Raw genomic sequence first — 115,343 nt, 5'->3', positions numbered from 1 at the left:
TATTCCGGTTATGATTATGATTATTTTAAGGTTATTGCATTTAGATATATTATCATCAAACGTTTGTATTTTGCTATCTGCTATGCCAGCTGCTAGTACAACGGCGATGTTAGCACAAAAGTATAATCAAAATGCTGAATTTGCATCTAGAATGGTTTTTATTTCAACTCTTTTCTCATTAATTACATTACCAATAATGACATTATTATTTCAATGGGGCTAATAAATAAAAAAACTAGTGAATCTTAATGATTTGTTAAGAAGTAATTATTGAAGTACGTTATAATTATTAAGTGGAGGTTGTTTATGAAAGATGATGATAAAATGATATTAGATGATATTATTGAGCTACAAAGTATAGCGCAAGCAGGACTATATTATGGAAAAGATGAATTTGATAAAGAACGATATCAAAAAGTAAGAGATATTTCAGCACATTTATTATCTATATATACTGAATTTCCAATTCAACAGATTCAAAAAGTTTTTTGCCATGACATTGGCTATCAAACTCCAAAATTAGATACACGTGCTGCTATTTTTAATAAAAAAGGGGAGATTCTTCTGGTTCAAGAGAAAGGTGGTTTATGGTCTTTGCCAGGTGGGTGGGTAGATATTAATACATCTATTAAAGAGAATACTGAAAAAGAGGTTAAAGAAGAAGCAGGATTAGATGTATTGGCTACAAAAATCATTGCTGTTATGGATCGTGATAAGCATAATTTTCCTCGATATATTTATAAGGTTATTAAAGTATTTGTTATGTGTGAAGTCATTGGAGGACATTTTGAAAAAAATATTGAGACAATAGATAGTTGTTATTTCCCATATCATCATTTGCCAGAACTTGAAACTGCTAAAAATAATCATGAACAGATTAAGCTATGTTTTCAAGCATCTCAAAGTCATTGTTGGCAAACGTATTTTGATTAAAAGTCAAAGAAATAAAAAGCATTATATAAAGTTATGAGTGAAAATTCATGACTTTTTTCTATGTATAAATAATCTTTGGTTTTACATGTGTTGACTGTTAAATAAACTCTTTTCCTATTTCCAAATGTAAGATATATAATATCAGTAAGTAAAATTTTCTTGATCATATTCACAAAAATTCTTTAGGAAAACAAACATTTTGTTGTTTTCTCAATGTACTGATTTTTACTAAGTTCTTTCATTTCTTCGTCTGTAAAATAATTTCTTGTTAAATATATTCTTTTTTAAGTATACAAAAATACCCTATAGATAATATCTCTTTTTATTTGATATCCATTCTATAGGGTATAGTTTAAAAATATGTTTTTGTATAAATAACTTTACCGATAATACGAATTGGTAATTGCTGGATTTCTTGTTGTGAAAAATATCTGTTTTCAGTAAGCGGATTAGTTGCTTCTAAAACAAGCATATCTGGTTTTTTAATAACCTTTTTTACAGTCACTTCATCATCTCCAATCATAACAACAGCGATTTCACCAGAAGAAACAGTTGAGCATTGTTTGATTAGAGCCAAATCACCATCCATGATACCAGAACCAATCATAGAATCACCTTGAATTTGTAAAAAATAGTCGCCTTTATAAAAATCTTCTTCAGTGACCTCTTCATCACCCATATAATTTTCCTGTGCATACATGTCATATCCAGCCTTTGCATAACCTAGAATAGGTCTTTTAAGATGGACAGATTTTCCTTTAATAATTGGATCAATATTATAACCAAGAAGAGCATTTAAACGGGATAAAGTTTCTTCTTGAATTCGCTTGACATCTCCAGATATCCAACGGCTTACTGTTGATTTTGTAACACCTAATTGAGCAGCGATTTCATCATTTGTCAATTGATGACGATACTTGTAATCTTTGATAATATCTTTTAATTCCATGCAATCCCTCCTTGTGCATATTATATAATAATTTCGGTATAAAATAAAGTGTATTCTCGATTAAAACTTAAATAGTTGCATAAATATATTGAATTATGCAACAAAGTTGATTATAATATAGGGGAGGAGTGATAAGAATGTGGGAAAGAGTCATTATACATAGTGATATTAATCACTGTTATGCACAAATTGAGGAAATGATGTTTCCAGAATTACGAAAAGTGCCTATGGTTGTAGGCGGAAATGAGAAATCTCGACATGGGATTGTCTTAGCTAAAAATGATCTTGCAAAAAAATATCATATTAAAACTGGTGAATCATTACATGATGCTTATCAAAAATGTCCAGATTTATTAGTGATTTCACCACATTATGATGATTATTTATATTATACTGAAGAAGTTAAAAACATTTATCGAGAGTATACTGATCAAGTGGAAAGTTTTGGATTAGATGAAGCATGGATTGATTTGACATCTTCACAAATGTTATTTGGTGGAGATCCTATAGTGATTGCAAGAGAAATACAAGAAAGAATATATCGTGAAATAGGAATTACTGTTTCTATGGGTGTCAGCTTTAATAAGGTGTTTGCAAAGCTTGGTAGTGATTTGAATAAAGAAAAAGGATTGACAGTCATTTCTAAAAAGAATTTTAGAGATGTTGTTTTTCCTTTGCAAGTTAGAGATTTGTTTTATGTTGGGAAAGCAACAACTGCTAAATTAAATGAAAAAGGTATTTATACTATTGGTGATATTGCACATCAACGTAAGGATTATTTAAAATCATTTTTAGGTAAGAATGGTGAAATGATTTGGTATTTTGCAAAAGGTATGGATATTAGTGAAGTTGCTTTATCCTCTTATGAACGTGAACCAAAATCAGTTGGAAATGGAATCACTACAATTCATGATATTTCTACTTATGAAGAGGCAAAAGGTGTTTTTAGAACTTTAGTAGAATCAGTTTCATCTCGTTTAAAGGATCAAAATTTAAAGGGATCTATTATTTCTATTCATATGCGTGATAGTCATTTGCAAAGTTTTACAAGACAAAAAAAGATTGATCTCGCCACAAATATTTCTAGTGAGATTATGACAACTGTTGAGATTCTTCTAAATGAAAATTGTTTGAGTTATTCTGGACATTTGGATAAACCGTATCGAAGTGTCAGTGTTTGTGTAAGTCAATTGCGCCATGATTATGATGAAGTGCAATTAAATTTTTTTGTTGATGAAAATGAAAGACAAAAAGAAAAGCGTATAGATATTGTTTTTGATGAAATTAGAAGAAAATTCGGTTTTGGAAAGATTAAAAAGTGTTGTATGGAATTGAATAAGGAATTAACAAATTTTAATCCTAAGGAAGAACATATAATCCATCCTGAGGGCTGGTTTAAATAATGCGTTTATACAAAAGGTATGTTGAAGTTATTGTTTTAACAAGTAAAGAGGGGAAGTTAAAACCGCTTTATTTAATATGGGATGGAGAGGAAGGGAAAGAAAGTTTTAGAATTGATAAAATTTATAATATTAGAAAGGCAGCTTCACAAGTTGGTGGGTGTGGACTTCTTTATGAATGTCGGATTGATGGTAAAGATAGATTTCTTTTTTATGAAAGGGATCGTTGGTTTATTGAAAGTTACAAACCCTAGATGTTTTCTTGTAGAAAATAACTGACAATGTTGTTGGATCATATGAGGAGGAAAGCTTATGTTTCAAGGAGAAAATATAATTAGAGAAATTTATACATCTGATGTTATTTTGATAGATGAAGAAATAGAAATGATGAGAAATGTAGATGATAGTTATTTTGATTTGATGGAAGAGTTCATTTCACGAATTTATGAACATCAATTGATATTGACTGAGGAAGAATTTAAGAATTTGGAAAATTGTTTTAATGATTTTTATTTTGAATATGCCTTTATTCAATTTCAGAGAGGTTTAGAATTAGGATTGGCTTTTCGTCATACTCATTAAAAAAATAGAGATTCATATATTTGTGAATCTCTATTTTTTTGGTATAATAAGAATAGGTGATAGAAATGGAAAGTACTGTTGATGTTTTGATGGTGACTCAATTAAATCAAATATTAAAGGATAATCATATTGAGTATTCATTACATACTGTAGGTGGATGTTCTTGTTGTGGATTAAAACTTTGCTGTCATGGACAGACTTATGATCAAAAGGCTTTATTAGATATTATTAATAAATATCTGGCAACAAAGTGGCTTATTGCTTCATATCAAATAAACGATCCAACTATATTATATATTGATTCAAAGTTTAATAGAAAAGAAAAATGATAAGACCTGCTATTTTAGGACTTATCATTTTTTAAGATGAACATAGAGCATGAAGCAAACATTGACATTGTTACAATATTTATTTCATCCCTTGAATTCCTTCTTCTAAGATTCTGAGTTGTAAAAGTGTTTCTTCATCTTTGACAAGTTTTTCTTTACCATTAATAAGTGTCTCATACAATGCATCATAATAACGTCCATAATCACCATTAACAGAAACAACTTTTTCTTCATGATACTGATTGTTATCATCATAATAAGTCAGTGTGCCATACTCATGAGGAAGATCAACACCAAAATCTTCATGGTCAGGCATATAAAACATTTTTAAATGTTCTTCTTGTTTGTCTTTTTTTTCTTTAACGAACATTCCTTTTTTGCCATATATAATAAAACTTGGACGTTCTTTTGCTCTAAAATAACTAGATTTGACAGAGACTTTTAAAGTTCCATAGTATAAGTCTAAATCAAAATAATCATTCATTCTTCCTACTCCTAATAATTGTCTCACATCATAATGGATAGAATCTGGCTTTCCAAAATATGAAATGACCTGGTCAAGAGTATGACAACCATGACCATATAAGTAAGAATTGATTTGACTGAATTCGTGAACAGACTCAGGGATATAAGGACGGTAATAATCAAAATGCATTTCTAACTCTAGAAGATCACCAAGTTTTCCTGATTCAATGACTTTTTGAACTGTTAAAAAGTCACTATCAAATCTTCTGTTTTGATAGCATTGAATCATAACCCCTTTTTGTTTAGCTAAGGTATAAAGTTCTTTAGCTTCCTCAAGAGTTTCTGTAAATGGTTTTTCTACCACACAGTTTTTACCTGCATTTAAAACAGTTTTTGCCAGTTCATAATGGCTTTGTGAGGGTGTAGATATAATGATCACCTGTACCTCCTGATCATTTAAAAGTTCTTGTAAGTCTTCTGTATAAATGACACCAGGGATTTCATCCCAAACATCTCGAGAATGCTTTCTAGTATAAATCATTTTAATCTTTATTTTATCTGATCTTTGCAATATGAATGGAATATGATAGCGATTTGCACTCTTTCCATTTCCAATAAATCCTACTGTTAACATAATGTCCTCCTTTAATTAAGATAATTCCATTATAGAATATTTCCATAAAGAAAAGAGAATATTTTCAATATTTGATAATTTATTTTCTAAATTTGATGAATTTGAGATATATAATATAAAGTCATATATACTTAATAAAAAAGGAGGAATAAAAATGTTAGCTGATTATCACATGCATACAAATTATAGTAATGATTCTCAATATGATATGGAGAAGGCAATATTGAAAGCAATAGATATGGGATTGGATGAGATATGTTTTACAGAACATAGTGATTATGGAACAATGGGAAACTATGTTGTTGATTATGAAGATTATTATCAAGGTTATTTAAAATGGAAAGAAAAATATAAAAATCAAATTGTAATAAAATTTGGTTGTGAATTTGGTGTGCAAATGCATACAATTTCTTCTTTTCAAAAAGATTTTCAAGAGTATCCATTTGATTTTATAATTCTTTCTAATCATCAAATTGATGATATAGAATTTTGGACATATAAATATCAAGAAGGAAAAACTCAGCGGGAATACAATAGAGGTTATTATCAAGCTATTTATGATGTGATCCAAAAGTTTGATGATTATAGTGTTTTAGGTCATTTGGATATGATTAAGCGTTATGATAAACATGGTAATTATCCAGATGAAGATGTGAAAGATATTCTTATTAAAATTTTAAAACACATTATCAAGAAGGGGAAAGGGATTGAAGTCAATACATCTTGTTTTAGATATCAATTGAATGATTTGACACCATCTCATTATATTTTGGAATTATATCATCAATTAGGTGGGACAATTATCACGGTTGGCTCTGATACACATGAGGAAGAACATGTTGGCTGTCGTATTCAATATGTATATGATGAATTGAAGAAAATAGGATATGATTCTTTTTGTACATTTGAGAAAATGAAACCAATTTTTCATAAATTATAGTGAATTGGAAATACTAAGAATATGTTTCTATTAAGTGAATGTATTCTTTTTATTTTTATAATGTTTTGTGATTCAGTATGGCTGAAATATTTGAGTATTTTTCTATGTTTTTTATATACTTTATATAGAAAGGAAGGTATTGTTGTTTTATGGGTTGTTTTATTAGCAGATTATTGTTTGTTAATAAATGATTATTATGAAATGGGGATTTTTCTATTCATTGTTGTTCAATGTTTATATCATGAAATTCTTGGGAGTCATTATAAATTTTATATCTTTTTATTTCTCTTGCTTTATCCACAAATGCCTATGCTTGTCCTTTGTTATATTTTGATGAGTTTTACAAATTTAATTGTTGCTTATCAGAAAAAACATTCCTTATTCATTACAATAGTATTGTTGGGATTATGTGATATATGTGTAGCTATACAATATATTTTTTCTATTCATGTTCCATTGATATGGCTATTCTATCTTCCATCACAAGTTTATTTTGTCAAAAAAGGCTTCATCAATGAAGATGGAGCCATTGTAATGGGAGACTCACAAAAAGAGCGCTCATCAGTAAAATAAGGCATATTTTAAGGATTGTTGCTGTATTGACTTTATTTTGCAGTAAAACTAAAATTCCAAGCCCAGCATTTGTAATTAAACCTGCTAACAATGAAGCAAAACTTAATGCTTGATTCATATACAGTTGTGTTAAAATGACACTGGCTGCACAATTGGGAATAAAACCAAAAATAGCACTCACAACTGGTTGTAAAAGACTATTATCTAAGAGGATATAAGAGAGTTGATCCGTTCCAATCATTTCTATTGCTGCAGACAAAATAAAGTTAACAACAAAGATAAATGCATATATCTTGATTGTTCTTAAGAAAGCTTCAATAAAAAGAGAATGATTATGGCAATGGTCATGAGTATCTTTTTGAGAAGTAAGATGATTTTCCTTGATAAAGACATCTACCAAGTACCCTATCAAAATGGCCAATATAAATTTAAAAATAATAATTTCTAATAAAGAAGAATAGAGCTCTGGAGATGTTAAGAGAATTGGAATCGCTTCATCACTTGTTGCAATAAAGACGCTAATTAATGTCCCTAGAGTGATTCTTTTTTCTATGAAAAGTAAGCTGGCAAGAACACCAAAACCACATTGAGGAATAATACCAAGTAAAGCACCAAAGATTGGACCATAGCGAATAAGATATTTATCAAAATGTTGGTTAATATTTTTGTGTTCAAAATATTCTAAACAAAGATACATAATAAAAAGAATAGGAAGAATTAAATATGTATCTTTAATAGTATCAATAAGGATATCCAAATTCTCACAACCTTTCTTACAATATTATTATATTTTAACGGAAAATAGAAAAAAATCAAATAAAGTGTTCATATAATGTTAATAAGTCAATAAGATAATAAGAGATATCAAATAAGAAAGTGTAAAATTGAGTTGATAATAAGAGAAAAAAATCGTTTTATATTCTATTATAGCAAATCATTTATACATTATTCTTATAATATATAGTAAAGGTAGAAGGATTATGAATATTCAAATCAAAGAAGTGAATGAGTTTAATCGTCAAGAGATTTTAAAACTAAGAGTTAAAGACACACAGGTTGGATACATAGAAAGTGTAGAGGAATGTTTGCAAGAGAGTGAAGAAGTCAGTTTATGGCGACCAGTAGGTTTGTATCGAGATGAATTGTTGATTGGGTTTGCAATGTATGGACTTTGGCAGGAAAATGGTGAAGAGCGAGTTTGGCTGGATCGTTTTTTAATAGCTGCTGACTATCAAGGGCAGGGTCTTGGTAAACAATCTTTAAATTGTTTACTTAAGCATATCTTTGATGAATATCAATGTCAGTACATTTACTTGAGTTTATATGATGATAATCAGTGTGCTTTTGATCTTTATCGAAAGTTTGGGTTTGTTGTTAATGGAGAAAAAGATATTCATGGTGAAACTGTTATGATCAAAAAAAGGATTAATCAATGAGATTAATCCTTTTGTATACTTTTATAAAGAGGATGAGTGCAATAAGACTTGCAATACTTTCAGATAGGGGGAAGGTTAACCAAACACCACTTAAACCGATATGGCTAATAAATAAGAGTGAGAGGGGAATAATAATGATAAATTGTCTTAATAAAGAGATAATTAAAGAATAATTTCCTTTACCCAATGATTCAAAAACACCAGACATTAAAATTCCAAATGTTGATAAGACAAAAGATATAGAGAGTATTCTTAATCCTGAAATACCAATCTCTAACATTGCCTGATTGGCATTGAAAAGTGATAATATCTGTGTTGGAAATATTGAAAAGAGAAGTGTTCCTAAAGTCAAAATAGTGGCGATAGTCAAGCCAGCGGCTTTTATTGATTGATCCATTCTATCTTTTTGTTTAGCGCCATAATTATAACTCATAATAGGTCGCAATCCTTGAATGACACCATTAGCAGGCATATAAACAAATGTTTGAAGTTTAAAATAAACCCCAAAGAATGCCACAGCGGTTTGTGAAATGGTTGCTAAGACACCATTAAGAATTGAAACAAGAACAGATGGTAGACACATCATTACACCTGATGGTATAGCTATACTATATAAATTTTTAAAGACTTGAAAATCGATTTTAAAGTGCTTGAATGATATATGAATATGTTCATTGTGTCTTGAAAACAGATAAATAGAGAGAATAGCTGCTCCAAATTGTCCAATAATTGTGGCAAGGGCAGCACCAGTAACGCCCATTGCTGGCAAACCGAAATATCCAAAAATAAAAATTGGATCAAGAATAATATTGATAAGGGCTCCAATAATTTGCATAATCATAGGAACTAACATATTTCCACAAGCCTGAAACATCTTTTCAACAGCAATATGAATAAACGAACCAAATGTAAATGTAATAACAATTGTCCCATACTGTAAACCGTATGTTATAACATCTTTATCTTGAGAGAATAAATGAACAAATGGTCCAATAAAAAACAGCCCAATCAACACAAACAAAAGAGAGTGCAAGAGACTCATAACTATACCCTGACTTGCGACATGTGAAGCATCTTTGTCATTATTTGCTCCTAAATGTCTTGCAATCATTGCATTCATTGCAATTCCAATCCCACAAGAAAAAGCTAAAGATAGATTCTGTAAAGGAAAAATTAATGAAACTGCTGTTAATGCTGATTCTCCTAATTGAGCAACAAAAATACTATCTATAATATTGTATAATGATTGAATTAACATTGAAATCATAGGTGGAAAAGCCATTGATATCAACAAAGGGAATATAGGCTTATAGCCCATTGGATTTTTCTTTTCTTCCATAAAAGACTCCTTTCATAAAAATAGCTATAGATGTCTATTTAAAAATCAGAAATAGAGAAATCTATAGCTATATCAAGCAAAGTTATTGAATTGCATGAATATTTTATATGGCAAAATGTCAATTGTCAACATTTTTCTTAAGAATCAATTGAATACTATCATCAGTTTGCATAGGTTTACCAGTATAGTATCCTTGAATATAATCAGGGTTGAAAGTTTCAATGATTTCTAATTCTCCTTTTGTTTCAATTCCTTCAACAACAACTTTTAATTGAATCTGATGACAAAGTTCAATCATTGATTTCATAAATGTTGCGTTGAAAGTATCTTTCTTAATATCTTTGACAAATGAGCGATCAATTTTAATAATATCTAAAGGTTCATCCTTTAACAAGGAAAGTGAAGAATATCCTTTCCCAAAATCATCCATTGCAATTTGAACTCCGAGTGCCCGTAATTCTTTTATTCTTTGAATAACAAGGTAGGCGCTTTGAGCAATGGCTGTTTCTGTTAACTCAATAATCACTTGTTGTGCAGGAATATGATATTTATGAAGTGTTTGTTCAATAAATAAAACAAAGTTATTTTCCATAAGTTGAACATGAGAGACGTTAATACTCATCATAATAGAAGAATTATAAAGAATCCATTCTTTTAATTGTAAAAGAGACTGATTAAATATCCATTTTCCTAAAGGAATAATATCTCCTGAATTCTCTAATATAGGAATAAATGTATCGGGGCCTATATTTTGAAAATAAGGGTTTTTCCATCTGCACAATGCCTCAAATCCTATAAGTTTGTGTGAGTGCGATTTAAATTTTGGTTGAAAGACCAGTGAAAAATTTTCAAAATCATTCAAGATATCTTGTTTTAGAGCATTGATTAATTGGAGTGAATATGTTTTTTCCTCTGAAAGATGAGAATGAAATAAAATTAAATGAGGTTGTGCTTGCAATCTGCTATATTGCAAGGCAATTTCACAATTTTTTCTCAGTTCTAAATATGTATTGCCATCTTTGGGAGACAGTACACATCCAGCATTGAATTGAATAGTAAAATGTTTATCTTCATAACTATGAGCATCTTGGCTATATTTTTCGATCTGTTGATATATATGCTGAATAGAATGAATATCAATATTTTTGAACATAATTCCAAATTCATCACTTTCTAATTTAAAAACGGTTGCATCTTTATGTAGCAATGTCTGTAGATTCTGGCCAATAATTCTTAAGACATTATCTCCAAAATCTCGATTAAAGAGTTGATTTATACTTTTAAAATCATTAATATTTAAGATCATTAAAGCAAAAGGGCCTGCGGTTTCATTAATTCTCTTTTCTAATTCAAATTGATTGAAAAGCCCTGTCAAATTATCACGATAATTTTTCTTGCCTAAATTTGTGATAAAGCCAGCAAATAGACTTGGTTCACCATCTTGATCATATTCAACATGACCATGACATCGTAACCAGACATATTCATTGTTTTTATTTAAAGCACGATATTCAACAATATGACTATCTGTTCTACCATCAGCTATAAGCTGATTGCTGTTTAGAAATTCATATCTATCATCAGGATGAATTTTTGTTCCAAAGACTGCTGCAGCATTTGTAAGGATTTCACTTGGGAAATCAAATTCTTCAACCATTGAAGGTGTGTATTTAAATATATTGTCTTTCATATTACAAATAAAAATATAATCATCAGTACTTTTTACCAAAGCATCGTATAATAAATCTTTATTATAATCAAATTGATTCTGAACTGGAGAATTTTTTTTGAGATCATCTAGAGCTTTTTTAAGGTGATTATGTTTTTTCCATTTATACATCTTTTCATCTGCATGAGTAATCATCTCATTTAATGATAATGAACAATCCGGTGTGATTTTGTACAATCCGTAACAGAATGATAGATAATAAGGAAGATTTTCATCATGCTTTAAGGATTCTAAATCATTCAAAATTTGATTAAGGTGCTCATGAATATTATCAGTAGTGTTATCATAGAATGAGAGTAAAAATTCATCACCACTCAACCTTAAAAAAACATCTTCTGAATTTAAAGTCTTTCTAACATAACTAGCAATGGTGCTGATAACATAATCCCCATCGTGATGCCCGTAACTATCATTGATTTGTTTTAAGTGATCAATGTCAAATAAACATAGAATGATATTTTTATTATCATCTCTGGCTTTAAGTATTTGATTTTGTAATGCTTGCTTACCAAACTTACGATTATAGATACCAGTCAATTCATCAAATGATGCATCTATTGTTAATTGTTTAATAGCAGTAATATCAACTGAATATTGAAAATGAACTAATGAATGATCAAACCATTCAACCATACAATCATAGTTTTGATAGACATGATTATCAAAAGAACTCATTTCTTCCCATGAATAACATTGTTGCGGATTTTCAATCAAGAGTTTGACAGGGCAATTATCACATCTATGGTAGGCATTTTTTTGTAAGACTTTCCAACATTGTAAACCAATAGGATTATCTAAACGATAATTCTTTTTCATATGTTCATTGATATAAAGAATTTCATCTGTATGTGGATTGGTGATGAGAACATTAGCTTTGATATTATCTAGGAATTGACTAAAAATAGTATTATTATTTAATAAGTTGTGTAGATATGTATCTTTATCTATAAATACACTTGTATAAAAATGAGCAATGTCTTTTAATACTTCTTTATCTTTTTGTGTAAAATCGCCTTCATGAATATCTCTTATAAAAAGAAGTTCCCCATAGTAAGTATTTTGATTTATAAGTGGACAAATGAGTAGATAGTGAACTGATGAATGATAAGACGAGATTGTTTTTTCATGATGAGTATGAATGTATTCTAATAACTGACAATCTTCTATTTGATAAACATAAAAAAAGTCTTTATCTTGTTTATTCTTTAAAAAGAAAGCTGCAATATTTTTGATGGGAATTAATGGTTTTAATATATTAAAAAAAGATATTAATGATTGTTGATAATCATTATCTAAAAAGAAATGCTGTAAATCTTTATAATTTTTATAAATATCTAACAGAAACTTGCCATTTTCAAAATCCATAATTTATCAACCCCTTTGATTCATTATAAATCTTTTGAAATAGGAAAACAAATGAAATAAATATCTTTAAAATAAAAAGTATATCAGATGACAATCAAGGAAAAATAAGGTATATTCATAAACAATGGAGTTGATTTTATGAAAAACAAAGGAATTTTAATGATTGTTTTATCAGCACTTTGTTTTGCTGGTATGAATATGTTTGTTAAACTTTCAGGGGATTTGCCTTCTATTCAGAAAAGTTTCTTTAGAAATTTGGTTGCTGTAATCATTGCTTTTTCAATCCTTAAAAAGAGCGGTTATGGTTTTCATGTTGATAAAAAGAATATAAAAACATTATTTTTAAGATCTTTATGTGGAACAGTTGGAATTATTGCTAATTTTTATGCTGTTGATCATTTGCTGTTGGCTGATGCATCCATTATTCAGAAATTAGCACCATTCTTTGTAATTATATTTTCATTTTTTCTATTAAAAGAGAATGTTTCAAAAAAGCAAATTTTCTCAATTATAATTGCTTTTATAGGAACATTGTTTATTGTAAAACCAAGTTTTCATAATACTCAATTATTCCCAAGTTTTGTTGCATTAATAGGGGCAATGGGAGCGGGGATTGCTTATACATTAGTTAGAAAACTATCAAAGAATGGTGTGAAAGGTCCACAAATTGTTTTTTATTTTTCTATTTTTTCTTGTCTCAGTGTTGTTCCATATCTTATATTAAACTTTCATCCTATGACTTTAGAACAATTAATAATTTTATTTCTGGCAGGATTATGTGCAGCAGGAGGACAATTTGCAGTAACAGCAGCTTATTCTTATGCCGCTGGTCGAGATATTTCATTGTTTGATTACTCTCAAGTTGTTTTTGCAGCTATTCTTGGTTTTTTTGTTTTTCAACAAATACCAGATATTTATAGTTGGATAGGATATTTTATTATTTTTGGGATTACATTATATATGTTTATATCTCAACGTCGATTAAAAACAAATTAGTATTTATTATGAGAATAATATCATTTTGATAGTTCTCTTTTTTTACTTCTTTATTTTCAACTTTCATGTAAGATAATAAATTTTAGGAATACTACATAATATGACAAAATATGGGAATAAAAGTCTTTTGAAAGGGCTTTGATATGCTTGCAAACGACATATATTTGTAATATAATAATGACATGAAAGGGAGGATATTGGAATGAATATCAAAAAATTAAAAGAAATGAGAAAAAATAAAAAAGGTTTTACGTTAATTGAAATCATAGTCGTTGTTGTTATTTTGGCTGTATTAATGGCAGTTGCTGTACCTTCTGTATTAAAATATATGGGAGAAGCGGATGATGCTAAATACATGTCACAAGCAAGAGGTGCTTATATTGCTGCACAAGCTGAAATCACTAAGGAATATGTTGCTTCTACTACTAAAGACACTTTGGAAGCTAAAGTTGATGAAATGGTTAGTGGCACACCAAAAGTCTCTCAAGTTGATGTTTATATGGTCAAACCAACATCAGTTGATAAGACTGGAGCAGAAGGTGGAACTAAATTAACTGGAAGTCCTGAAAATGCAGTTATGTATGTTGTTTATTTTGGAGCAGATCCATCTAAACCTGAAGCTGTTGCTACAGTAGAACCAAACTCTTCAGTTCAAATATATAGATAATAAAAAGATTGTCTAACCCTCTCAATGAGAGGGTTTCATTCTATAAGTGATTAAATGTGTGGAAAGGGGAAAGGAATGGAGCCAATCGTATTGTTTTTATATGTTTATATGTTTGTTTTGGGGACATGTATTGCAAGTTTTATCAATGTTGTGATCTATCGATTACCTCTAGGTTTGAATTTTGTAGAAGGAAGAAGTTTTTGTCCAAAATGTCATAAGACATTAAAAGCATATGATATGATACCTGTTTTTAGTTGGTTTTTATTAAGAGGAAAGTGTCGTTTTTGTAAAGAACCAATATCATTAAGATATCCAGCAATTGAGTTTGTTGGTGGAGTTTTGGCAGTCCTATGTTTTTATAGATATGGAATTGACTGGATGACATTGATTTCTTTTGTATTTTCTATGATTTTATTAACCATTTGTATGATAGATTATGATACAATGATAATACCAAATGGTTTAGTAATTTGTTGTTTAATAGTGGCTATTGTAAGTGTGCCATTTTTAGATTTAAGTTTGATGGATCGTATAATTGGATTTTTTATAATAAGCGTACCATTATATATTATGAATTTAATAATACCTGATTGCTTTGGTGGTGGTGATATCAAGTTATTAGCAGTTAGTGGTTTATTAATGGGGTGGATAAACGTACTGATAGGAATGTTTATTGCTGTGTTGATAGCTGGAATTTATGCTGGCTATTTATTGCTGACTCACAGAATAGATAGAAAAGGTCACATTGCTTTTGGACCTTATATTTGTTTTGGAGTATTTGTAGCTTTGTTATATGGACAGGAATTGTTTAAATGGTATTTAAGCTTGTTTGGACTTTAGGGATGAGGAGTACAAGTTATGGCGATATTTAAGTATACTGCAAAAGATATAAATTCTAAGAAATTTCACGGCAAGATGGAGGTCAATTCTCGCGAAGAACTTGTCGCTTTATTGCGTTCTGATAATTTATATCTTTTACAGGCTAAGGAAATTATAAAAGAACAATCGCATAAAAAGATGAAACTAAAAGATTTATCAGAGTTTTGTAGAGAGTTAGGAACAATGTTATCATCAGGTATTTCGTTAATTATGACGATTAATATTATTACTAAGAGAACAACTGATCCTAAGCTTCAAGCAGTTTATAAAGATGTTTATGTGAAATTACAACAAGGATTATCTTTATCATCAGCTTTGGAGGCACAAGGAGAATTGTTTCCATCTTTAATGATTAATATGTTTAGAGCAAGTGAATCAACGGGTATGATGGATAGAACAGCAATGAAATTATCTGTCCAGTTTGATAAAGATAATAAGTTACAAAACAAAGTCAAAAGTGCAATGCTATATCCAATGATTTTAATAGTTGTCACTGTTTGTGTTGTTATAGCTGTTTTTACAATGATTTTACCGAATTTCTTTGATGTTTTTGAAGGGACTCCAATTCCTTTGATTACACAAATTATGTTTGGCATTTCTAAAGCAATGACAGCTTATTGGGAATGGTTTTTGATTGGGATTTTAGTGCTTATATGTTTCATCACAATGTCTATTAAGGTTCCTAAAGTAAAATTTGCTTGGGACCGCTTTAAGATTCATTGTCCAAAAGTAGGCAGATTAACAAGTATTATTTATACTGCACGTTTTGCAAGAAGTATGAGTTCTTTATATACGAGTGGAGTCTCTATGCTGAATTCTCTTGAACTTGCTAAAGCAACAATAAATAATAAGTACATTGAGAATCAATTTGATGAAGTCATTAAACAGGTTAGAGATGGAACAAATCTAAGTCAAGCCATTTCAAGTGTTGATGGGTTTGATCCAAAGTTATCTAGTTCAGTTTATATTGGTGAAGAAAGTGGTAAACTGGATCAAACATTATTGGATGTGGCTGATGATTTTGATTATGAAGCCGAATTAGCTACAGAGAAGATGGTTACTTTATTGCAACCATTAATGATTATTATATTAGGTGTTATCATTGGAACAATTATAGTCTCAGTCATGCTTCCGCTCTATTCTTTATATGGAAGTATTGGTGGGAAATAGGAGGAAAGAGAAATGAAAAGTGGAACAGTTATTTATATTTCAAACGAAAATATTTCTGTGGTGACTGCTGAAGCTAAACGTGATGTTTTAAGAGTTGTCGATTATTTTCAAATTCCTCTTAAAGAGGGGACAATGTTAAATGGAGTGATTATTGATGAAAATGAAATGAAGCGAAGCTTAAAAACAGTTTATGATAGAGGAGTTCATGAGACGTGTTTAATTGTTGATAGTGCAAAAATTTTAGCAAAAGCAGCGAGTGTTCCCAAAATGCGTGAAAGTGAAATTTTGCAATTTGTTAAAGATGAATTGTCTGCTATTGATAGTAATAGCGAAGATATTGTTTATGATTTTGCTTATCTTGGTGATGATGACTCTGCCAAAGGAGCAAGTAAAATATTTTGTGTCGGAGTTGAAAGGCAATTTATTGGTAGTTATCTAACACTTTTTGAAGAAGTGGGCATTAGAGTCATAGCTATTGATTATGCAATTAATGTGCTAATTTCCTTGGTTAATGAGTTAAGTGGATTCTTAGATAAAACATATGCAGTTTGTCAAGTGGATGGTCAGAACTTGATTAGTGTATTATTTATGAATAATGAATACGCTTTAACCAACCGTTCACGTATTTTTGCAAATCGAGGGACAACTGATTTTGAGAATGAAGTTATTAATGCGATATCACAACTTAAACAATTTGCTTCTTCTAGTCATCAAAACTTACCAATGAGTGATATTTATTTCTTTGGTTTAAAACATGGAGAAGAAATTCAATTGTTTGAAAGAGTAAGACTATCATTAAATTTAACTGTAGGAAGATTACCAAATTCAAAAGCTATCTATGCAGTTAAAAATAATACACATCAATTTGATGTGAATGATTATGCATATCCCATTGGCTATTTGAAAAGAAAGTGAGGTCGTCATTATGTTTTCTAAAATTCAAAATAAAGAATTAGATTTACTTGCGGCCTACAATCGTAAAGAAGGTCCTTCAAAGTCATCAAAAGTTGTCAGATTGATTGCAATTCCTTTATCATTAATTGTGTTTTTTGGAGCTATTTATCTTTATTTGTTTATAAGTAATTATCATTTGCAAAAGCAAATTGATGAGGTGAATCTTTCAAATGAGGAATTACAACTTAAAATTGATTCAACAGATAAAGAACCTTATAATGAGTTGACTGTTTTACAAGGAACATATAGTTCATTAGAAGCTATTGATAATTATGTATCTGGATTATCTAAAATAGATAAGCAAAATATTTTGCAATTACAAAAGAAGTTATTGTCTGGAATGACATTAAACTCTATTTCATATAATCAGGATTCTAAAGAGATGACAGTCTCTTATACATCAAGTAATGTTCAAAATATTGAGAAGTATGTTACAATATTACGTAACTCTGAAGATTATGCTCAAATCACATACACAGGTTATCAACAAGGCTCTTCTACTACCTCACAAGGAACAGGAGAAACAAATCCTTTAACAGGACAAGAAATCACTACTGATACAGTCGTATTGTATTATAATTTTAGTTTGGTACTAACATTGAATGGGGGTGCACAGTAATATGAAAGAACTCTATGAACATTTAACCCAGCGAGAAAAGAAATTGTTATATACATTAATTTGCTTTTTCATTGTAGTGGGTGGCTGGTTTCTATTGATTACACCTTCATTGGATAAAAGTAGTGAATTAAATCAAACTTATCAAAATGCCTTGGCTTTAAACACTTCAAAGCAAAGTGATCTTTCAAAATATCTATTAGCACCAGATGAATTAAAAATAAAAAAGAATAGTTTAAAAACGATTATTGATAAATATAATTCTCAATTATCAAATGAAAAGATTGATAAATTATTGACAACAGCATTTTTAACAAATGGTTTAAAACCTGTTTCTCTTGCAATCTCTGATGTGAAACCTGCCTCAGTTAAAACTGCCACAACAGATCAGACTCCTACTGATGAAGAAACATCAGAATATGTTACACAAGCAACAGTTAATGTTTCTGTATCAGGTTCATTAGTACAAATTACGAATACAATAGATACTTTAAATAAGATGAAGGGTATAGAGATTTCGAAATTCACTTATACAACCTCATCTTCTACACAAGGTTCAGGTACAAGTGCAACATTAACAATTGTTGTTTATATGGCCAATTCATAAAAGAGGTGAAAATGATGGAAAGACATGATGAAAGAGGTTCTACAATTATTACAGGGATTGTCATTGTCCTCATCATTTTTATAGTTCTAGGTACTGCTTTGGCTATTGCTGTTAATTATCAAAAGCGTTCAGTCTATGAACATGCACGTAAACAAGCGTATTTAAATGGAATTTCAGTTGTTGATGCTATTGCTGGACAATTATCAGTTGAGTCACAATCATCATTTTATTTACCTCAATCTACATCACAACCACTAGAAATTTCAAAAGTAAATTTGCCTGATGGTCTTGGGGGAGATATTTCAGTTGTTATTAAATATGATCAAGTTAATTCTAACTTATTGTATATTCAAGTGACATCAATCTATAATCATCAAACTGAAGAAGTCCAACTTACAATGCAAAAACATAAAAATATTTGGTATAAAAAAGTGTATTCACAGATTGGAGATGAGTTTCATGAAGAGTCTGAATAGTAAAGGTTTTACACTGATTGAATCGCTTGTCACATTTGCAATAATTGCTGTAGCTGGAACTATGTTTTTAGTAGGTTTTTATAATGTATCTATAATAGCTTCAGAAGGTTCATTGATTAAGACAACAACAAATACCCTATATAATGATCTCATATCAGAAAATGAAAATGTCATTAAAGAGAGTAATGAAAAAAATATGACAATTGTTTTTGCTAATGGTTCTACTCATACTATTGCTATGACAAAAGAATTTGTGAAAGATAGTGTTACAACGAAAAACCCTTTTGATATTCAATTACATAAATTGATTCCTAAAACCCAAGCACAGCTGTTACCTTCTATAATTCAAGAAGAGCCAGTGCAGCCAACAGAATGTTATGATGCGGATTTTTATGTTCTCAATAGTGCTCTTTCTGTTCTACCTAAGTCTTATAAAGAATTGACTCAAATTAATAAAGAATTTTATTTTGATTCAATTGGTTCTGTTGCTGAATCCGTCGATAAAACAATGGACAGTTTTATCTTTGGAAATGCTGTTGGTAAATATCTGGTAAATAGTCCTGATATTTCTCAGTTACAATTAGAAAATATTATATTTGAAAATGATTATTTAGAGTGGTTAAAGGGATCATCATATGAAATAAAATGGTTTTGCATCGATGGTGACTCAATACTAAGTGAAAACAAAGTCAAAGTTTATGGTTTTGTTAAGAAAATTGGAACCAGAAGTTTGATTTTAAATTATAGTACTGATAATAGCAAAGTTGCTTATTTAGATTTTGACAATGATGGCAAGTTAATTGGAATAGAAGCATTAGAGGCTGAGTTAATGAATAAAAAGGTAAAAATTAACAATAAAGAATATTCATTTGATTCAATTCAGCAATTGAACTTTGTTACTGATCAATCAACAGAACTTTATTTTGGTAAAGTTGTATAAAAAAATAAGGAGGCGATAGTAATGAGAAAGAATAGACATGGTTTTACTCTTATAGAAATAATTGTGTCTATTGCTATTGCATCAATTGTTTTATTGATTGCGGGTTCAATGATTCTTTCTTCTACAAAGTTTATGGGCACAACTGTTGAGACAGATTTAAATAAACGTAAAATTGATTCAACTATTGATTTTATAAGAGGGGAAATCATTTATTCTACAGATGTTCGTTTTGTAAAAGAGGATAGTCAGTATGCACCTAATTATCAAAAAGATAATAATTGGCATTATATCTATATCAAAGATGGCTATCTTTATCATGATGGGCAAAAGGTATTTGGTGAGGAGTTTTATAATTCTGATATTTTATCTGTCTATATTAAAGGGGATTATGAAAATAAACAACGTATTGATATGAAATATAGTCTTTTAGATTACCATAAAGAGAATGTTTATAGCAGTAGAGATACGGTCATGTTTATGAACTTGTCAGTCAGTGAAGATATTCAAAAACAAGCATTATATACAGCTGATTATTATGAGTTGTCTTATAATGGGTATTGGTTATTTTACAACAAAAAGTATACTGAACCTGTTATTGAAAATCCAAAAGAGGGAGATGGGACAGTTCATGATCAATTATTATCAATGGCTTTAGGAACGAATAGATGGTTTTATTCGACTTCATACTTTTATCGATTTGGTGATAGAGTTTTTCATAATGGATATTGGTGGATGTACAATGCCACAACAAATAGTGGTTCTGATGTTCCTGGAACATCATCAAGTTTTTGGAAGAGATTAACTTCTGAATGGACAGAACAGAGTCGGTATAGTATTGGAGATGTTATTATTTTTGAGGGGAAGTATTACAGGAGAATAGTTGATGCGAGTTGGAATGCTAAGCCTACTGATCAATGGAATAAGCAATGGGAAGAAATTTCTAAAGAAGTTGCTCAAGAAACAGTTTATAATATACCTGATAATGAGTATGTTGCATATGATAAAAAGACAGTTATATCAAAATTAAATAATATAGATTTGGATAAGATTCCTACTTATATTCCTGAAAATAATAACTCATATCATGTTTTTTATAATGAAACGCCTACCAAGGCGACAGATTTCGTAAAAATTAAGGATCAAGTTGTAACAGGAGATTATTATCATTATTATTATCGTGTTTTTAATAATGATGCCAAACCAGGTGAAAAATCGAATGGTTTTTTTGGATGGCAAGAAATCAAAATTGATTATGATGAAAATAGTGCATATGTTGTAGGTGATAGTGTTTTATCAGTTGCTAATAATGGTGCATTAAAGAGTCATTTTGAAGTGCAGATGGATATTTTAACAGAACAAACAATACAGAATATTAAAAATAAACTAGGCAGTCAATATACTGATGATTTGTTATATAGTAATTATTTGAATCCTGGTGGGGAATTTAACTTTACAAATCAATTTGTTTGGAAGAAACTATATTAGAAAGTGGTGATGTGTATGAAAATGATACCAATTGGTGAGGTTTTAAAAGAGCAGGGATATATTAATGAAGAACAATTGCAACAGGCTCTTGATGCTCAAAAACAAGATCGTAGTAAGAGGTTAGGACAACATCTTATTGATTTAGGATTTGTGAGCGAAGAACAAACTTTGCAGGCTCTCTCTGTAAAGTTAGGAGAGCCGTTTGTCAATTTAAATAATATCAATATTGATACAGAGGCAGTTGGGAAAATACCAGAGCCTTTGGCTATGAAGTATAATATACTTGCTTATGAGATAAATGGGAATATTTTGAATGTAATAACAAGTGATCCGATGAATTTTTATGGCTTTGAAGATATTCGTTTGGTTACTGGTATGGATTTATCAATTGCTTTGACAACTGCACAGTCAATAAATGATGCTATTTCCTATTATTATTCGCAGGTACGTGCAAAAACAGCTGCAGAGGTCGCAAATACACAGACAAATCAGTTTCAAATATCAGATGAAGAAATCTTTGATAGTGAAACAGATGATACACCAGTTGTAAAGTTATTGAATTCTTTGTTGACAAATGGATTCAATACTAATGTTTCTGATATTCATATTGAACCATTTCAAAACGAAACTGTTGTTCGTATGAGAATTGATGGAATGCTCATTGAATCAATGAAACTTCAAAGAAATATTCATAATGCATTGGTAGTAAGAACAAAGATTTTAGCAAACCTTGATATTTCTGAAAAAAGAATTCCTCAAGATGGGCATTTTGTAATTACTATTAACGGTGAGAAAATGAATCTTCGTGTATCTATTGTTCCAACTGTTCATGGTGAAAAGATTGTATTAAGATATCTTAATTCTCATACGCCTATTGATTATGCCAACCATTTTGGGATGAATGAAGAGAATTATCATAAAATGAAGATGATGATGGACAATCCAAATGGAATTATTTATGTAACTGGACCAACCGGTTCTGGAAAAACAACAACTTTGTATATGATTATGGAGAAACTTGCAAAAAAGGATGTAAATATCTTAACAATTGAAGATCCTGTAGAAAAGACTTTAGATCGTATTAATCAAATGCAGGTTAATAATGTTGCTGGGTTAACATTTGAGAGTGGTTTAAGAGCTATTTTGCGACAGGATCCTGATATTATTATGGTAGGGGAAACACGTGATGCTGAGACAGCTTCTATTTCTGTACGAGCTGCTATTACTGGGCATCTGGTTGTATCAACTTTACATACTAATGATGCTATTAGTACAATTGTGAGATTGGAAGATATGGGAATAGAACCTTATATGGTATCTAATAGCGTTGTTGGGATTGTTGCACAACGATTGGTAAAAAAAGTATGTCCTAATTGTGCTAAGAAAGTCGCAACAAGTGAGGATGATTGTCGTATTCTTGGCAAGAAAATTGAGTATGTTTATAAGGGTGATGGGTGTCCTGCTTGTCATCATACAGGTTATAGAGGACGAGTTGCCATTCATGAAATGATTGTTATTGATAAGACAATCCGTAAGATGATTAGTGAAAAAGTAGATATTAGTGATATTTCTGATTATGTTCGTCAACATCAAAATTATCGTTCTTTATTTGATGAGACTTTGAAATTGGTTGAGGATGGTAAAACAACTGTGAGTGAATTATTAAAGATCTCTTATTATGAAAGATAGGTGAAATGAAATGCAATCATTAAATGATATATTACATGTAGCAAGAGAGAATAACTATTCTGATGTTCATTTAGGTGGACAAAACAATATTATGATTAGAAATAATGGAATACTATATCCGTATGAGCATTCATATTCAGTTGATGATGTTGTTGCTATGATTTTATCAATGCTGAGTATTTCTCAGAAAGAAAAATTAGAACAAGGTAAGGATATTGATTTGGTTTATGTTGAGAATATGAATCGTTACAGAGTTAATGTCTACAAAGAAAGAGGGCAGTTATGTGCTGCACTAAGAATTATTTATGAGCGTATCCGTTCCTTGGATGAACTTCACCTTCCACCTGTGCTTAGGCAATTAACTCAAGAAAATAGAGGATTGGTTTTGTTAACTGGGCCAACTGGCTCAGGAAAATCAACAACTCTAGCTGCAATGATTAATGAAATTAATCAAAATAGAAAATGTCATATTTTAACGATAGAAGACCCTATTGAATATGTTTATAATCAAGAACAGGCACTCATCCATCAAAGAGAGGTTGAATTTGATGTTGAATCATTTGACATGGCATTAAAAAGTGCACTGAGAGAAGATCCGGATGTTATTTTAGTTGGTGAAATGCGTGACTATGAAACAATTCAAGCTGTAATGACATTAGCAGAAACCGGACATCTTGTTTTTTCGACTTTGCATACGATTGGAGCGGCAAAGACAATTGACCGTATTGTAGATGTTTTCCCACCTCATAAACAAGAACAAATTCGTACACAGTTATCTGGTGTACTTAATGCAGTTGTAACACAGCAATTAATACCAACAGCAAACGGAAATTCACGAGTTGCAGCTTTGGAAATCATGCTTGCTACACCAGCTGTTCAAAATCTGATTCGTGAAAATAAAGGACATCAAATTAATAGTTTAATACAAACTGGAATGAATTTGGGAATGCAGTCTTTAAACATGTGTCTTGCATCATTAATGAGACAAGGCGTAATTACAAAGGATGCAGCACTTCAATATTCTGATAATGTTTCAGAACTTCAACAAATGATATAAAGGAGGGGAATAGCCATGAAAAACATAAAAGGATTTACATTAATAGAAGTGATTGTGACAATAACACTTTTAGCAGTTTTGATGGCTATTGTTGTACCTATTTCTTTAAGTTATATGGATAATATTCAAGAAAAGAAAATCTTAAATGAAGCCGAGGCTGTTTTGAGTCAAGCAAGGAGTGGTGCACATTCTGATCGTTTGTCATTGGAGGGTAAATATTTATCTCATTCTGGAACATATACAGAAACAGACAGCACATTATTGTCGTTATATGTTTCAAAGGCAAATGGAGTTGGAGTTATTCAAAGTTTACGCTATGAAGATGGAAATGTCACTTATATGAAATATCAATATAATCATTCTACTATAGTTATTTATACAAAGGAAACGAATCAATGTGTAATAGATAATAGTCTCTAGCGGGATAAACAAATATTGATGTTGTTGGTTATGATGAAAAAATCAATAATGTGCTTAAGAACATAGGCTTTGATACTGCATCTTTTTTATGGCAAGTAGTGAAGTTGCAACCTAAAGAAAGTGTCAATAGATCTCAGTTTTTAATTACTGACAAAAAAATCACAGCTGATATGGCAGGATAAACAATTCCAGTTATGAAATATATTTATTTTGAAGGTTACAGCAGACCAATCCTCTCATACTTCTGGTAAAGGTGATTTTAATGTCAAGATAGAATGTATTATTCAATTACATATGATAGGAACTATAGAATATTTGGTTTAAAAAAATGTTATATTTAATAAAAAAAGAAATAATGTACATATATTTAGGAAAAAATGAAAATATGTAACATTTTAATATTGACATCATATTGTAGTTATGGTAAATTATAGACAAGAAAACCGATGAGTGGGAGATAAAACTTAAAAATGTATTTGTAGAGAGCTTAGGGTGGTGGAAACTAGGTAATGGCAGTTAAGTAAATGGACCTGCGAGGGCGAAGGGGAACGGTAACAAGTATCCTGAGACGTTGGCTTACGTTATCAAGCAAAAATGTGTTAGCATTTTACAGAGTGGGTTCAATGAACCAATAAAGGTGGTACCGCAGATATATACATCTGTCCTTTTGAGAGGATAGGTGTTTTTTATTTATATGCTAACAAGAGGGGGAGGAATAAAAAATATGAAAATGAATCGATGGTGTAGCTCCTTATAATTTAAAAAACAAAATAAAAAAGGAGAAGAAGAAAATGAAAACAAAATTAATTAAAGGTTTATTTGCTGCAGGGTTAGCTGCAAATATGTTGGTAGGATGTGGGAGCAATGATGCATCTACAAATGTAAAAGACATAAAGAAAGTGGCTATTATACAATTGGTAGAACATACTTCATTAAATACAATTAAGAGTTCTTTTGATAAACAAATGAAAGAATTAGGATATGAAGAGGGTAAGAATATTGAATATGTCTTCAAGAATGCACAAGGGGATAACAACACAGCGGCCAGTATTATACAGGAATTTAAAGCACAGAATCCAGACGTTGTGATGGCTATTGCAACTCCTGTGGCTCAAGCAGCTGCTAAATTATCAATAGATACACCCATTATCTTTTCAGCAGTTAGTGATCCAGTTGGAGCTAAGTTAACAAATTCGTTAGAAAAACCAGATAAGAATATTACTGGAACAAGTGATGAAATTCAGGTTGAACTGATTTTGGAAAGAGCATTACAAATTAATCCAAATCTTAAAAAGTTAGGAGTTATTTATAATAAAGGTGAAGCGAATTCAGTAACAAATATACAAAAAGCAAAAACATATGCGAAGAGCAAGAATATTGAATTGATAGAAGCTACAGTCACAAATGTTAATGAAGTACAAACAGCTATTGATGTCTTAACAAGTAAGTGTGATGCTGTATTTGCTCCAAATGATAATACTGTTGCAAGTGCAATGAATGTTGTGGGAACAGCTTGTGCAAAAGCAAAGATTCCTTTATATGTTGGTGCTGATTCAATGGTTCAGGATGGTGGATTTTTAAGTGTTGGTATTAATTATGAAGAACTAGGAAAAGAAACAGCTAATATGGTTGACAAAGTTTTAAAAGGAACAAAAATTGAAGATATTCCAGTAAAAGTATTTAAAGATAATTTAAATATTTATGTCAATCAAAGTGTTTTAAATCAATTAGGTATTGAATTACCAGAAAGTATCAAAAATGATAAATCATTATCAATGATAAAATAGGAGTTGAGGATATGAATTTAACGATCATTTTAGGAGCATTAGAACTTGGGGGCATATTTGCGATTATGTCCCTTGGTCTTTATATAAGCTATAAAATATTAAATTTACCAGATTTAACAGTTGATGGAAGTTTCACATTAGGATGTGCAGTAAGTGCAATATTTACAGTTCATGCAATGCCACTAATTGGTATGATTGCTGCATTTTTTGCAGGATGTATTGCTGGACTTGTGACAGGTTTGTTAATTACAAAGTTTAAGATTATGCCATTATTGGCAGGGATTTTAACAATGACAGGTCTTTATTCTCTGAATTTAAGGATTATGGATGACTCACCTAATATTTCTTTATTTGAATATCGTACATTGTTCACTACATTTGAATCATTCGATCCCTATCATAAAGTCATTATCATTTTAATTATTGTATTGCTCATTTGTTTTTGTCTTCATTATTTCTTAAGAACACAATTAGGGTTAGCATTACGAGCTTGTGGTGATAATGAGGACATGGTTCGTGCAAGTTCAATTGATACAAATAAAATGAAAATACTTGGCTTGTCTTTAGCTAATGGATTTGTCTCAATGGCTGGAGCTATCTTTGCTCAACATCAAACTTTTGCTGATATTAATAGCGGGACTGGTATGATGGTCATTGGCTTGGCTAGCATCATTGTTGGGATGACTTTTATCAAGAATGATAAGGTTGTTTTTCAATTGGTAGCAGTGGTTTTTGGTGCTATTTTTTATCGTGCTGTATTAACAGTCGCCTTACAGCTAGGGTTGCCTTCAGGAGACTTAAAACTTTTATCAGCTGTTTTGGTAGTTATTGCTATTGCATCAGCTAATATGAAAAGGAGGCGCTCATAATGTTAGAATTGAAGAATATTTCAGTTGTTTTTAATCAGGGAACAGTTAATGAAAAAATTGCTCTTTCTCATGTGAATCTCGAATTAGAGAAAGGTGATTTTGTAACAATTATTGGTAGTAATGGGGCAGGTAAATCAACTCTTTTTCAAACAATCTCAGGAGCTGTAGAGGCCACAGAGGGACAAGTTATCTTAAATGGTCAAGATTTAAGTCACATGCCAGAATATAAACGTTCACGTTTTATTGGTAGATTGTTTCAAGACCCATTAAAAGGAACTGCACCTTCAATGACAATTGAGGAAAACTTATCTTTAGCATCACAACGCGGTCAGCATTTTCGTTTAACATTGTTTTCTCATAAGCATAAGCAGGAAATGAAACAAGCGCTTGCTGAACTAAATCTTGGTTTAGAAGAAAGACTAGACATGAAAGTGGGTACACTTTCAGGAGGGCAGCGACAAGCATTGACATTGCTCATGGCGACATATGTAAAACCTGAACTTTTATTGCTGGATGAACATACTGCTGCATTAGATCCTAAAACAGCTCAAAAGGTACTGGAAATTTCTTCACGACTTGTTGAAGAACATCAAATTACAACTTTGATGATTACTCATAATATGGAAGATGCTCTTAAATATGGAAACAAAACTATGATTATGAAAGATGGACAAGTTATAGCTGTTATTGAAGGTGATAAAAGAGAAAAGATGAGTGTTGAAGAGTTAATTCATTTGTATTCTTCTTCTACTCATGACTATAATGATCGTATATTCTTAAAACAATAAAAACTTTTATAATTTATATGAAATGTTATTGCTTATTAAAGGCAATAACTTTTGTATTTATAGAGTAAAGACAACGAAACAAAAGGAGCGTTTATCTCAAATAAAATACCCCACATAAAGTGGGGTATCATTTATTTTTCTAAGATAAAGTTTGTTAAATCAACAGGTTCAACAATTTTACCATCTTTGTACACACGCATATTTCCTGATGCAATTTCATCAATTAAGATAACTTCATCATTATTATAACCGAATTCAAATTTAATATCATAAAGTTTTAATCCTTTTGATTTTAAATCATCAGCAACAATTTGAGTGATTTTTAATGTTTGTTCTTTTAAACTATCATATTGAGCAGCGGACATTACATTTAATGCAACCAAAGCATCTTTTGTAATTAATGGATCTCCATTGTCATCATCTTTTAAAGTACATTCAACTAAACCACCAGGTAATTCGGTACCATCTTCAATTAATGAACCATAACGGCGAATAAAACTTCCTGTAGCAACTAAACGGCAGATAACTTCTAATCCTTTTCCAAATACTTTTGCTGGAAGAACTTCCATTGTTGCATTGTCAACATCTGCACTCACATAATGTGTCTTAACACCAGCATCTTTTAAAATTTCAAAGAAGTGAACTGATGTTTCAAGATTTGCTTTTCCAATTCCATCAATTGTTAAACCAACTGCATTTTCACCTGGATCAAAGACACCGTCTTTACCAGTACAGTCATCTTTAAATTTTAACATAACATTTCCGTTGTCTAATTCAAATACATCTTTTGTTTTACCTTCATATGTTTTCTTCATCTTATACCTCCATCTTGAATAACGTAATCATTATATCACTTTTTCAAAAGATTTCTACTTTCTTTGTTAATATTTTTGGAAAAATTTATCATTTGATAAAAAATTTTCATTAATAACAAAAAAAGAAGCTCAGCTTCTTATAAATAATATTGTTGAAAATAATGTAAACGGATTAAATCACAGATAGTCATGATTTGATAATTGAAATTAATACTATCAAATTTGCCAGGAACATAAATCACTTTGCAATTATTTGTTGCTTCTGTTCGTGTATATTTTTTATTTTGTGTAATCAGAATTTGTTGAGCCTTGTCAATATGAACATCTGTTCTCGATTTCTTAAATCCTTCTAGATATCGTCCTGTTGCACTAATCACTATAGCAACATCTTTTTCATCTAGAACAATTGGATCATAACTATGATATTGAATAAATGGCTTTCCAAATGTAATCATGTCTGTTTGCAATTCAATCGCAATTGAAATTGGATACAATGCACCAAAAACAACAATTCTTTTTGCATGATATAATTTTTTACAAATGTCACTAATCGTTTTTTCCATTTCTTCATCAGTACAATCTTTGTCCATATTTCTAATCAAATCACGACTATCAACGCCAACCATTCTGACACGAATTTGATTTAATCGTGTTTGATAATGATTGATCAATGTTTGTCTAAAGTCTTCATAAGTTTCAAATCCTAGCAAAGATATAAAAGAGTAGAGCTGTTCTTTCTTAAAACATCCTTTATGTAAGAATTCTTCTTCGCTCATATCTTCTATTTCTAAATAATGAAAGATGATAAATGTGCAAATTTTATAATGAAAATCATGAAATAAAGTACCATTCAAATATGTAAGTATACGACTTAATAAGATATTCATGTGATGACCTCCCTTATTCTTTATTATATCATGAATAAAAGTGAAAAGATAAATATTTTTCTTTTCAGAAAAAAATGTTATAATGCAGACAATGAGGTGGACTTATGCGGATTATTAAAGTTGATATATCACAAATTAATTATCAATATCGTGATTATGACCAGAATCTATATGATTCTGTTATGAGAATTGGTTTTTCTTTTCCAATACAACTTATTATTAAGGATAATAAGTATCTATGCTTAGATGGCCATAAACGTTTATCTGTTTTACAGGATATTTTGGAAAAAAATCCTCAATATAAAAGAGGAAGTCAAGTTTATGTTCTGATTAAGAATAATGATAATATACGATCAAATGATTGTTGGAGAGGGAGGAATTCACATTAAACCACTATATTCTATTTTAATGAAAAATAATTTGGGGAATATGAATGAGTGTAGAACATTAATCAAACATGGATTTGTTGAGGTCAATAATCAAGTTATAAATGATCATCGCTACGTCGTTCATGATGATGATAAAATTAATGTATTTGGAAAAGCAATTCACTCTCAGCCTTTTGTTTATTATATGATGAACAAGCCTAAAGGTTATATTTGTGCTAATTATGATAAAAATCATTTGTGTGTTGTTGATTTAATTGAAAGAAATGATTGCATCTGTGTTGGTAGATTAGATAAGGATACAACTGGTTTTTTACTTTTAACAAATGATAAATCTATTGTCAAAGCCTTATTATTACCACAAAATCATCAGCCAAAAACATATTTGGTAACGACCCGTTTTCCAATTGATGAGAATTCTATATATAGGTTTGAAATGGGAATAGTGATAGATCAAGATATATGTTGTCTGCCAGCTCAATTAGAACTTATAAATACTCATCAATGTTATTTGACTCTCCACGAAGGAAAATATCATCAGGTAAAAAAGATGTTTTTATCTTGCCAAAATGAGGTTGTTGACCTCAAGAGAATTGCATTTGCCGGTCTTGTATTAGATGCTTCTTTAGGTTATGGAGAATATCGTCAATTGAATCAAGATGAATTTCAAAAATTGAAAGAATTAGTTTGTCAATAAAGTTAGGTATATAATAAAACCATATGAGGAGATGGTTTTATGATGTTTACAAATCAAGATTTAAAAAAATTAATTATTCCACTTGTTATTGAACAGTTATTAGCAGTAACAGTTGGTTTTGCAGATACAATTATGGTGTCCAATGTTGGCGAAGCTGCTGTTTCAGCAGTTTCTTTAGTAGATGGAATTAATATTTTATTAATTAATATTTTTGCTGCTTTGGGAACTGGCGGAGCAGTTGTAGCTGCTCAATTTATAGGACAGGGATCACATGAAAGAGCTCGTTATTCAGCTAAGCAACTCATAATGATTACTGCTATTCTATCAGCAATCATTATGCTTGTTGTGATTGCTGTTAATGGAACACTATTGCATTTGATTTTTGGAGATGTAGATATTGATGTGATGAAAAATGCAGAAATTTATTTTTTATTTTCAGCTATATCATATCCATTTATTGCATTATATAATTCAGGAGCAGCACTTTTTAGAGCGACTGGGAATTCAAAAATTTCAATGGTTAATAGTGCTATTATGAATGTTATTAATATTGTTTTAAATGCGGTTTTTATTTATGGATTTCAATGGGGTGTTTTTGGAGCGGTTTTGGCAACTTTGATTGCACGTGCTATCGCATGTTGTGTCATCTTATATGTATTATCACATTCAGATAACGAACTTCGCATTGAAGATTTTAAACATTGGTCATTTGATAGAATTTATATTCGTAAGATTCTTTCTATAGGAGTACCATCTGGGTTAGAAAATGGTATGTTTCAATTTGGAAAAATTCTTGTCCAAAGTTTGATAGCGACGTTTGGGACCTATTCAATTGCAGCTAATGCAGTTTCAAATAATTTAGCTCAAATGCAGATTATCCCTGGTATGGCAATGGGATTAGCTATGGTGACTGTTGTAGGACAGTGTGCGGGAGCAAATCAATATGATCAAGCAAGATATTATATCAAAAAACTAATGAAAATTACTTATTTATCCATGTTTATCTTGATTGCTATTCTTTTAATGGCGACCCCATTGATTTTACCATTTTATTCTCTATCTAGAGAGACAACCGATTTAGCATACCAGTGTATTTTCTTACATGGACTCATAGCAATAACGATTTGGCCATTATCGTTTACATTCCCCAATGCCTTAAGGGCAGCGAATGATGCCAAATATACAATGATTGTTTCAGCACTTTCTATGTGGATCTTTCGATTCTGTTTGAGTTATGTATTAGGACAATATATGAATATGGGGTTATTGGGTGTTTGGATAGCTATGTTTGTTGATTGGGGTGTACGTTGCATTTTCTTTGTTTGGCGTTATCAAAGCGGAAAGTGGATGAATAGACAACTTGTATAAGAGTTGATATAATAAAGTGTAGGTGATGATATGAATTCAGGAATAATGGAAATTGATGTTCATGGTATGAATCAATTTCAAGCAAAAACAACTATAAATGCTGCCTTAAAAAAAGCGACTAGGGGGACATATATAATCAGAATTATTCATGGTTATCATAATGGAACAGTTTTACGTGATATGATTCGTAGAGAATATCGCAGTCATCCTAAGATTATGAGAGTAGAATTGTCAATGAATTCTGGTATTACTGAATTGATATTGCGGACATTAATATAAGGAGGATAAGAAATGGCTGTTTTAGATACAAGTATTCCAATTTTTAATTATTTTGAAGAAATCGCAAAGATTCCTCATGGTTCTTATAATGAGCAAAGGATTGCTGATTATATAGAATCTGTTGCGAGAGAGCATAATTTGCGCTGTTTTAGAGATGAAATGAATAATGTGATTGTTTATAAAGATGCAAGTCATGGTTATGAAAGTCATGTTCCACTCATGTTACAGGCTCACATAGATATGGTCAATGAGAAGAATAATGACTGCCAGCATGATTTTGAAAATGATCCACTTGATTTGTATATTGAAGATGGATTTTTACATGCCAATGGAACAACTTTAGGTGCTGATGATGGTTATGGGGTTTGTTACATGTTAGCAATTTTAACTGATGATTCTTTAAAGCATCCGCCTCTAGAATGTGTTTTTACAGTGCAAGAAGAGGTAGGATTATTTGGTGCATTTGGAGTAGATGAAACTCAATTATCTGCTAAAAGAATGATTGGTTTAGATAGTGAAACAGAAGGTGAGACATGTACATCATCTTCTGGTGGAAATGATTTGATGATTACGAAACAGATAACGGGTGAAGATAATGATTCTCCAGTATATGTTTTAGAAGTTAGAGGGCTCTTAGGTGGTCATTCTGGAGAGTGTATTGATAAAGGCAGAGGAAATGCTAATAAAATTGCTGCTAGAGTTTTATACCATTTCTTAAAAGAAGGTATGGACATTCGTTTAATCGATATAACTGGTGGATTAAAAAACAATGCAATTCCAAGAGAATGTACTGTGGCTTTTGCAAGTTCTAATCCTTTTAAATCACTTTATGAATTGGTTCAAGCCTATCAGAATGATATCTATAAAGAATTAGAAATGAGTGATCCAGGTGTTTCTATCACTATTCATGAAGAAGAATGTCCAGTGTGTATATGTTCACGAGATAGTGAGGCTATTATTTCAATTATGTATTTAGCACCTAATGGTATGATAGAAAAGTCACAAGTTATTGCTGGTTTAACAACAGTGTCATTAAATATGGGAGTTGTTCGTACTCATGATGATTGTGTGACTATAGATTATTCTATTCGTTCACCATTACAGAGTATTCGCGTAGAGCTGTCTTTACAATTAGAATTAATTGCCTCTTTATATAATGCTTATGTTAAGGTGTCAGGAGATTATCCGGGTTGGGATTACGATCCAAGTTCTCAATTAAGGAGTCAATTTCAAGCTTTTTATCAGCAATATACTGGTCTCAAATTAAAAGAGGTTGCAACTCATGGAGGATTGGAAACAGGTGTTTTGAAAGGGAAAATCCCTGAATTAGATATTGTAACAATGGGGCCAAATATGTCCGATATTCATACTCCAGATGAAAAATTAGAATTAGAATCTTTTCTCAAAACCTACCAATTGCTTGTTTCATTTATTGAAACTTTATAATTCAGACTATACAAATTTATTGAAAAATGTTACAATGTGCCCAGATATGTAAATAGCAAAACTATTGAAAAATAGTGACGCAAAGCTATAGGGTCTAATCTCATATGAGAATGACAGCCAGTTGCCAATCAACATTTGTATTGGAAAGGGTATATGAAATTATATCTGGTTTGCATATTGTTTTCATACATGGATATGTTATTATTCATTTCAAAGACGCTCATCCCTTTCAATCGTCTTGTATGAAAACGAAAGTAAGAGCAGCAATGCTTTTACTTTTTTATTTAAAAAATAAGAAAAAATCTTAGTCAAAGAGAGAAGGAAAATATATGAAATGTCAAATGAGTCAACGATGTGGGAGTTGTCAATATCTAGATATGGATTATTCCCAACAACTCATCAAAAAACAAAAATATTGTCAGAAATTATTTCAAAAATTTCCTGTTCAAGTACATTCTGTTATAGGTATGCAAAATCCATTTGAATATCGTAATAAAGTTATTATTGCTTTTAATCAAAGATATGAATATGGTTTGTATGAAGAAGGTTCGCATCGGATTGTTCCAATTCAACAATGTATGTTACATGATCAGGAAACACATCATATTTTATTAAAAATACAATCTTTGTTAAAAAAATATAGAACTTCAATTTATGATCACCAAAGACATAAGGGGTTTTTAAAACATGTATTAATTAGAAGGGCAGTTCAAACAAATCAAACTTTAGTAGCTTTGGTGGTTACTGAGCCAATGTTTAAAGGCTCTAAGAATTTTTGCAGTGAATTGGTGAAAACTTGTCCAAGTGTTAAAACAGTTGTGTTAAATGTCAACAAACGACAAACGAGTATTGTTTTATCTCAACAAGAAAAAGTTCTATATGGAAAAGGTTTTATTGTTGATGAATTGTGTGGTTTAACTTTTAAGATATCTGCTCAATCTTTTTATCAGATTAATCATGAACAGTGTACAAGACTTTATCAAAAGGTTAGCGATTTGTTAGAGGTGAAAGAAAATCAAACTGTTTTAGATACCTATTGTGGAATTGGAACAATTGGAATGATGATTGCCAGTCGAGTGAGTCAGGTGATTGGTGTGGAACTGAATCAAGAAGCCTATAAGGATGCTGTGAATAATGCAAAAATGAATAAGATTAATAATATTCATTTTTATAATCAGGATGCTACTGAATTTATGAAAGATATGGCAAATCAACGTACTCAAATTGATTGTGTGATTATGGATCCGCCTCGAGCGGGAAGTACAAAAGAATTTGTTCAAGCCATTCATATTCTGCAACCTCAGCAAGTTATTTATGTTTCATGTGATCCAGTTACTCAGGCTAGAGATTTACAATGGTTTTGGGATATTGGATATCAAACTCAAGATATTTATCCGTTTGATATGTTTCCACAAACACAAGCAATTGAAACAGTTATATGCCTAACAAAAGGTATGAATCAAAAATAATGTTATTTAACCTTTTCAATTGAATATATTGTTTTGAAGACCTAAAAATAGGTCTTTTCATATATGTTTATATAAAAGCTGACAGAATAAAACCTAAATAAATAGAGGATATGAAAAGCAGAAAGTGAAAATATAGTTACAATTATGGAAATAATTATTCACTTTCTTGTGAAGAATGTTTATGTTATACTAATAGTAGAGTTTGTATACTCATCATAAAAGAGGTGGTTAGAATGAGGCACTGTAGTGTAATTTCTGGAATAGTTACAGATATTTAATATAATTATAGGAGGATTTTATGGCTATTCCAGAAATGAAAGTATATCCCCGTTCAGGAGATAAAGAAACAATATATTTACAGAATGTTATTACTCATCCTAACATTAGAGTTGGGGATTATACAATATATAATGATTTTGTTAATGATCCTAGATTATTTGAAAAAAATAATGTTTTATATCATTATCCCATTAATCATGATACTCTTGTTATTGGCAAGTTCTGTTCTATCGCATGTGGGGCAAAGTTTTTATTAAATAGTGCCAATCATACAATGTCATCATTATCAACATATCCTTTTCCCTTGTTTTTTGAAGAATGGAATTTAAATATCAAAGATGTTTCAACATCATGGGATCATAAAGGTGATATTGTTATTGGAAATGATGTTTGGATAGGATTTGAAGCTATTATTTTAGCAGGCGTGACTATTGGGGATGGGGCGATAATTGGTTCACGTGCAGTTGTAACAAAAGATGTTCCGCCTTACTGTATTGTAGGTGGAGTTCCTGCTAAAGTCATTAAAAAACGTTTTCCAGAGAAAATCATTTCTTCATTGCTTAAAATGAAGTGGTGGGATTGGTCGATAGATGAAATCAGAAAACATATAAATGATATTCAATCTGGTTCTATTGATAAATTAAAATAATATCTAAGCATGATTCTTTATGAACCATGCTTTTTTAGATGCTTGTGGATGAATTATATTGTACATGATAGAAATATATAGTAGAATAATTCGGTGCAATCAAAAAGATAAGATATTGGAAGGAAAACAAAAATGAAAAATTATTTACAAGAAACACCAATGTTAAATTATTCAAATAAATCAATTCAAGAACTTATAGAAAGAAAAGGGTGGAAGCATTTAGATGAATTTCATCGAATTCTTGAAATCTATAATTTTGTTCGTGATGATATTTTGTTTGGATACAATATAAATGATAATGTGACAGCATCTCGTGTCTTGTCCGATGGGTATGGACAATGCAATACAAAGGGAACACTTTTTATGGCATTATTGCGAGGATGCCAAATACCTTGTCGAATTCATGGCTTTACAATTGATAAAAAGTTGCAAAAAGGTGCAATGACTGGCTTTGTTTATAAAAATGCTCCTTTGAATGTATTTCATAGTTGGGTTGAAATTTATTATGATGGCTCTTGGTATGAATTAGAAGGATTTATTTTGGATAAATTATATTTGAATCAATTACAAAAACTCAATTCATCATGTACAGGCGCTTTTTGTGGCTATGGTGTGGCAGTTACTGATTTTCAAAATCCAATTATTGATTGGAACAAAAATAATACATATATCCAAAGTGAAGGAATTAATCAAGATTTTGGGATTTATGATTGTCCAGATGATCTGTTAAAAGTTCATCATCAGGATTTATCAAAAGTGAAGACAATTTTATATAGATATTTAGGCAGACATCTCATGAATAGAAATGTGAAAAAGATTAGAAATCATAAATAGTAGAGCAGTTATTAAATAATTGAACAATTACAACTGAAGGCATAGTAACATTATTAAAATGAAGACAAGAAATTATGAAAGAAATTGATAATTTCAGAAAGTCTTGGATAGAAAATTATGGTAAAGTCATTTTTCCTATATAATAATACATACAATGGAGGTAAAACGAATGGACAGTGATTATGGAGTTGTAAAAATGAATATTGAAGAGCTTTTAGAGAAAGCAGGGATAAGTAAAAATAAAATTTGTAAAGACTTAGATTTACCTCGACCAAACTTTAATAAATATTGTCGTAATCAATTTCAACGAATAGACGCAAATTTAATTGCAAAACTTTGTTTTTATTTAGACTGTACAGTTGACGAGTTAATTAAATATGAGCATCCTAAGAAGTCTAAAAAGAAATAAAACTTACTATAATAAATCAATTGGACATGTATCTTCAGACATGTCTTTTTCATCATCATTTTTAATTTTATCTAATATGCTTAATTGTTGTATAAAATCATCAAATTCTTTATTAACTACTTGAGTCGAAAGATTTGATTTGTAATGATTAGGTGATTCATAATCATATCGTTACTAAAGAAGAATTATTAAAAGATGAAGTATTATTAAGTTTGTTACCTAAAAATGAATCTAATAATTATTATCTTGGTTATGCGACTTTAGATGATGTTTATACTGTTAAATATTTACCAATTGATCAATTCATTGATTATATTGATAAATTAAATAATGAAGATACTCAATATTATAGAACTAGTCCTCAAAAAAGAGATGCAGCAATATTTGAAGCGATTTGGTTATTTGATGAATTAGCATGTGTAAAAGTAAATCCTTTTTTTGCCGCTGATATAACATTTGGATATTCGGCATTATCTTTGTATTTTAATAACGGATATGAGCAAGAATCCCTTCTTAGCTTATTTGATAACAATCCTGTAAGACGTAATATATTTTTTGCTCAATTCTTTTATTTTGTTAAAAAATATCTAAAAAACAAAATAAATCAAGGGAGTCAAATTATTACTATGCATGATTTTGAAAAGAGAACTTTGAGTATACTTAAGAAGATATTGTATGTCAGAATTTGATCAAAAAGCAACCAGAAGTGCTTTTTACTGAAAATTATGATAAAAAAATTCATGAATTTGACAAATATATAACCTCTTCTTTTTTGGCATAAATAAAGAGGACAAAAATATCATTTTCTTTTATAATCATTTTATATTAAGGAGGAAAAGATATGAACGTACCATTTAGAATTGAACAAAGAGAAAGTTTTAGAGTTATTGGTTATTGTTTACATACAACAAATAAAAGAAAAAAGGGAAGAAAAGAAATTCCTTTGTTATGGAACGAGTTCAAAGAAAAAGATTTTCAAAGCACATTAATGCCTATGATGAATCAAGAACCATTTGGATTGTTTGGGATAAGTGTTTATAATACATATGAAGATGATTCTCATAAATTTGATTATTATATTGCTGTCTCAAGTCATATGACAATTGATAATGAATTAGATAGTTATATAGTACCTGCTATGACATGGGCAGTTTTTCCTTGTACTATTGAAACAATAGGAAAAACAGAGGTTCAGGCCATTACAAAATGGTTACCAAAGTCTCGATACAAACCATTGAATTCAGGATATATAACTGGGCGAATGAAATCAGGAGCACCAGATATTCAGTATTATGGTCAAGATGGGATTGTTGAGATATGGATTGGCGTGACTGAAAAATAAAATAGGCGAGTGATGTTCAAATACATCATTTGCCTGTTTTCATATTTTTATTATAAAGAAATATAAATATATTTATTATTGAAAATGACAGTTTAATGATGAAGATTTTATGACTGTAATAGGAATAAAGAAGAATTTCTAGTGAATTTGTGCAGCTGCTATATACAACTGATTTTTATCATATTCGATAATATATGACTCATTTTCTACATCTAAAACAATCACTTCATCAAATTTCAAGCCCTTTGACATTTGAATTAAAGTCACAGAGATACCATGAATAATGCTTGTACTTTCAGGAGAAATAAGATAGATGGATTTGATGAATTGGTTGGATTTGTTTTACAAAAGTCATAGTTTCATAAGTAGAGTGATAACTTTTAGTGAGTTTACTAATTTTGCATTTTTGTAGATGAACTGTAAATCTTGTAGTGTATGAGAGTAATCAGATTTCTTCCCATTCTATTGTCTGCTTTACTGGTAAAACAAGCATATCATAAAGGTTTAATTATTGATAAAATTCTTTATATAAGGTAAATGTATTTTTAAAATATAACATTCTGGTAAGTGCTGTCAGAATTGTTTTAGGATGAGGGATTTTATCGTATATACTTTTATCTTTATGACTTTTGTTCATTGTTTAATGTCTCCTTTGTTAAATAATACTTGCTATGCTTGTTTATGAATATATGATCTTTCTCTTTCCTTTTTTCTTTTAACAAAATTAAACCTTATTGTTGCTATGATGAAATACACTCTTACTAAATACGTTTCTTCTAAAAAATGGTATACAAAATATGTGTTTTGTTATATAGTAATACAGTATAAAAAAAGCATATGGATAATATGGAGGTTTAGAAATGGAAATTCTTGAAATATTAAAAGCTGTTCTATTTGGAATAGTTGAAGGTATTACTGAATGGTTGCCAATTAGCAGCACTGGTCATATGATTTTACTGGATGAATTTGTGAAATTGGATGTGAGTCCTGAATTCTATAGTATGTTTCAAGTTGTAATTCAATTAGGAGCAATTCTTGCAGTTGTTGTTTTGTTTTGGAATGATTTTTTTCCGTTTGGTAAAAAGGATAATCAACAGCCATTAGCACAAACTGGAGTTTTATCTTATGTAAAATGGGATAAATTTATGTTATGGTTTAAAATTTTAGTTTCTTGTGTACCTGCTGCTGTAGTTGGCTTATTATTTGATGAACAATTAGAAGCAATGTTTTACAACTATCAGACAGTTTCAATAGCACTCATTGTTTTTGGGATTGCTTTTATTGTTATTGAAAATAGAAATGCATCACAGCACTCACGCATTAATTCGCTTGCTGATATAACATTTAATACAGCACTCTTAATTGGGATTTTTCAATTAATTGCTGCTATTTTCCCAGGAACGTCTCGTTCAGGTGCAACAATTGTTGGAGCATTATTATTAGGTGTTTCTAGAACAGTTGCTGCTGAGTTTACTTTTTTCTTAGCTATTCCTGTTATGTTTGGGGCATCATTGTTGAAATTGGTTAAATTTGGATTTTTGTTCACAACTGCTGAATTGATTATTTTGGTTATTGGAATGATTGTTGCCTTTATGGTTTCAGTTGTTGTGATTAAATTTTTAATGGGATATATTAAGAAACATGACTTTAAGGTTTTTGGATGGTATCGTATTGTATTAGGGATTTTAGTACTTGCATATTTTTTAATGAGATAACATGAGAAATCATGTTTTCTTTTTGTCTTAAATAAAGTATCATAGAGGTAGAGTTGAAATTATGAATGGAGGACATAAAAAATGGCAAAGTATACCAAATCATTTCAAGGAAATTATAATCATTTTCTCAAGTATATAGAGAACGAAATTATTCAAGGAAGTATGTCTGCTACTATTGAAGATAGGCATCAAAGTGTTATTAATAATGTTCAGTGTACAATTTTGGTTTTCGAACGATATAGTTATATAGGTGGAAATCGTGTAAGTATGAATGTTACTATTTTAGGTTATCAAGATTATATAGAGTTAATTGCTATTACAGCTGGTGGAAGTCAGGCAACTTTTTTTAAGGTCAATACCTGGGGTGAAGAAGCTTTTTTAGATAAGATTATTGATCCAGTTGAAGAATATATAAAGAAAAATAAAAGGAGGTAGAATATGATAGAGTTTTATCGCATTTATGATGTTGACAATGAATTGTATGAATTCTGTTTAAGACAAAAAGGTTATTATCAATTAGAAAATATAGTGATTACTAAAGAAGTGCTTAGGGAAGATATGAATATTCCTGAAGGTTATGATAAGAAAAAGCATTATTGTCAAAAAGTTTATATTGATCATCAGATGACTGCTTATATCGATTATCAATGTGGTTATCGCTATTCAATGCAGCATGATGATACATACGTATGGATTGGATTATTTTTAGTTGATGAAAATAAGCATAGACAAGGATTCGGAAAAGCAATTATACAAAGTTTTATTAACCAGTTAGATAATCATTATAACCATGTTCAATTAGCTTGTATTGAATATAATGAAAAAGGTATGGCATTTTGGCAATCGCTTGGTTTTTATAAGATTGCTGATTCTCATTTTGGAGAGATTCCTGTTGTTGTTTTTCAATTAGATTTATAGAGTTCTTTTTTAAGATAGGGGAGAAATGAAGCATGATGAGATGGATAGTTGTGGATATGGATGGAACTTTGCTTAACAGTCAAAAAATTATTACTGATCTGACAAAAGAAACTATAATAGATATGCAAAAATCAGGTTATCGTTTTATATTGGCTTCTGGTAGACCAACATCTGGAATGCTGCAATATGCAAAACAATTAGATATGGATAAATATAATGGAGTTGTGATTTCATATAATGGAAGTCTTGCAATGAATGTTCAAAATCAAGAGATACTTTTTCATAAACCTTTAAGTACAATACAATCAAAAAGGATACTTCATCATCTTAAACAATTTGATGTTGATATTATGATTGATAAAGATGAATATATGTTTGTACATGATGTTTATGCTGACAATATCCAACATGAATCTCGTATGGGATGTTATAAACTATGTGAAGTAGATGATTTAGAAGCAGCTTGTCAGTTTCCATTAAATAAAATTTTAATCAGTGCTAAACCATGTTATTTGAAACAGCATTTTCAGGAAATGGCTGAACCATTTTCAAATGAAGTTCACTCTATGTTCACAGCCCCATATTATTATGAGTTTAATGCTCTTGGAGTAGATAAAGCAACTGCTTTAAAGCATGTTATATCATTTTATGGAAGTGACAGAACAGAAGTCATAGTGTTTGGTGATGCACATAATGATATAACAATGATGCAATTTGCTGGAACAGGTGTTGCTATGGGGAATGCTGTTTCTGAAGTAAAAAACATTGCAGACATTGTGACAGATACGAATGATAATGATGGGATTGTTCAAGCATTGAAGGAATTAAAACTATGTTTGTAAGAGAATAAGGAGATATCAAATGACACTACAAAAATTTCAAAAACTTTATAATGAGACACATGACATCTGTCAAGATTTGCATAAGAAATCCAATTATATAGCGATTATGAGATTTGTCTTGGGTATGGGAGTGATTGCTGGTTTATTAGTAGGTTATTTTCAAAACCTACATATTTTATATGGTATTTCTCTATTATGTCTAATCATCTTTTTAGTAACTATACGTTATCATGATAGTATAAAACAAGATTTGTTAGAAAAGCAATCACTTGCGAATGTATATCAAGATCATATAAAACGTATGACGAATCAGTGGACAACATTTTCTGAAACTGGTCAGGCATATTTAAATGATAATCCAAAGGCGATTGATTTAGATATTGTTGGACACCACTCATTATTTCAAATGATAAATCTTGCATTTACTCAAAAGGGTCAAAAAAAACTTGCTGATATTCTTATAGAAGACGGTATTCAGCAGGAAGAGCTTGAGAAACATCAAGAAACAGTGTTAGAGATGAGCCAGCATGAGGCATTTGTTTTGCAACTAGAAGCCTATGGAAAGATGACACAAGCCCATAAAGAAACTGTGATTCAAAATTTTATGACTCATTTCAATATACACTCTTATGAGAAAATATCACCATTTGTATTTATTGTTTCATTTATAACAATTGTATCATTATTTTGCTTGTGTTTTTCAATTGGTCTTCCATATACTTTAGCCTCTTTTGAAATAGGAGCAGTTGCTCAACTTTGTTTTGCATTCTTAAACTTAAAAAAACATCAGGAACTATTTGAACCTGTTGCTTTCTTGAACAAAAGCGTTCAAAGTTATTTGAGAATATTTCAATTAATTGAAGATGAAAGATTTGAAAGTCAACTTTTCAAAGCATTGCAATTAGAAATATGTGTGAAGGGGAAAGCAGTGAAAGGTATTCAAGAGTTGTCAAGATTATCTCAAAGAATTGGATATCGTCAGAATATTATTGCTATTCTTGTGTTGAATGCTTTAGGGTTATATGATTTTTGGCTAAGAAATCAATATATTGGTTGGCTTGAAAAATATCATCAGGATTTAGAAAGATGGTTTGATGGGTTAGGGCAGATTGAAGTTTGGGCAAGTTTAAGTGTTTTGAAAATAGATGATTTTGATGTTGTTATGCCAAAAGTTCAAAAAGAAAAGTTATTATCATTTAAAAATCTTAGACATCCTTTGATTGTCAAAGAGAAAGTTGTGGGTAATAGCTTTGTTATGAAGGATTCTGTCTGCGTAATTACTGGTTCAAATATGTCTGGAAAAACAACATTTATGAGAACAATTGGATTAAATCTTGTGTTGGCATATGCAGGAGGGTTTGTCTTAGCTGATCAAATGACATGTTGCCATATGCATATTATGACATCTATGCGTGTTAAAGACAATGTAGAAGAAGGTGTGTCAACTTTCTATGGAGAATTGTTACGTATTAAAGAAATGATATGTTATGCTAAAGAGGAAAAACCAATGTTATGTTTGATTGATGAGATTTTCAAAGGTACAAATTCTTTGGACCGTATTGCTGGCGCCAAAGCAACTATTCAAAAATTATCTCTACCTTATAGTATGACTTTTTTAACTACGCATGATTTTGAGTTATGTCGAAGTCAAAATGTTGAATGTTTAAATTATCATTTTGATGAATTTTATGAAAACAATCATATTTGTTTTGATTATCTCATTAAAGAAGGTCAATCACAATCAACAAATGGTCAATTCTTATTGAAGCAATTAGGTATCATGGAATAGTAGAATTGTTATAATAAAATTTGGATCATGATAAAAAATCCATTATAATTGTAAATCTAAAGGGGGAATATATATGGAAGAAAAAACAATGCGTGATATGATTCATTTGACTTTTGGAGAAGAAGTTGGAAATGCTATTAGTCATGGAGTCATGGCACTTGCTTGTTTATTTGTTTTGCCATTTGCAGCAGTCTATTCCTATCTTGTGGGTGGCGTTGTGAGGGCAGTTGGTGTCTCTATCTTTATTATTTGCTTATTTCTCATGTTTCTTATATCGACTATATATCATAGTATGGATTATAATACTGAGCAAAAATATGTTTTTAGAAAATTAGATCATATTTGTATTTATTTGGCCATTGCTGGAAGTTATACTCCTATTGCATTATGCGTTGTGCAAGGGTGGCTAGGTGTTCTTATTCTTGTGTTGGAGTGGGGGGCAGTTTTCGCAGGTATACTTTTGAAATCAATTTCAAAGAAAGCCTATCCTGTTCTCTCTACAACAATTTATCTTGTTATGGGATGGACAGCTGTGTTTTTTATTCCTGCCCTTTTGCAGGATGCATCTTTCTTGTTTCTCTCATTTATTGTTATGGGAGGAGTTATGTATTCAGCTGGTGTATACTTTTATTCAAAACATAAAAAGTTTTTTCACTTTGTCTGGCATTTGTTTATTAATGCAGCGAGTATTCTTCATTTTATAGCCATTGTTTTCTTTATGTAAAAATAGCAGAGATTCTTCTGCTATTTTTCATTTTCATCCTGATAGTATGTATCTAGAATTTTTTCTGCAATTGTTTTATACTGATTGCTTAATGCACAAATAAGCAAAAGCAGCATTGTTCGTTGGTCAGGATCATCAAGATCAAAACCTTGTTTTTCAATGAATTCTTGTGTAGATGTTGTAACAAGATGTGCTAATTCTTTTTTTGTTGATAAGAACTTGTTATATATTGGTTCTATTTTTTCAGTTTGTTCATGATAGGGTTGTAGAACTTTTTTTATTTCCTGAATTGAGATTGTATTTTTTAAAGAGTAAATCAGTAACATCTGTAAGATATGATCTTTAGTATATTTTTTCCCTTTAATTGGTTTTAGTAAACCTTCTTTAGAATAATTATTGATCATTGTTTTTGTTAATAACTTATCATCTTCATTTCTTTTGTTATCAGCAAGGTTGACATCAAAAAGTGTCATAATTTGATCCATATAAAGATCTAAAGAGGGGATATCTTCTGATTTTAAATCACTCGTATTTTCTATTTCTATTAATCTTTTGTAAAATTTATCATTGCTCATAGAATCACCTCGTTTATATCATACATGATTTTGAAAAAAATAACAACACATAGTTGACATTCGAAGAAAATGAAATATAATATACGTATAAAGTAGTTATTATAACTATATATAAAGGAGATGATATTGTGATTAAACTGTTTAAAAAGGCTATGGATCCTATTAGTAGTGAAACACATTTTATTGGTGCATGCTTATCACTAATAGGCTTATTTATTATGATATTTGTAGGATTAAAGAGAGAAACTGCGCCTATGATTCTAGGTGCTGCAATGATATTTGGTTTTTCATTAATTGCTTTATATAGTGCAAGTGCAATATATCATTTTTTTAAAGGGAGTCAAAAAATAAAAATTGTTTTAAGAAAATTAGATCATTCAATGATATATGTATTGATTGTTGGAACATATACACCAGTTGTTATGTATTGTATGGAAACTCCTCATTCTTACTATTTTTTAGGAATACTTTGGGCAGTTGCTATCATTGGTATTTTGGTGAAAATTATTTGGTTGAATGCCCCACGTGCAATTACAACTGCTATATATTTAATCCTTGGATGGGCTATTGTTTTTGATTTTCAATCATTTACTGGGATTCCAGTAAACTGTTTAATGATGATTGCAGCAGGTGGTATTGCTTATTCTATTGGTGCATTTATCTATATATTTAAGAAACCTAATTTGACTGAAAATTTTGGATTTCATGAATTGTTTCATATTTTTGTGATGTTAGGCTCATTGTTACATTATTTAGCTATCTTAATGTTTATTCTTTAAAAGCACATTTGTGCTTTTTTTGTTTGTTTTCTTGATTTTGAGGCATATTTTAAATATGGAGAATCAAGAAAAATTAAGATTGTATAAAAGAGCATTAAGAGATTATCAGAGAATTGCTTCTGATTTTAATGAACATAAAAGTTATACTTATAATCAGTTTAAAGATTATTTTCAGCCATATGGTACTGATATGGGAAGTGTTTTTGTTATAGAAAGAGGGGTTGTGAAGGTATATCTTATTCCTTACCACAAGGAATTATTAAGTAGTCAATCGTGTGATTGTTCATTATCATTACATATTGTTATTTATAGGATTCAAGAAAATTTTAAAGAAGAAATTGATAGTTTATCTTTACCAATGCTAAAGTGGAAAATTATGAATTTAGATAATAAGTGACATGATTATAACAAATAAAATTAAAAGTGGCATAAATAGTGCTGTTTTGTTATAATAAGAGAAGGTGATGAAAATGAAAAAATTAGATTTAACATATAAACATATTATACTTTATGTTTTAACATTCTTGATTATTGTTTTAGGAGATCAGATTACAAAGGTTATTGTTGATCATACCTTGCAGCTTGGAGGAGCTTATACAATTATTGAAGATTTCTTTTATTTTACATATTATCAAAATCAAGGAGCAGCATGGAGCATATTAGAAGGAAAGATAGGTGTATTCTTAATTGTTGCTGTTGTTGCAATTATTGGAATATTCTATTATTTCAAGCAATCACATGCTTATCAAAAATTGACACGATTTGGACTTGTCTTGGTTTTAAGTGGAGCTATAGGTAATTTGATAGATCGTATTGTGTTTGGATATGTACGTGATTTTATTGGTTTTAATATCTTTGGATATAGTTTTCCAATCTTTAATGTGGCTGATATGGCGATTACTATTGGTATTGGATTAGTTGTTTTAGAAGTAGCAATGGAGGAGTATAAAGCATGGAAGATATCAAAATCAGAATTGTAGAAGAACAAAAGGGTCAAAGAATTGATAAGATATTGGCAAAAGAATTGGCTGACTTTTCACGTACACAAATACAATCATTAATACAAAATGGATATGTTGTTATTGATGAGAAGCCTATTAAAGCAAGTTATAAAGTTGAAACTGGTGAAGATGTTATTGTTTATATTCCTAAACCTGAAAGTACAGATATTTTACCTGAAGATATTCCTTTAGATGTTGTTTATGAAGACCAGGATGTTATTGTCATTAATAAACCAACTGGTATGATTGTTCATCCGTCTATAGGTATTTATAGTGGAACCTTGGTCAACGCTTTGTTATATCATTGTCATGATTTATCAGGTATTAATGGTGTGACACGACCTGGCATTGTGCATCGTATTGACAAAGAAACGAGTGGCTTATTGATGGTTGCTAAAAATGATAAGGCGCATCAAAGCTTGAGTAAACAATTGCAGGAGCATACTGTGACACGCCGTTATTTAGCTTTGGTACATGGGCTTATTCCTCATGAATTTGGAAGAATAGAAGCTCCTATTGGACGTGATAAAAATGATCGTCAAAAGATGACTTGTACTGATAAAAATGCTAAAGATGCTATTACAAATTTTAAGGTTATCGAAAGATTTAGAGATATGTCATTGGTAGAGTGTCGCTTGGAAACTGGTCGTACACATCAGATTCGTGTTCATATGCAATATATCGGATATCCTGTTTATGGTGATCCTCAGTATGGATTGCGTCGTGATGATACATCACATGGACAGTTTTTACATGCCAAAATATTAGGATTTGTTCATCCAAGAACTGGTGAGGAAATGTATTTTGAAAGTGAACTTCCTGATTTTTTTGAAAAGAAACTTCAGGAATTAAGGAACGAGATGGAATAGGAGGAAAGATAATGTCTAAGGTTATTAGTTGGGATCAATATTTTATGGGGGTTGCAAAACTTTCTGCATATCGTTCTAAGGATCCTAATACTCAAGTTGGTGCTTGTATTGTGACACCTGAACATAAAATTGTTGGTGTAGGTTATAATGGATTACCATGGGGATGTGAAGATGATGAATTTCCATGGGCAAATCGAGAAGGGGATATGTATGATACAAAATATCCTTATGTTGTTCATGCAGAATTAAATGCCATTTTAAATAGTATTCAAAAATTAGTGGGTTGTCGTATTTATGTTTCATTATTTCCTTGTCACGAATGTGTTAAAGCCATCATTCAAAGTGGAATCAAGGAGATTGTTTATGAAGATGATAAATATAGTGATACACCAAGTGATAAGGCTGCTAAACGTATGCTGGATGCAGCAGGTGTTAAATATACAAAAATGAATAGATTTGATATTGATATTAAATAAAGAGCATCACACGATGCTCTTTTGTACTTTTTGAATAAGATGAGGTTGTATATCAGGATATGTCCATGAAACTGGTAAGTCAACAAAAAAATAAACTTTTTCTATTTCAGAATGAGGTTTGATAGAGAATTCATGAATATCAGCATAATATAACATACCATAGCTTTCTTGACCACTTAAATTCACACGTGTTTTTCCTGTGACTGAATAGACACAAATAGGGAATAATTTATAAGAACTTGCACCAGTTTCTTCATAAAGTTCACGCCTAGCTGCTTGTTCAATAGTTTCAAATGCTTCACGATGTCCACCAGGCACTTCGTAAGTAGTTCTTTCTTTATGTTTGACAAAGACCCATTGTCCTTTATATTTTGAAACAATAACAGCATATTTTAATAAGTGATCATCAATTGTTTGATAAAATTGAATTTTCATCATTATACTCCTTAATTAGAAATAAAGAAAAAGAATGGCTTACCATTCTCTACTGTTCTTCTAATAAAGCTTTTACTCGCTTTGTATTTGTGAAATTTAATTTTGCGACTTTCATCAACATCTTTTCACCATACTTTGTTGCAATTTTTGCAGCAACAGCATCAACAGCAGTACTTGTCCCACGACTTAAGTTCATTTTTAAACTCTTTGTCATATTCGCATAATATTGTAAATATGCATAGCGAGAAAGAATTTCTGCAGCAAGAACAGCCATATATTTATCTTCAGCATGACTTGTTTCAAACATCAAATCTTTAACAACTATAACTTCATTCTTTAGATAGTTAAAATATGTCTTTGGAGAAACAAATTGATTGATCACTTTTACCTTAACATTTTGTTTAACTTTTTGCATGACATTTACAGTTGCCTGATTAAAAAGTTTTGCTTTGATATTTGCCTGATTCAAGCCTTCTTGAACCATTTTGTTGTAATGCGAATTATCTAAAATTAATAAACTATAGACAAGTTTGTCTTTAATCTGTTTGGCATAATCTACAACTTCTTGATTGGATAGGGAATTCAAATCTTCAATATGTAAACTCTTTAAAAATTCAGAATCTTCCGATGTTACATAGCAAGAAACGATACATAAGGGTCCTAAATAATCAGATGAACCTGTTTCTGCACAACCAATATGATGATATGGAAAGATATCATCTTGAGGAGCAACTAAATGAGATAATTCCTTGGCGATTCTCTTTGACCAATGTTTTGCTTCCTGTAAAGCATTTTGCCCACTTAATTCAATTGTCCCATCCATTTTTGCTATAATATCACAACCAATAGCATGCGCTTTAAAGATAAGGTCTGTGTCATCAACTGGAACCATTTGACTATCATAAAATTTTTTCATTTTCTCCAATGTACTATCTTCCACTTTAAGTATAATTGGTTCCACACTCATCACCTCTAATCTATTTTAACATAATTTTGTTAATTTTGACAGAATAATTTTCAAATGTTATAATATCTTGGCTTGAAAGGAGGTATTTATTTTGGATTTTCATATGATTGATATTATTTTTGTCATATTTTTAGTTTTGATGGCAATTTTTGGATACATAAAAGGTTTTGTTACACGTCTCTATGACTTTGTTGGAACAATAATTGTTTTGTTTTTATCATACTTTTTAGCAAAACCTCTCAGTTCATTAATTTCAATTTATAGTTATGATGCAACCGATGTTTTTGCATCTATGGTTGGTCAAATGATCAATCAAATATTAGTATTTATTATTTTAATGGTGGTGTTAATGATTATAAAGAAATTAATTGGAATTGTCATTAAGCCAACATTAAAAACAATAATGAATACTTTCTCATTGACTTCATTTGTTGATAAAATATTGGGGTTGGTTTTAAGTCTTATTGAAGGGCTTGTGATTTCTTACTTAGTCATTGTATTTATTGTCATTCCTTTTACTGAAAATGGAATAGCTAATGTTCAAAACACACTTTTAGCTAAACAAGTTTTAAAGATTGTTCCAGACGTTAGTCATCAAGTTATTGATTTAACAGGAAGTTTTAAACAGACTGGAAATGCTCAGCCTGATTCTCTGGAAACTTTAACAAAGATCTTATTAACTGCTAAGGATATGGGATTCATAGATGATGAACAAGTTCAGAAAGTTTTTCAAGAGAATATTCAAGATCAGTTGTCTCATGAAAAGATGACTTTGAATGCAACGCAGATACAACAGATTGAAGACATTTTAAGAGAATCAGGTTATGATCAAAGTCTGATTCAATCAATATTATCTAATATACATGTGAGTGGTGAATAATGAAAACAATATTTGAAACATTAGAAATGAATGAAATTCAAAGACAAGTTCAAGGTTATTGTGCATCAACTTTAGGAAAGAAAAGGGTTGATAATCTTGTAATCTTTGATGATGTTGAGGATTTAGATGAGGCTTTAGAAAAAGTCAATGAAGCAATGAAATTGATATCTATTCAAGGTCGTATGCCTTTGGGTGGGTTAAGTGATATTTCTTTGTTATTAGAAAAAGCAAATCGAGATGGGACACTTTTAGGGGAAGATTTTTTGAAAGTTGCTCATCATCTTGAGTGTATTGTAAGTGTTAAAAATTATATTTTAGCAAGTGAGGTAAAAACTCATTTCTTGCAGGACTTGTGTGATGGTTTGGTTGAGAATCAACATCTCTTGAATGAAATACAGAGGTGTATTTTACCTGATGGAAGTGTGGGAGATCATGCAAGTGATCATCTTTATTCAGTGAGAAAGAAAATTCATCAAATTCAAGTCAATATACGTACAAAAATGGATTCTTTAGTTAAAGAATCTAAAGATATTTTGTCAATTGATCAAATGACCACCAAAAACGATCGTTTAGTCTTACCAGTTAAATCTGGCTATAAGAATCAATTGGGGGGACTGATCCACGCTCAGAGTGCAACTGGACAGACGACGTATATTGAACCAGAGGCAGTTGTTGTCATGAACAATCAATTAAGTGAAATGATGATGGCTGAAAAGGCTGAAGTGGAACGTATTTTGTATGTTTTGTCACAATTGGTAAAAGGTAATTATTATCATTTCCATTTTAATTTGGAAATTCTTGAGGAGTTAGATTTTGTCTTTGCCAAGGCACAGTATGGATATCAACATGATTGTTGCATACCTTGTATCGAAGAGAAAGGAAAGTTTATTTCTTTGAAGGAAGCACGCCATCCTTTGATTGATGAAAAGAAGGTTATTGCTAATAATATTATCTTAAGAGATCATCAAATGTTATTGATTAGTGGTAGCAATACTGGAGGAAAAACAGTAACTTTAAAAACAACTGGTCTGCTTTCTTTGATGGCTTTATGTGGAATGCCAATTCCATGTCTAGAAGCAACGATTCCATTATTTGACCAGATTTATGTAGATTTGGGTGATGAGCAATCTATTGAGCAATCACTTTCAACATTTTCAAGTCATATGATGAAGATTATTGAAATTTTAAAAGTTTCCACAAATCAGAGTTTGGTCATTTTAGATGAAATTGGTTCAGGGACTGATCCTCAAGAAGGTGAAAGTTTGGCCGAAGCTATTTTAGGACGTTTTTTAGAAATAGGTTCTTTTGTTTTTGCTTCTACACATTATGGTAGATTAAAAACATTTGCAAAAGAGCATCCAGAAATTTTATTGGCCTCTGTCTCATTTGATTTAGATGCTATGAAACCAACATATCGTTTAAAATTAGACAGTGTTGGACAGTCATATGCAATTGAAATAGCACAACTGTTAGGTCTTGATCAAGATATTGTTAACCAAGCGCAAATGATAAAAAGAGAGGCTATGAGTGAGCATGAAAAGTTAATGGAAGAACTTGAAAAGAAACAGGAACAGTTAGATCTTCGTGAACATGAATTAACAAAGTTATTAAGTGATAATCAGAAATTAGAAAAACAGTATCAGCACCAAATGCATCAATTGAATAAACAAAAAGATGAATTGCTTCAAAAAGCAAAAGATGAAGCCAATCAACTGTTATTAGATGCTAAAGAAAATATTGATTTGGTTGTTGAAACAATGAAAAATTCTTCTTTAAAACAACATGAGATTATTCAGGCAAAGCATGATTTAGATCAAATGAAATATTTAGATGAACAAGATATTATAAAACAGGACCATGAGTTAACAGTTGGTGACCATGTGAAAGTTACAAAAATGAATCGTGAAGGTGATATTGTTGAAGTTTTAAAAAATCATATGGTGATGGTATCATTAGCAGGATTAAATGTGAAACTTCATGAAGACGAAGTTACTTTTATGCATCCACAAACGAAAGTCAAAAAAGTGAAAAAAGCCTCTTTGAAAAAGACAACAGTGAAAAAAACTGGAACCTATGAAATTAATGTTATTGGAAAACGCTATGAAGAAGCAATGAGTCTTGTGGATAAATTTCTGGATGATGCTCTGGTGCTTGGTTATCCTCATGTCCGTGTGGTTCATGGTATGGGAACAGGTGCTCTGCGAAATGGAATTCGTCGTATGCTTGAAAAAAATAAACATGTTGTTTCGTACCGTGATGGTGGACCTAATGAAGGTGGATTAGGTGCAACGTTGGTTTATTTTGAATAATGAATGATTTAATTAAAGGTAAGCTTTCTTTATTGCCACCTTCACCTGGGTGTTATTTAATGAAAAATAAAGAAGGAACTGTTATCTATGTTGGAAAAGCAAAAAAATTAAAAAATCGTGTACACTCTTATTTTGTGGGAGCTCATGATTATAAGACGACAAAATTGGTCAGTGAAATTGTAGATTTTGAATATATTGTGACAGGCAGCGAAAAAGAAGCATTGTTACTAGAAATTAATTTGATTAAAGACTATTCACCACAATACAATATCATGTTTATGGATAATACATATTATCCATATATTCAAATGACAAATGAAGAACATCCTCGTTTAAAGATTGTTCGTGATGCAAAAGAGAAAAAAGCCAAACATTTTGGACCATTTCCTGATGCGACTGCAGCGCGAGAAACGTATAAACTGTTAGATCGTCTTTATCCGCTAAGGAAATGCAATCATATCCCTAAAAAACCTTGTTTGTACTATTCGCTGAATCAATGTCTGGCACCTTGCGTGCGAGATGTTGATCAGGAAGAATATGTGCAGATCAAAAAAGAAATTGTCAAATTGCTCAATGGTGATACCAAAGATAAAATTCATGAATTGACTGAAAAGATGACAAAAGCAAGTGAAGAATTGAATTTTGAACAGGCAAAAGAGTATCGTGATCTTATAACTTATATACAGCATGTTACTGCTAAACAGCATGTTCAATTCAATGATAATATTGATCGGGATATTTTAGGTTATTATGTTGATCATGGATATTTGAGTATTCAGTTGTTTTTCATGCGTCATGGGAAACTTTTATCTAGAGATTTAAATCTTGTCCCTATTGGTGTCAATGTTCAAGAGGATTTGCAGCAGTTTATTGTTTCATTTTATCAAAACAATACTTTACCGAAGGAAGTTCTCTTACCCCAGGATGTCGATGATGAGGTTTTAAAAGAAATTCTTGACTGTAAGATATTAAAACCTCAAAAGGGAAATAAATATTCATTGGTTCAAATGGCAATTGATAATGCCCGTGAGTCTTTAGAGAAAAAGTTTGAATTAATTCAAAAAAATGAAGCTGCAACGATTGGAGCAATGAAACAATTAGGTGAGCTTCTTCAAATTGAAACGCCTCATGTTATTGAATTATTTGACAACTCAAATATTCAAGGGGCATATGCAGTTGCTGGGATGGTATGTTTTAAAGATGGCATTCCTTCAAAAAAAGATTATCGAAAATATAAGATAAAAACAGTTGAGGGTCCAGATGATTATGCAAGTATGCGTGAAGTGATTTATCGTCGTTATTATCGTGTTTTAATGGAAGGGCTAACACCACCGGATATGATTTTAGTCGATGGTGGGTTAGGACAGATTCATGTTGCAAAAGAGGTTGTTGATTCGTTAAATATGAATATTAAAGTCTGTGGTTTAGCTAAGGATGACAAACATTCTACAGCTATGCTCTTGGATGAAAATGGTACTCCAATTCCGATTCATCCAAAAAGTGAACTTTTCTTTTTGCTTACGCGAATGCAAGATGAAGTCCATAGATATGCGATTAGTTTTCATAAGAATGTGCGTTCAAAATCCTTATTTGCTTCTGTTTTAGATGATATTGAAGGAATTGGTCCAAAGCGTAAAAAACAGCTGTTAAATCATTTTAAAAGCGTGAAAAGAATGAAAGAAGCATCGCTTGAAGAATTGCAGGAACTCTTGCCAGATAAGGTTGCAGAAGAACTTTTTCAATCTTTACAAGAAGATTAGCACATTGAGACGACTTTCTCATATACTAAATAGGGGAGGGTTACAATGCATTCCTTATTAACGAAAAGAGAAAAAGAAATTTTTACTTTGCTGACATTCAATAAAACAACAAAACAAATTGCTGAAGAACTCTGCATTAGTGAGAAAACAGTCAGAAATCATATTTCTAATGTTATTCAGAAATTGGGCGTTGAATCAAGAATACAGGCCGTTTTAGAATTGATTAAAATGAAAGAAATTGATTTGTAGAAATCAATTTCTTTTCTTTCCAAATGAATTGATATGTATTATAATGGTCAAGAAAGGGTGATTATATGAAAATAAAGACATGGCATTTGTTTTTTGTCATTATTGTTTTATTTGGTTGCTCTTTTTATATTGTAAATTTGAAGTTTGATAAATTCTATCGTGTGAATGGAATTAATAATGATAATCGTGTCCTGATTGAGAAATACCTGGACAAGGATGAACAGACATATTTGATTGATAATCAAATATCAATTGAATTGTTTATAGATTATTTAGAATTCGATGATTTTCATTTACAAAACTATCAATATTACAATTATTTAAAAGAGTCTGGCCGTTATAAAAAAACTTCAGAAATCTTAGATGTTGCAAATAGTCTCGTTACACGATTGAGTTATTTATATAAAGATAGTGCAATGAATCAAGCAAAACTTTTGATTGATAGATCTTTAGAGATGGTTTTCTTAAGTGAAGAAAATTTTAGATTTGATTACATAGATTTATATACAGATTTAAAACCTTTATATGCTTCTCAAGATTATTCATATATAGAAGATGCTGAAACTTATGTTCAGCGTTTTGGTGAAATGGGTATAGATGATTTTGATGATGTTAAAAAGACAATGCATATGATGACACAAGCATATTCAAAAGATGCACTTGCTGATATTCTGAAGAAAGAATTGCCACATAATGTACAAATTGTTTATAATCCTAATGATTTGTCAACGTTAGTTGATCACAATCATTACATTGGTAAATATGAGCCAACTGGATTATTGCTTGTTCAGGACATACCAAGAATAAGGTATGCTATATATTTACAAAGTGATGCATATAATGCACTTGTTAAAATGTATCAGGATCTCAGTAAAAAACACAGTGGTTTCTTATTGAGAGAAGGATATATTGGGGCACAATCACTTAAGGCGGATGAGGTTGGTTATACGGAAGAACAGCTAGGTTTAACGATTGAGGTTGCACAATCTCAAATTCCTTATAAAGATTTTGATAATACTGATATTTCAAAGTGGCTGCAAGAACATGCGTATGAATATGGGTTTATATTACGCTATCCTAAAGAAAAAGCATCAATTACAAACCATACTTATGACCCTCATATTTATCGTTATGTTGGTAAGGGATTAGCAAAATCATTACACGAATCTGATTTAACATTGGAAGAATATCAATCACAAAATAAATAGGAGGTATTTTATGGATAAACCAATAGGTATATTTGATTCTGGAGTTGGAGGATTAACAGTTTTGACTGCTCTACAAAAAGAATTGCCTCATGAGAATATGATTTATATTGGTGATAATGCACATTGTCCTTATGGTGATAAAACAAAGCATCAATTGCTTTCATATACAAAAGAAATTTGTGACTATTTTATTTCTCAAAATGTAAAAATGATTGTTTTGGCGTGTAACACAACGAGTGCAAATGTTTTGGCAGAGTTACAAGAATTATATCAAGTTCCTGTTGTAGGAGTAATTCATTCAACTGTTCATGATTTTTTGACTAGAAAGAAAAAGTGTCCTTTGATTATTGCTACACATGCAACTATTGAATCGCACAAGTACAGAGAAATCATTATGCATTATGAACCTGATATTCAAATATTTGAATTGGAAACACCTGCACTAGTGCCATTAATTGAATCTGGTCAGTACAAAAAGGGGATCCAGGATGTTTTGGAACATTATTTTTATCCATATGTGAATAAAGTTGATTCATTAATATTGGGGTGTACACATTATCCTATTGTATTGGAACAAATTAAGGAAGTGTTTCCCAATAAAGAATATATTTCAAGTAGTGAGTCTATTTGTCAAGAAGTTGCTTCTTATTTGAGAGTTCATCACATTTTAAATGAATCAAATGATAGTGGAGCAACTGTCATATATACAACTGGTGATCCTCATGAATTTCGATACTCATCAGAAGGATTCTTTCATTACCATGATTTAAAAGTTAACTTTCTTGAATTATAATGCACATCATTTTTAAGTGATGTGCATTTTCTTGTGCAATGAATCATATAGTATTTTGAGGTGGGATCTATGAAAAAGAAGATAGGAGTTATCAGTGTATTGGTTTTGTGTTTGACATTTGTATCAATTATGTATCTAAAAAAAGATAAAAAGAGCGATGAGAAAGTAGACGATGTTTATTATAAGAGTGTGGTTTTTAAGGATAGTGATAATGATTTGATTCCTATATCTGTTAATTTTCATAGTGAAGTAGAACTTGAGGAAGAAATTAGAAATAAGATAGATTTAATGAAATCAGATGAAATGATTCAATATGGACTCTATCCAGTCATTAGTAAAGATTTGGAGGTACAGTCAGTTAATTTAAAAGATCATGTTTTAACAGTCAGTTTTAATGATCAATTGGTTGCTAATCAAGATGCAATGGATATTTTAGAAGCTTTGACATATGTCATGACGGATTATGATGATGTTGAAAGAGTTAATCTTCAGATAAATGAAAAGAATGTTTCATATATTCCAAATAGTACAATTCCTTTATCATCATTAACAAAAAGTTTAGGTTTAAATAATTTTGAAGAAACATCTGCGTTTTTGCATCAAACAGTACCTGTCATGGTTTATCATCAAAAGACTATTGAACAATATTCTTATTATGTGCCAACAACTATGAGAGTTGATGAGAATGAGCCATTAACAAAACAAGTTCAAACTATCTTAAGTTATGTACAAAGTAAAATTCACTTGTTAGATGCCAAATTAGATAATGGAGTTTTGACAGTGGATCTTGATTCAAATATACTTCTAGACAATGAAAAAATCGATCAGACTTTAGAAGATTTAATTGTTTTGTCTTTGTCTTCTTTAAAAGATGTTAAAGATGTAGAAATTAAAATCAATGGTGAAGATGTAAGAACAAAACAATCTTCACAAATTGAATATAATTATATTAAAATGTAGTAATTCAGCCAGATTTTGGTATAATATCACTTGGTGATAGAAATGAAAAAAGTTGTAGTTATGTCAGATAATCATGGGAATGATTCTATGATGGAATATATTAAAGCACAAGAACCACATGCAGATTATTATATTCATTGTGGAGATAGTGAAGCATCCTATAAAGAATTGTTAACCGGATATATTTGTGTGAAAGGAAATAATGATTGGTCATTGGATTTGCCAATGGAAGCAAAACTTCAAATTGAAGATGTGACTCTATTTATTACACATGGCCAATATTTAGGATATTTTAATCGCGAACTTGCTATGAAAGACTTGTTAATACGTAATCATTGTCAAGTTTTCATTTCCGGTCATACACATATGCCATTATTTCTAAAAGATGGTTCATATTATTATATCAATCCTGGATCAACATCGCTCCCTCGAGGTGGAAGTAAAAAAAGTTATGCAGTTGTGACAATTGATGGTCAGGCTGTTGATTGCGTATTTAAAGAAATCCCTAGATCTCAATAATTGATCTAGGGATTTCTTATAAATCATTTTAAGCGTTGTAGGTATATCTATAATGAGAAGTCATACGGGTTAAGATGATGCATAGTCATTCTAACGAGATAAGAAATTATTTAGCGAGGGGCAATGAGTCTCTTGACTTCATAAAGGCCAAAAGATATCATATGTTTTTTGACAATATGAAAAACATCTCTATAACACTTGGACATTTCTTTAGCGAAATCTTTTTGATTTCCTGAAGATAAGTATTCAAAAGCAACCATTGCCTTTGAATTGAGTTCCTGTATTATTTGTGATTCATCATAATAGAAAGATAGATAATATCCCCAATACAGCACTTTATTATTTTCTTGTAAAACTGTTTTTAAAGGTTTGAGTTGTACATGTTCTAAAATACAGTGAAAAAGTTCATCGAGAATTATATTTTGACTGTTTTGAATTTTTGTTTTTAAATTGGAAATAGTTCTGGCATCAATTTCTTCAAAGGCTAAAAATGCTGCAACTTCAATATTTAAAACCATTAGCTGAAGAGCGTTCAAATAGATAATTGTATCTTTTCTATATTTTTTATTATTTAGACTTTTGATGGTGTATTGGTCGTTTTGAATATAGATTTTTGTCCCTTTGCCATTTATGGTTTCTCCATAACCGAGTTCATTGAGAACTGATAAAGATTTTTTGATTGTGGAAATAGAGACTTTGTATTGCTTTGCTAATTGTGCTTCTGATGGAAGAAATTCATTTTTTTTATAAAAACCTAAACCAACTTTATCAATGAGATCTCTTACAATTTGAGTATAATAATGATCTCTTCCGACCTCTACTGTCCAGGTATATGAAAATTGCTTTTCATGAATGTTTGGATATCGTGATGACAATTGTATTAAATACTTTTCCACAGTTTCTGCAAAAGAACTGTATATTTTTTGAAATCTCGATTTGATTTCATTATCGTTTTTGTTTAATAAAGCATCGCTAACCCAAAAAATATCTGGAAATTGCGGGTATGTACGAAGCAATTGAAGAAAATCTTCTTCTTCAAGAAAAAAAGAACTGTATGTATAGAGTTCAAGACTAAAAAAAGACTCTTAAATAATTGATTGTTAGATTGTGTTAATATATCATGGAGAAAGTGTATATTGATTTGTTTGCGTGCTCCAATATCATTATTATTCTTTGCACGATTTAATCTTTTTTGCCAATGTTTAAGGAAGTCATCTGAGCAATTTTGAATGGAAAGTGCAAAGATTTTTGGCATAAGTGAAGCCAATGTTTCATAAACAGCAACAATTGAAGACTTATGTTCTAAAACGTACTGAACTTCAAAATCTTTGTGTGTATGTAACGAATCATATATTACAATGGTTGGCTTTCTTTCTTGTGTTTGAATATATCCCTCTATCTTAAGGCGCATAAGCACATCTTTGACAGTTCTCATACCAACATTATAAGTTTCACATAAATGACTTCTTGATGGTAATTTTGAACCATATGGGAAGCGGCCATTTTCAATTTGTTCATGTAATGTTTTGTATAGATAATCAAATAAGGTTTGTTTATCTTGCACTGATATCTCACCTCGAATTCATTTTTATTTTATAAAAAAATTTTTTTATTTTCAACATACTATATGTATATGTACCCAAATATGATATAGTTTTTCAGATTAGTCATAATAAAATAATAAAAAAATCAAAAAAGGGAGTTAGTGTGAAAATAAGATTTCAAGTTCGATCTAGGGCGTTGGATGCATCTAGAATATGGCATGATTTCTCCATTGGATTTTATTATGATTTTAGACAAGAGCAAAAATATCATAACCCTAGGTTTTTATATTATTTAAGAAGTGTGTGCTTTTTTAAATCGTTGGATAAGTGCTAGAAAAGAACCTTTGCCATATCAAGAACTTATATCATGGTATGATGAATTCCGTTGTATATAAAAACAGCCCATCAAACATGGACTGTTTTTTCAATTCTTATAATAAAAAAACCCTTATAAAGGGCGTTTTTTCTAATGGCGTCCACGGCAGGATTCGAACCTGCGACCGCACGCTTAGAAGGCGTGTGCTCTATCCAGCTGAGCTACGTAGACATCTGTTTTTCAACTGCTCATATATAATAGCATAGCCAGAAAAATGATGCAAGACTTTTTTGTGATTTTTTCTGATATTTTTAAGAAAGCTTTTATGCTATACTGAGTATAGGGAAGGGTGAGTGTATGAAAGCGAGATTTGATAAAAGTTTAAAGTATGCTATAGAGGGCATTGAAAAATGTTTCCTTAGAGAACGTAATTTAAAGATACATATATTTATTATGGGATGTGTCATTATATGTGGTTTTGCATTTCATATATCTTATTTTGAATGGATGATCTGTTTGTTATTGTTTGCAATAGTTATTTCATTGGAACTTGTTAATACAGCAATAGAAGCAGTTGTTGATTTGTGTAGCCCACAAAAACATCCTTTAGCAAAGTACGCTAAAGATGTTGCGGCAGGAGCTGTTTTGGTAAGTGCTATTATAGCAGTTCTGATTGGATTGCTAATATTTATCCCTAGAATCTTTTAGAGCGATGTTAATCGCTCTTTTCTTTTGCAAAATGTCTTTCTATCATATACAGATATGAACAAACCAAAATAGCAAATATAATTTCAATATATCCATTGACTCTTGTGAAGACAACAATAAGGATACCTAACATTTGAATGCCAAAATCATAGAACCAGTGAATACGATTGTATATTGTTATATTCTCAAAAACCAACTGTCTAGTCCAAATAAATAATAATACAAGAAAACTTATACTTGAAAACATTGAACAATAAACATGGAGTTTTGAAAAAAGATCCTGCCCATTTATTGTATATGGACATAATGCGCCTAGAGACATTGTCAATCCAGTTAGGTTTATAATGTTATAAATGTATTTTTTTTGCCAAAATAAAAAATGAAAAATCTTGTGTGTTTTGTAAACAAAATAACAAGATGAAAGAATTGTAAAGAAAATAACAAGCAATCGATATTCAGCCATTGTAGCAACACCAGTCATATTCTCATACATCAGATTCGCACGACTTGTTATAAAAATTGTGAAGAAACATATGAATAGATAAATCATAAAACACCTCTTTGAAAGAATTATATACTTTTTTTAAAAAATAAAAAGAAAAATAGAAAAAAATTATGAATATATAAGTAAGGAGGTAAAAAAATGGATCCAAGAATTGAAGCACTGAAATATGAACGCAGTAATTCAGATGTATGGGGAAATGATGTCCATGTTGATTTTGAATATGAGAAATTAGCTAATCACCAAATCAAACTGTTTATGACTGCATATGTCGGTGATAATAAAGACAATTATCGATTTTGTTTAAAACTCATTTACATAGTGGACATGATTCATGATGGTATGAGTGAATCAGATATTGCTGAAGTTGCTATTAAAAGTGTTATGCATTCTTTTACGCAATTGATTATCTTATTAGATCCAATTGTGTGTGAAGACGAAGAAGAGGAAAGGCATTAATTGCCTTTCTTCTTTCACATTTTAGGTAATCTAACATAATTTAATAGTGAGGTGGGAAAAATGTTGGTTTTTGTTAATCATGATGATATGCGTTCGCTAGAACTCATGGAAGAAATGCTTCATAGAGGTTATTATGTCAGTGATCAATTCAAAGATATGAAATATGCTGATGTGATTTATATGGGGATGCGAGGAATTGATAGAAAAAATCGTTTACAGACACATCAAGAAACAGTTGTTATTGATGAGGACATGTTGGCTGCTTTTAAATCTCATTGTTTGATACTAACATTGATTCATAATGAATATTTAGAAGAATTATCTGCGCAATATCAATTTAGGTATTCTGCTCTTCTAGATAAAGAAGATTTTATTGTCAAGAATAGTATATTAACAGCTGAAGGACTATTGTCTTATATGATTATGCATCGGAGATATCCTTTGTATGAAAGTGAAATATGCATATTGGGATTTGGACATTGTGCCAAACCAATTATTGATTATTTAGTGGCAATGAAAGCAAATGTATCTGTTGCAGTACGTAAAGCAGAATATCAAAAAGATATAGAAGATATGGGAGCTAGATATTTGCATTTAAATGATTTGGATTTATCAAAATTAGATATTTTAATCAATACGATTCCTTATGTTGTGGTGAAAGAAAATGAAATTGATAAAGCTCATAAGAGATTGATGATAGTTGATATTGCATCATATCCATATGGAATCGACCATCACTATGCTTTATCTAAGGGATTAAATTGTCAAATCCTCTCCTCAATACCATGTAAGTATGCTTATGGGTATGCGGGAAAGATGGTTGCTGATGAAATAGAAAGGGAGTTAGAGAATGCTTAAATTAGGATTTTGTATTACAGGTTCATTTTGTAGTATGGATGATATGTTGATAGTGATGAAGGAATTAGTGAAAGATTATGAAATAGAGGTCTTTTTAACGCCTCATGTGAATACAATGGATACGAGGTTCTACTCAAGTCATGATTTGAAAGAGAAAATTAAAGAAGTTGTAAAAAAAGAACTGCATACGACAATACAAGAAGCAGAAGTTTATGGACCATCAAAAAAATTAGATGCTGTTCTGGTCTATCCATGTGATGCATCAACAATGGCTAAGTTAGATTGTGGTATCAATGATAATGGTGTAACAATGTTAGTGAAGTCTTCTTTGAGAAACAATGTTCCAATTGTCTTAGGTGTCTTTTCAAATGATATTCTTTCAAACAGTGGTAAGAATCTTTTCTCATTAATGAATAAAAAGAATTTCTATTTTGTTCCAATGTATCAGGATCAATATAAAAAGAAACCTAACAGTATGATTGCATGTCATAAAAAGGTTTCAAAAACATTAAAATGTGCATTAAAACATGAACAGTATCAACCATTTCTATTAGGTTATAAGGAGGTATAAAATGAAAGAAATATTTACTGCTTTAATCACACCCTTTAATCAAGACCAATCAATTGATTATGCTGGGTTATACCGTATTATGGATAAACTTATCGAAGAAGGCAACAAATCATTTTTGTTATGTGGAACAACAGGTGAAACATCGACACTTAAATTAGATGAAAGAAGATTGTTGGTTGAGAATATTTTAGAGAAATATCCACAAATTAGAGTGATTGTGGGGATTAGTTCAAATAGTACGTCACAAGTTATTAGACATATCAATATGTATAAGGACAATCCACGCATCTATGCATATCTCGTTATTGTTCCATATTATATTAAACCGAGTCAAAGTGGTATTTTTAAACATTTTGATTTAATTGCATCATCAACTGATAAGAAGATTATGATTTATAATATTCCAAGTCGTTGTGGAGTTGCTATTGATGTATCAACAGTTATTCGTCTGGCTAATAAACATAAAAATATTATTGGTATGAAACAATGTGGACCACTGGATGAGATTCACATGCTTAAAGATGCCTTGCCACAATTTAAGGTTTATATTGGTGATGATCATTTGTTATTAGAAGGATTGAAGCAAAGAGCTGATGGGATTATTTCAGTTTCCAGTCATTTGGATTATCCATTGATAGAAGAAATATGCAGGAATGAGAATATCTTTGATGATCGATATTTAAAATTAATCAGTGAATATGTTTTTATTGAACCATCTCCTGCACCAATTAAGTATATATTAAGCCAACTTGGGTATATTCAGAATATATTACGCTGTCCTTTAACACCAATTGAAGAAGATTCAGAAGTCAAACTCACACCACTCATTGAAAAATATAAGAAAATGATTTGAAGCTTAAATCAGAATGTGATATGATATTGATACTTTTGAAAAAACCTATACACAAATCATAAACGCATGTATAATGTATATAGAAATGATCATAGAAAGCAGAATGAAAGGGTGAAAAGATGAAAAAAGATATCGTTAGGTTTATACCTATGGGTGGACAAGCAGAAATGGGTAAAAGCATGTACTGCTTTGAAATCAATGACAAGATTTTTATAATAGATTCAGGGTTTCGTTTTCCTGATTCGGACAAACTAGGTGTTGATGTCATCATTCCTAGTTTTACATATTTAGAAGAAAGAGCAGAGCAGATTGTGGCGATTATTATTACTCATGCTCATGATGATGCTATGGCAGCTTTACCATATTTATTACAAACTGTAAAAGCGCCAGTTTATGCTCCAAATCTGACAGCAGATTTGATTGAACAAATGGTAGAACGTTTCCAGCGTCATAATCGTGTTCGGTTAAATTTGGATTTAAGACGTGTTAAACGAAATGCTTCAATTGATATAGCAGGTGTTCCAATTGAGTTTTTTCCAGTGACACATTCAATTCCTGGAAGTGTTGGTGTGGCTTTATGGACAGATCAAGGATATATTGTCTATAGTGGTGAATTTATTATTGATTTTGGAGCACCAGAAGGGTTTAGATGTGATATTCAGAAAATGATGGAAATTGGTAAAAAAGGTGTTCTGGCACTGCTGGTTGAATCATCAAGTTCAAAACATGAGGGCTACACATCTCCAAATCATAAGTTAACAAATAAAATTGATCATATTTTTGAAGATAGTAATGAAAGGATTATTATTTCTAGTTATGCTCAGAATGTTTTTAGAACAAAAGAAATTATTGAATTAACAAAAAAATATAAACGACAAATTGTTTTCTATGGTAGAGATAAGTATGACAATACAAATAGTTTATTGCGTTTAGGACAAAAATCAAAAGAACCTATTATTGATGTTCCAAATCGATTGTTAGGTAAAAAAGAAAATATAGGGAAACCTCAATATGATAGCAATTATGTTATTTTATTAAGTGGCAGTCCAAGAAGAATCTATCATGATATTTGTGATATTATTGATGGTGGAGATGATTTATTAAAGTTAAGAAAAGGAGATACATTCATTGTCGCTTCTCCAGTATTACCAGGAACTGAAAAAATTGCAAATAAAGCACATAATGGTCTATATAAAACAGATGCTCATATTCATTTATTAAAGAATAAAGATTTATTTTCTATGCATGCTTCTGAAGAAGATATCAAGGTCATTATTCAGATTTTTAATCCTAAATACTACATTCCTATAAAAGGAGAGTATCAACACTTTATTTCTAATATGCACATTGCTAAGGATATGGGGATTAAAGATGATCATATTGTTATTTTAGATAATGGTGAACGTATTACATTTAAAAATGGTGAATTGGAAAGTGCTCGTGATACTTTTGAAATTGAAGATATTATGATTGATGGAATTGGTATTGGCGATGTTGGCGAAAAAGTTATAGACGATCGTATACAACTTGCTAATGATGGTGTGGTCATTGTAGGATTAACAATTTCTAGAGAGACAAAGGATATTATTGCTCAAACTGATTGTCAGACAAGAGGTTTTGTTTATTTAAAAGATTCAGAATATGTGATAAAGCATATTATTGAAATTTGTGAAAATGTAATAGCAAAATATAAAGAAAATCCTGAATTAGAAGTTGCTGATGTTCGTGCAATGATGAAAGATCAATGTATGAAGTATATTGTGAAAGAAACTGGTAAAAAGCCTGTTTTTATAGGTGTTGTTGTCGAAAAATAAGCAAGAGAAATCTTGCTTTTTCTTTTCAATATTGGAATATTTTGTTATAATGAGGAAAGTGAAAGTAGGTGAGGGCATGGCTAAATCAAAACGAACAAAGAAATCTCAAAATCAAATTATAGAAGAAACATTACGTTTACGAATTATAACACTCTTAATATTATTTATCATTGTTATTGCAGCTTTGAGGCTCGGCTTTATTGGTCAGGGGCTTCACCAAATGTTTACTTTTTTTGTTGGTAATCTTTATGGTGTTGTTTATGCTATCCTTAGTTTGTTATGTTGTTATATTATTTATAAGGCAAAAATTCCACGTTTTAAAGGACCTGAAGCACTTGGGTTTTATTTGATATTTGCGAGTGCTTTAACACTCGCAACAATTCCTGGTGATCCGCAAGTTAAAGGAATTGGTGTTATCAATACGTATATTCAGGGAAAAACTTTTAATAAAGGTGGATTGCTTGGACATATCTTTTATGGGTCTTTAAGTGCTTTGTTTGATAGTTTAGGAACTTTGATTTTAGCTATTGTTGTTTTATTAATTGGATGTGCTCTGTTATTTAGCAAACTTTATGTACAATATCAAGCAAAACAAAAGAAAAAGAAAAAACCAGTTAAGAAACAAAAGGAAGAATCATCTGAACCAGTTCCTCAAACTATTGTTTTAAAGAAAAAATCTCACTTCTTTGATTTCTTATCAAAAAGTGAGGAAATCCCTTTGTTTCCAGATGAAATATTTGAAGATGAACCAAAGGAACCTGTTTTAGACCCTGAAATTACAAGTGCATTTGAGTTTAATGATGAAAATATGAAAATAGATATTAAAGAAATGGAACCTGTTAAAACGGAAATAGAAGAAGTTACTGAAGAAACAATTCAAGTGAAACCACGCAAATCTTCATCTCAATACCATCTGCCACCACTAAGTTTGTTATCTACAAAATCTACGAATAATGCTTCAAAAGAAAGAACTTCAGCAAACAAAAACGCGGCACGCTTAACGACTGTTTTAAAACAATTTGGCGTTAATGCTACAATTGAAAATGCCTTTATTGGCCCTACAATTACAAAATATGAATTAAAATTGGAAACAGGGACTCGTGTCAATAAAATACTTCAATTACAAGATGATATCAAACTTGCACTTGCAACTGCTGACATTCGTATTGAAGCTCCAATTCCAGGAAAGCCATATGTTGGAATTGAAGTTCCAAATCAATCTGCATCAATGGTTGCGTTCAAAGATGTTTTTAAAACATTATCAACTGATAAAAAAATGGAAAGTAACAAGTTAGTTGTTGCTTTAGGAAAGGATATTTCTGGCAAGCCAATTTATGCTGAATTAGATAAAATGCCCCATTTATTAATAGCCGGGGCAACTGGTTCAGGAAAATCTGTTTGTGTCAACACAATCATTTCTTCTATATTAATGCGAGCAAAACCAGATGAAGTGAAATTAATTTTGGTTGATCCTAAGAAGGTGGAACTTTCTATCTATAATGGTATTCCACATCTGCTAGCGCCTGTGGTTACTGATCCAAAGAAAGCAGCAGCAGTACTTAGAGAAGTTGTTTCAGAAATGGAGAGACGTTATGATCTCTTTGCAAGTGTCAATGCGAGAAATATTAAAAGCTATAATGAATTTGTAAAAGATTATAATAATGGAAAAAGTGATTCTGAACAAAAAGAAATTCTATCATATCATGTTATCATTTTAGATGAAGTTGCTGACTTGATGATGGTTGCAAGTAAAGATGTTGAAGATTGTATTATGCGTATATCTCAAATGGCTAGAGCAGCTGGGATTCACTTAATCGTTGCGACACAAAGACCATCTACTGATATCATTACAGGTGTTATCAAAGCAAATATTCCTTCACGTATTGCATTTGCAGTTTCTTCAAGTATTGATTCAAGAACAATCTTAGATACATCTGGAGCAGAGAAATTATTAGGAAAAGGAGATATGCTATTTTCCCCTATGGGAGCTTCATCACCTATTCGTGTTCAAGGTTGCTTTGTGTCTGATGATGAAGTCTCTGATATTGTTCATTATGTTTCCCAGCAGCAGGAAGCTATTTATGAAGATAAATATGTTAATGCCAAAGCAACATCATCAAATTCTTCATCTGGTGATGATTATGATGATGGTGATGAAGAGTATGAAATGTGTCGTGAATTTGTTATTCAGGCACAAAAAGCCAGCACATCATTATTGCAACGTAAATTTAGAATCGGCTATAACAAAGCTGCACGTATCATCGATCAGTTAGAAGAAGATGGTGTTATTGGACCACAGCTTGGTAGTAAGCCAAGAGAAGTTTTTATAAGGCAGTATCACGAAGAAGACTTATAGAAAAAAGACTTACATAATTCTCTTTCACTTAAAAAGTGGATAGAAGAACTGTCCCCTCTGGTTGAATTATTAACTGGAGGGGTTTAAATATGTCAAAATGAACATTCGAAGGTAAAAAAGAAAGAACAAGACTCTATAATGAAAAGGATTATTTATATGCTAGTATTGCATGCAAATATAACGGATTTAGGTTTGTTGTAAATAATAAGAAAATATCATGTATATAATGATATAGTTTTACAGAAATGGAATGCATTCAAGAAAATAAAAATTCTTTTCTATAATACTTCAATATATCTAAACTACAAGCAGATAGTTTATATTCTTAATCAAGCTTTACTGCAAACAATACCCATTTAATCTTTTTTTGTTGTGTTTTTAATTTATTTGAGTGAAATAAAACAATTAATAGAATGAGCATCTATAAAAATGTTTTATTGAATAGATAATCTTTCTTTTCTTTTTGTAAATTTAATGTTAAAATATGTGTAGAAATTTTGAAGGAGGAAAACTGAATATGAAAAAAATGTTTGCGTCTTTATTAGCATTATCAATGATTCTTGTTGGATGCGGTGGTAATGATGATGGCGACAAAAAAGATGACTCTAAGAAAAATACCATTGTTATGATTACTGACAAAGGTACAATTGAGGACAAATCTTTTAACCAAGGGACTTGGGAAGGAATTAAAGCTTATGGCACAGAAACAGGTGCTAAGACTGAGTACATTAAACCTACTGATGGAACAACTCAAGCTTACAATGAAGCTATTGATCAAGCTGTTAATGACTACAAGGCAAATGTTGTTGTGACTCCAGGTTATTTATTTGAAGCATCTATTTATGAAAAACAAACTACATATCCTGATGTGAAATTTATTTTAATTGATGGGGTTCCAAACAAAGATGGTCAATATAAAGAATTCAAAACGGCTGATAATACAGTAAGTATTAAATATGCTGAACAAGAATCTGGTTATTTGGCTGGTTATGCTGCTGTAAAAGAAGGACATACTAAACTTGGTTTTATGGGTGGTCAAGCGGTGCCTGCAGTTGTTAACTTTGGTTATGGTTATGTTCAAGGTGCAAATGATGCTGCAAAAGAATTAGGTATTAATATTGAATTACAATATAAATATACAGATTCTTTTATCCCAGATCCTGCAATTCAAACTGAGGCTGCTTCTTGGTATAAATCTGGAACAGAAATTATTTTCTCATGTGGTGGAGGAATCTTCGCTTCAATCAGCGCTGCTGCTCAACAAAATAATGGACTTGTTATTGGTGTTGATGTTGATCAAAATGGTGAAGGTGAATATGTTTTAACTTCTGCATACAAACAATTAGCTCATTCAGTTCAAGTTCAATTGAAAGCAATTGATGATGGTTCATTCAAAGGTGGACAGGATCTTGTTTTAAGTGCAAAAGATGAAGCTGTTGGTTTACCAATGAAAACTTCTAGATTTAAAAAATTCACACAAGCTGATTATGATACACTTTATAAGAAACTAGTTAATGATGAAGTTAAAATCATTAATAATGAAGGTGCTAAAGCTGTTACTGATATTAAAGTATCAAATGTAAAAGTTACACTTGTGAAATAATTTTGTGTGATTGAGAGAGGGTTTTAGGAGCCTTCTCTTTTTTTGTGAAATTATCCTGAATATGAAAAATATATTTATATTTGTTGAAAAAAAAGATATAATATTGGATAAGGAGGAGATTGAATGGAATATGTAATTGAAATGTGTCATATTACAAAAGAATTCCCAGGAATCATAGCTAATGATGATATAACACTTCAGTTAAAAAAAGGCGAAATTCATGCTTTATTGGGTGAAAATGGAGCTGGAAAATCAACTTTAATGAGTGTGCTTTTCGGACTTTATCAAGCTGAAAAAGGTGTCATTAAGATGAATGGTCAAGAAGTAACTATTAAAGATCCAAATGATGCCAACAAACTAGGAATCGGAATGGTTCATCAGCATTTTAAACTAGTACATAATTTTACAGTGTTAGAAAATATTATTTTAGGTGCTGAAGATACAAAAAAGGGACTATTGACATTAGATGCGGCTAGAAAAAAAGTGAATGATTTGAGTCAAAAGTATCATTTAAATGTTGATTGTGATGAAATAATTAGTGAAATTACTGTTGGAATGCAACAACGTGTTGAAATTTTAAAAATGTTATACAGAGATAATGAAATTCTTATTTTTGATGAACCTACTGCTGTATTAACGCCTCAAGAAATTAAAGAATTGATGAACATTATGAAGAATCTTTCAGCGGAGGGAAAATCAATCTTATTTATTACTCATAAATTAAATGAAATAAAAGAGGTAGCTGATCGATGTACAGTTCTTAGAAAAGGAAAATACATTGGAACAATTGAGGTTGGTGAAACGTCTAAAGAAGAAATGTCAGAAATGATGGTTGGACGTAAAGTTAATTTTAATGTAAACAAAGAAATGGCTAAACCAACTGATGTTGTATTGAGTGTACAACATCTATGTGTTGGAAAAAAAGATCATAAAGATGTGGTTAATGATGTAAATTTCGAAGTTCGTAAAGGGGAAATTGTTTGTATTGCTGGTATTGATGGAAATGGACAATCTGAATTGGTTTATGCTTTATCTGGATTAATGCCAGTCAAAGAAGGGACAATTTTATTAGATAATCAGGATATAACTCATACTTCTATATTTACTAGAAATGTTGCTGGATTAGGACATATTCCAGAAGATAGACATCGTTATGGTTTGGTATTAGATTATCCTCTATCATATAATATGGCTTTAAAGAGTTATTTCAAAAAGGAATTTAATAATCATGGTTTCTTAGATTATAAGAAAATGACAGAATATTCAGATCATCTTATTCAAAAATTTGATGTGCGAAGTGGGCAGGGATCAAAAACAATTGCACGTAGTATGTCTGGTGGTAACCAGCAAAAGGCAATTATTGCAAGAGAAGTAGATAATGATCCTAAGCTTTTAATTGCAGTTCAACCAACACGTGGTTTGGATGTAGGTGCTATTGAGTTTATTCATTCTGAACTTGTAGCCGAAAGGGATAAAGGCCGTGCAATTCTTTTGATTTCTCTTGAATTGGATGAAGTCATGAATTTAGCTGATCGTATTTTAGTAATTTATGAAGGTGAAATTGTTGCTGAATTAAATCCAGAAAAAACTACTATTCAAGAATTAGGCTTATATATGGCTGGTTCTAAGAAGGAGGGTGTAAAATGAAAAAATGGTTAAAGAGTGAGGGGGCCAGCAGTTTTATATCTTCTTGTATGGCTATTGCTATAGGGCTGTTGTTTGGGTTAGTTATTATTCTTTTTACGAATCCTGCTAATGCTTTTGATGGATTTTTGAACATGCTGTTTGGTCCGTTGAAAATGGGAATGATGGGGATTGGACGTGTTTTATTTTATGCTATTCCAATTATCATGACTGGTCTTTCTGTAGGCTTTGCTTTTAAAACAGGTCTATTCAATATTGGGACACCTGGACAGTTCATTACTGGTGCCTTTGCTGCAGTTTATGTTGGTGTTCATTGGACTTTTTTACCTGCTGAAATTCATTGGATAGTAGCTTTGCTGGCTGCATTTATTGTTGGTGGATTATGGGCAATAGTTCCAGGAATTATGAAGGCATATTTAAATGTTAACGAAGTTATCAGTTCTATCATGATGAATTATATTGGAATGTATCTCGTAAACTTTTTAGTAAAAGCAACTGTTTTTGATGAATTAAGATCTCAATCATTGGGGGTTGCATCTTCAGCTGAAATTCCTCGTTTGGGATTAGATCAATTATTTAGGGGTTCTACACTTAATGCTGGTATTTTGATTGCTTTAGGAATGGTTGTCATTATTTACATTATACTCAATAAAACAAAATTCGGATATGAAATGAAAGCATGCGGTTTTAATGCTGATGCAGCAAGATATGCTGGTATTAATGAAAAGAAAAATATTGTATTGGCGATGGTGATAGCTGGTGCTCTAGCTGGAATCGGTGGAGGATTGGTATATCTTTCTGGATCAGGAAAATTTATCAGTATCGTTGAAGTTCTCGCTCCAGAAGGATTTAATGGAATTCCTGTTGCACTATTAGGGCTATCTAATCCCATTGGAATTTTCTTCTCAGGAATTTTTATATCATATTTAACTGTTGGTGGAAACTTAATGCAACAATTTGGTTTCATTCCTGAAATTGTTGATATTATTATTTCTGCTATTATCTATTGCTCTGCTTTATCGTTAATGATAAAACTTTGGTTAGCTAAAAAGAAGTCTAGTCATAAAAAACAAATGATAGAAACAAAGGAAGGTGATGAATAATGGATTTATTTTATTTTGTTATTCAGCAAACATGGACTTTTGCTATTCCTTTGCTTATAGTTGCTTTAGCAGGATTGTTTTCTGAACGAAGCGGTGTTATTAATATCGCATTAGAAGGTATTATGTTAATTGGTGCATTGTTTGGAGTTTCATATTTACATTTATTTGGTGATGCATTGCCGCCACAGCTTAATCTTATTATTGCATTATTGATTGCTGGAGGGACAGGTATGTTATTCTCATTACTGCATGCATTCGCTTCTATACATATGAAAGCTGACCAAACAATTAGTGGGACTGCTTTGAATATATTTGCTCCAGCTTTTTGTGTCTTTTTTGGAAGATTAATTCTTGGAACACAACAGATTTCTTTTGATAATCTTTTCAGGATTGAATCAATACCTTTATTAGGCAGTATTCCTGTTATTGGCCCAATGTTTTTCCAAAATACATATGTGACAACTTTTTTAGGAATCATTATTCTTTTAATATCATATGTACTTATTTATAAAACAAAATTTGGTTTGAGACTACGTGCTTGTGGAGAATTGCCTCAAGCAGCCGATAGTGCTGGGATTAACGTATATAAAATGCGCTATGCTGGCGTTCTTATTTCAGGTCTATTAGCTGGAATTGGTGGTTTGGTTTTAATTATTCCAACAAGTACAATTTTTAACGCAACTGTCGCTGGATATGGATTCTTAGCTCTAGCGGTTTTGATTTTTGGACAATGGAAACCGTTTAAAATCTTTTTTGCAGCTTTATTCTTTGGATTTATGAAAACCATAGCTGCTACATCAAATGCTATTCCGTTTTTATTAGGTTTAGGAATTCCAGCTGTTGTTTATAAAATTATACCTTATATAGCAACTTTAATTGTTCTTGCTTTTGTTTCAAAAAACTCTGCTGCACCACGTGCAGAAGGTGAGCCGTTTGACAAAGGAAAACGTTAAAAAGAGATCAGGATGAAAGTCCTGGCCTTTTTTTATTTTATTTTTATAAAAAATGAGTATAATAGTAATATGCGAGAAAAGGAGAATTTATGGAAACAGTTTATCAAATGAAGGGATATACATTACATTTAATCCCTACAAAGAAATTTAAAACAATAACAATGTCTTTGCGTTTGCAAAGTCCATTGACAAAAGAAACAACAACATTAAGAACTCTATTAACATTTGTTATCGTTGCAGCAACAAAAAAATATCCATCTACAAAAGAATTGGCATCATATCTTGATGAAAATTATGGGGCTAGATTATCTACAAATATTGCAACTAAAGGAAAATCACAAACAATAAATGTTTATTCGAGTTTTGTGAATGATGTTTATTTACCTATTAATGAATCTTTGCTGGTTCGCCAAATTCAGTTATTAAGCGATTTGTTTTTTAATCCTCTTGTTCAAAATCAACAGTTCGATGAAGAAATTGTTAAAATGAAGAAAAAAGAACTGAAAGAAAGATTACAAGTTAATAAAGATGATAAGTTTTCTTATTCATTAGATAAATTATTTGAGTATATGGGAAAAAATCATACATTGGGGATTCCAAGTACTGGATATGAAGATGAAGTGGATACAATTTCTTCTCATGATCTTTACAAATATTTTTTACAGACTATTCAAAATGATGAAAAACATCTTTATGTTGTAGGAGATATAGATGAATCAATTATAGATATATTGGATCAGCATCTTAAATTTCCTGAAAACAACAAAGATTATCCTTCAGCATATAGTTTTGATAGTCAGCGTCAAGATATTTTAGAGATAATAGAGGAACAGGACTTAACCCAATCTAAACTCAATATGGGTTATCGCATTGATTGTGATTTTACATCCAATCATCATTATGCATTCACCGTATTTAATGCTTTATTTGGCGGTTTTTCTCAATCACGTTTATTTAAGGTTGTTAGAGAAGAGAATAGTTTATGTTATTATGTTTCATCAAGTTATGATGCGTTTAATGGAATAATGATTGTAAATGCTGGAATTGAAGCAAAAGATTATCAAAAAACAATGATTCTTATTAAAGAACAATTAGAAGATATTCAAAATGGAAATTTAAGTGATAATGATATTCAAATTGCTAAAATTATGCTTCAAAATGCTTTAAGGAAAACGAATGATGAAGCAGGTAGTATGATTGCCTTAGCTTATAATAGAGACATTACTCACAAAAAAGAAACGAATGATGAATATATTCAAAAATTATTAAATGTAAGCAAAGAAGATATTATTAATGTAGCGAAGAAAGTACAATTAGATACAATATTCTTCCTTACAGGAAAGGATTTTCATGGAAACAATTAATTATCAGACACTACAAGAAACTTTATATTATGAAGAAATGGCCAATGGATTAAAAGTCTATCTATTGCCTAAAAAAGGATTCTCGAAGACTTATGGTTTATTTTCAACACACTTCGGTTCTGTAGATACAACATTTGTACCACTAGGAGAAAATGAAATGTTAACTGTTCCAGATGGGATCGCCCATTTCTTAGAACACAAAATGTTTGAAATGCAAGACGGTGATGCAAGTGAGAAATTCGCACAACTTGGAGCGAGCACAAATGCTTTTACTTCATCTTCAAGAACTGCTTATCTATTTAATACAACAAGCCATGAGAATGAATGTATTGAATTATTGCTGGATTTTGTTCAAGATATTTATTTGACTGATCAAACAGTTGAAAAAGAAAAGGGGATTATTAATCAGGAAATTGGTATGTATGATGATGATCCGGATTGGCGTTGTTATTTTGGGAGTATTCAAAACCTTTATCAAAAACATCCAGTTAAAATCGATATTGCTGGAACCGTCGAAACAGTTAATGAAATAGATAAAGATATTTTAGAAAAATGTTATCAAACCTTTTATCATCCTAGCAATATGATGTTATTTGTTGTAGGAAACATCCAGGTTGAAGATACAATTGAACTGATTAGGAATAATCAAGCAAAAAAAGATTTTGATAAAGAAAAGCAGATTCAAAGAGAAATTATCAAAGAACCTCAGGAAATTGATAAAAAAGAGGATATTTTGCATATGGATGTCATTATGCCTAAAGTTATTGTTTCCATGAAAATTAATGATATTTTAACTGATCCTAAAGAAAAATTAAAAAGAGAATTAGGTATGAATATTTTATTGGATCTTCTCTTTTCTAAAAGTTCACCTTTATTTGAAGAATGGACACGTTTAGGAATTATTAATGATAGTTTTAGTGCTAATTTCACTCAAGAAAGAGATTATTCGTTCTTGCAAATAGGTGGAGACACTATGGAACCAGAAAAATTAAGAGATAAGATTTTAGATTTGATCCTTACAATAAAGGATTATACTATTGATGATGTTGAATTTCAGCGTGTTCAAAAGAAAAATATTGGTGTTTTAATAGGGGTATTCAATAGTCCAGAGGGTATCGCTAATTTGTTTAGTAGATATTATTTTGAAGGAATTATGATTTTTGATTTAATAGATTGTGTAGCAACTCTCAAAAAAGAAGATATTGAAAATTTAAAATCACTTTTTGATATTGATTTAACAAGCACCTGTATGGTTAAATCTAAATAATTCACGAAACCATAACAATTATTAATAAAACTTTGTTATTGTTTTTACAAATTATTTTTTATGTTTTTAGAAATGTGGTTTCATGAAAGATAATGGTATACAAAAAAATGTCCTTATAATGAGAAAAAAATAAAGAGATAGAAAAACCGAGTATAGTGTAGGAAACACGAAGAAAATGATATAGAAAAAACTTCAAAAATAAAAACCCTTTTCGTAGGTTTACAGAATAAGTTTTTATGCTATAATAAGTTTGACCTAAGAGAATATGTATTTCCTACACGATAGATAAGGGAATCTGATTGTTGGTCGATGGTGTTGAAAGCCTATCTTGAATAGGAATCCTAAAGTCGAACACAAGATACCCACCTGTATTAACCAGGGATAATATCTAAAACTCTTAGGTTTTTATTATGGAGGAAAATATGGCTAAGATAAGTGATGAAATGATAAAAGAAATTAATGAACTTGCTCACAAAAGCAAAACAGTGGGTTTGACTGAAGAGGAAAAGGCAAGACAGCATGAATTAAGACAGGAGTACTTAAGAATCTTTAGAAGTGGTTTTCAACAACAACTCAAAAGTATTAAAGTTGTTGACTCAAAAGGTAATGATGTTACACCACAAAAACTGAAAAATGCGAAAAAAATGAATTAAAATGATGAAATTTGGCAAATAGGTGTTTGCTAATAGATGTTTTTTGTGTATAATAACGATGAATGTGTTTTGAGGAGGAAAATGGAGAAATGAATCAATCGGAATTATCAATAGCTACAATTAGATCTTTAGGAATTGACATGATTAATAAAGCAAACTCAGGTCATCCAGGAATGGTATTAGGATCTGCACCTGCTTTATATACTTTATTTACAAAGGAATTAAAAGTTTTTCCAAAAGAATCTGATTGGTTTAATAGAGATCGTTTTGTCCTTGCAAGCGGACATGCATCTTCATTATTATACAGTTTACTGCATTTATCAGGTTATGATTTAACAATGGATGATTTAAAGCAATTTAGACAATGGGAAAGTCGTACACCTGGACACCCAGAAATTGAAATAACTGATGGTGTAGATGCATCAAGCGGCCCTTTAGGACAGGGAATTCCAACAGCAGTTGGTATGGCAATGGCAGAACGTTTTTTAGCTGACCGTTACAACAAAGAAGAATTTGAAGTTGTGGATCATTATTCATATGCTTTATGTGGTGATGGTGATATGCAGGAAGGTGTAACTTATGAAGCAGCATCTTTAGCAGGTCATTTGTCATTAGGGAAACTGATTGTTTTGTATGATTCTAACCGTGTCACATTAGATGGACCTTTAGATTATTCATTTAGTGAAGATGTGAAGAAAAGATTTGAAGCAATAAATTGGCAGGTTGTTTATGTTAATGATGGAAATGATGTTTCTGCAATTTTAAAAGCGATTAAAAAAGCTAAAAAGGAAAAATACAAACCAACATTGATTATTATGAATACTGTTATAGGATTTGGTTCTAAAAATCAGGGAACAAATAAGGTTCATGGTGCGCCTTTAGGCGCAGAAGATGGAAAAGCTGCTAAACTCTCTTATGGATTTGACCATCCTGACTTTTATGTTCCTGAAGAAGTTTATGATGATTTCCAAAAAAATGTATACTCGAGAGGGAAACGTACATTTAATAAATGGAAGAAAATGATGCGTGAATATAAGAATGCTTATCCTGAACTTTATAAAGAATTATCTGATGATGTTAAAGGTAAGTATAGTTTTGATTATGAAGAATTTTTAAATAGTTATCCTGAGGGGACAAGTGAAGCCACTCGTAATACGAGTGAAAAAATCATTAATGAGATTGCTAAACAGAATCCAACATTCTTATCTGGAACTGCTGATTTGGCATCATCTACAAAAACAACAATTAAAGATGGTGGGCGTTTTAGTTGTGAAAATTATAGTGGCAGAAATTTGTTCTTTGGGATTAGAGAATTTGCGATGGTTGCTATAATGAATGGAATGACTCTTCATAAAGGTGTTAAGGTTGCTTCTGGTGGTTTTTTAGTTTTTAGTGACTATTTTAAAGCCGCTTTAAGAATGGCATGTTTAATGAAGTTACCAATAGTTTTACCATTATCACATGATTCAATTGCTGTAGGAGAAGATGGACCTACTCATCAACCTGTTGAGCAATTGGCAATGATGCGTTCAATGATTAATATGCAAGTTATTAGACCAGCTGATGCTTATGAAATGTGCGCAGCATGGAAGAAAGCAATGGAAACAAATGATTGTCCAACAGCACTCATTCTCACAAGACAAAATGTTACGAATTTAACTCATGCAACATATGATGATGTTTGCCATGGTGCTTATATAGCTTCAAAAGAGAAAAATCAATTGGATGGAATACTTATTGCGACTGGTAGTGAAGTTGAATTAGCTTTTCAGGCTCAGACAGAGTTGTTTAAACAAGGATATGATGTTCGTGTTGTCTCAATGCCTTCAATGGAGTTGTTTGATAAGCAGTCTGATGAATATAAAGAGTTGGTATTACCTCGCTCAATGAGAAAACGTCTTGCAATTGAAATGGGAACTGATTTTGGGTGGCATAAATACATTGGTCTAGATGGCCAAATGCTATCTGTAAATCAATTTGGTGCAAGTGCTCCGGCAGATCTGGTTATTAAAAATTATGGTTTTACAGTAGAAAATGTTGTGAATACCTTCTTAGCTATATCAATATAATGAACTGTTAATGAAAATTAACAGTTTTTCTTTTTTTATTAGAAAGAAAACGGTTTCATAGTTTTAGGTTTCTATGCTATAATAAATTTAGGATAATAAAAAAACGAGGTGAGAGTATGAAAAAATTGAATCAAAAGTCTTTGGATTTTATAGATGATGTCATTTATAGACACAAAGACGAAAAAGGTCCCATCAAATTAATGCTTCATGAGATTCAAAATGAATTAGGTTATATACCTTTTGAAGCTATGGAAAAAATGAGTGAAGCATTAGATGAACCTATTGCAAAGATTTATGGTGTAGTGACTTTTTATTCACAGTTTACAACTGAACCTAAAGGTAAACATGTCATTAGTGTTTGTTTAGGAACTGCCTGTTATGTAAATGGGTCACAAACAATTCTAGATTTGCTAGTTGAGATGACAGGTGCTCCTGTTAATGGAACTAGTCAGGATGGTGTATTTTCAATTGATGCAACACGTTGTGTAGGAGCTTGTGGTTTAGCACCTGTTGTCAGTGTTGATGGAACTGTCTTTGGCTGCACAAAACAACTTGAAGACTTAAAAATGCTTGTTTTGGATTATAAAAAGGAGGAAGCTCCTGCATGAAGATGAAGGAAATCTTAGATATTGTGAGCGGGAAAGAAATCTATGTAAACGATCCACATGTTTATGATATTGATTTTGAAAATGCCTTTGGGACTGATCTCATGTCGGATGCCTTATGTCATTTGCGTGATGCTGACGAACGTGAACTCTTAATTACAGGACTTGCAAATATGCAAATATTCCACACTGCAAACACACTGGATTTAGCTGCCATATTGATTGTAAGAGGGAAAACAATAGATGAACATATGATTCAAGGGGCTAAAATGAGTGACATGAGTGTCTTTGTGACTGATTATACAATGTATGAAACTTGTGGTCGTCTCTATGAAAAAGGTTTGGGAAAATGAGAAAAGTATATCAAGTTGATAAGGATAACTATGAAGATGCGGGACAGGCCTCACGTGATATTAAAATGACTTTAAAAACACTTGGATTGGACCCTAAAGTATTAAAACGTATTTCTATTGCATGTTATGAAGCAGAAATCAACTTAGTGATTCATTCAGATGGTGGCACGATTACTTTTGAAATCGATGATAATGGGATTGTTTGTTTGACATTTGATGATGTTGGTCCAGGGATTCCTAATATTGAATTAGCTATGACTCCTGGGTTTTCAACTGCTTCATCAAAAGCCCGTGAATTTGGATTTGGAGCTGGAATGGGACTTGATAATATGAAAAATTGTGCAAGTGAATTTCATATAGAATCTTCAAGTGAAGGAACACACTTGACAATGAGGTTTGTATGAAACCGGTTGTGAGTTGGCTTGGTACAAAATGTGAACATTGTATCAAATGTTTAAAATCATGCCCTGCTGATGCAATTTCTATTGTTAATCATGAAGTCCAAATTGATGAAGAAAAGTGTATTCATTGTGATGTATGCATTAAGGAATGTCCAGCTCGCGTTTTAAAAGTTCATGGTGTGCATATGAATGAGACAATGCATCAACATGATTATAATGTGGTGCTCATTCCAACAAGTATATTGTCTGATATGAAATCATATGAAGACTTCCAAAGAATGTGCGAAGCTATTTTAAAACTTGGATTTGATGCGGTTGAACAGTATAGTGATATCGAAGGCTTTTTATATAAAAAGGCGATTGATGAAAGCCACAAAAGAGAAGGCATATGGTTAACTTCTTTTTGCCCAACAATTAATCAATTGATTGAGAAAAATTATCCAACATTATATGAAAGGATACTTCCATATGATTATCCAGTAGAAATTGCCGCAAGAAGAATAAGAAAAAAACATCAAGGTAAGGATGTTGGTATTTATTCCTTATGTGAGTGTGTTGGAAAAATGATTTTAGCAAAAGAACCTTTTGGAAATGAGAAATCCGCTATTGATTATGCGATGACTATATCTCACGTTTTTCCAAAAATGAACAAATTAAAAAGTGATATTAAATATCCAATCCAAATGAATAAGTATGGTGTGAAAAGTAATGTTGAGGACTTGTTTGGAAATAGAAGTTTATCTGTTGTGCGTGTGGAAGGTTTGAACCAATCCAAAAGCTTGTTGGATCTGGTGGAATTTGATCGTATTCAACATGTTGATTTGGTGGCTATGTATGCTTGTTATCAAGGGTGTATAGGAGGCTATTATTTATGGTCAAATCCTTTTGAAGGATGTTATAACATCGAGAGTATGATGGAACACTATAATGCTGAAAATATCGACTTAGAGGAAAATGAGTATCTTATTCAAAGAGAACTCAATCGTCAGGAAATAAAGTCAATGAAAGAGCGTATGGCTTGGTTTGCACGTGTTAATGAAATACTTGATACATTACCCCAATATGATTGTGGAGCTTGTGGATTTGCAAACTGCCGAAGTTTAGCACAAAGTATTGCGAAGGGAGATGTTGATATCCAGGCGTGTAGAGTCAAAAGAAAAGGTGATAGAGAATGAAAATGAAAGATTGTATAAATGAGTTAGATATAAAACTTTTAAATACTGCAACACTTGAAAAAGAAGTTGAGGATGTATATATTGGTGATTTACTCAGCATGGTAATGGCAAAAGCGAATGAAAACTCATTGTGGTTAACTGTTCAGGCTCATATGAATACAATTGCTATCGCTGAAATGCTTGATATTTCAGGGGTCATCTTTCTTGAGGGAGTCATACCAAATGAAGATGTCATAAAGAAAGCTGATGAACTAAATTTGCTATTGATGAGCAGCCAGCAGAGTGCTTACTCTTTATCAAAAAAATTAGTTTCTTTAGGTATATAAAAATGTTTTATGATTTGCATATTCATTCTGCTTTATCACCATGCAGTGATGATGATATGACTTTGAATAATATTGTTAATATGGCTTATATTAAAGGTCTAGATATCATAGCAGTGACTGATCATAATTCGGTAAAACAATTATATCATCTTAAAGAAGTTGCAAAAGATAAAGTTGAATTTGTTTATGGTGTTGAAATACAGAGTAGAGAAGAAGTTCATGTTTTAGCATATTTTTTAGGAGAAACATGTTTAGATTCAATCCAAAAATTTCTTGATGATTATTTAATAGAAGAACCAAATGATGAATATTATTTTGGTCATCAATATATTCTTGATGAGAATGATAGAATAATAAATGAAGAAAAGAGATTACTTATTAAATCATTAGACTTATCCATAAGAGAGGTTATCAAATGGATTCATCAATTAGGTGGCGTGGCTATTTTGGCACATGCAATGAGCGAACGATTCTCAATAATGAATGTTTTTATGAAAATTGATAAAGATTTAGATATTGATGGCATAGAAGTAACTGAAATAAATCATCAAAAGTATTTATTAAAACAATTCCCATATTTAGAAAAGGTACCCTGGTTTATAAACAGCGATGCTCATCGGTTAGATATGATAAGTGAACCTATTCATAATATGGACAAACAAAATTTTTATGAGATGTGGAGGAAACGATATGGATGAATTAGCACTTAATATTTTAGATATTGCTTATAATTCTATTCGTGCTCATGCATCTATGATTTACATCCAAATTGTTGATAGTGTAGAAAATAATATTATTGATATTTCTATTAAAGATAATGGACATGGAATGGATAAAGAAACTGTAGAAAAAGTGATTGATCCATTTTATACAACAAGAACAACTAGAAAAGTTGGTTTAGGAATTCCACTTTTTAAACAAAATGCTGAATTAACAGGTGGGTATTTAAAAATTAATTCACAGATTAATGAAGGAACAAATGTGGAAGTTAGATTTATAAAAAACAATATAGATACGCCAGTTATGGGAAATATTGTAGAAACAATGGTGACCTTGATTCAGGCGAATGAAGATATTGATTATGAGTTTGAATATAAAACTGATAATAGTGATTTTATAATGAAAACAAAAGATATGAAAGATATATTAGGTGATGTTAAGATTACTGAACCTGAAGTTCTTTTATGGTTAAAAGATTATATAAAGGAGGGATTAGTGTCATGAAATCATTAGAAGATTTAAAGAAAATTAGAGATGCAGCACAAAATAAAATGACAATGCGTTTAGATGATGACCAGAAATATCGTGTTGTTGTAGGGATGGCAACCTGTGGGATTGCTGCTGGAGCAAGACCGGTATTGAATACAATTGTTGAAGAAGTCGCAAAGGCCAAACTTCCCGTTACTGTTCTACAAACAGGATGTATTGGAATGTGTACACTAGAGCCAATTGTTGAAGTCTTTGATAAAGATGATCATAAAACAACTTATGTATTAGTCGATGCAAAAAAAGCCAGTGAAATTGTAACTCGTCATTTGATAAATGATGAGGTCATTGATGAATACACTGTGGGTAAATATAAGAGATAGGAGGGGATGACATGGAAAGAATACAAGTCTTGGTATGTGCTGGTACTGGATGCAGCATAGGTAACTCTGGTGCTTTGATTGATGCTTTTAGAACTGAAATTAAATCTATGGGATTAGAAAGCGAAGTAAGTGTTTTGCGCACTGGCTGTTTAGGTCTTTGTGGTGTTGGACCAAATGTCTCTATTTATCCTGATAATATCATATATAAGTCAGTAAAAGTTGAAGATGTTAAAGAAATCGTTATGGAACACTTTTATAAAGGACGTCCAGTTCATCGTTTAATGCTTAATGAATCTGATCAAGAAACAAATGAGGTTCATGATATTAACAAAACAAAGTTTTATGAAAAACAAAAGAGAATTGCTTTGCACAACTGTGGGGTGATTGATCCTGAAAATATTCAGGAATATATTGCTAAAGATGGATATTTTGCATTAGGTAAAGTTTTAACTGAAATGAAGCCACAGGAAGTTGTTGATGAAATAAAAGAAAGTGGATTAAGAGGTCGTGGAGGCGGTGGCTTTCCAACAGGCCTGAAATGGCAATTTGCTTTAAATGAACCTGGTGATGAAAAGTATGTCATTTGTAATGCAGATGAAGGAGATCCGGGAGCTTTTATGGATCGTTCTATTTTGGAAGGTAATCCTCATAGTGTTATTGAGGCCATGGAGATTGCCGGATATGCAATTGGAGCTCATCATGGTTATATTTATATACGTGCTGAATATCCAATCGCTGTAGAACGTTTAAAACACGCTATTCAAGAAGCAAAAGAATTGGGATTGTTAGGTAATGACATATTTGGTAGTGGTTTTCACTTTGATTTAGAAATTCGTTTAGGAGCTGGAGCCTTTGTCTGTGGTGAAGAGACAGCTTTGATTCAGTCAATTGAAGGAGAAAGGGGAATGCCTTCTCCAAAACCTCCATTTCCTGCTCATAAAGGTGTTTGGGGAAAACCTACAATCATCAATAATGTTGAAACATATGCAAACATTGCACAAATTATAACTCATGGAGCAAAGTGGTTCCGCTCTATTGGAACTGAAACATCTGCTGGAACAAAAGTTTTTGCCTTGGGTGGAAAAATAGTCAACACTGGACTTGTAGAAGTTCCAATGGGAACAACACTTCGCGAAGTTATTTATGAAATTGGTGGAGGGTGTCCAAATCGAAAGAGTTTCAAGGCGGTACAAACTGGTGGACCATCTGGTGGCTGTTTAACTGAATCTCAATTGGATACACCAATTGGATTTGATGAATTGGTGAAATTAGGGTCTATGATGGGATCGGGCGGTATGATTGTTTTAGATGAAGATAATTGTATGGTCGATGTTGCAAGATTCTATATGGATTTTATTGTTGATGAGTCTTGTGGAAAGTGTTCTCCATGTCGTATTGGAACAAAACGTATGTTAGAATTGCTTGAGGATATCTGTGAGGGTCGTGGGACAATGGAAACATTGGACGAACTAGAAGTCCTTGCTACAACAATTAAAGATACTGCACTTTGTGGTCTTGGCCAATCCGCACCAAACCCTGTATTATCAACAATTTTACAATTTAGAGAGGAATACATCGCACATATTATTGATAAGAAATGTCCTGCTGGTGTTTGTAAAGCCTTATTGTCTTATGAGATTGATGAAGATAAGTGCCGTAAATGTGGTCTTTGTGCAAGACAGTGCCCAGCAAATGCTATTGATGGTGAACTCGGTAAGGTCCCTTATCGCATTGATCAAAACAAATGTATCAAGTGTGGTAACTGTATGACAGCATGTCACTTCGGTGTTATTGTGAGAAAGTAGGTGAAGAGAATGGGAAAAATAAAATTAACGATTAATAATCGTCAGGTTGAAGCTTATGAGGGCAAAACAATTTTAGAAGTTGCAAGAGAAAATGGTATTCACATCCCTACTTTGTGTTATTTAAAAGATTATACTGGAACGGGAGCGTGTCGTGTTTGCCAGGTAGAAGTCGAAGGTGTCAGAAATCTTTGTGCTGCTTGTGTTTATCCTGTTAGAGAAGGAATGGTTGTTAAAACAAATTCTATGCGTGCATTGGATGCAAGAAGACGTGTTGTTGAATTGATAGTTTCTAATCACTCAAAAGACTGTTTATCTTGTATTCGCAATACAAATTGTGAACTTCAAAGATTATGTCAAGAATTAGGTGTTCGAGAAGACGCTTTTCAAGGTGCAAAAACAACACCAACATTTGATGAAGTTTCTCCTGGCGTTGTAAGAAATACTGCTAAATGTATACTTTGTGGACGCTGTGTCGCAGCATGTAAAAAACATCAGGGACTTGGGATTTTAGGATTTATGGAGCGTGGATTTAAAACAAAAGTTGGACCTGTTTTTGATCGTAGTCTAAATGATGTCAATTGTATGCAATGCGGACAATGCATCAATGTCTGCCCAGTAGGAGCATTACAAGAGAAAGAAGAAATTCATAATGTTATTGAAGCATTAAATAACCCAGCCAAGCATGTTGTCGTTCAAACTGCTCCTGCTGTTCGCGCCAGTCTTGGTGAAGAGTTTGGTATGCCAATAGGAACAAGAGTAACTGGCAAAATGGTTGCAGCTTTAAAACTTCTTGGTTTTGATAAAGTTTATGATACAAACTTTGGAGCAGATTTGACAATCATGGAAGAAGGATACGAATTTATTAATCGACTTCAAAATGGTGGTGTTCTACCAATGATTACATCATGCTCACCAGGATGGATTAATTATTGCGAAAAAGAGTATCCTGATTTATTAGATCATTTATCATCATGTAAATCACCACACATGATGTTAGGAGCAATGATTAAATCTTACTATGCGAAACAACATCAATTAGATCCAAAAAACATTTATGTTGTATCTATTATGCCATGTGTAGCCAAAAAGGGCGAAAAAGAACGTTCACAAATGATGAAAGATGAAATGAAAGATGTCGATGCGGTTTTAACAACAAGAGAACTTGGAAAACTGATAAAAATGTTTGGTGTCAATTTCATTGATTTAAAAGATGAAGAGTTTGATCAAGATATGTTTGGAGAATATACTGGTGCTGGAGTTATTTTTGGAGCAAGTGGTGGAGTCATGGAAGCTGCGTTACGTACCGTTGTTGATGTTTTAACGAATCAAGATTTAGATAATATCGAATATCACTCTGTACGAGGACAACGAGGGCTCAAAGAAGCCAGTTTACAAGTTGGTGATTTAAAAGTTAATGTTGCAGTCGCACATAGTATGACAATTGCAAAGCCATTGTTAGAAGAAATCAAAGCAGGCACATCTAAATATCACTTCATTGAAATTATGGGTTGTCCTGGAGGATGTATTAATGGTGGAGGGCAGTCATATGTAAATGCTTTAATCAGAAATAGTGGCTTTGATTTTAAAGGAGCGCGTGCTAAAGCATTGTATGATGAAGATCGAGCTATGCCAGCAAGAAAATCTCATAAAAATACACAAATCCAAAAATTGTATGATGAGTTTTTAGAACATCCAAATTCGCATATTGCTCATGAACTTCTTCATACAACATATGACAAACAAAAGAAATTCAAATAAAAACAATAAGGTCTTAGAAAATTTCTAAGGCCTTTGATTTTGACATTTTTCTCATTTTATTTATGATATATTGAAAAAGGGTGATGAATAATGGATCAATATAGAATTATATGTTTGAAAGAAAAGATGAGCGAAATGGTCAATACTTATCCTGACCTCATTCCTTTACTATACTCACAACAAAATGATGTTTTTGAAACAAATCAAATAGAATTATTATTTAGTCCTATGAATTTAGGAAAAGAAAAATTACTGCAAATCATCCAGAAACGAGAAGATTATACATATTATCATGGAATTCATCAGTTATTAAATCCTATTACTGAAGAAAAAATATCAATTGTTATGAATGAATATGACATAGAAGTTACAGAAAGCAATGAGAACCATGTTGTTTTTGATATGATTAAGGCTTTTTCTAAAAACTTTTATATGATAAAGACATAATTGATTTTACAAATCAAAATGTTTTGTGCTATAATGAGTAAGTAATTGAAATGGAGGAATTGAAAATGTTATATGGATTTTTAGGACTTGCTGTTGGTCTTGTTATAGGATTCTTCGCTTCACGTTATGTTTTCAAGAAAAACTTAAAGAAGAACCCACCTATTAATGAAAAAATGATTCGTGCTATGTTTATGGAAATGGGACGTAAACCAAACGAGACTCAAATCAAGAGAATAATGAAAAGTATCAATGATCAATATAAATAAGGGTTAATCCCTTATTTTTTACTATAATTATGAAAATATATTTGACACGACATTCTAAAACAGCATGGAATCAAGAAAAAAGATTACAAGGAAGATGTGACTCTCCTTTAACACAAGAGGGAAAAGAAAATGCAAAAGCATTAAAAGAACATATCCAAACCATTTCTTTTGATGGCATTTATTCTAGTCCTATTCCAAGAGCTTGTACGACAGCACGACTGTTATTTAGTGATAAAAAAATTATTTTGGATGATAGACTTATGGAAATGAATTTCGGTGATTTTGAAGGCAGAAAAATTTCGGATATATTAAAATCCGATTATGAGTTATACCATAATCTTTGGCACCATCCTGAAAAATTCACTTTTATTCCACATGGTGAGAGCTATGATGATGTAATCAAACGTGCCCATTCATTTTTAAATGATTTAGAAAAAAAGCATTCTCAAAATGATACAGTTATGATTGTCACTCATGGCATGTTTTTTATTGTTTTATTAGCAACGATGTTAGGAATGGAAAAAAAGGATTACATCAAGATTAATCAAAAGGTTGTTGAAGGTTGTTCATTGACACTGATTAATTTGGAAAATGGGAAATATTATTTAGAATTTTATAATCAGCACGATTATTTACCACATGTCATGAATACATCTTTTGCAAAATAAAAAAGCCTTATAAGGCTTTTTTACATCCAGGTAATTTTATTTTCTGTTCCAGCTTTTATTCTTTTTATGTTTGCTCTATGTTTATAAATCAATAATCCAACAATACATGCATTTGTAATAATCCCTACTGTACTATAACCAATAAACGGCGCTATAACAACAATTGTTGCAGATCCTAAAATAGAAGCTAAAGATACATATTTTGTTAATTTCAAGGTGATAAAGAAAATAACTAAAGCAATAATAAATGCATAAACATTTGTTACAAGTGCATATCCTATTGCCACTGAAACTGCTTTTCCTCCTCTAAAACCGGCAAAGATTGGATAACAATGTCCAATAACACAAGCCAATGCACAAGGATAAATAATATCAGTATTCAAACCCATGTAATGAGCGACAATTCTAGCTATCAAAATGGAAATGCAACATTTTGAAGCATCTAATAATATAACTGTCAGGCCTGCTTTTTTTCCAAGAACTCTGCCTGCATTTGTTCCACCGAGGTTCCCTGAGCCACTTTCTCGTACATCAGTATGATAAAAGAGTTTTCCAACAACTAATGCAAAAGGAATTGAGCCATACAAATAACTCATCAAAATTAATAATATATATACAAAAATCTCCATAATTTCACATCCTTGAAAATTATTATACATTAATAGTTGGAAAAATCAATCATTTTAAGGTATAATATACTAGTTATGGAAGGAGGATATCATAAATGAAATCAAATCATTATGATGAATCAAATATACAGATTCTTGAGGGTTTAGAAGCAGTTCGCAAAAGACCTGGAATGTATATAGGATCAACTGATTATCGAGGATTACATCATTTGGTATGGGAAATTGTCGATAATGCTATAGATGAATCCTTAGCGGGATTTGGTGATAAAATAACTGTGACAATTGGAACAGATAACACTATTAAAGTTGAAGATGAAGGACGTGGGATGCCGACTGGTTTACATGCTTCTGGAAAACCAACAACTGAAGTTATACTAACGATTTTGCATGCTGGTGGAAAGTTTAGTGAAGATGGTGGATATAAAACTTCTGGAGGACTTCATGGAGTAGGTTCTTCTGTTGTGAATGCATTGAGTGAATGGCTAGAGGTTACTGTATATCGTGATGGAAAAATTCATCAACAAAAATTTGAAGATGGGGCTAAAATTATCTCGCCACTAAAAGTTATTGGAAAAACCAATCGTACAGGGACAACAATTCATTTCAAACCGAATAAGGAAATCTTTTCAACAATCGATTTTAATTATTCAACAATTTGTGAAAGATTAAGAGAGAGTGCCTTTTTATTAAAAGGCATTGAAATGAATGTTATTGATGAAAGAACAGGAAAACATGAAACTTTTCAATATGAAAATGGATTAGAGGCTTTTATTGATTATTTGAATTATGAAAAGAAAGTGCTACACAAAACAGTTTCTTTTGATGATACATCAAATCCTATTGAAGTTGAAATTGCATTTCAGTTTACAGAAGGGTATCAAGAAAATTTAATTTCTTTTGTAAACCTTGTAAGAACAGGAGATGGGGGAACTCACGAAACGGGATTTAGATCGGGTTTTACCAAAGTATTTAATGAATACGCTAGAAAATATGGTTTGTTAAAAAACAAAGACAAGAATCTTGAAGGAGCTGATGTTCGTGAAGGATTAACAGGCATCATTTCAGTTAAAATCCCTGAATCATTATTACAATTTGAAGGACAGACAAAATCAAAGTTAGGATCGCCAGAAGCGAGAAACATTGTTGAAAATGTTGTTTATGAACAAATCAACTATTTTTTGGAAGAAAACAAAGATGTTGCTAATCAACTGGTTAATAAAATGATTAAAGCCGCCCAAGCGAGAAATGCTGCTAGAAAGGCTCGTGAAGAAGCAAGGAAAGGCAAAGGCAATAAAGTTGAAAAAATATTAATCGGGAAATTAGCACCAGCTCAATCAAAAGACAAGAAAAAGAAGGAATTATATCTTGTCGAAGGAGACTCAGCTGGTGGAAGTGCAAAGCAGGGACGTGACCGCAAATACCAAGCGATACTGCCATTACGTGGAAAGGTTGTCAATACAGAAAAAGCTGCAATGGCTGATATTCTTAAAAATGAAGAAATTAGCACTATTATAAATACTGTTGGAGCTGGAGTCGGCGCTGACTTTAATGCTGATGATTCTAATTATGCAAAAGTCATTATTATGACTGATGCCGATACCGATGGTGCACACATTCAGGTATTGCTTTTAACATTCTTTTATCGATACATGCGTGGATTAATTCAATCTGGAAGAGTATACATCGCTATGCCTCCTTTATATAAGGTTTCTAAGAAAAATGGCAAACATGAAGATTCACTTTATGCTTGGGATGATGATGAATTAGAAGATGCAAAGAAGAAAATCGGCCGTAGTTATGGTGTTCAAAGATACAAAGGTCTTGGAGAAATGAATGCTGATCAATTGTGGGAGACAACCATGAATCCTGAAACTAGAACACTTATTCAGGTATCTATTGAGGATGCTGCATTAGTTGAAAGAAGAGTTTCTGTATTAATGGGAGACAAAGTAGAACCAAGGCGTGAATGGATAGAGGATAATGTTCAATTCTCATTAGAAGATTCATTCTTTATTACGAAGTAAGGAGGGTATGCATGAGCGAAAAAATCATAACACAATCATTAGATGATATTATGGGGGATCGATTTGGCAAGTATTCCAAATACATTATTCAAGATCGTGCACTGCCCGATGTCAGAGATGGATTAAAACCAGTTCAACGAAGAATTTTATATGCAATGTATAAGGAAGGTAACACTTACAACAAACCCTATCGTAAATCTGCAAAAACAGTGGGTAATGTTATTGGAAATTATCATCCACATGGCGATAGTTCTGTATATGATGCGATGGTGCGTCTATCCCAAGAGTGGAAAATGCGTATACCATTAGTAGATATGCAGGGAAATAATGGATCGATAGATAATGATCCTGCAGCAGCAATGCGTTATACTGAAGCACGTTTATCAGCAATTGCAGCAGAATTATTAAAAGATATAGATAAAGAAACAGTTCAGATGGCATTGAACTTTGATGATACTGAATATGAACCAACTGTTGTTCCAGCAAAGTATCCTAATTTATTGGTCAATGGGGCAACTGGTATTTCGGCTGGTTATGCAACAGATATTCCACCACATAACTTAGAAGAAGTTATTGATGCCACAATTTATCGTCTTTCTCATCCCCAATGCTCATTAGATAAATTAATGGAATTTATGAAGGGACCGGACTTTCCAACAGGAGCAATTGTTGAAGGGAAGCAGGGGATTCGTACAGCCTTTGAAAAAGGGCGTGGAAAAGTTGTTGTTCGTTCTAAAACAGAAATCATTCATGAAAAAAATATGAATAAGATTATTGTCAGTGAAATACCATATGAGGTGAATAAGGCTGAATTGGTAAGAAAATTAGATGAAATTCGTTTCAACAAGAGTGTTGATGGAATTATTGAGGTTCGTGATGAATCTGATCGAAATGGATTAAGCATTGTGATTGATTTAAAGAAAGATGTAGATGTTCAAAATACATTGAATTATTTCTTTAAAAATACTGATTTACAAAAAAATTATAATTATAATATGGTTGCTATCAAAGATAAAAGACCTGTATGTATGGGGATTGAAGCTATTCTTGATGGCTATATTCAGCATCAAATCGAAGTGATTACTAAACGTTCTATTTTTGATTTGAATAAGGCTGAAGAAAGAAAACATATTGTTGATGGTTTAATTAAGGCTGTTTCAATTCTTGATGATGTTGTTCATACTATCCGTCATTCTAAAGATAAACAAGATGCTAAAATAAATATTCAAACACAATTTGGTTTTACTGAGAAACAATCTGAAGCTATTGTTACATTACAGTTATATCGTTTGACAAATACAGATATTGTTTCTTTAGAAAAAGAAAAAGAAGAATTGGAATCTTTAATTCAAACATTTAATGATATTTTAAATAGCGAACAAGTCTTAAGAAAAGTTATTGTTGATGAATTAAAAAATATTAAAAAGCAATATCCATCTCCAAGACTTACTGAAATTAAAGATGAAGTTCAGGAAATCACAATCAATGAAGAAGCAATGATTTTACCTGAAGATATTTATGTTTCTGTAACTCAGGATGGGTATATTAAACGCATTTCTCAAAGATCATATAAAGCCAGTGAAAATACTCTATTTGGGAAAAAGGATGAAGATGTTTTGGTTGATCTTCATTTTGCCAATACTTTAGATAAATTACTTGTATTTACTGATAAAGGAAATTATATGTACATACCGCTTCATAAATTAGAAGAATTTAAATGGAAGGAACTTGGAAAACATATTAGTTATCTCATTAAAGTTTCTCCAGCAGAAAAAATTGTTGGCTCTGTTCTTGTGAAATCATTTGATTATCCATTATATATTGTCCTTGCTTCACGTTTAGGTCAAATGAAACGTGTCGAACTTAAAGAATTTGATGTCACTCGATTTACAAAACCAATGAAATGTATCAATCTTAAGAAAGATGATTCATTATTACAAGTAGGATTGAGTGATGGACAACAAGGAATTGTTTTAACAACTCAAGCTGGTTATGCAACTTTATACAGCGAACAGGAAATTTCTGTTTTAGGTGTTAAAGCAGGAGGAATAAAAGGGATCAATTTAAAAAACGATGAATTAATAGCAATGAATATTTTCAATCCTTTGAAAACAGATTCACTTATTCTGATCAGTGACCAACCAGGTATTAAGCGTTTACGTATTTCAGATATACCAAGTTGCAACCGTGCTACAAAAGGAAATCTTATTTTTAAATCACCAAAAACGAATCATATTCAATCTCTCTATGCATTTGTATTAGAAACCAAGGATCAGCTTAATATTGAAACGGATTCGCAGAAATTAGATATTTTTGTCAAGGATTATGCGAATGCACAACTTGAAAGCAAACCAAGTGTCTTGACTGCAATTAAAGATAACATTATACGATATGTTTATAATCCGAAAACATTATCCACAGATTTGTTTAATGTTGAGAAGATAAATAATGAAATAAGTCCTAAAGTTTTTGAAGTTAAAAAGGAACCTGATTTGTTCAATGAAATCAATGAAGACATTGTAAAAAAGAAAAATGAAATTATTGAAGAAAAAGTTGAACCAGTCATAGTTCAACCAGTTCTTCAAAAAAATTCACAAAAAGGAGAATCAAAAGATGATAAACATTTTGAGCCAATTTCTTTTGATGATCTTTTTAAAGATGATTTTTAGAATATGAGAACCCTCATATTCTTTTACTTATCATTCAGATAAGCTTTCAGAAGTTTAATAAGTGCTCTTTTTTCTAACCGTGATACATACGAACGTGAAATATGCATTGTACTCGCAATTTCTTTTTGAGTATACACTTTATGCTTATTTAAGCCATAACGATAAATAAGTATTTCTTGTTCTCGAGGTGTTAAAAGAAGAAAATATTCTTGTAACTTTTTAATTTGATCCTCTGTATCAATTTGATCAATAATTTCTTTTTGATCAGATGGCAAGATATCTAAAAGCGTCATTTCTCCACCATCTTTATCAACACCTAAAATTTCATTCAGTGATACATCAAGAGCAGTTTTTTTGTTACCACGCATATGCATAAGAATTTCATTTTCAATGCATTTTGCTGCATAAGTTCCTAATTTAGTTGCTTTTGTTGGTTTATAACTATCAACCGCCTTAATTAAGCCAATTGTCCCTATACTAATCAAATCTTCCTGAAGATCTTTTGTGCTTTCATATTTTTTAGCAATATGAGCAACAAGTCTCAAGTTGTGTTCAATGAGTTGGTTACGAGCTTCCTGGTCTCCTTGAAAATATTTTTCTAATAAATCATTTTCTTCTTGGGGAGTCAATTGTTTTTTAAAGGCTTGTGTCTTGATGAATGAGACAAATAAAAATTGTTGTAAAAATGTTATTAGCGTTGTAAACATAATCCACCTCAAAATCATTATATGAAAATTGTCGATGTTTATGTTTAGGCTTTTCATAGAAGCCAAAATAGGGTACAATAATGAAGAAAAGGAAGGTCATTTATGAATCAGGAAATGAAATGTTTTGGCTGTGGAGCCATTATTCAAAATGAAAACGAAAAATATATTGGTTATGTACCAAAAAGTGCAATGAACAATGATAAAGTATTATGTCAACGTTGCTTCCAATTGAAAAATTATCATAAGTTACAAGAAACAAATATGACAAAAGATGATTTTCTCACTATATTACAACAAATAGGTGAAAAAGACTGTTTGGTTGTATATATGATTGATTTATTTGATTTTAACGGAAGCATAATTCAGGGGTTAATGCGCCATATTGCTTATAATGATGTATTAGTCCTGGCAAATAAACGTGATATTTTACCTAAATCCGTAAAAGAGAGAAAATTAGAACATTGGGTGAGAAGACAATTAAAAGATCAAGGAATTCAAGCAGTAGACGTCATTGTAACCAGTGGTAAAAAAAGCATGAACTTTGATGACATATACGATGCCATTATGGAGTATCGTAAAGGGCGCGATGTTTATGTTGTAGGTGTGACGAATGTTGGAAAATCAACTTTCATCAATGGTTTATTAAAACATTATGCTGAAGTTGAAAATCAAAATCTCATTACAGTCTCTGAGTATCCAGGAACAACTTTGAACCTCATTGAAATTCCTTTAGATGAACATTCAGTTCTATATGATACTCCAGGGATTATCAATGAAAGTCAAATGACACATTTGTTAGCTCCAGAAGATATCAAAAAGGTCATTCCTCAAGGAGAACTGAGACCAATGGGATTCCAATTAAATAATCTTCAGACGCTTTATTTTGGTGGTTTAGGACGTATTGATTATTTAGAGGGAGACCAAGCTAGTTTTATTGCATATTTTTCTAAAAACTTAAAAATACATCGGACAAAGACAATAAAAGCAGATGATTTGTATAATCGACATCAAACTTTACAATATGAAGTTGCTGGAATTGATTCAATATCACAAATGAAGTCTTATGAATTTCGATTGATGCCAGGGAAAACAGATATTGTTATTTCTGGATTAGGTTTTATTACAGTGAATTCGAAAGGTGGAAAGGTAAAAGTTTTGGTTCCACCACAGATTTCAGTTATATTAAGAGAAGCTATTATTTAGAGAAGGAGATACTATGTTAACAGGTAAACAGAAAAGATATTTAAGAGGGAAGGCACATCATTTAAATGCTATTTTCCAAGTTGGCAAAGAAGGAGTCAATAGTAATCAGGCAAAAGGAATTTCTGAAGCTTTAGAATCACAAGAATTATTAAAAGTGAAAATTTTAGAAAGTTGTCCAGATGATGTTAATACAGTTGCTTTAGAGTTAAGTATGCAAACAAAATCTGAAGTTGTTCAAATTATCGGTCATACAATTATTTTATATAAATCATCAGATAAGGAATTATACCGTTTACCATGAAAAAAGTAGGATTATTTGGTGGGAGTTTTGATCCTATTCATAAGGCTCATGTGACTATAGCAAAATTGGCACTTGAACAGTTGCAGTTAGATGAAATCCAATTTGTTCCAACAAAAAACAATCCTTGGAAAGATCACAATTGTGTAACGCGCCAAGAACGATTGGATATGATAGCTTTGGCTATTCAAGATGAAACAGGGATAACTATCAATACAATTGAAATTGATACAAAATCGGATGAAAAAAATTTTACAGTTGATACTTTAAAGATATTAACAAAACAAAATCCGGATATTAAATATTATTATATTATGGGTATGGATCAAGCAAATTTATTTGATAAATGGAAAAATGCTGAACTTATTTGTCAAATGGTCCAATTGGTAGCCTTCCAAAGAGGTGGATTTGAACCATTCATTCCTATAATTCAACAGTTTCATTTTATATTATTGAAAAACGAACCTATATATGCATCTAGTAGTGATGTTAGACAAGGGCATATAGAAATGCTAGATGAAAATGTCCTACGATATATAACAAAACATGGTATATATCTAGAAACATTAATTTCCAATCGTATGAAAGAGAAGCGTTGGAAGCATACTTGTAGTGTGGCCAGATTAGCAGCTGATATTGCGAAAGCTAATCATCTTAATGAGAAACAAGCTTATATTGCTGGAATGTTTCATGATATTGCAAAAGAAATGAACGAAACAGAATCAACAGTAATTATGCAAGCCTATTTCCCAGAATACATGAGTAAACCAAAACCGATTTGGCATCAGTGGGTGTCCCGTTATGTGAGTGAGCATGAATATTTGATAGATGATGTTGTTGTTTTAAATGCGATAGAACATCATACAACTGGATCAATCGATATCTCAGCAATCGGAAAATGTGTTTATGTAGCTGACAAACTTGACCCATTGCGAGGATATGACTCAGTTCAACAAATTGAGGTATGTAAGAAAGATATTCATCAAGGATTTAGAAATTCATTGAAGGATTTTCATGAATTTTCTACAAGAAACAACCGAAATATTGATGAATGTTTTTATGAAATATATGATTATTTTGTAACTAAAGGAGAAATATAAATGACAAAATTAGAATGTGTAGTTAAAGCTATGGATGATAAACTCGCAACTCATATAGTTGCTATTGATATGCAAGAAGCAAGTCCTATATTTGATACTTTTGTATTGTGTACAGCTAGTAATGAAAGATTAATGCAAGCTATTATGCAAAATATTAAGGATGAATGTGAAAAAAACAATTTTGAAATCAAAAGTATTGAAGGTCTAAGAAATTCAAAATGGTTACTTATTGATCTTGGTGATATTGTATGTCACATTTTTGAAGCTGAGGAACGTGAAAGTTATAATTTAGAAAAACTATGGGGTGATATGCCACATATTAATGTTGAAGGAATGCTAGCAAAATGAGTTATGAAAATTTTGCTTATTACTATGATAGTCTCATGGAATCACAATTTTATGATGACTATCACGCATTCATTCATAAGCATTGTCAATTTGATGAAGTTTTAGAATTGGGATGTGGAACAGGTGAAATAGCCATTCGATTATCAAAAGATGGTAAACAGGTTTTTGCATCTGATTTATCATTAGATATGTTAGAAGTTGCTAAGCAAAAAGCAATGGCTGAAAATGTGAATTTAATACTCCAACGTGTTGATATGAGTGATTTTTCTACATCTCATCAGGTTGATTTGGTATTATGTCTTTGTGATTCAATAAATTATTTATTAAATCCTGAAGATATTTTGAAAACGTTTCAAAATGTATATTCGTCATTAAAGAAAAAGGGAACTTTTATTTTTGATATTGATAGTTTATACAAAATGAATGTTATTTTAAAAAATTATCATGAGGATGAGGAGGATGAAGAATTTTCTTTTCATTGGCATGTAGAAACAATACAAGATGGCTATGTACATCACCATCTTCATATCGAAGATAAAATTGAAAATGAAATAGTCGTTGAAGAGCATTATCAAAAAACATATCCTGTTTCACAATATATCTATTGGCTCAATGAAAGCGGATTTATTGATATTGAATATTATAGTGATTTTGAGGAATACCATGAAGATTGCGAACGCATTATCTTTGTTTGTAGAAAGGGGTAAATCATGATTGGAATCATTGGAGCAATGGCAGAAGAAGTTTTAGAAATTAAAAAATTAATGACAATGAATCAGCAAAAGGAATATCAAGGTTATATATATTATGAAGGAACACTTAATCATAAAGATATTGTATTATTACAAGGTGGAATTGGTAAAGTCAATGCTGCTATTGCAACAACATTGTTGTTTACACATTATCCTATAGATTATGTCATTAATATCGGGTCAGCTGGAGGACTTCATTCTCATCAGAATGTTGGAGATGTTGTGATTTCATCGCAGGTTGTTCATCATGATGTAGATGTAACTGCATTTGGAAGAGCGCTAGGTGAAGTTCCTGGAATGCCTCAATACTATACACCAGACTATGATCTTCTTGTGAAAGTCAAAGAAATATTGATTCAACACGATACCAACGCTCATATAGGTTTGATTGCTTCAGGTGACCAGTTTATAGCAAATTCTCAACAGGTCAAAACAATTCAAGAACATTTCCCAGAAGCAATGTGTGTAGAAATGGAGGCTGCTGCTATTGCTCAAGTCTGCCATGTTTATCACAAAAAGTTTATTATTACTCGCTCATTAAGTGATGTTTATAATAAGGGAGAAAGTCATATCCAATTCGATGAATATTTAAAGAAAGCAAGTCTTCAATCTGCACAAATGTGCAATGAACTTGTTTCTCAATTATAGCAATAACGCAACAAGTTATTGCTACTTTTTTGGAGGTGAAAGAATGAAAAAAGTCGAACTTTTAGCACCAGCTGGTGACCAGGAATCATTAATTGCTGCTATTCAAAATGGAGCAGATGCTATATATTTAGGTGGAACACTCTTTAATGCTCGTGCTTTTGCTAAGAATTTTGACAATGAGCAATTAGAATGGGCTATTCACTATGCTCATCTACGTCATGTAAAAATATATGTTACAGTGAATACACTTTATACAGATGATGAATTTGATAAATTAATTCAATATTTAGATTATTTATACTATATACAGGTAGATGCGCTTATTGTTCAAGATATAGGTCTCTTTCATATGATTAAGAAACGCTATGATGATTTTGAAATTCATATGAGTACGCAGGCATCGATTATGAATAAAGCAGCTGCTCAATATTTTTATGAGCAAGGGGCTTCTAGAATCGTTTTAGCACGAGAAAATACCCTCGAAGAAATACAAGATATTTGCCAAGCAACGTCTCTAGAAGTAGAAGTATTTGTTCATGGGGCTTTATGTGTATGCTATTCTGGACAGTGCCTGATGAGTAGTTTTATTGGAAAACGAAGCGGGAATAGGGGAGAATGTGCTCAACCATGCCGTTTGCAATATAGATTATCTAAAAATGGACAAATTCAACCTAAGAAAGTTCCTTTTCTTCTTTCACCAAAAGATTTAATGACAATTGATTCGATTGGTGAACTTATAGACGCTGGTGTCACATCCTTCAAAGTAGAAGGGCGTATGAAAAAACCAGAGTATGTTGCAAGTGTCATCAAAGCATATCGTAAAGCTATTGATAGTCATTTGAATTGTCAAACAAAGACGTTTGATGACGATATAATTTATATGAAAGCAATGTTTAATCGTAATTATACAAAGGGCTATATTTACCATGATCAGCATATTGTTGAAGGAGATTATCCAGGTAATAAAGGTATTATTATTGGAAAAGTCATAGGATATCGAAAAAGAGAAAAACGTGTCATTATTGAATTAGATAAGTCGCTTAAACAAGGAGATAGTCTTGTGTTTGAACAGATAGATAAAGGACGTCCAATTAATAAAATTTTTATAAATAATCGCTTGGTAGCAAAAGCATCTGCAGGAGATATTGCTGAAATAGAATTTAATTATCCAGTTTATGAAGGAAATGTCCGTAAAACGATTGATATTGACATTATAAACACATTACATCATACATATGATAAAGACTATCGAAAACAACCAATTGAAATGACATTCATTGCCCATATCAACCAGCAACCGCAACTCATTCTTCAATGCCAAGGTATAAAAATACACAAAACAGCAGATATCATAGTAGAAGAAGCAAAAAAAACACCTCTAGAAAGACAACGCATTCAACAACAACTATGCAAATTAGGACAAAGCACTTTTATAGCGCATCATATCAATTTAGATATTGATGAGCAATTATCTATGCCTATTAAAGTATTGAATGAAATGCGTAGGGAAGCTATTGATGAATTAACAGAAAAATTATCAAATCGCCAAATTCATTTTTCAGTTCCTAGAGAACAATATGATTTAACGACTATAAAAAAGAGTGCAGAATCACAATGTATTCACATCTTAGTAAGCAATCTTAAACAATTAGAAATTGTCTTAAACTATAATAACATTGATATGATTTATTATCCATTTCAAACAGATAGTTTAGAAGCTTTTCATTTATGTATTAGAAAACAACAGAAATTCGCTCTATTTATACCAAGAATCTGTAAAGATAAAGAACTTGAAATTATTAAACAATCTGATGTTTATCAACAAGTTGAAGCTGTGGTTGTCAATGAATATGGTGCTTATTATTCCTGCCAAGATAAAAAGAGAATTATTGGAACTGGATTAAATGTTTACAATTCACATGCAATCAACTCTTATCAAGAAACAAAAATTCTTTCACTAGAGATGAGTCAAAAACAAATCTATCAATTAAAATGCAATCATCAACAATGTTTTGTACAAATCTATGGAAAAATAGAAAATATGATTAGCGATTATTGTCCTATATCACAATATTATTTTGGATATCAAAAAAAGAACTGTCAGTTATGTAAATCATCTCAATATGCCCTTATTGATAGAAAAAATGAAACTTTTGATTTAATGATGGATGAGCAATGTCGTATGCATCTTTTGAATTGCCGAACACTATTTATAGAACCAAACAACACTCTTGATGTTGGAGGGTATTTTATTCATTTCACGAATGAAAATAGCGAAATGACAGAATTTATTCTCAATCAGTTATTTTCGTATTTGTACCATCACAAGAAAACAAATATCAGAGAAAAAATAATGACGACTTCAGGATATTTTAAGGTATAGTGTAGAAATTTGTCTAATAGTTTCCATTTATGTCTTTCGTAAATTAATTTTTTTATAATTCTAAATTGATATCAATTTTAAATAGTGATATAATAGTGCCATGGAGGTGGCATTATGGCTATAGATATGGATTTAGCAAAAAGATTGAAAACTTATAGAAATTTTAAACATTTAACACAAAAAGAAGTTGCTGCACACCTTGAAGTTCCACATTCTGCTATTTCAGATATTGAAAATGGAAAACGTGATGTGACAGTTGGTGAACTTAAAATTCTTTCGCATTTATATGGTCGAAGTGTAGAAGAAATTATGAGTGGTAAAAAATATGATTATTATAATATTGCAAATATTGCCCGCTTGCTTACTGAATTACCAGATGAAGATTTAAAAGAGGTTATGTTCATCATTGAATATAAACGCAAAAGACTCGAAGAAAAAAGCAAAACAGTTAATCATGATTAATTGTTCTGCTTTTTATTTTAATAATTTTTTAAATTCATCCAACAATTTTAATCCCTCTTTAAGAATACATTCATCAACTGGTTGATCTGTTTGATGATGATAGTAGGTGACTTGTGTATGATTGTTTTCATAATTAACAAGAGCATAAGTCCCATAACCATAGCTTCCTCGATTCATCATAAGACTCCCAGGATTGATAAAATGAATCCCTTGATGAATCTGGTGTGTGGGGACATGGGTGTGACCATGCAAACACAAGTGGCAATGATGACTTTGACATAACTTAACTAAATCGTCATAACCATAATAAACATTATAATGATGACCATGAGTAACACAGATATCTTGATGAATTCTGTACTTTGGAAAAGCGGCATCATCATGATTTCCTTTGACAACAATGTCATATTGATGAATTAATGGGTCATCTAAAGTCAAGGATGAATCACCACAATGGATCATCAAATCAACTTTGTTTTTATAGAGTTTTGTTATGCGTTGGAGATCATTTCCAAATAAATGACTATCACTGACAACTAAAATATTCATACTATCCTCTCTTTTCTATTCTTTATTTTACCACAAAATAAATTTCGTTTCATTTTATGTTGATAAAATCCTTATATTTTCTGAAATAGAAAAAATTTGTCTCGTAAGTGTTTACAATTGGTCCAAAAGTTGGTAAAATAGTCATAGTGAAATAACTAGAAAAGGAGTAATGAATATGAAAACTATTTTATTAGTATGTTCTGCAGGAATGTCAACAAGTTTATTAGTAACAAAAATGGAAGCTGCTGCTAAAGATGCAGGTGTTGAATGCAAAATCTTTGCATTACCTTTCTCTGATGCACCAAGAGTATTAGAAGAAGTTGACTGCATTTTACTTGGCCCACAAGTAAGATTCCAAAAAGGTGCTATTGAAAAAATGGCTGCTGGAAGAAAAGCTGGAGCTATCCCTGTAGACGTTATCGATATGAGAGATTACGGTACAATGAACGGAAAAGCTGTATTTGATAAAGCAATGTCTTTATTAGGTTAATATTCTTAAACAAAAGGAGTTTACACTCCTTTTTTTCTTTCTTTTTTATGACTTGTTTGCTATAATATTAAAAAATATCAGGAGGGGTTATGAATGGAAAAAGCTATTATTACTGTTGTAGGAAAAGATCAAGTAGGAATTATTGCCAAAGTTTGTACATATTTAGCAGACTCACACATTAATATTCTTGACATTTCACAAACAATTTTACAAGGATATTTCAATATGATGATGATTGTTGATGCATCTCATGCTGGAGAAGAATTTTCAACTTTAGCTGATCAATTAGAAAAACTAGGGAATGAGATTGGTGTTAACATAAAATTTCAGCATGAAGATATTTTCAATAAAATGCATAGAATCTAGGGAGGAAAAGAATGATTAATTTATTTGAAGTTGCAGAAACAAATAAAATGATTGAACAAGAGAATTTAGATGTTCGTACAATCACAATTGGAATTAGCCTTCTGGATTGTATTGATGGAAATATCGACGTTCTGTGTCAAAACATTTACAATAAAATCACAACGATTGCGAAAGATTTAGTAAAAACAGGTGAAGCCATTGAGAAAAAATATGGTATACCTATTGTTAATAAGAGAATTTCTGTTACACCAATTGGATTTATTGGTGCTTCAGCATGTAAAAGTTCTGATGATTTTGTAAAAATTGCAAAGACATTAGACCATTGCGCTCATAAAGTTGGCGTGAATTTTATTGGTGGATATAGTGCAATTGTCTCTAAAGGAATGACTAAAGCTGAAAAATTGTTAATTGAGTCAATTCCACAGGCAATGAAAGAAACTGAGCTTGTTTGTAGTTCTGTTAATGTTGGGTCAACAAAGACAGGATTAAACATGGATGCAGTGAAATTGATTGGTGAAACAGTCAAAGCAACAGCAGAAATTACTAAAGAGAATGATTCCATAGGTTGTGCAAAATTTGTGGTTTTCTGTAATGCACCTGATGATAATCCATTTATGGCTGGTGCTTTTCATGGTGTCAGTGAGGCTGATGCAATTATCAATGTTGGTGTAAGTGGGCCTGGTGTTGTACGTACTGCTATTCAAACAGCAAAAGGTAAAGATTTTGGTGAATTGTGCGAAACGATTAAGAAAACAGCATTCAAAATTACTCGTGTTGGCCAATTGGTTGCTAGAGAAGCCTCAGCAGCATTAAATATTCCTTTTGGTATTATTGACTTATCATTAGCACCAACACCTGCTGTCGGAGATAGTATTGCCGATTGTTTACAAGAAATGGGTCTTGAAAGAGTTGGAGCTCCTGGAACGACTGCCGCTTTAGCTATCTTAAATGATCAAGTAAAAAAAGGTGGAGTCATGGCGTCATCATATGTAGGTGGATTATCTGGTGCATTTATTCCAGTCAGCGAAGACCAGGGAATGATTGATGCTGTTGAAATAGGTGCATTGACATTAGAAAAATTAGAAGCAATGACATGTGTATGTTCAGTTGGGTTAGATATGATTGCAATTCCAGGAAAAACATCTGCAAAGACAATTGCAGGAATTATTGCTGATGAAATGGCAATTGGTATGATTAATCAGAAAACAACTGCAGTAAGAATTATTCCTGTCATTGGAAAAGATGTAGGTGAAATGGTTGAATTTGGTGGATTGCTAGGATATGCCCCAATTATGCCAGTAAACGAATTCTCATGTGATGAATTCATTGATCGTGGTGGAAGAATTCCTGCGCCAATTCATAGTTTTAAAAATTAAAAAGACGATTTATCGTCTTTTTTCATAGGAAGAAGGTTAAATTTATGGACTTAAATCAATTAATTATATATAGAAATCTCACTGATGATCCTGATGTCTTAGAATGTTTATTATATTGTACACACCAAACTGATAAAAATGAAAATACTTTTATTTCAACAATGTTAAAGTTATCTGAAAAATATGATCTTCATGGTCATCTGTTTCAAAGTTTAATAACATATTTATTAGTACAACACGAAAATATTTTCACACTTTCTTTAGAGCGTAAGCAAACTATAAATAACTCATTAAAAGATGTTGTCATGAATGATATAAATGTATTATATCAACTTTACCATTATGATTTTACCAGCCTAAATTTTCAGTATCAGAATCTCTTTTTACACTTTCCACATAGTCGTCCGATTATTAATCAGGAAATTTTTAATTTGTTATCAGAATTACAATTACAACTTTCTTGGAGCACTTCACTAGAAGAATTCTACAAAATATTATACAATCATTATAGTCAATATGGAGTAGGGAAGTATGGCTTGAATAAAGCTTTTCGTTTTCAAAACGAAAAAATTATACCAATTGATCATATTGGGAATAATAAATTAGACCAATTGATTGGTTACGAGAGTCAGAAGGAACGTTTAAAAGCCAATACTGAAGCTTTTTTAGAAGGTAAAAAGGCTAATAATGTCTTACTTTATGGAGATAGTGGAACAGGAAAATCAAGCAGCATCAAAGCTTTATTGAATGAGTATTATAAAGATGGGTTGAGAATGGTTGAGGTTTATAAGCATCAATTTATTTCTTTGCCTCAAATAATTAATGAACTTCAAAATAGAAATTATAAGTTTATAATTTTTATGGATGATTTGTCTTTTGAGGAATTTGAGGTCGAGTATAAATATTTGAAGGCTGTTATCGAAGGTGGTTTGGAGAAGAAACCAGATAACATTTTAATCTATGCAACAAGTAATCGTCGCCATCTTATCAAAGAAACCTGGAATGATAGAAATCATGATCAGGAAATCAATAACAATGATGCAAAACAAGAAAAATTATCACTTGTTTCACGATTCGGTGTACAGATTATGTATATTCATCCTGATAAGCAACATTATTTAGATATTGTTGATGGATTAGCTAAAACTTATCAAATTGATATGAATCAAGATGAATTGCATGATTTAGCATTACAATGGGAAATTAGAAATGGAGGATTTTCTGGGCGTACTGCCAAACAATTTATACATATGCTGCTCGGAAAGAAATAATGAAAGAATTAAAATTAGATGATTATTCAATAATTAAACCTTACTTGGATTTAGCAAATTATGAAGGATATAATTCAAATTTTGTAACAATGATGATGTGGAACCATGAGTATCATATTCAATATGAAATTCATGAACATTTTGTTGTTATGTTACATAATTATAAAGGAACACAGTTCTGGGCAATGCCTTTTACAAGTCCACAATATTATCGAGAAGCTATTGATTATATGCTAGAGTATAGTCATAAACATCAGTTTGAATTTATAATTGATTGTGCTATTGATACATTCGTTGAATATATCAAGCCATTATATCAAGATAAACTTTTATTTGCACGTACACCCGAGAATGATGATTATGTTTATGATCGAATGATGCTGCAAACTTTATCTGGTAAAAAAATGCAGAAGCGTCGTAATCACTATAATGCTTTTTTGAAAGAAAATCCTGATTATATTTATAGAGATTTAGACTTAGTTAATGATTTTAATATGATTTTAGAATGTCTTAATCGCTGGGAGAGTGAGAAAGAAGATTTAAGTGAATCTATGACAAGTGAAGTTAAAGGCATTATGTATCTTTTATCATCTCGACACATGTTGGAATTTGAAGTAGGTGGGATTTTTATTAATGGACAAATGGAAGCTTTCATTATTGCTTCTCGTTTGAAGCATTCTACAATTCAAATACATGTTGAAAAAGCAAACAAGGATATTCGCGGATTGTATCCTGCTATTCTTAAAGAAATGTTAGAGCATCATTTTCCTGATGAACAGTATGTTAATAGAGAAGAAGATATGGGATTAGAGAATCTAAAAAAATCAAAACTTTCTCTACATCCAATCAAGATGATTGAAAAATATCGTATTTATGAAAAAGATGAGTATATTGGGCAAGCATCTGATGATGATTTAGAATCTATCATTCATCTTTGGAAAGATAATTTCCCAGATGAAACAGAAGAAACAACAAACTACTATTTCCAATATTTATACCATAAGGAATATACTTTTGTTCTTAAGAATAAAAATCATTTGATTTCAATGTTACAAATTGTTCCTATATCAATTCAAATTCACAATCAGATAAGAGAGTGTTATTTTATATTAGGCGTTGCAACAAAGAAAAATTTTGAAAAACAAGGGTATATGAAAAAACTTTTACAATTTGTTCTTGAACAATATAATAATCAAATTATTTATTTACAAGCGTATCATCCAGAAATTTATAAACCTTTTGGTTTTAATGCATCTCATTATCACCAAAAAATTGCTGTAGATAAGGAAAAATTAATACAGTCTCCTTGTATCCCTATAGATGATATTTCACTCTTAAAAGATTATTATGAAGCATTTGTGCAACAATTTGATGAATATCGCATTCGTGATGAATACTATTGGAAGTTATTTATTCAAAGATGTCTTGTTTTTTTGGATAATATTCTTATCTTCAAAGATCATGGATATCTTATTTATCATGAGAATGATGAATCTATTGAAATATCAGAGTTTATCTATCTTACAAAAGATTCTATAAATATTATGTTATCTTATTTTTCAAACAGTACAAAAAATATTATTTTAGAATGTGATATAAATGTTGAAATAGAAGGGCAGTCATCTCTTATTATTACAATGATGTCTAATCAAGTAAAGTTAGATACTTTTGATAAACACAAATATATTAATGAAATTTATTAAAGAAAGAAGAATTTTATTCTTTTTTCTTTAATTTTAATGAGTTTTATTGACTTATTATCTACGTTTTGGTAAATTTTAATTGTGTTAATAAATATTTATCACAAGGAGACTAATAAAATGTTTGATCAAGACGAATTACATGAAGAATGTGGTGTGTTTGGTGTTTTTGGACATAACAATGCTGCTGATCTTTGTTATTATGGATTACATAGTTTGCAGCATAGAGGGCAAGAAGCAGCTGGAATTGTTGTGCAAAAAGGACATAAACTTAGCATTCATAAAGGCGAAGGGTTAGTAACAGAAGTGTTTGATGCAAAACGCCTTGCTCAGCTTGATGGTGATGCAGCTATAGGGCATGTTCGTTATTCCACAGCTGGTGGTAGTGGCATTGCCAATGTTCAGCCTTTTTTATTTAAAACAATGAAGGGCTCATTAGGTATCTGTCATAATGGAAATTTAGTAAATGCAAATATTCTAAAAAAAGAGTTAGAAGAACAGGGTAGTATTTTTTCATCATCTTCAGATACTGAAGTCTTAGGTCATTTAATCAAAAGACAAGATGGTAAAATGATTGAACGTATTTGCAAATCTTTAGATATGTTAGATGGGGCATTTGCTTTCTTGATTCTTATCGAAGATCGCCTTTATGTTGCAAGAGATAAATATGGTTTAAGACCTTTATCCATTGGAATCCTCCCAAATGGAGCCTATGTATTTGCATCAGAAACTTGTGCATTAGATATTGTTGGAGCAAATTTTGTAAGAGATGTTGAACCAGGAGAGATTGTACGAGTAAAGGATGGAAAATTAAAAGCTATGACTTATACAAAAGATCCAGTCGTTGATAAAATTTGTGCAATGGAATACATTTATTTTTCAAGACCAGATAGTACCTTAGATGGAATCAATGTGCATACAACAAGAAAATTGGCAGGAAAACAATTATTTTATGAAGCACCAGTTGATGCAGATGTTGTTATTGGAGTGCCAGATTCATCCATTTCTGCTGCTATTGGTTATGCTGAAGCTTCTTCAATTCCCTATGAGATGGGACTTGTTAAAAACAAGTATGTAGGACGTACATTTATTCAACCCACACAAGAAATGAGAGAGCAGGGTGTACGAATGAAACTATCAGCTGTCTCATCTATTGTAAATGGAAAACGCATCATTTTGATAGATGATTCAATTGTGCGTGGAACGACCTCTCAACGTATAGTTAAACTACTAAAAGAAGCTGGTGCAAAAGAAGTACATGTTCGCATTGCCTCACCAGCAATTCGTTATCCATGTTTCTATGGTGTTGATACATCTACAATAGAAGAATTAATTTCTCATAGAATGAGTGTTAGTGAGTTATGCCAATATATAGAAGCAGATTCATTAGCATTTATCAGTGAAGATGGATTGAGTCAATCTATTCACTTTAAACAAGAACACACATGTGGCTTATGTATGTCTTGTTTCAACGGCAAATATGTTACAAAACTATATGATTCCTTTGAACAAGCGAATAAAGATGAAAAGTAAAAAAATAAGGGAAGATTTAATGTCTTCCCTTATTTTCATGAAATATATACAACTTCGCATAATATAGATTATGTGAATTCTAGACTATGCGAGAAAGTGTTGCAAATGTAATTAATATAGCCATGATTACTACTAATACCATTATATATTTATAAATAGCCTGAACATCTACCTTGTTGTTATTATAAACAGCTAAAAAAGAACAGATATACAATACCAATCCAATTATATAATTCACAATCATTGGCCAAATACTATCTTTTATAGAAATCCCAAAAATAAACAGCAAGGTTCCAATTAATAACCCAGCTAAAGAAATAATAATAACACGTCTTGTTTTGTTGTTTTCATCCATATACTTCTTCAAGCTCCTATATAATTTTATCTGCTAATGATTGACCAATACCAGGATTTTCAACTTTAAAATTCTCAGCGATTGTTGCTCCAATTACAGCATAACTTTTTAAGAGACCTAAGTGTCTTGGTTTATGCAACGATTTACTATAAACAATTAATGGAACATTCTCTCGTGTATGATCAGTTCCTTTATATGTTGGATCATTCCCATGATCAGCAGTAATCATTAATAAATCATCTTCTTTAAGTTCTCTTAACAGATCCGTTAATTGGTTATCAAATTCTATAATAGCATTGCCATATCCCCGAGGATCTCTTCTATGTCCAAACACAGCATCGAAATCTACTAAATTTAAGAATGCAAGACCTGTGAAATTCTCTTTAGCGATTTCTATTGTCTTTATCATCCCATCAAAATTAGATTCAGTTTTTACTTTGCGTGTTATCCCTTGATCAACAAATATATCAGGTATTTTACCAATTCCAATAACATCAAGATGATTTTCTTTTAAAGAATCTAAAACAGTTTTTCCAAAAGGTTTTAATGCCAAGTCATGGCGATTAGCAGTACGTTTAAATTCTCCTTTTTTCTGTCCTATATATGGTCTTGCAATGATTCTACCAACCTTCCATCTCTCATCCATAGCTAATTCTCTGGCAATATCGCACGCTTTATAAAGTTCTTCCAAAGGAATAACATCTTCATTAGCTGCTATTTGAAATACTGAATCTGCTGAAGTATAAACAATCCAATCCCCAGTCTGAATTTGATGTTCGCCCCAATCATCAAGTATTTTAGTTCCACTCTCAGCGTAATTTCCTACACATTTTCTTCCAGTTTTTTCTTCAAATAGTTTAATAAATTCATCTGGGAAACCTGTCTCAGTAAATGTTTGAAAGGGTTCAGTAATCTTTAATCCCATCATTTCCCAATGACCTGTCATTGTATCTTTTCCATTTGAAACTTCTTCTAGCCTAGCAGTATAAGCCAATTGGTTTTTTAAAGCATGAATGCCCTTAAATTGTCCAATACTTCCTAAGCCCATGCCTTCTAAATTAGGCAAATCTAAGCCCCCTACGCTTTCACAAATATGACCAAGTGTATTTGCTCCCAAATCATTAAAAGCCTCTGCATCGTGGGCATCTCCAACGCCCAATGAATCTAAAACAATTAAAAAAACGCGTTTATATTTTTTCATAATTTATCTCCTTTTCTTGCTTCGTGGATGTAACTTCCTATATTCTTCTATTGCTTTATTATTAGACACATGTGTATATATTGTTGTTGTAGAAATATCACTATGTCCTAGCATTTCTTGGATAGACCGTAAATCAGCATCATTTTCTAATAAATGAGTCGCAAATGTATGACGTAATGTATGAGGAGTGACATGTTTTTTCAACCCACTTTTCTTAACAATATTTTCTAAAATATGATAAAAGTCATCTCTTTGAATAGGCTGTCCTTTTTTATTAATAAAAAGGTATTGGGACGAAACTTCCTCACATAATTGTGGTCTATATTCTTCAATATATTTCTTTAACAACAAACAACAATTCTCATTCATTGGTACAATTCTTTCCTTGTTTCTTTTTCCAATACATTTTACAAAGCCTTTATGTATATTCACGTTCTGTAACGTTAAAAAACACATTTCACTCACTCTTAATCCAGATGCATATAAAACTTCTACCATACACCGATTACGCGCTGACACTGGATCATTTACATCAATTGAATCAAGCAACTGATTGACTTCAGCAACTGTCAAAACTTCAGGTAAATATTTCGCTTTCTTAGACATTTCAAAAGAACTCATAACATTGTCCTTAATGATATTTTCTTTTACTAAGAAAATATAAAATTGCTTTAGTGAAGTCATATGTCGGTCAACAGAAGATGCTTTTAAATGATTACGCAAATCTTTAAGATAATGATACATGTGATCTTTAATAATATTATCTATACTATTGACTTCATATTTTTTATAAATAAAATCAATAAAATGTAGAATATCACGTTCATAATTCTCAACAGTATAACGGCTATAACCTTTTTCTACAATCATATATTGTTTATATTCTTTTAACGCATCTACACATTTCAAAATACATCACCTACCATATTATACAAAAACAAATTACAAATAACAATATTTTTGCATTAAGATTAATCAATATGATTATTTGTATCTAATGCTTCTTCCATAAACTCTATTTTGCCAATTAATTCTTTAATGTATTCATTATCAGCCAAATTATATACAAGAGCTAATTTAAGAATCATTTTTAATTCATATAAATCCAATCGTGTAAAATTCATTTGACCACTACTTTCCTAATTTTTAAAAGAATTCTAATAAACGTAGATTATAGATAATCAAAAAATTCAAAACATTGGTACAACATAGATACGGAATGCTAATGCTAAAGAAAAAATAACAAGACCAATAATTACACAATTAAGCTTATAGTTCATCATGCTTTTCATACTAAAATTCTGTTCAACACAAAAAGTAACTAATGTGACATATGTTGAAATGTGTATACATATTAAATTCATCGATAGACAAAGCGCAATTTCCAAAAGACTTTCAACAAGTAACAAAAGAAATATTATAAATGTAAATGGAACCGCTGTAAAAACAAACATAAAAGAAAATGATAATTGCAATCCTTTTAAGAAAATTAAAAACAATAGGCCAATATGCCCCAAATAACTAGAACTCAGATATGTACATATCAATATGTAAACTCCACCTTGAATGACATAAAGCTGATATTGATTTTGATATCCATCGATATTAAGATAAAATAAATTTTGAAAAAAATCCTTTACCCCTTGTATTGAAGATGAATACTGATAAAACCCAAACAACAACCCGCAAACAAAAACACTTACCATTGCTATAACAATATATTTTTTATTGTCAATAAAACGACGTAAAAAGACACTCATTGATTATCACCTCTAATAATTCATATGAGTGTCTTTTTATATTATTCATTGTTTTCTAAGTATTTCTTTTGAATTGTTGATTGTGGTTCTATTAGATCTGATGCTTTCATTACTTTCAAACCAGGTAACGAAGAATTTAAACGATGTATAACTTCGTCAGTTTCATTAATCTCTTTTTTACTTGCTTGTAGTTGGGTATGATCAAATAAAGAAATCTGTTGCTGTAATTCTTCAACATGTTTAACATTATTCAAACTTATACCAACTAATCGTAGCATTTCACCACCATAAATACTTTCAAACAACAATAAAGATGTTGCATAAATAGTATCAAAATCCTGAGTATAATCATCAATAATCATTTGTTTTGTTTTACTCTTTTCTCTTGTGTATTTTAACGTAATTGAGATAGAATTCCCTACTAAATCTCGCTTTTTGGCACGTGAAGAAACTTCTTGTGCTAAGTCTCTAAATACTGATTTAATAAATTCTTCATCTTGGCTATCACGCTCAAATGTTGTTGAATTCCCAATAGACTTTAATTCATTATGTGCAACATTGATTTTTGAATAATCTTTCCCGTTTGCCTTTTGATAATATATCAGTGCATTTTTTCCAAATATAGGTTTGATTTTCTCATAGTTTTCATATTTTGCTAAATCACCAATTCTGACTATTCCTAATTCAATCAGCTTAGGAGCAGTTTTTTTACCAATACCAAACATGTTTTCTATTGGTAATGGCCAAATTTTTTGCTTATAGTTTTGATTTGTTATGACAGTGATTCCCATTGGTTTTTGCATATCACTAGCCATTTTTGCTAAAAACTTATTTGGTGCTATTCCTATCGAACATTGTAACTTCAATTCTGCGAAAACTCGCTTTTGAATTTCGATTGCGACATCATAAGGGTTTTGGTAATGCATCTGAATATAGTTCGTTAAATCCACATAACATTCATCTATGCTTGCCACTTCTAATTCTTGTGAAAATGTTGAAATAATATTGAAAAATTTTTCAGAGAGAGTCTTGTAAAGTTCAAAATGTGGAGGAACAATAACAAGATGTGGACATAATTCTTTTGCTTTAAACAGTGGCATAGCAGAATGAATACCGAATTTTCTTGCTTCATAGGAAGCAGTTGTAATAATGCTTCGTCGAGATTCTCTACAGATAACTATTGGTTTGCCCTTCAAAGATGGTTGTGATGATGTTTCTGCGCTTGCATAAAATGCATTTAAATCAACATGAAATATAATTTGCATCAACATCACCTACCTCAGCATCTATTTTAACATAAAATCTTTATAATTATAAATGCTTTCTTTTTTAACTGTATCAGTTTTATGTGCTAATCTCAATTTATCTGCAATCATTGCAATGAATTCTGAATTTGTAGGTTTCGCTTTCACTGCAGAAACAGTATATCCAAAAATATCATCAATTGCATCAGTATTTCCTCTGTTCCAAGCCACTTCAATCGCATGACGAATTGCTCTTTCAACTCTAGATGAAGTTGTATTATACATTCTAGCAATATCTGGATATAAAACTTTAGTAACTTGCCCCAAAATATCAATATTATAATAAGTTGTTAAGATTGCTGTTCTTAAATACATATACCCCTTAATGTGAGCAGGAATTCCAACTTCATGTAAAATATCAGTGATTTCATTTTCGATTTTGACTTTTTTATATTTTTCTGATTCATCCCCATTTAACAATTGATCATGTTTTTGTTGATCAGCAGTTGTTATGTAAAGAGCAGATTGGACAAAATGTTGTAAATCAAATGGATATTTAAAACAGTAATCTACAGATAAATCCTCAAGCCAATTACAAATTGTTTGATTCATAAATTGTGTCACACAAATAACTTTATTGTAACTGTTTTTATGCATTTCTTTTAATCTATTTAAAACTCCTACACCATCAATTTCTGAAAGCATTAAATCAATGATTAATAAATCACAAGTTCTTTGGTTTAGGAAATTAAAACAATCTGTTCCATTGTTTGCAGTCCCTATAATTTCAAATTTATTTGTTTTTTCTAAATTGATTTTAATATTTTCCAATAATTCTTGTTGATCTATTGCTATAAAAGTTTTCATTTTTCCAATTTCCCCTTTCGATTTATTCTCATCAGCAAATTTATTATATATGTGTCAAAAAAAGAAAGATAGTCAAAAAGTAAAGAAAACATAGTCAAAGCGGAATTTTCACAAATTCGTCATTTTTTTCACCCATATTTACGACACGATATCCTATCAAATGTCTTTTTATGTTGAAATAAGAAAAAGGAATCTTGAGCGATTCCTTCCCTATTTGTCGTTTTCAAGCATCCAATCGATGTATAATCCATAACCTTGGTGAACATTGTTGACATCAACATGAGTAACACACCCAATTAACTTCCCATTTTGTATAATTGGTGATCCACTCATTCCTTGAACAACCCCATTTGTTAAAGAAAGAACTTTTTCATCTGTAATTTCAAAAGTAATACCTTTAATAGAAGGCTCGTTCTGTTTTTTTAGTTTTGTAATATTGATAGAGCATTTTGTAAGTGTATGACCATCTAAAACGGTTAAGAAATAAGCCTCTCCCTCTTCAACTTCATCCATAGAAGCCGTAGAAATTATTTGTTTATCTTGACTAGGATAATCATCATAATTCCCATAAATACCATAATTATTATTATCATATATCGTTCCAATTTGAATCGAACCTATTTCGGCTATTTTTTCACCTGGTTTACCATTTTCTGAAGGATTGATTTTTTTGACA

The 115,343-nt window shown here is 31.1% G+C and carries 123 protein-coding genes, 1 tRNA gene, 1 other RNA gene, 1 riboswitch and 1 other annotated feature (2 of these 127 running past the window's edge); of the genes, 100 read left to right on the top strand and 25 right to left on the bottom strand.

What is annotated here, in order from left to right; genetic code table 11:
• A protein-coding gene (locus GQF29_RS17310) for an AEC family transporter (protein ID WP_008789558.1) crosses the window boundary here: on the top strand, positions 1 to 223 show its 3' end. 692 nt of this gene lie to the left of the window's left edge; 223 of the gene's 915 nt are visible here — the last part of the coding sequence; its start codon lies beyond the left edge, outside the window; the stop codon is at positions 221 to 223.
• A gap of 83 nt (positions 224 to 306) precedes the next feature.
• Positions 307 to 933: an NUDIX hydrolase N-terminal domain-containing protein gene (locus GQF29_RS17305; RefSeq protein WP_008789559.1), complete on the top strand. Its 627-nt coding sequence runs from the start codon at positions 307 to 309 to the stop codon at positions 931 to 933.
• Between the two features lie 352 nt (positions 934 to 1,285).
• Here GQF29_RS17305 and GQF29_RS17300 read toward each other — a convergent pair whose 3' ends face one another.
• On the bottom strand, positions 1,286 to 1,882 hold the full coding sequence (locus tag GQF29_RS17300) for a LexA family protein (protein ID WP_008789560.1): 597 nt from the start codon (positions 1,880 to 1,882) through the stop codon (positions 1,286 to 1,288).
• Positions 1,883 to 2,019: 137 nt separating this feature from the next.
• On the opposite strand from GQF29_RS17300, the gene GQF29_RS17295 reads away from it, so the two are divergent.
• From GQF29_RS17295 to GQF29_RS17280, 4 genes are all read left to right on the top strand, one after another.
• Entirely contained in the window at positions 2,020 to 3,285 is a 1,266-nt protein-coding gene (locus GQF29_RS17295) for a DNA polymerase Y family protein (RefSeq protein WP_017143721.1), read from the top strand.
• Positions 3,285 to 3,536, top strand: a complete 252-nt coding sequence (locus GQF29_RS17290) for a hypothetical protein (RefSeq protein WP_008789562.1) — start codon at positions 3,285 to 3,287, stop codon at positions 3,534 to 3,536. The genes GQF29_RS17295 and GQF29_RS17290 overlap by 1 nt, the downstream gene beginning before the upstream one ends.
• Positions 3,537 to 3,594: 58 nt before the next feature.
• Positions 3,595 to 3,864, top strand: a complete 270-nt coding sequence (locus GQF29_RS17285; protein ID WP_008789563.1) for a hypothetical protein — start codon at positions 3,595 to 3,597, stop codon at positions 3,862 to 3,864.
• A 65-nt stretch (positions 3,865 to 3,929) separates the two neighbouring features.
• Entirely contained in the window at positions 3,930 to 4,193 is a 264-nt protein-coding gene (locus tag GQF29_RS17280; protein WP_008789564.1) for an RDAC family protein, read from the top strand.
• Between the two features lie 79 nt (positions 4,194 to 4,272).
• On the opposite strand, the gene GQF29_RS17275 is transcribed toward GQF29_RS17280, so the two are convergent.
• Positions 4,273 to 5,292, bottom strand: a complete 1,020-nt coding sequence (locus GQF29_RS17275) for a Gfo/Idh/MocA family oxidoreductase (protein WP_008789565.1) — start codon at positions 5,290 to 5,292, stop codon at positions 4,273 to 4,275.
• A 154-nt stretch (positions 5,293 to 5,446) separates the two neighbouring features.
• Between GQF29_RS17275 and GQF29_RS17270 the strand changes: the two genes are divergently transcribed.
• Together GQF29_RS17270 and GQF29_RS17265 are read left to right on the top strand one after the other, a co-directional pair.
• On the top strand, positions 5,447 to 6,232 hold the full coding sequence (locus GQF29_RS17270) for a histidinol-phosphatase HisJ family protein (protein ID WP_008789566.1): 786 nt from the start codon (positions 5,447 to 5,449) through the stop codon (positions 6,230 to 6,232).
• 21 nt (positions 6,233 to 6,253) lie between these two features.
• On the top strand, positions 6,254 to 6,805 hold the full coding sequence (locus GQF29_RS17265; RefSeq protein WP_008789567.1) for a hypothetical protein: 552 nt from the start codon (positions 6,254 to 6,256) through the stop codon (positions 6,803 to 6,805).
• On the opposite strand, the gene GQF29_RS17260 is transcribed toward GQF29_RS17265, so the two are convergent.
• Positions 6,744 to 7,562, bottom strand: coding sequence for a putative manganese transporter (locus tag GQF29_RS17260; protein ID WP_008789568.1), 819 nt, complete (start codon positions 7,560 to 7,562; stop codon positions 6,744 to 6,746). The genes GQF29_RS17265 and GQF29_RS17260 overlap by 62 nt on opposite strands.
• A gap of 223 nt (positions 7,563 to 7,785) precedes the next feature.
• Here GQF29_RS17260 and GQF29_RS17255 point away from each other — a divergent pair, with 223 nt between their 5' ends.
• Positions 7,786 to 8,241, top strand: coding sequence for a GNAT family N-acetyltransferase (locus tag GQF29_RS17255; RefSeq protein WP_008789569.1), 456 nt, complete (start codon positions 7,786 to 7,788; stop codon positions 8,239 to 8,241).
• Here the strand turns inward: GQF29_RS17255 and GQF29_RS17250 are convergent.
• A complete protein-coding gene (locus GQF29_RS17250) occupies positions 8,231 to 9,580 on the bottom strand; it encodes an MATE family efflux transporter (protein ID WP_008789570.1) in 1,350 nt (449 codons plus the stop codon). The genes GQF29_RS17255 and GQF29_RS17250 overlap by 11 nt on opposite strands.
• Before the next feature lie 118 nt (positions 9,581 to 9,698).
• A complete protein-coding gene (locus GQF29_RS17245) occupies positions 9,699 to 12,674 on the bottom strand; it encodes a bifunctional diguanylate cyclase/phosphodiesterase (protein WP_008789571.1) in 2,976 nt (991 codons plus the stop codon).
• Between the two features lie 138 nt (positions 12,675 to 12,812).
• Here GQF29_RS17245 and GQF29_RS17240 point away from each other — a divergent pair, with 138 nt between their 5' ends.
• The 16 genes from GQF29_RS17240 to GQF29_RS17165 all read left to right on the top strand — a co-directional run bounded on the left by GQF29_RS17240 (position 12,813) and on the right by GQF29_RS17165 (position 28,074).
• A complete protein-coding gene (locus tag GQF29_RS17240; protein ID WP_008789572.1) occupies positions 12,813 to 13,670 on the top strand; it encodes a DMT family transporter in 858 nt (285 codons plus the stop codon).
• Between the two features lie 202 nt (positions 13,671 to 13,872).
• On the top strand, positions 13,873 to 14,337 hold the full coding sequence (locus GQF29_RS17235) for a prepilin-type N-terminal cleavage/methylation domain-containing protein (protein WP_236916459.1): 465 nt from the start codon (positions 13,873 to 13,875) through the stop codon (positions 14,335 to 14,337).
• Positions 14,338 to 14,391: 54 nt separating this feature from the next.
• A complete protein-coding gene (locus tag GQF29_RS17230; RefSeq protein WP_008789574.1) occupies positions 14,392 to 15,177 on the top strand; it encodes a prepilin peptidase in 786 nt (261 codons plus the stop codon).
• Positions 15,178 to 15,195: 18 nt separating this feature from the next.
• Entirely contained in the window at positions 15,196 to 16,386 is a 1,191-nt protein-coding gene (locus GQF29_RS17225) for a type II secretion system F family protein (protein ID WP_008789575.1), read from the top strand.
• A gap of 12 nt (positions 16,387 to 16,398) precedes the next feature.
• Positions 16,399 to 17,301 (top strand): type IV pilus biogenesis protein PilM, encoded by a 903-nt coding sequence (gene pilM, locus GQF29_RS17220; protein WP_008789576.1) that lies wholly within the window; start codon positions 16,399 to 16,401, stop codon positions 17,299 to 17,301.
• Between the two features lie 10 nt (positions 17,302 to 17,311).
• Positions 17,312 to 17,959 (top strand): hypothetical protein, encoded by a 648-nt coding sequence (locus GQF29_RS17215; protein WP_008789577.1) that lies wholly within the window; start codon positions 17,312 to 17,314, stop codon positions 17,957 to 17,959.
• Between the two features lies 1 nt (position 17,960).
• Entirely contained in the window at positions 17,961 to 18,563 is a 603-nt protein-coding gene (locus GQF29_RS17210) for a hypothetical protein (protein ID WP_017143722.1), read from the top strand.
• A 14-nt stretch (positions 18,564 to 18,577) separates the two neighbouring features.
• Positions 18,578 to 19,039, top strand: a complete 462-nt coding sequence (locus tag GQF29_RS17205; protein ID WP_008789579.1) for a hypothetical protein — start codon at positions 18,578 to 18,580, stop codon at positions 19,037 to 19,039.
• A complete protein-coding gene (locus tag GQF29_RS17200) occupies positions 19,023 to 19,979 on the top strand; it encodes a pilus assembly FimT family protein (RefSeq protein ID WP_008789580.1) in 957 nt (318 codons plus the stop codon). Before GQF29_RS17205 ends, GQF29_RS17200 begins: the two co-directional genes overlap by 17 nt.
• 21 nt (positions 19,980 to 20,000) lie before the next feature.
• Positions 20,001 to 21,464 carry a prepilin-type N-terminal cleavage/methylation domain-containing protein gene (locus GQF29_RS17195; protein ID WP_008789581.1) on the top strand — a complete coding sequence of 488 codons (1,464 nt, stop codon included), beginning with the start codon at positions 20,001 to 20,003 and terminating at the stop codon, positions 21,462 to 21,464.
• 15 nt (positions 21,465 to 21,479) lie between these two features.
• Positions 21,480 to 23,153: a GspE/PulE family protein gene (locus tag GQF29_RS17190; protein WP_008789582.1), complete on the top strand. Its 1,674-nt coding sequence runs from the start codon at positions 21,480 to 21,482 to the stop codon at positions 23,151 to 23,153.
• A gap of 10 nt (positions 23,154 to 23,163) precedes the next feature.
• Positions 23,164 to 24,210, top strand: a complete 1,047-nt coding sequence (locus GQF29_RS17185; RefSeq protein ID WP_008789583.1) for a type IV pilus twitching motility protein PilT — start codon at positions 23,164 to 23,166, stop codon at positions 24,208 to 24,210.
• 15 nt (positions 24,211 to 24,225) lie between these two features.
• Positions 24,226 to 24,630: a prepilin-type N-terminal cleavage/methylation domain-containing protein gene (locus GQF29_RS17180; RefSeq protein ID WP_008789584.1), complete on the top strand. Its 405-nt coding sequence runs from the start codon at positions 24,226 to 24,228 to the stop codon at positions 24,628 to 24,630.
• A 437-nt stretch (positions 24,631 to 25,067) separates the two neighbouring features.
• Positions 25,068 to 25,300, top strand: a binding site (T-box leader).
• A 121-nt stretch (positions 25,301 to 25,421) separates the two neighbouring features.
• Entirely contained in the window at positions 25,422 to 26,417 is a 996-nt protein-coding gene (locus GQF29_RS17175) for an ABC transporter substrate-binding protein (protein WP_008789585.1), read from the top strand.
• 11 nt (positions 26,418 to 26,428) lie between these two features.
• Positions 26,429 to 27,286, top strand: a complete 858-nt coding sequence (locus GQF29_RS17170; RefSeq protein ID WP_008789586.1) for an ABC transporter permease — start codon at positions 26,429 to 26,431, stop codon at positions 27,284 to 27,286.
• Positions 27,286 to 28,074, top strand: a complete 789-nt coding sequence (locus GQF29_RS17165) for an ABC transporter ATP-binding protein (protein WP_008789587.1) — start codon at positions 27,286 to 27,288, stop codon at positions 28,072 to 28,074. Before GQF29_RS17170 ends, GQF29_RS17165 begins: the two co-directional genes overlap by 1 nt.
• Before the next feature lie 131 nt (positions 28,075 to 28,205).
• Here GQF29_RS17165 and GQF29_RS17160 read toward each other — a convergent pair whose 3' ends face one another.
• Both GQF29_RS17160 and GQF29_RS17155 read right to left on the bottom strand, forming a co-directional pair.
• The gene (locus GQF29_RS17160; RefSeq protein WP_008789588.1) at positions 28,206 to 28,889 is read right to left on the bottom strand and encodes a phosphoribosylaminoimidazolesuccinocarboxamide synthase; all 684 of its coding nucleotides are present in this window, start codon (positions 28,887 to 28,889) and stop codon (positions 28,206 to 28,208) included.
• A gap of 137 nt (positions 28,890 to 29,026) precedes the next feature.
• On the bottom strand, positions 29,027 to 29,776 hold the full coding sequence (locus tag GQF29_RS17155) for a MurR/RpiR family transcriptional regulator (RefSeq protein ID WP_008789589.1): 750 nt from the start codon (positions 29,774 to 29,776) through the stop codon (positions 29,027 to 29,029).
• 104 nt (positions 29,777 to 29,880) lie between these two features.
• Here GQF29_RS17155 and GQF29_RS17150 point away from each other — a divergent pair, with 104 nt between their 5' ends.
• From GQF29_RS17150 to trhA (GQF29_RS17070), 17 genes are all read left to right on the top strand, one after another.
• Positions 29,881 to 30,165 (top strand): hypothetical protein, encoded by a 285-nt coding sequence (locus GQF29_RS17150; RefSeq protein ID WP_008789590.1) that lies wholly within the window; start codon positions 29,881 to 29,883, stop codon positions 30,163 to 30,165.
• Between the two features lie 40 nt (positions 30,166 to 30,205).
• Entirely contained in the window at positions 30,206 to 30,859 is a 654-nt protein-coding gene (locus tag GQF29_RS17145; protein WP_236916458.1) for a 16S rRNA pseudouridine(516) synthase, read from the top strand.
• A gap of 39 nt (positions 30,860 to 30,898) precedes the next feature.
• On the top strand, positions 30,899 to 32,227 hold the full coding sequence (locus tag GQF29_RS17140) for an MATE family efflux transporter (RefSeq protein ID WP_008789592.1): 1,329 nt from the start codon (positions 30,899 to 30,901) through the stop codon (positions 32,225 to 32,227).
• A 30-nt stretch (positions 32,228 to 32,257) separates the two neighbouring features.
• Positions 32,258 to 32,506: a Smr/MutS family protein gene (locus GQF29_RS17135; RefSeq protein ID WP_008789593.1), complete on the top strand. Its 249-nt coding sequence runs from the start codon at positions 32,258 to 32,260 to the stop codon at positions 32,504 to 32,506.
• A 12-nt stretch (positions 32,507 to 32,518) separates the two neighbouring features.
• Positions 32,519 to 33,952 carry a beta-Ala-His dipeptidase gene (pepD, locus tag GQF29_RS17130; RefSeq protein WP_008789594.1) on the top strand — a complete coding sequence of 478 codons (1,434 nt, stop codon included), beginning with the start codon at positions 32,519 to 32,521 and terminating at the stop codon, positions 33,950 to 33,952.
• 44 nt (positions 33,953 to 33,996) lie between these two features.
• A riboswitch (cyclic di-GMP riboswitch) is annotated at positions 33,997 to 34,081 on the top strand.
• 200 nt (positions 34,082 to 34,281) lie between these two features.
• Positions 34,282 to 35,421 (top strand): 23S rRNA (uracil(1939)-C(5))-methyltransferase RlmD, encoded by a 1,140-nt coding sequence (gene rlmD / locus GQF29_RS17125; protein ID WP_008789595.1) that lies wholly within the window; start codon positions 34,282 to 34,284, stop codon positions 35,419 to 35,421.
• 298 nt (positions 35,422 to 35,719) lie between these two features.
• Positions 35,720 to 36,349, top strand: coding sequence for a CatB-related O-acetyltransferase (locus GQF29_RS17120; RefSeq protein WP_008789596.1), 630 nt, complete (start codon positions 35,720 to 35,722; stop codon positions 36,347 to 36,349).
• 132 nt (positions 36,350 to 36,481) lie between these two features.
• The gene (locus GQF29_RS17115; RefSeq protein ID WP_008789597.1) at positions 36,482 to 37,183 is read left to right on the top strand and encodes a transglutaminase-like domain-containing protein; all 702 of its coding nucleotides are present in this window, start codon (positions 36,482 to 36,484) and stop codon (positions 37,181 to 37,183) included.
• Between the two features lie 169 nt (positions 37,184 to 37,352).
• Complete coding sequence (locus GQF29_RS17110; RefSeq protein ID WP_008789598.1) at positions 37,353 to 37,592, top strand: helix-turn-helix domain-containing protein; 240 nt, start codon at positions 37,353 to 37,355, stop codon at positions 37,590 to 37,592.
• A 152-nt stretch (positions 37,593 to 37,744) separates the two neighbouring features.
• Positions 37,745 to 38,281, top strand: a complete 537-nt coding sequence (locus GQF29_RS17105) for a hypothetical protein (RefSeq protein ID WP_008789599.1) — start codon at positions 37,745 to 37,747, stop codon at positions 38,279 to 38,281.
• A 152-nt stretch (positions 38,282 to 38,433) separates the two neighbouring features.
• Complete coding sequence (locus GQF29_RS17100; RefSeq protein ID WP_008789600.1) at positions 38,434 to 38,934, top strand: GyrI-like domain-containing protein; 501 nt, start codon at positions 38,434 to 38,436, stop codon at positions 38,932 to 38,934.
• 860 nt (positions 38,935 to 39,794) lie between these two features.
• Positions 39,795 to 40,649, top strand: a complete 855-nt coding sequence (locus tag GQF29_RS17095; RefSeq protein ID WP_008789601.1) for an undecaprenyl-diphosphate phosphatase — start codon at positions 39,795 to 39,797, stop codon at positions 40,647 to 40,649.
• Positions 40,650 to 40,730: 81 nt separating this feature from the next.
• Positions 40,731 to 41,084: a DUF6054 family protein gene (locus GQF29_RS17090; protein ID WP_008789602.1), complete on the top strand. Its 354-nt coding sequence runs from the start codon at positions 40,731 to 40,733 to the stop codon at positions 41,082 to 41,084.
• Between the two features lie 3 nt (positions 41,085 to 41,087).
• Positions 41,088 to 41,567 carry a GNAT family N-acetyltransferase gene (locus GQF29_RS17085; protein WP_008789603.1) on the top strand — a complete coding sequence of 160 codons (480 nt, stop codon included), beginning with the start codon at positions 41,088 to 41,090 and terminating at the stop codon, positions 41,565 to 41,567.
• 32 nt (positions 41,568 to 41,599) lie between these two features.
• Complete coding sequence (locus GQF29_RS17080; protein ID WP_008789604.1) at positions 41,600 to 42,409, top strand: Cof-type HAD-IIB family hydrolase; 810 nt, start codon at positions 41,600 to 41,602, stop codon at positions 42,407 to 42,409.
• A gap of 19 nt (positions 42,410 to 42,428) precedes the next feature.
• Positions 42,429 to 44,198 (top strand): MutS-related protein, encoded by a 1,770-nt coding sequence (locus tag GQF29_RS17075; RefSeq protein WP_008789605.1) that lies wholly within the window; start codon positions 42,429 to 42,431, stop codon positions 44,196 to 44,198.
• Between the two features lie 73 nt (positions 44,199 to 44,271).
• Positions 44,272 to 44,922, top strand: a complete 651-nt coding sequence (gene trhA, locus GQF29_RS17070; RefSeq protein WP_008789606.1) for a PAQR family membrane homeostasis protein TrhA — start codon at positions 44,272 to 44,274, stop codon at positions 44,920 to 44,922.
• A gap of 20 nt (positions 44,923 to 44,942) precedes the next feature.
• Here the strand turns inward: trhA (GQF29_RS17070) and GQF29_RS17065 are convergent, their stop codons facing one another.
• Complete coding sequence (locus tag GQF29_RS17065) at positions 44,943 to 45,497, bottom strand: DUF1836 domain-containing protein (protein ID WP_008789607.1); 555 nt, start codon at positions 45,495 to 45,497, stop codon at positions 44,943 to 44,945.
• A gap of 128 nt (positions 45,498 to 45,625) precedes the next feature.
• Here GQF29_RS17065 and trhA (GQF29_RS17060) point away from each other — a divergent pair, with 128 nt between their 5' ends.
• The 5 genes from trhA (GQF29_RS17060) to GQF29_RS17040 all read left to right on the top strand — a co-directional run bounded on the left by trhA (GQF29_RS17060) (position 45,626) and on the right by GQF29_RS17040 (position 48,622).
• Positions 45,626 to 46,276, top strand: coding sequence for a PAQR family membrane homeostasis protein TrhA (trhA, locus tag GQF29_RS17060; RefSeq protein WP_008789608.1), 651 nt, complete (start codon positions 45,626 to 45,628; stop codon positions 46,274 to 46,276).
• Positions 46,277 to 46,331: 55 nt separating this feature from the next.
• Positions 46,332 to 46,673 (top strand): hypothetical protein, encoded by a 342-nt coding sequence (locus GQF29_RS17055; RefSeq protein WP_008789609.1) that lies wholly within the window; start codon positions 46,332 to 46,334, stop codon positions 46,671 to 46,673.
• A gap of 73 nt (positions 46,674 to 46,746) precedes the next feature.
• Positions 46,747 to 47,256: a signal peptidase II gene (gene lspA / locus GQF29_RS17050; RefSeq protein WP_008789610.1), complete on the top strand. Its 510-nt coding sequence runs from the start codon at positions 46,747 to 46,749 to the stop codon at positions 47,254 to 47,256.
• Entirely contained in the window at positions 47,229 to 48,146 is a 918-nt protein-coding gene (locus GQF29_RS17045) for an RluA family pseudouridine synthase (protein WP_008789611.1), read from the top strand. The genes lspA and GQF29_RS17045 overlap by 28 nt, the downstream gene beginning before the upstream one ends.
• Positions 48,147 to 48,157: 11 nt before the next feature.
• Positions 48,158 to 48,622, top strand: a complete 465-nt coding sequence (locus GQF29_RS17040; protein WP_008789612.1) for a deoxycytidylate deaminase — start codon at positions 48,158 to 48,160, stop codon at positions 48,620 to 48,622.
• A 6-nt stretch (positions 48,623 to 48,628) separates the two neighbouring features.
• Here GQF29_RS17040 and GQF29_RS17035 read toward each other — a convergent pair whose 3' ends face one another.
• Both GQF29_RS17035 and rnhC read right to left on the bottom strand, forming a co-directional pair.
• Positions 48,629 to 49,057, bottom strand: coding sequence for an NUDIX hydrolase (locus GQF29_RS17035; protein WP_017143726.1), 429 nt, complete (start codon positions 49,055 to 49,057; stop codon positions 48,629 to 48,631).
• Between the two features lie 49 nt (positions 49,058 to 49,106).
• Entirely contained in the window at positions 49,107 to 50,018 is a 912-nt protein-coding gene (rnhC, locus tag GQF29_RS17030) for a ribonuclease HIII (protein ID WP_008789614.1), read from the bottom strand.
• Positions 50,019 to 50,115: 97 nt separating this feature from the next.
• Between rnhC and GQF29_RS17025 the strand changes: the two genes are divergently transcribed.
• The 8 genes from GQF29_RS17025 to GQF29_RS16990 all read left to right on the top strand — a co-directional run bounded on the left by GQF29_RS17025 (position 50,116) and on the right by GQF29_RS16990 (position 58,702).
• The gene (locus tag GQF29_RS17025; RefSeq protein WP_017143727.1) at positions 50,116 to 50,904 is read left to right on the top strand and encodes a CvpA family protein; all 789 of its coding nucleotides are present in this window, start codon (positions 50,116 to 50,118) and stop codon (positions 50,902 to 50,904) included.
• Positions 50,904 to 53,213, top strand: a complete 2,310-nt coding sequence (locus GQF29_RS17020) for an endonuclease MutS2 (RefSeq protein ID WP_008789616.1) — start codon at positions 50,904 to 50,906, stop codon at positions 53,211 to 53,213. The genes GQF29_RS17025 and GQF29_RS17020 overlap by 1 nt, the downstream gene beginning before the upstream one ends.
• Positions 53,213 to 54,973, top strand: coding sequence for an excinuclease ABC subunit UvrC (uvrC, locus tag GQF29_RS17015; RefSeq protein WP_008789617.1), 1,761 nt, complete (start codon positions 53,213 to 53,215; stop codon positions 54,971 to 54,973). Before GQF29_RS17020 ends, uvrC begins: the two co-directional genes overlap by 1 nt.
• 45 nt (positions 54,974 to 55,018) lie before the next feature.
• Positions 55,019 to 55,222 (top strand): helix-turn-helix domain-containing protein, encoded by a 204-nt coding sequence (locus GQF29_RS17010; protein ID WP_008789618.1) that lies wholly within the window; start codon positions 55,019 to 55,021, stop codon positions 55,220 to 55,222.
• A gap of 65 nt (positions 55,223 to 55,287) precedes the next feature.
• Complete coding sequence (locus GQF29_RS17005; protein WP_054688575.1) at positions 55,288 to 56,430, top strand: M15 family metallopeptidase; 1,143 nt, start codon at positions 55,288 to 55,290, stop codon at positions 56,428 to 56,430.
• 10 nt (positions 56,431 to 56,440) lie between these two features.
• The gene (murI, locus tag GQF29_RS17000; RefSeq protein WP_008789620.1) at positions 56,441 to 57,223 is read left to right on the top strand and encodes a glutamate racemase; all 783 of its coding nucleotides are present in this window, start codon (positions 56,441 to 56,443) and stop codon (positions 57,221 to 57,223) included.
• Positions 57,224 to 57,292: 69 nt separating this feature from the next.
• Positions 57,293 to 58,183: a GerMN domain-containing protein gene (locus tag GQF29_RS16995; protein ID WP_017143728.1), complete on the top strand. Its 891-nt coding sequence runs from the start codon at positions 57,293 to 57,295 to the stop codon at positions 58,181 to 58,183.
• 42 nt (positions 58,184 to 58,225) lie between these two features.
• Complete coding sequence (locus GQF29_RS16990; protein WP_008789622.1) at positions 58,226 to 58,702, top strand: metallophosphoesterase family protein; 477 nt, start codon at positions 58,226 to 58,228, stop codon at positions 58,700 to 58,702.
• Positions 58,703 to 58,812: 110 nt separating this feature from the next.
• Here GQF29_RS16990 and GQF29_RS16985 read toward each other — a convergent pair whose 3' ends face one another.
• From GQF29_RS16985 to GQF29_RS16975, 3 genes are all read right to left on the bottom strand, one after another.
• Positions 58,813 to 59,598, bottom strand: a complete 786-nt coding sequence (locus GQF29_RS16985; RefSeq protein ID WP_049939211.1) for a winged helix-turn-helix domain-containing protein — start codon at positions 59,596 to 59,598, stop codon at positions 58,813 to 58,815.
• 62 nt (positions 59,599 to 59,660) lie between these two features.
• A complete protein-coding gene (locus GQF29_RS16980) occupies positions 59,661 to 60,266 on the bottom strand; it encodes a FadR/GntR family transcriptional regulator (protein ID WP_008789624.1) in 606 nt (201 codons plus the stop codon).
• A 450-nt stretch (positions 60,267 to 60,716) separates the two neighbouring features.
• Positions 60,717 to 60,793: transfer RNA gene (locus GQF29_RS16975), tRNA-Arg, on the bottom strand.
• Between the two features lie 126 nt (positions 60,794 to 60,919).
• Between GQF29_RS16975 and GQF29_RS16970 the strand changes: the two genes are divergently transcribed.
• Positions 60,920 to 61,270 (top strand): diacylglycerol kinase family protein, encoded by a 351-nt coding sequence (locus tag GQF29_RS16970; RefSeq protein ID WP_008789625.1) that lies wholly within the window; start codon positions 60,920 to 60,922, stop codon positions 61,268 to 61,270.
• Positions 61,271 to 61,277: 7 nt separating this feature from the next.
• Here GQF29_RS16970 and GQF29_RS16965 read toward each other — a convergent pair whose 3' ends face one another.
• Positions 61,278 to 61,820: a hypothetical protein gene (locus GQF29_RS16965; protein ID WP_008789626.1), complete on the bottom strand. Its 543-nt coding sequence runs from the start codon at positions 61,818 to 61,820 to the stop codon at positions 61,278 to 61,280.
• Between the two features lie 93 nt (positions 61,821 to 61,913).
• Between GQF29_RS16965 and GQF29_RS16960 the strand changes: the two genes are divergently transcribed.
• From GQF29_RS16960 to GQF29_RS16825, 28 genes are all read left to right on the top strand, one after another.
• Positions 61,914 to 62,231 (top strand): hypothetical protein, encoded by a 318-nt coding sequence (locus GQF29_RS16960; protein ID WP_008789627.1) that lies wholly within the window; start codon positions 61,914 to 61,916, stop codon positions 62,229 to 62,231.
• A gap of 60 nt (positions 62,232 to 62,291) precedes the next feature.
• A complete protein-coding gene (locus tag GQF29_RS16955; RefSeq protein ID WP_008789628.1) occupies positions 62,292 to 63,089 on the top strand; it encodes a hypothetical protein in 798 nt (265 codons plus the stop codon).
• Positions 63,082 to 63,660: a dipicolinate synthase subunit B gene (locus GQF29_RS16950; protein ID WP_017143729.1), complete on the top strand. Its 579-nt coding sequence runs from the start codon at positions 63,082 to 63,084 to the stop codon at positions 63,658 to 63,660. Before GQF29_RS16955 ends, GQF29_RS16950 begins: the two co-directional genes overlap by 8 nt.
• Before the next feature lies 1 nt (position 63,661).
• On the top strand, positions 63,662 to 64,513 hold the full coding sequence (dapA, locus tag GQF29_RS16945; RefSeq protein WP_008789631.1) for a 4-hydroxy-tetrahydrodipicolinate synthase: 852 nt from the start codon (positions 63,662 to 63,664) through the stop codon (positions 64,511 to 64,513).
• Positions 64,514 to 64,632: 119 nt separating this feature from the next.
• A complete protein-coding gene (locus tag GQF29_RS16940; protein ID WP_008789632.1) occupies positions 64,633 to 66,327 on the top strand; it encodes a ribonuclease J in 1,695 nt (564 codons plus the stop codon).
• Between the two features lie 76 nt (positions 66,328 to 66,403).
• Positions 66,404 to 68,683, top strand: coding sequence for an FtsK/SpoIIIE family DNA translocase (locus tag GQF29_RS16935; protein ID WP_017143730.1), 2,280 nt, complete (start codon positions 66,404 to 66,406; stop codon positions 68,681 to 68,683).
• Positions 68,684 to 69,200: 517 nt separating this feature from the next.
• Positions 69,201 to 70,286 carry a BMP family lipoprotein gene (locus GQF29_RS16930; RefSeq protein ID WP_008789634.1) on the top strand — a complete coding sequence of 362 codons (1,086 nt, stop codon included), beginning with the start codon at positions 69,201 to 69,203 and terminating at the stop codon, positions 70,284 to 70,286.
• A gap of 123 nt (positions 70,287 to 70,409) precedes the next feature.
• Complete coding sequence (locus GQF29_RS16925) at positions 70,410 to 71,933, top strand: ABC transporter ATP-binding protein (RefSeq protein ID WP_008789635.1); 1,524 nt, start codon at positions 70,410 to 70,412, stop codon at positions 71,931 to 71,933.
• Positions 71,930 to 73,033: an ABC transporter permease gene (locus GQF29_RS16920; protein WP_117598775.1), complete on the top strand. Its 1,104-nt coding sequence runs from the start codon at positions 71,930 to 71,932 to the stop codon at positions 73,031 to 73,033. The genes GQF29_RS16925 and GQF29_RS16920 overlap by 4 nt, the downstream gene beginning before the upstream one ends.
• Positions 73,033 to 73,986 (top strand): ABC transporter permease, encoded by a 954-nt coding sequence (locus GQF29_RS16915; protein ID WP_054688579.1) that lies wholly within the window; start codon positions 73,033 to 73,035, stop codon positions 73,984 to 73,986. The genes GQF29_RS16920 and GQF29_RS16915 overlap by 1 nt, the downstream gene beginning before the upstream one ends.
• 89 nt (positions 73,987 to 74,075) lie before the next feature.
• Positions 74,076 to 75,350 (top strand): EF-P 5-aminopentanol modification-associated protein YfmF, encoded by a 1,275-nt coding sequence (yfmF, locus tag GQF29_RS16910; protein WP_160340859.1) that lies wholly within the window; start codon positions 74,076 to 74,078, stop codon positions 75,348 to 75,350.
• Positions 75,337 to 76,617, top strand: coding sequence for an EF-P 5-aminopentanol modification-associated protein YfmH (gene yfmH / locus GQF29_RS16905; RefSeq protein WP_160340858.1), 1,281 nt, complete (start codon positions 75,337 to 75,339; stop codon positions 76,615 to 76,617). Before yfmF ends, yfmH begins: the two co-directional genes overlap by 14 nt.
• A 249-nt stretch (positions 76,618 to 76,866) precedes the next feature.
• Positions 76,867 to 77,025: non-coding RNA, 6S RNA (gene ssrS / locus GQF29_RS16900), on the top strand.
• Between the two features lie 14 nt (positions 77,026 to 77,039).
• Complete coding sequence (locus tag GQF29_RS16895) at positions 77,040 to 77,270, top strand: DUF896 domain-containing protein (protein ID WP_054688583.1); 231 nt, start codon at positions 77,040 to 77,042, stop codon at positions 77,268 to 77,270.
• 89 nt (positions 77,271 to 77,359) lie between these two features.
• Complete coding sequence (gene tkt, locus GQF29_RS16890) at positions 77,360 to 79,339, top strand: transketolase (protein WP_008789641.1); 1,980 nt, start codon at positions 77,360 to 77,362, stop codon at positions 79,337 to 79,339.
• A 116-nt stretch (positions 79,340 to 79,455) separates the two neighbouring features.
• Complete coding sequence (locus GQF29_RS16885; RefSeq protein ID WP_008789642.1) at positions 79,456 to 79,947, top strand: NADH-quinone oxidoreductase subunit NuoE family protein; 492 nt, start codon at positions 79,456 to 79,458, stop codon at positions 79,945 to 79,947.
• The gene (locus GQF29_RS16880) at positions 79,944 to 80,297 is read left to right on the top strand and encodes a hypothetical protein (RefSeq protein ID WP_008789643.1); all 354 of its coding nucleotides are present in this window, start codon (positions 79,944 to 79,946) and stop codon (positions 80,295 to 80,297) included. The genes GQF29_RS16885 and GQF29_RS16880 overlap by 4 nt, the downstream gene beginning before the upstream one ends.
• Entirely contained in the window at positions 80,294 to 80,701 is a 408-nt protein-coding gene (locus tag GQF29_RS16875; RefSeq protein WP_008789644.1) for an ATP-binding protein, read from the top strand. Before GQF29_RS16880 ends, GQF29_RS16875 begins: the two co-directional genes overlap by 4 nt.
• On the top strand, positions 80,698 to 81,873 hold the full coding sequence (locus tag GQF29_RS16870) for a [Fe-Fe] hydrogenase large subunit C-terminal domain-containing protein (protein WP_008789645.1): 1,176 nt from the start codon (positions 80,698 to 80,700) through the stop codon (positions 81,871 to 81,873). Before GQF29_RS16875 ends, GQF29_RS16870 begins: the two co-directional genes overlap by 4 nt.
• The gene (locus tag GQF29_RS16865) at positions 81,870 to 82,199 is read left to right on the top strand and encodes a hypothetical protein (protein WP_008789646.1); all 330 of its coding nucleotides are present in this window, start codon (positions 81,870 to 81,872) and stop codon (positions 82,197 to 82,199) included. Before GQF29_RS16870 ends, GQF29_RS16865 begins: the two co-directional genes overlap by 4 nt.
• 2 nt (positions 82,200 to 82,201) lie before the next feature.
• Complete coding sequence (locus tag GQF29_RS16860) at positions 82,202 to 82,897, top strand: PHP domain-containing protein (protein WP_008789647.1); 696 nt, start codon at positions 82,202 to 82,204, stop codon at positions 82,895 to 82,897.
• On the top strand, positions 82,890 to 83,423 hold the full coding sequence (locus GQF29_RS16855) for an ATP-binding protein (protein WP_008789648.1): 534 nt from the start codon (positions 82,890 to 82,892) through the stop codon (positions 83,421 to 83,423). The genes GQF29_RS16860 and GQF29_RS16855 overlap by 8 nt, the downstream gene beginning before the upstream one ends.
• Positions 83,420 to 83,788 (top strand): (2Fe-2S) ferredoxin domain-containing protein, encoded by a 369-nt coding sequence (locus tag GQF29_RS16850; RefSeq protein WP_008789649.1) that lies wholly within the window; start codon positions 83,420 to 83,422, stop codon positions 83,786 to 83,788. The genes GQF29_RS16855 and GQF29_RS16850 overlap by 4 nt, the downstream gene beginning before the upstream one ends.
• A gap of 11 nt (positions 83,789 to 83,799) precedes the next feature.
• Positions 83,800 to 85,593, top strand: a complete 1,794-nt coding sequence (locus tag GQF29_RS16845; protein ID WP_008789650.1) for an NADH-quinone oxidoreductase subunit NuoF — start codon at positions 83,800 to 83,802, stop codon at positions 85,591 to 85,593.
• A gap of 9 nt (positions 85,594 to 85,602) precedes the next feature.
• On the top strand, positions 85,603 to 87,351 hold the full coding sequence (locus tag GQF29_RS16840; RefSeq protein WP_008789651.1) for an NADH-dependent [FeFe] hydrogenase, group A6: 1,749 nt from the start codon (positions 85,603 to 85,605) through the stop codon (positions 87,349 to 87,351).
• A gap of 90 nt (positions 87,352 to 87,441) precedes the next feature.
• Positions 87,442 to 87,798: a hypothetical protein gene (locus GQF29_RS16835; protein ID WP_008789652.1), complete on the top strand. Its 357-nt coding sequence runs from the start codon at positions 87,442 to 87,444 to the stop codon at positions 87,796 to 87,798.
• Positions 87,799 to 87,863: 65 nt separating this feature from the next.
• Entirely contained in the window at positions 87,864 to 88,064 is a 201-nt protein-coding gene (locus GQF29_RS16830; RefSeq protein ID WP_008789653.1) for a YneF family protein, read from the top strand.
• A 41-nt stretch (positions 88,065 to 88,105) separates the two neighbouring features.
• Complete coding sequence (locus GQF29_RS16825) at positions 88,106 to 88,732, top strand: histidine phosphatase family protein (RefSeq protein ID WP_236916457.1); 627 nt, start codon at positions 88,106 to 88,108, stop codon at positions 88,730 to 88,732.
• A 20-nt stretch (positions 88,733 to 88,752) separates the two neighbouring features.
• On the opposite strand, the gene plsY is transcribed toward GQF29_RS16825, so the two are convergent.
• Positions 88,753 to 89,361 (bottom strand): glycerol-3-phosphate 1-O-acyltransferase PlsY, encoded by a 609-nt coding sequence (gene plsY / locus GQF29_RS16820; RefSeq protein ID WP_160340856.1) that lies wholly within the window; start codon positions 89,359 to 89,361, stop codon positions 88,753 to 88,755.
• Positions 89,362 to 89,456: 95 nt separating this feature from the next.
• Between plsY and parE the strand changes: the two genes are divergently transcribed.
• Together parE and parC are read left to right on the top strand one after the other, a co-directional pair.
• Positions 89,457 to 91,385, top strand: a complete 1,929-nt coding sequence (parE, locus tag GQF29_RS16815) for a DNA topoisomerase IV subunit B (protein ID WP_160340855.1) — start codon at positions 89,457 to 89,459, stop codon at positions 91,383 to 91,385.
• 11 nt (positions 91,386 to 91,396) lie between these two features.
• A complete protein-coding gene (parC, locus tag GQF29_RS16810) occupies positions 91,397 to 94,054 on the top strand; it encodes a DNA topoisomerase IV subunit A (RefSeq protein ID WP_160340854.1) in 2,658 nt (885 codons plus the stop codon).
• Between the two features lie 23 nt (positions 94,055 to 94,077).
• Here the strand turns inward: parC and sigK are convergent, their stop codons facing one another.
• Complete coding sequence (gene sigK, locus GQF29_RS16805) at positions 94,078 to 94,761, bottom strand: RNA polymerase sporulation sigma factor SigK (RefSeq protein ID WP_008789658.1); 684 nt, start codon at positions 94,759 to 94,761, stop codon at positions 94,078 to 94,080.
• Positions 94,762 to 94,863: 102 nt separating this feature from the next.
• Between sigK and yqeH the strand changes: the two genes are divergently transcribed.
• From yqeH to GQF29_RS16765, 8 genes are all read left to right on the top strand, one after another.
• Positions 94,864 to 95,964, top strand: a complete 1,101-nt coding sequence (gene yqeH, locus GQF29_RS16800; RefSeq protein ID WP_160340853.1) for a ribosome biogenesis GTPase YqeH — start codon at positions 94,864 to 94,866, stop codon at positions 95,962 to 95,964.
• A gap of 13 nt (positions 95,965 to 95,977) precedes the next feature.
• Positions 95,978 to 96,265, top strand: a complete 288-nt coding sequence (yhbY, locus tag GQF29_RS16795; RefSeq protein WP_054688590.1) for a ribosome assembly RNA-binding protein YhbY — start codon at positions 95,978 to 95,980, stop codon at positions 96,263 to 96,265.
• Entirely contained in the window at positions 96,262 to 97,362 is a 1,101-nt protein-coding gene (locus GQF29_RS16790; protein WP_160340852.1) for a nicotinate-nucleotide adenylyltransferase, read from the top strand. The genes yhbY and GQF29_RS16790 overlap by 4 nt, the downstream gene beginning before the upstream one ends.
• A complete protein-coding gene (rsfS, locus tag GQF29_RS16785) occupies positions 97,363 to 97,710 on the top strand; it encodes a ribosome silencing factor (protein WP_017143732.1) in 348 nt (115 codons plus the stop codon).
• The gene (locus GQF29_RS16780; protein WP_160340851.1) at positions 97,707 to 98,417 is read left to right on the top strand and encodes a class I SAM-dependent DNA methyltransferase; all 711 of its coding nucleotides are present in this window, start codon (positions 97,707 to 97,709) and stop codon (positions 98,415 to 98,417) included. The genes rsfS and GQF29_RS16780 overlap by 4 nt, the downstream gene beginning before the upstream one ends.
• Positions 98,418 to 98,420: 3 nt before the next feature.
• Positions 98,421 to 99,110, top strand: coding sequence for a 5'-methylthioadenosine/adenosylhomocysteine nucleosidase (locus GQF29_RS16775; protein ID WP_054688594.1), 690 nt, complete (start codon positions 98,421 to 98,423; stop codon positions 99,108 to 99,110).
• Between the two features lie 43 nt (positions 99,111 to 99,153).
• Positions 99,154 to 101,493 (top strand): U32 family peptidase, encoded by a 2,340-nt coding sequence (locus GQF29_RS16770; RefSeq protein WP_160340850.1) that lies wholly within the window; start codon positions 99,154 to 99,156, stop codon positions 101,491 to 101,493.
• Positions 101,494 to 101,607: 114 nt separating this feature from the next.
• Complete coding sequence (locus GQF29_RS16765) at positions 101,608 to 101,955, top strand: helix-turn-helix domain-containing protein (RefSeq protein ID WP_008789666.1); 348 nt, start codon at positions 101,608 to 101,610, stop codon at positions 101,953 to 101,955.
• Between the two features lie 12 nt (positions 101,956 to 101,967).
• On the opposite strand, the gene GQF29_RS16760 is transcribed toward GQF29_RS16765, so the two are convergent.
• Entirely contained in the window at positions 101,968 to 102,504 is a 537-nt protein-coding gene (locus GQF29_RS16760) for a metallophosphoesterase family protein (RefSeq protein WP_160340849.1), read from the bottom strand.
• A gap of 175 nt (positions 102,505 to 102,679) precedes the next feature.
• Here GQF29_RS16760 and GQF29_RS16755 point away from each other — a divergent pair, with 175 nt between their 5' ends.
• The 6 genes from GQF29_RS16755 to purF all read left to right on the top strand — a co-directional run bounded on the left by GQF29_RS16755 (position 102,680) and on the right by purF (position 109,240).
• Positions 102,680 to 102,994: a PTS sugar transporter subunit IIB gene (locus GQF29_RS16755; protein ID WP_008789668.1), complete on the top strand. Its 315-nt coding sequence runs from the start codon at positions 102,680 to 102,682 to the stop codon at positions 102,992 to 102,994.
• 93 nt (positions 102,995 to 103,087) lie between these two features.
• Entirely contained in the window at positions 103,088 to 103,360 is a 273-nt protein-coding gene (locus tag GQF29_RS16750) for an ACT domain-containing protein (protein WP_008789669.1), read from the top strand.
• 11 nt (positions 103,361 to 103,371) lie between these two features.
• Positions 103,372 to 104,736, top strand: coding sequence for a PFL family protein (locus GQF29_RS16745; protein ID WP_160340848.1), 1,365 nt, complete (start codon positions 103,372 to 103,374; stop codon positions 104,734 to 104,736).
• Between the two features lie 44 nt (positions 104,737 to 104,780).
• Positions 104,781 to 106,007 carry an ATP-binding protein gene (locus GQF29_RS16740; protein ID WP_160340847.1) on the top strand — a complete coding sequence of 409 codons (1,227 nt, stop codon included), beginning with the start codon at positions 104,781 to 104,783 and terminating at the stop codon, positions 106,005 to 106,007.
• Positions 106,007 to 107,710: a GNAT family N-acetyltransferase gene (locus GQF29_RS16735; protein ID WP_117598779.1), complete on the top strand. Its 1,704-nt coding sequence runs from the start codon at positions 106,007 to 106,009 to the stop codon at positions 107,708 to 107,710. The genes GQF29_RS16740 and GQF29_RS16735 overlap by 1 nt, the downstream gene beginning before the upstream one ends.
• Before the next feature lie 117 nt (positions 107,711 to 107,827).
• The gene (gene purF / locus GQF29_RS16730; RefSeq protein WP_017143733.1) at positions 107,828 to 109,240 is read left to right on the top strand and encodes an amidophosphoribosyltransferase; all 1,413 of its coding nucleotides are present in this window, start codon (positions 107,828 to 107,830) and stop codon (positions 109,238 to 109,240) included.
• A 79-nt stretch (positions 109,241 to 109,319) separates the two neighbouring features.
• Here the strand turns inward: purF and GQF29_RS16725 are convergent, their stop codons facing one another.
• The 8 genes from GQF29_RS16725 to GQF29_RS16690 form a co-directional block, all read right to left on the bottom strand.
• Positions 109,320 to 109,595: a hypothetical protein gene (locus tag GQF29_RS16725; protein ID WP_054325146.1), complete on the bottom strand. Its 276-nt coding sequence runs from the start codon at positions 109,593 to 109,595 to the stop codon at positions 109,320 to 109,322.
• A 16-nt stretch (positions 109,596 to 109,611) separates the two neighbouring features.
• Positions 109,612 to 110,796, bottom strand: coding sequence for a phosphopentomutase (locus GQF29_RS16720; protein ID WP_117598780.1), 1,185 nt, complete (start codon positions 110,794 to 110,796; stop codon positions 109,612 to 109,614).
• Between the two features lie 3 nt (positions 110,797 to 110,799).
• Positions 110,800 to 111,705, bottom strand: coding sequence for a tyrosine recombinase (locus GQF29_RS16715; RefSeq protein WP_054688603.1), 906 nt, complete (start codon positions 111,703 to 111,705; stop codon positions 110,800 to 110,802).
• A 62-nt stretch (positions 111,706 to 111,767) separates the two neighbouring features.
• Positions 111,768 to 111,920: a hypothetical protein gene (locus GQF29_RS16710; protein WP_160340846.1), complete on the bottom strand. Its 153-nt coding sequence runs from the start codon at positions 111,918 to 111,920 to the stop codon at positions 111,768 to 111,770.
• A gap of 66 nt (positions 111,921 to 111,986) precedes the next feature.
• Positions 111,987 to 112,556: a hypothetical protein gene (locus tag GQF29_RS16705; RefSeq protein WP_117598781.1), complete on the bottom strand. Its 570-nt coding sequence runs from the start codon at positions 112,554 to 112,556 to the stop codon at positions 111,987 to 111,989.
• A 41-nt stretch (positions 112,557 to 112,597) separates the two neighbouring features.
• Positions 112,598 to 113,821, bottom strand: a complete 1,224-nt coding sequence (gene dinB / locus GQF29_RS16700; RefSeq protein WP_117598782.1) for a DNA polymerase IV — start codon at positions 113,819 to 113,821, stop codon at positions 112,598 to 112,600.
• A 21-nt stretch (positions 113,822 to 113,842) separates the two neighbouring features.
• Entirely contained in the window at positions 113,843 to 114,667 is an 825-nt protein-coding gene (spo0A, locus tag GQF29_RS16695) for a sporulation transcription factor Spo0A (RefSeq protein WP_008789682.1), read from the bottom strand.
• A 210-nt stretch (positions 114,668 to 114,877) separates the two neighbouring features.
• On the bottom strand, positions 114,878 to 115,343 hold the 3' portion of the coding sequence (locus tag GQF29_RS16690) for a SpoIVB peptidase S55 domain-containing protein (protein ID WP_008789683.1). Its footprint extends 530 nt past the window's final position; the window shows 466 of its 996 coding nt (coding positions 531-996); the start codon falls outside the window, past its right edge; the stop codon is at positions 114,878 to 114,880.

Source organism: Coprobacillus cateniformis (assembly GCF_009767585.1).
GTDB lineage: Bacteria > Bacillota_I > Bacilli_A > Erysipelotrichales > Coprobacillaceae > Coprobacillus > Coprobacillus cateniformis.
Note: the sequence above shows the minus strand (reverse complement) of the source record. Positions and strands in the feature narration are given on the sequence as shown.

Bases quoted from the DNA above. Each gene is read 5' to 3' on its own strand.
- GQF29_RS17305 (WP_008789559.1), top strand. From the start codon at position 307: ATGAAAGATGATGATAAAATGATATTAGATGATATTATTGAGCTACAA.
- GQF29_RS17300 (WP_008789560.1), bottom strand. From the start codon at position 1,882: ATGGAATTAAAAGATATTATCAAAGATTACAAGTATCGTCATCAATTG.
- GQF29_RS17295 (WP_017143721.1), top strand. From the start codon at position 2,020: ATGTGGGAAAGAGTCATTATACATAGTGATATTAATCACTGTTATGCA.
- GQF29_RS17290 (WP_008789562.1), top strand. From the start codon at position 3,285: ATGCGTTTATACAAAAGGTATGTTGAAGTTATTGTTTTAACAAGTAAA.
- GQF29_RS17285 (WP_008789563.1), top strand. From the start codon at position 3,595: ATGTTTCAAGGAGAAAATATAATTAGAGAAATTTATACATCTGATGTT.
- GQF29_RS17280 (WP_008789564.1), top strand. From the start codon at position 3,930: ATGGAAAGTACTGTTGATGTTTTGATGGTGACTCAATTAAATCAAATA.
- GQF29_RS17275 (WP_008789565.1), bottom strand. From the start codon at position 5,292: ATGTTAACAGTAGGATTTATTGGAAATGGAAAGAGTGCAAATCGCTAT.
- GQF29_RS17270 (WP_008789566.1), top strand. From the start codon at position 5,447: ATGTTAGCTGATTATCACATGCATACAAATTATAGTAATGATTCTCAA.
- GQF29_RS17265 (WP_008789567.1), top strand. From the start codon at position 6,254: ATGTTTCTATTAAGTGAATGTATTCTTTTTATTTTTATAATGTTTTGT.
- GQF29_RS17255 (WP_008789569.1), top strand. From the start codon at position 7,786: ATGAATATTCAAATCAAAGAAGTGAATGAGTTTAATCGTCAAGAGATT.
- GQF29_RS17250 (WP_008789570.1), bottom strand. From the start codon at position 9,580: ATGGAAGAAAAGAAAAATCCAATGGGCTATAAGCCTATATTCCCTTTG.
- GQF29_RS17245 (WP_008789571.1), bottom strand. From the start codon at position 12,674: ATGGATTTTGAAAATGGCAAGTTTCTGTTAGATATTTATAAAAATTAT.
- GQF29_RS17240 (WP_008789572.1), top strand. From the start codon at position 12,813: ATGAAAAACAAAGGAATTTTAATGATTGTTTTATCAGCACTTTGTTTT.
- GQF29_RS17235 (WP_236916459.1), top strand. From the start codon at position 13,873: ATGAATATCAAAAAATTAAAAGAAATGAGAAAAAATAAAAAAGGTTTT.
- GQF29_RS17230 (WP_008789574.1), top strand. From the start codon at position 14,392: ATGTGTGGAAAGGGGAAAGGAATGGAGCCAATCGTATTGTTTTTATAT.
- GQF29_RS17225 (WP_008789575.1), top strand. From the start codon at position 15,196: ATGGCGATATTTAAGTATACTGCAAAAGATATAAATTCTAAGAAATTT.
- pilM (WP_008789576.1), top strand. From the start codon at position 16,399: ATGAAAAGTGGAACAGTTATTTATATTTCAAACGAAAATATTTCTGTG.
- GQF29_RS17215 (WP_008789577.1), top strand. From the start codon at position 17,312: ATGTTTTCTAAAATTCAAAATAAAGAATTAGATTTACTTGCGGCCTAC.
- GQF29_RS17210 (WP_017143722.1), top strand. From the start codon at position 17,961: ATGAAAGAACTCTATGAACATTTAACCCAGCGAGAAAAGAAATTGTTA.
- GQF29_RS17205 (WP_008789579.1), top strand. From the start codon at position 18,578: ATGGAAAGACATGATGAAAGAGGTTCTACAATTATTACAGGGATTGTC.
- GQF29_RS17200 (WP_008789580.1), top strand. From the start codon at position 19,023: ATGAAGAGTCTGAATAGTAAAGGTTTTACACTGATTGAATCGCTTGTC.
- GQF29_RS17195 (WP_008789581.1), top strand. From the start codon at position 20,001: ATGAGAAAGAATAGACATGGTTTTACTCTTATAGAAATAATTGTGTCT.
- GQF29_RS17190 (WP_008789582.1), top strand. From the start codon at position 21,480: ATGAAAATGATACCAATTGGTGAGGTTTTAAAAGAGCAGGGATATATT.
- GQF29_RS17185 (WP_008789583.1), top strand. From the start codon at position 23,164: ATGCAATCATTAAATGATATATTACATGTAGCAAGAGAGAATAACTAT.
- GQF29_RS17180 (WP_008789584.1), top strand. From the start codon at position 24,226: ATGAAAAACATAAAAGGATTTACATTAATAGAAGTGATTGTGACAATA.
- GQF29_RS17175 (WP_008789585.1), top strand. From the start codon at position 25,422: ATGAAAACAAAATTAATTAAAGGTTTATTTGCTGCAGGGTTAGCTGCA.
- GQF29_RS17170 (WP_008789586.1), top strand. From the start codon at position 26,429: ATGAATTTAACGATCATTTTAGGAGCATTAGAACTTGGGGGCATATTT.
- GQF29_RS17165 (WP_008789587.1), top strand. From the start codon at position 27,286: ATGTTAGAATTGAAGAATATTTCAGTTGTTTTTAATCAGGGAACAGTT.
- GQF29_RS17160 (WP_008789588.1), bottom strand. From the start codon at position 28,889: ATGAAGAAAACATATGAAGGTAAAACAAAAGATGTATTTGAATTAGAC.
- GQF29_RS17155 (WP_008789589.1), bottom strand. From the start codon at position 29,776: ATGAATATCTTATTAAGTCGTATACTTACATATTTGAATGGTACTTTA.
- GQF29_RS17150 (WP_008789590.1), top strand. From the start codon at position 29,881: ATGCGGATTATTAAAGTTGATATATCACAAATTAATTATCAATATCGT.
- GQF29_RS17145 (WP_236916458.1), top strand. From the start codon at position 30,206: ATGAATGAGTGTAGAACATTAATCAAACATGGATTTGTTGAGGTCAAT.
- GQF29_RS17140 (WP_008789592.1), top strand. From the start codon at position 30,899: ATGATGTTTACAAATCAAGATTTAAAAAAATTAATTATTCCACTTGTT.
- GQF29_RS17135 (WP_008789593.1), top strand. From the start codon at position 32,258: ATGAATTCAGGAATAATGGAAATTGATGTTCATGGTATGAATCAATTT.
- pepD (WP_008789594.1), top strand. From the start codon at position 32,519: ATGGCTGTTTTAGATACAAGTATTCCAATTTTTAATTATTTTGAAGAA.
- rlmD (WP_008789595.1), top strand. From the start codon at position 34,282: ATGAAATGTCAAATGAGTCAACGATGTGGGAGTTGTCAATATCTAGAT.
- GQF29_RS17120 (WP_008789596.1), top strand. From the start codon at position 35,720: ATGGCTATTCCAGAAATGAAAGTATATCCCCGTTCAGGAGATAAAGAA.
- GQF29_RS17115 (WP_008789597.1), top strand. From the start codon at position 36,482: ATGAAAAATTATTTACAAGAAACACCAATGTTAAATTATTCAAATAAA.
- GQF29_RS17110 (WP_008789598.1), top strand. From the start codon at position 37,353: ATGGACAGTGATTATGGAGTTGTAAAAATGAATATTGAAGAGCTTTTA.
- GQF29_RS17100 (WP_008789600.1), top strand. From the start codon at position 38,434: ATGAACGTACCATTTAGAATTGAACAAAGAGAAAGTTTTAGAGTTATT.
- GQF29_RS17095 (WP_008789601.1), top strand. From the start codon at position 39,795: ATGGAAATTCTTGAAATATTAAAAGCTGTTCTATTTGGAATAGTTGAA.
- GQF29_RS17090 (WP_008789602.1), top strand. From the start codon at position 40,731: ATGGCAAAGTATACCAAATCATTTCAAGGAAATTATAATCATTTTCTC.
- GQF29_RS17085 (WP_008789603.1), top strand. From the start codon at position 41,088: ATGATAGAGTTTTATCGCATTTATGATGTTGACAATGAATTGTATGAA.
- GQF29_RS17080 (WP_008789604.1), top strand. From the start codon at position 41,600: ATGATGAGATGGATAGTTGTGGATATGGATGGAACTTTGCTTAACAGT.
- GQF29_RS17075 (WP_008789605.1), top strand. From the start codon at position 42,429: ATGACACTACAAAAATTTCAAAAACTTTATAATGAGACACATGACATC.
- trhA (WP_008789606.1), top strand. From the start codon at position 44,272: ATGGAAGAAAAAACAATGCGTGATATGATTCATTTGACTTTTGGAGAA.
- GQF29_RS17065 (WP_008789607.1), bottom strand. From the start codon at position 45,497: ATGAGCAATGATAAATTTTACAAAAGATTAATAGAAATAGAAAATACG.
- GQF29_RS17055 (WP_008789609.1), top strand. From the start codon at position 46,332: ATGGAGAATCAAGAAAAATTAAGATTGTATAAAAGAGCATTAAGAGAT.
- lspA (WP_008789610.1), top strand. From the start codon at position 46,747: ATGAAAAAATTAGATTTAACATATAAACATATTATACTTTATGTTTTA.
- GQF29_RS17045 (WP_008789611.1), top strand. From the start codon at position 47,229: ATGGAAGATATCAAAATCAGAATTGTAGAAGAACAAAAGGGTCAAAGA.
- GQF29_RS17040 (WP_008789612.1), top strand. From the start codon at position 48,158: ATGTCTAAGGTTATTAGTTGGGATCAATATTTTATGGGGGTTGCAAAA.
- GQF29_RS17035 (WP_017143726.1), bottom strand. From the start codon at position 49,057: ATGAAAATTCAATTTTATCAAACAATTGATGATCACTTATTAAAATAT.
- GQF29_RS17020 (WP_008789616.1), top strand. From the start codon at position 50,904: ATGAAAACAATATTTGAAACATTAGAAATGAATGAAATTCAAAGACAA.
- uvrC (WP_008789617.1), top strand. From the start codon at position 53,213: ATGAATGATTTAATTAAAGGTAAGCTTTCTTTATTGCCACCTTCACCT.
- GQF29_RS17010 (WP_008789618.1), top strand. From the start codon at position 55,019: ATGCATTCCTTATTAACGAAAAGAGAAAAAGAAATTTTTACTTTGCTG.
- GQF29_RS17005 (WP_054688575.1), top strand. From the start codon at position 55,288: ATGAAAATAAAGACATGGCATTTGTTTTTTGTCATTATTGTTTTATTT.
- murI (WP_008789620.1), top strand. From the start codon at position 56,441: ATGGATAAACCAATAGGTATATTTGATTCTGGAGTTGGAGGATTAACA.
- GQF29_RS16995 (WP_017143728.1), top strand. From the start codon at position 57,293: ATGAAAAAGAAGATAGGAGTTATCAGTGTATTGGTTTTGTGTTTGACA.
- GQF29_RS16990 (WP_008789622.1), top strand. From the start codon at position 58,226: ATGAAAAAAGTTGTAGTTATGTCAGATAATCATGGGAATGATTCTATG.
- GQF29_RS16970 (WP_008789625.1), top strand. From the start codon at position 60,920: ATGAAAGCGAGATTTGATAAAAGTTTAAAGTATGCTATAGAGGGCATT.
- GQF29_RS16965 (WP_008789626.1), bottom strand. From the start codon at position 61,820: ATGATTTATCTATTCATATGTTTCTTCACAATTTTTATAACAAGTCGT.
- GQF29_RS16960 (WP_008789627.1), top strand. From the start codon at position 61,914: ATGGATCCAAGAATTGAAGCACTGAAATATGAACGCAGTAATTCAGAT.
- GQF29_RS16955 (WP_008789628.1), top strand. From the start codon at position 62,292: ATGTTGGTTTTTGTTAATCATGATGATATGCGTTCGCTAGAACTCATG.
- GQF29_RS16950 (WP_017143729.1), top strand. From the start codon at position 63,082: ATGCTTAAATTAGGATTTTGTATTACAGGTTCATTTTGTAGTATGGAT.
- dapA (WP_008789631.1), top strand. From the start codon at position 63,662: ATGAAAGAAATATTTACTGCTTTAATCACACCCTTTAATCAAGACCAA.
- GQF29_RS16940 (WP_008789632.1), top strand. From the start codon at position 64,633: ATGAAAAAAGATATCGTTAGGTTTATACCTATGGGTGGACAAGCAGAA.
- GQF29_RS16935 (WP_017143730.1), top strand. From the start codon at position 66,404: ATGGCTAAATCAAAACGAACAAAGAAATCTCAAAATCAAATTATAGAA.
- GQF29_RS16930 (WP_008789634.1), top strand. From the start codon at position 69,201: ATGAAAAAAATGTTTGCGTCTTTATTAGCATTATCAATGATTCTTGTT.
- GQF29_RS16925 (WP_008789635.1), top strand. From the start codon at position 70,410: ATGGAATATGTAATTGAAATGTGTCATATTACAAAAGAATTCCCAGGA.
- GQF29_RS16920 (WP_117598775.1), top strand. From the start codon at position 71,930: ATGAAAAAATGGTTAAAGAGTGAGGGGGCCAGCAGTTTTATATCTTCT.
- GQF29_RS16915 (WP_054688579.1), top strand. From the start codon at position 73,033: ATGGATTTATTTTATTTTGTTATTCAGCAAACATGGACTTTTGCTATT.
- yfmF (WP_160340859.1), top strand. From the start codon at position 74,076: ATGGAAACAGTTTATCAAATGAAGGGATATACATTACATTTAATCCCT.
- yfmH (WP_160340858.1), top strand. From the start codon at position 75,337: ATGGAAACAATTAATTATCAGACACTACAAGAAACTTTATATTATGAA.
- GQF29_RS16895 (WP_054688583.1), top strand. From the start codon at position 77,040: ATGGCTAAGATAAGTGATGAAATGATAAAAGAAATTAATGAACTTGCT.
- tkt (WP_008789641.1), top strand. From the start codon at position 77,360: ATGAATCAATCGGAATTATCAATAGCTACAATTAGATCTTTAGGAATT.
- GQF29_RS16885 (WP_008789642.1), top strand. From the start codon at position 79,456: ATGAAAAAATTGAATCAAAAGTCTTTGGATTTTATAGATGATGTCATT.
- GQF29_RS16880 (WP_008789643.1), top strand. From the start codon at position 79,944: ATGAAGATGAAGGAAATCTTAGATATTGTGAGCGGGAAAGAAATCTAT.
- GQF29_RS16875 (WP_008789644.1), top strand. From the start codon at position 80,294: ATGAGAAAAGTATATCAAGTTGATAAGGATAACTATGAAGATGCGGGA.
- GQF29_RS16870 (WP_008789645.1), top strand. From the start codon at position 80,698: ATGAAACCGGTTGTGAGTTGGCTTGGTACAAAATGTGAACATTGTATC.
- GQF29_RS16865 (WP_008789646.1), top strand. From the start codon at position 81,870: ATGAAAATGAAAGATTGTATAAATGAGTTAGATATAAAACTTTTAAAT.
- GQF29_RS16860 (WP_008789647.1), top strand. From the start codon at position 82,202: ATGTTTTATGATTTGCATATTCATTCTGCTTTATCACCATGCAGTGAT.
- GQF29_RS16855 (WP_008789648.1), top strand. From the start codon at position 82,890: ATGGATGAATTAGCACTTAATATTTTAGATATTGCTTATAATTCTATT.
- GQF29_RS16850 (WP_008789649.1), top strand. From the start codon at position 83,420: ATGAAATCATTAGAAGATTTAAAGAAAATTAGAGATGCAGCACAAAAT.
- GQF29_RS16845 (WP_008789650.1), top strand. From the start codon at position 83,800: ATGGAAAGAATACAAGTCTTGGTATGTGCTGGTACTGGATGCAGCATA.
- GQF29_RS16840 (WP_008789651.1), top strand. From the start codon at position 85,603: ATGGGAAAAATAAAATTAACGATTAATAATCGTCAGGTTGAAGCTTAT.
- GQF29_RS16835 (WP_008789652.1), top strand. From the start codon at position 87,442: ATGGATCAATATAGAATTATATGTTTGAAAGAAAAGATGAGCGAAATG.
- GQF29_RS16830 (WP_008789653.1), top strand. From the start codon at position 87,864: ATGTTATATGGATTTTTAGGACTTGCTGTTGGTCTTGTTATAGGATTC.
- plsY (WP_160340856.1), bottom strand. From the start codon at position 89,361: ATGGAGATTTTTGTATATATATTATTAATTTTGATGAGTTATTTGTAT.
- parE (WP_160340855.1), top strand. From the start codon at position 89,457: ATGAAATCAAATCATTATGATGAATCAAATATACAGATTCTTGAGGGT.
- parC (WP_160340854.1), top strand. From the start codon at position 91,397: ATGAGCGAAAAAATCATAACACAATCATTAGATGATATTATGGGGGAT.
- sigK (WP_008789658.1), bottom strand. From the start codon at position 94,761: ATGTTTACAACGCTAATAACATTTTTACAACAATTTTTATTTGTCTCA.
- yqeH (WP_160340853.1), top strand. From the start codon at position 94,864: ATGAATCAGGAAATGAAATGTTTTGGCTGTGGAGCCATTATTCAAAAT.
- yhbY (WP_054688590.1), top strand. From the start codon at position 95,978: ATGTTAACAGGTAAACAGAAAAGATATTTAAGAGGGAAGGCACATCAT.
- GQF29_RS16790 (WP_160340852.1), top strand. From the start codon at position 96,262: ATGAAAAAAGTAGGATTATTTGGTGGGAGTTTTGATCCTATTCATAAG.
- rsfS (WP_017143732.1), top strand. From the start codon at position 97,363: ATGACAAAATTAGAATGTGTAGTTAAAGCTATGGATGATAAACTCGCA.
- GQF29_RS16780 (WP_160340851.1), top strand. From the start codon at position 97,707: ATGAGTTATGAAAATTTTGCTTATTACTATGATAGTCTCATGGAATCA.
- GQF29_RS16775 (WP_054688594.1), top strand. From the start codon at position 98,421: ATGATTGGAATCATTGGAGCAATGGCAGAAGAAGTTTTAGAAATTAAA.
- GQF29_RS16770 (WP_160340850.1), top strand. From the start codon at position 99,154: ATGAAAAAAGTCGAACTTTTAGCACCAGCTGGTGACCAGGAATCATTA.
- GQF29_RS16765 (WP_008789666.1), top strand. From the start codon at position 101,608: ATGGCTATAGATATGGATTTAGCAAAAAGATTGAAAACTTATAGAAAT.
- GQF29_RS16760 (WP_160340849.1), bottom strand. From the start codon at position 102,504: ATGAATATTTTAGTTGTCAGTGATAGTCATTTATTTGGAAATGATCTC.
- GQF29_RS16755 (WP_008789668.1), top strand. From the start codon at position 102,680: ATGAAAACTATTTTATTAGTATGTTCTGCAGGAATGTCAACAAGTTTA.
- GQF29_RS16750 (WP_008789669.1), top strand. From the start codon at position 103,088: ATGGAAAAAGCTATTATTACTGTTGTAGGAAAAGATCAAGTAGGAATT.
- GQF29_RS16745 (WP_160340848.1), top strand. From the start codon at position 103,372: ATGATTAATTTATTTGAAGTTGCAGAAACAAATAAAATGATTGAACAA.
- GQF29_RS16740 (WP_160340847.1), top strand. From the start codon at position 104,781: ATGGACTTAAATCAATTAATTATATATAGAAATCTCACTGATGATCCT.
- GQF29_RS16735 (WP_117598779.1), top strand. From the start codon at position 106,007: ATGAAAGAATTAAAATTAGATGATTATTCAATAATTAAACCTTACTTG.
- purF (WP_017143733.1), top strand. From the start codon at position 107,828: ATGTTTGATCAAGACGAATTACATGAAGAATGTGGTGTGTTTGGTGTT.
- GQF29_RS16725 (WP_054325146.1), bottom strand. From the start codon at position 109,595: ATGGATGAAAACAACAAAACAAGACGTGTTATTATTATTTCTTTAGCT.
- GQF29_RS16720 (WP_117598780.1), bottom strand. From the start codon at position 110,796: ATGAAAAAATATAAACGCGTTTTTTTAATTGTTTTAGATTCATTGGGC.
- GQF29_RS16710 (WP_160340846.1), bottom strand. From the start codon at position 111,920: ATGAATTTTACACGATTGGATTTATATGAATTAAAAATGATTCTTAAA.
- GQF29_RS16705 (WP_117598781.1), bottom strand. From the start codon at position 112,556: ATGAGTGTCTTTTTACGTCGTTTTATTGACAATAAAAAATATATTGTT.
- dinB (WP_117598782.1), bottom strand. From the start codon at position 113,821: ATGCAAATTATATTTCATGTTGATTTAAATGCATTTTATGCAAGCGCA.
- spo0A (WP_008789682.1), bottom strand. From the start codon at position 114,667: ATGAAAACTTTTATAGCAATAGATCAACAAGAATTATTGGAAAATATT.